Source organism: Bacillus sp. FSL K6-0042 (assembly GCF_038006685.1).
Taxonomy (GTDB): Bacteria; Bacillota; Bacilli; order Bacillales; family Bacillaceae_G; genus Bacillus_A; species Bacillus_A pseudomycoides.
On record NZ_JBBOVS010000001.1, the window covers coordinates 346028 to 461370 of the forward strand.

The 115343-nt window shown below is 34.0% G+C and carries 111 protein-coding genes, 9 pseudogenes, 1 riboswitch and 3 other annotated features (1 of these 124 cut by a window edge); of the genes and pseudogenes, 84 read left to right on the forward strand and 36 right to left on the reverse strand.

Features of this window, described 5'->3' with window-relative positions; all coding sequences use genetic code 11:
* A protein-coding gene (gene colA, locus MHH45_RS01850) for a collagenase ColA (protein WP_088094732.1) crosses the window boundary here: on the forward strand, positions 1–1400 show its 3' portion. 1237 nt of this gene lie to the left of the window's left edge; 1400 of the gene's 2637 nt are visible here — the last part of the coding sequence; its start codon lies beyond the left edge, outside the window; the stop codon is at positions 1398–1400.
* A gap of 159 nt (positions 1401–1559) precedes the next feature.
* Here the strand turns inward: colA and MHH45_RS01855 are convergent.
* Positions 1560–1697 (reverse strand): annotated as a pseudogene (locus MHH45_RS01855) (cell wall hydrolase); the annotation flags it as partial.
* A 33-nt stretch (positions 1698–1730) separates the two neighbouring features.
* A complete protein-coding gene (locus tag MHH45_RS01860) occupies positions 1731–2153 on the reverse strand; it encodes a GNAT family N-acetyltransferase (RefSeq protein WP_340861790.1) in 423 nt (140 codons plus the stop codon).
* 175 nt (positions 2154–2328) lie between these two features.
* Here MHH45_RS01860 and MHH45_RS01865 point away from each other — a divergent pair, with 175 nt between their 5' ends.
* Entirely contained in the window at positions 2329–2658 is a 330-nt protein-coding gene (locus MHH45_RS01865) for a glycosyltransferase family 2 protein (protein WP_077294040.1), read from the forward strand.
* A gap of 240 nt (positions 2659–2898) precedes the next feature.
* Here the strand turns inward: MHH45_RS01865 and MHH45_RS01870 are convergent, their stop codons facing one another.
* Positions 2899–3336, reverse strand: a complete 438-nt coding sequence (locus MHH45_RS01870) for a GNAT family N-acetyltransferase (RefSeq protein WP_016133043.1) — start codon at positions 3334–3336, stop codon at positions 2899–2901.
* Between the two features lie 442 nt (positions 3337–3778).
* On the opposite strand from MHH45_RS01870, the gene MHH45_RS01875 reads away from it, so the two are divergent.
* Together MHH45_RS01875 and MHH45_RS01880 are read left to right on the forward strand one after the other, a co-directional pair.
* Positions 3779–3958, forward strand: a complete 180-nt coding sequence (locus MHH45_RS01875) for a DUF4083 family protein (protein WP_077294045.1) — start codon at positions 3779–3781, stop codon at positions 3956–3958.
* A 55-nt stretch (positions 3959–4013) separates the two neighbouring features.
* The gene (locus tag MHH45_RS01880) at positions 4014–4652 is read left to right on the forward strand and encodes a DUF3267 domain-containing protein (RefSeq protein ID WP_077294048.1); all 639 of its coding nucleotides are present in this window, start codon (positions 4014–4016) and stop codon (positions 4650–4652) included.
* A gap of 273 nt (positions 4653–4925) precedes the next feature.
* On the opposite strand, the gene MHH45_RS01885 is transcribed toward MHH45_RS01880, so the two are convergent.
* The 3 genes from MHH45_RS01885 to MHH45_RS01895 all read right to left on the reverse strand — a co-directional run bounded on the left by MHH45_RS01885 (position 4926) and on the right by MHH45_RS01895 (position 7660).
* Entirely contained in the window at positions 4926–5630 is a 705-nt protein-coding gene (locus MHH45_RS01885; protein WP_033671245.1) for an alpha/beta hydrolase, read from the reverse strand.
* Between the two features lie 280 nt (positions 5631–5910).
* Positions 5911–7040, reverse strand: a protein-coding gene (locus MHH45_RS01890; RefSeq protein WP_088093830.1) for an IS3 family transposase whose coding sequence is annotated in 2 segments (ribosomal slippage) — positions 5911–6785 and positions 6785–7040 — 1131 coding nt in all. Because the reading frame shifts where the segments join, the coding sequence is not laid out codon by codon here.
* A gap of 230 nt (positions 7041–7270) precedes the next feature.
* Positions 7271–7660, reverse strand: coding sequence for a hypothetical protein (locus MHH45_RS01895; protein WP_016115303.1), 390 nt, complete (start codon positions 7658–7660; stop codon positions 7271–7273).
* Between the two features lie 508 nt (positions 7661–8168).
* Between MHH45_RS01895 and MHH45_RS01900 the strand changes: the two genes are divergently transcribed.
* Positions 8169–8315 carry a hypothetical protein gene (locus MHH45_RS01900; protein ID WP_170927962.1) on the forward strand — a complete coding sequence of 49 codons (147 nt, stop codon included), beginning with the start codon at positions 8169–8171 and terminating at the stop codon, positions 8313–8315.
* Between the two features lie 114 nt (positions 8316–8429).
* Here MHH45_RS01900 and MHH45_RS01905 read toward each other — a convergent pair whose 3' ends face one another.
* From MHH45_RS01905 to MHH45_RS01925, 5 genes are all read right to left on the reverse strand, one after another.
* A complete protein-coding gene (locus MHH45_RS01905) occupies positions 8430–8735 on the reverse strand; it encodes an iron-sulfur cluster biosynthesis family protein (protein WP_088094448.1) in 306 nt (101 codons plus the stop codon).
* Between the two features lie 97 nt (positions 8736–8832).
* Positions 8833–9342, reverse strand: a complete 510-nt coding sequence (locus MHH45_RS01910; protein ID WP_088094447.1) for a GNAT family N-acetyltransferase — start codon at positions 9340–9342, stop codon at positions 8833–8835.
* Positions 9339–9911 carry a GNAT family N-acetyltransferase gene (locus MHH45_RS01915; RefSeq protein WP_077294060.1) on the reverse strand — a complete coding sequence of 191 codons (573 nt, stop codon included), beginning with the start codon at positions 9909–9911 and terminating at the stop codon, positions 9339–9341. Before MHH45_RS01915 ends, MHH45_RS01910 begins: the two co-directional genes overlap by 4 nt.
* A gap of 136 nt (positions 9912–10047) precedes the next feature.
* The gene (locus tag MHH45_RS01920) at positions 10048–11511 is read right to left on the reverse strand and encodes an amino acid permease (RefSeq protein WP_077294063.1); all 1464 of its coding nucleotides are present in this window, start codon (positions 11509–11511) and stop codon (positions 10048–10050) included.
* A gap of 112 nt (positions 11512–11623) precedes the next feature.
* Positions 11624–11816, reverse strand: a riboswitch (Lysine riboswitch).
* A gap of 359 nt (positions 11817–12175) precedes the next feature.
* Positions 12176–13075 carry a sulfite exporter TauE/SafE family protein gene (locus MHH45_RS01925; protein WP_077294066.1) on the reverse strand — a complete coding sequence of 300 codons (900 nt, stop codon included), beginning with the start codon at positions 13073–13075 and terminating at the stop codon, positions 12176–12178.
* A gap of 211 nt (positions 13076–13286) precedes the next feature.
* On the opposite strand from MHH45_RS01925, the gene MHH45_RS01930 reads away from it, so the two are divergent.
* The 4 genes from MHH45_RS01930 (at position 13287) to MHH45_RS01945 (ending at position 17180) form a co-directional block, all read left to right on the forward strand.
* Positions 13287–14090, forward strand: a complete 804-nt coding sequence (locus MHH45_RS01930; RefSeq protein ID WP_088094446.1) for a VOC family protein — start codon at positions 13287–13289, stop codon at positions 14088–14090.
* A gap of 14 nt (positions 14091–14104) precedes the next feature.
* Positions 14105–15046 carry an aminoglycoside phosphotransferase family protein gene (locus MHH45_RS01935; protein WP_016115294.1) on the forward strand — a complete coding sequence of 314 codons (942 nt, stop codon included), beginning with the start codon at positions 14105–14107 and terminating at the stop codon, positions 15044–15046.
* A gap of 13 nt (positions 15047–15059) precedes the next feature.
* Entirely contained in the window at positions 15060–15797 is a 738-nt protein-coding gene (locus MHH45_RS01940; RefSeq protein ID WP_088094445.1) for a metallophosphoesterase family protein, read from the forward strand.
* A 495-nt stretch (positions 15798–16292) separates the two neighbouring features.
* Positions 16293–17180, forward strand: a complete 888-nt coding sequence (locus tag MHH45_RS01945) for a DMT family transporter (RefSeq protein WP_016115292.1) — start codon at positions 16293–16295, stop codon at positions 17178–17180.
* A gap of 390 nt (positions 17181–17570) precedes the next feature.
* Here the strand turns inward: MHH45_RS01945 and pdxR are convergent, their stop codons facing one another.
* Positions 17571–19013 (reverse strand): MocR-like pyridoxine biosynthesis transcription factor PdxR, encoded by a 1443-nt coding sequence (gene pdxR, locus MHH45_RS01950; RefSeq protein WP_016115291.1) that lies wholly within the window; start codon positions 19011–19013, stop codon positions 17571–17573.
* A 127-nt stretch (positions 19014–19140) separates the two neighbouring features.
* Here pdxR and MHH45_RS01955 point away from each other — a divergent pair, with 127 nt between their 5' ends.
* From MHH45_RS01955 to MHH45_RS01970, 5 genes are all read left to right on the forward strand, one after another.
* Positions 19141–20052: a DMT family transporter gene (locus MHH45_RS01955; RefSeq protein ID WP_016115290.1), complete on the forward strand. Its 912-nt coding sequence runs from the start codon at positions 19141–19143 to the stop codon at positions 20050–20052.
* An 89-nt stretch (positions 20053–20141) separates the two neighbouring features.
* Positions 20142–20210, forward strand: a complete 69-nt coding sequence (locus MHH45_RS27965) for a DUF3980 domain-containing protein (protein WP_139350021.1) — start codon at positions 20142–20144, stop codon at positions 20208–20210.
* Positions 20211–20572: 362 nt separating this feature from the next.
* On the forward strand, positions 20573–20779 hold the full coding sequence (locus MHH45_RS01960; RefSeq protein ID WP_033671254.1) for a helix-turn-helix transcriptional regulator: 207 nt from the start codon (positions 20573–20575) through the stop codon (positions 20777–20779).
* 2 nt (positions 20780–20781) lie between these two features.
* The gene (locus MHH45_RS01965) at positions 20782–21216 is read left to right on the forward strand and encodes a hypothetical protein (RefSeq protein ID WP_016115288.1); all 435 of its coding nucleotides are present in this window, start codon (positions 20782–20784) and stop codon (positions 21214–21216) included.
* 28 nt (positions 21217–21244) lie between these two features.
* Positions 21245–21721 (forward strand): small multi-drug export protein, encoded by a 477-nt coding sequence (locus MHH45_RS01970; RefSeq protein WP_016115287.1) that lies wholly within the window; start codon positions 21245–21247, stop codon positions 21719–21721.
* A 316-nt stretch (positions 21722–22037) separates the two neighbouring features.
* Here the strand turns inward: MHH45_RS01970 and MHH45_RS01975 are convergent, their stop codons facing one another.
* Positions 22038–23009: an ornithine cyclodeaminase family protein gene (locus MHH45_RS01975; protein WP_088094444.1), complete on the reverse strand. Its 972-nt coding sequence runs from the start codon at positions 23007–23009 to the stop codon at positions 22038–22040.
* 142 nt (positions 23010–23151) lie between these two features.
* Positions 23152–23721 (reverse strand): annotated as a pseudogene (locus tag MHH45_RS01980) (MFS transporter); the annotation flags it as partial.
* 183 nt (positions 23722–23904) lie between these two features.
* On the opposite strand from MHH45_RS01980, the gene MHH45_RS01985 reads away from it, so the two are divergent.
* From MHH45_RS01985 to MHH45_RS02020, 8 genes are all read left to right on the forward strand, one after another.
* Positions 23905–24375: a GNAT family N-acetyltransferase gene (locus MHH45_RS01985; protein ID WP_016115284.1), complete on the forward strand. Its 471-nt coding sequence runs from the start codon at positions 23905–23907 to the stop codon at positions 24373–24375.
* 31 nt (positions 24376–24406) lie between these two features.
* On the forward strand, positions 24407–24976 hold the full coding sequence (locus MHH45_RS01990; protein WP_016115283.1) for a histidine phosphatase family protein: 570 nt from the start codon (positions 24407–24409) through the stop codon (positions 24974–24976).
* Between the two features lie 714 nt (positions 24977–25690).
* On the forward strand, positions 25691–26728 hold the full coding sequence (locus MHH45_RS01995; protein ID WP_016115282.1) for an SDR family oxidoreductase: 1038 nt from the start codon (positions 25691–25693) through the stop codon (positions 26726–26728).
* A 257-nt stretch (positions 26729–26985) separates the two neighbouring features.
* Positions 26986–27327, forward strand: coding sequence for a PadR family transcriptional regulator (locus tag MHH45_RS02000; RefSeq protein WP_033671244.1), 342 nt, complete (start codon positions 26986–26988; stop codon positions 27325–27327).
* Positions 27324–27836, forward strand: coding sequence for a hypothetical protein (locus MHH45_RS02005; protein WP_016115280.1), 513 nt, complete (start codon positions 27324–27326; stop codon positions 27834–27836). Before MHH45_RS02000 ends, MHH45_RS02005 begins: the two co-directional genes overlap by 4 nt.
* 8 nt (positions 27837–27844) lie before the next feature.
* Positions 27845–29314 (forward strand): serine hydrolase domain-containing protein, encoded by a 1470-nt coding sequence (locus tag MHH45_RS02010; protein ID WP_016132951.1) that lies wholly within the window; start codon positions 27845–27847, stop codon positions 29312–29314.
* 31 nt (positions 29315–29345) lie between these two features.
* Positions 29346–29813, forward strand: coding sequence for an NUDIX hydrolase (locus tag MHH45_RS02015; RefSeq protein ID WP_016115278.1), 468 nt, complete (start codon positions 29346–29348; stop codon positions 29811–29813).
* Between the two features lie 169 nt (positions 29814–29982).
* The gene (locus MHH45_RS02020; protein WP_016115277.1) at positions 29983–30966 is read left to right on the forward strand and encodes a DUF4003 domain-containing protein; all 984 of its coding nucleotides are present in this window, start codon (positions 29983–29985) and stop codon (positions 30964–30966) included.
* A gap of 261 nt (positions 30967–31227) precedes the next feature.
* On the opposite strand, the gene tet is transcribed toward MHH45_RS02020, so the two are convergent.
* The gene (gene tet, locus MHH45_RS02025) at positions 31228–33201 is read right to left on the reverse strand and encodes a tetracycline resistance ribosomal protection protein (protein ID WP_088094443.1); all 1974 of its coding nucleotides are present in this window, start codon (positions 33199–33201) and stop codon (positions 31228–31230) included.
* Positions 33202–33495: 294 nt separating this feature from the next.
* Here tet and MHH45_RS02030 point away from each other — a divergent pair, with 294 nt between their 5' ends.
* The 3 genes from MHH45_RS02030 to MHH45_RS02040 are packed head-to-tail and all read left to right on the forward strand — an operon-like array spanning position 33496 to position 34925.
* Positions 33496–33924, forward strand: a complete 429-nt coding sequence (locus MHH45_RS02030; RefSeq protein WP_016115274.1) for a MarR family winged helix-turn-helix transcriptional regulator — start codon at positions 33496–33498, stop codon at positions 33922–33924.
* A 30-nt stretch (positions 33925–33954) separates the two neighbouring features.
* The gene (locus MHH45_RS02035) at positions 33955–34593 is read left to right on the forward strand and encodes a nitroreductase family protein (RefSeq protein WP_088094442.1); all 639 of its coding nucleotides are present in this window, start codon (positions 33955–33957) and stop codon (positions 34591–34593) included.
* A gap of 38 nt (positions 34594–34631) precedes the next feature.
* On the forward strand, positions 34632–34925 hold the full coding sequence (locus MHH45_RS02040; protein WP_016115272.1) for a putative quinol monooxygenase: 294 nt from the start codon (positions 34632–34634) through the stop codon (positions 34923–34925).
* 47 nt (positions 34926–34972) lie between these two features.
* On the opposite strand, the gene MHH45_RS02045 is transcribed toward MHH45_RS02040, so the two are convergent.
* Genes MHH45_RS02045 through MHH45_RS02055 form a run of 3 tightly spaced genes read right to left on the reverse strand, consistent with a single transcriptional unit; the run spans position 34973 to position 38140 of the window.
* Positions 34973–36076, reverse strand: a complete 1104-nt coding sequence (locus tag MHH45_RS02045; RefSeq protein WP_016115271.1) for a DUF4018 domain-containing protein — start codon at positions 36074–36076, stop codon at positions 34973–34975.
* Positions 36051–37214 (reverse strand): DUF58 domain-containing protein, encoded by a 1164-nt coding sequence (locus tag MHH45_RS02050; protein ID WP_016115270.1) that lies wholly within the window; start codon positions 37212–37214, stop codon positions 36051–36053. The genes MHH45_RS02045 and MHH45_RS02050 overlap by 26 nt, the downstream gene beginning before the upstream one ends.
* Complete coding sequence (locus tag MHH45_RS02055; protein ID WP_016115269.1) at positions 37211–38140, reverse strand: AAA family ATPase; 930 nt, start codon at positions 38138–38140, stop codon at positions 37211–37213. The genes MHH45_RS02050 and MHH45_RS02055 overlap by 4 nt, the downstream gene beginning before the upstream one ends.
* A gap of 215 nt (positions 38141–38355) precedes the next feature.
* Between MHH45_RS02055 and MHH45_RS02060 the strand changes: the two genes are divergently transcribed.
* The 3 genes from MHH45_RS02060 (at position 38356) to MHH45_RS02070 (ending at position 40983) form a co-directional block, all read left to right on the forward strand.
* Positions 38356–38673 (forward strand): PadR family transcriptional regulator, encoded by a 318-nt coding sequence (locus MHH45_RS02060; RefSeq protein WP_016115268.1) that lies wholly within the window; start codon positions 38356–38358, stop codon positions 38671–38673.
* A gap of 7 nt (positions 38674–38680) precedes the next feature.
* Positions 38681–39217, forward strand: coding sequence for a DUF2812 domain-containing protein (locus MHH45_RS02065; protein ID WP_088094441.1), 537 nt, complete (start codon positions 38681–38683; stop codon positions 39215–39217).
* A gap of 380 nt (positions 39218–39597) precedes the next feature.
* Complete coding sequence (locus MHH45_RS02070; RefSeq protein ID WP_154214592.1) at positions 39598–40983, forward strand: vWA domain-containing protein; 1386 nt, start codon at positions 39598–39600, stop codon at positions 40981–40983.
* 78 nt (positions 40984–41061) lie between these two features.
* On the opposite strand, the gene MHH45_RS02075 is transcribed toward MHH45_RS02070, so the two are convergent.
* Positions 41062–41307, reverse strand: a complete 246-nt coding sequence (locus tag MHH45_RS02075; protein WP_003198313.1) for a hypothetical protein — start codon at positions 41305–41307, stop codon at positions 41062–41064.
* A 335-nt stretch (positions 41308–41642) separates the two neighbouring features.
* On the opposite strand from MHH45_RS02075, the gene MHH45_RS02080 reads away from it, so the two are divergent.
* The 6 genes and pseudogenes from MHH45_RS02080 to MHH45_RS02105 all read left to right on the forward strand — a co-directional run.
* Positions 41643–42026 (forward strand): VOC family protein, encoded by a 384-nt coding sequence (locus tag MHH45_RS02080; RefSeq protein ID WP_016115265.1) that lies wholly within the window; start codon positions 41643–41645, stop codon positions 42024–42026.
* Between the two features lie 14 nt (positions 42027–42040).
* Positions 42041–42583, forward strand: a complete 543-nt coding sequence (locus MHH45_RS02085) for a GNAT family N-acetyltransferase (RefSeq protein WP_088094439.1) — start codon at positions 42041–42043, stop codon at positions 42581–42583.
* Positions 42583–43167, forward strand: coding sequence for a kinase (locus tag MHH45_RS02090; RefSeq protein WP_016115263.1), 585 nt, complete (start codon positions 42583–42585; stop codon positions 43165–43167). The genes MHH45_RS02085 and MHH45_RS02090 overlap by 1 nt, the downstream gene beginning before the upstream one ends.
* A 210-nt stretch (positions 43168–43377) precedes the next feature.
* On the forward strand, positions 43378–43881 hold the full coding sequence (locus tag MHH45_RS02095; protein WP_016115262.1) for a GNAT family N-acetyltransferase: 504 nt from the start codon (positions 43378–43380) through the stop codon (positions 43879–43881).
* Positions 43882–44043: 162 nt separating this feature from the next.
* The gene (locus tag MHH45_RS02100) at positions 44044–44961 is read left to right on the forward strand and encodes a phosphotransferase enzyme family protein (protein ID WP_016115261.1); all 918 of its coding nucleotides are present in this window, start codon (positions 44044–44046) and stop codon (positions 44959–44961) included.
* A 3-nt stretch (positions 44962–44964) separates the two neighbouring features.
* Positions 44965–45189: pseudogene (locus MHH45_RS02105) on the forward strand (hypothetical protein); the annotation flags it as partial.
* Here MHH45_RS02105 and MHH45_RS02110 read toward each other — a convergent pair.
* Together MHH45_RS02110 and MHH45_RS02115 are read right to left on the reverse strand one after the other, a co-directional pair.
* Positions 45181–45375 carry a hypothetical protein gene (locus MHH45_RS02110; RefSeq protein WP_229161725.1) on the reverse strand — a complete coding sequence of 65 codons (195 nt, stop codon included), beginning with the start codon at positions 45373–45375 and terminating at the stop codon, positions 45181–45183. The pseudogene MHH45_RS02105 and the gene MHH45_RS02110 sit on opposite strands and share 9 nt — an antisense overlap.
* Before the next feature lie 39 nt (positions 45376–45414).
* Positions 45415–46950, reverse strand: coding sequence for a glycosyltransferase family 2 protein (locus MHH45_RS02115; RefSeq protein ID WP_016115259.1), 1536 nt, complete (start codon positions 46948–46950; stop codon positions 45415–45417).
* Positions 46951–47167: 217 nt separating this feature from the next.
* Between MHH45_RS02115 and MHH45_RS02120 the strand changes: the two genes are divergently transcribed.
* The 6 genes and pseudogenes from MHH45_RS02120 (at position 47168) to MHH45_RS02140 (ending at position 51866) form a co-directional block, all read left to right on the forward strand.
* Complete coding sequence (locus tag MHH45_RS02120) at positions 47168–47410, forward strand: hypothetical protein (protein ID WP_016115258.1); 243 nt, start codon at positions 47168–47170, stop codon at positions 47408–47410.
* Between the two features lie 280 nt (positions 47411–47690).
* Complete coding sequence (locus MHH45_RS02125) at positions 47691–48935, forward strand: nucleotide sugar dehydrogenase (RefSeq protein ID WP_088094438.1); 1245 nt, start codon at positions 47691–47693, stop codon at positions 48933–48935.
* Positions 48936–48958: 23 nt separating this feature from the next.
* A pseudogene (locus MHH45_RS27970) lies at positions 48959–49087 on the forward strand (PPC domain-containing protein); the annotation flags it as partial.
* 133 nt (positions 49088–49220) lie between these two features.
* A pseudogene (locus MHH45_RS02130) lies at positions 49221–50078 on the forward strand (glycosyl transferase); the annotation flags it as partial.
* A 78-nt stretch (positions 50079–50156) separates the two neighbouring features.
* A complete protein-coding gene (locus tag MHH45_RS02135; protein WP_229161723.1) occupies positions 50157–50921 on the forward strand; it encodes a glycosyl transferase family 2 in 765 nt (254 codons plus the stop codon).
* A 387-nt stretch (positions 50922–51308) separates the two neighbouring features.
* Positions 51309–51866, forward strand: a complete 558-nt coding sequence (locus tag MHH45_RS02140; RefSeq protein WP_016115253.1) for a S1 RNA-binding domain-containing protein — start codon at positions 51309–51311, stop codon at positions 51864–51866.
* A 412-nt stretch (positions 51867–52278) separates the two neighbouring features.
* Here MHH45_RS02140 and MHH45_RS02145 read toward each other — a convergent pair whose 3' ends face one another.
* Positions 52279–52869: a hypothetical protein gene (locus tag MHH45_RS02145; RefSeq protein WP_016115252.1), complete on the reverse strand. Its 591-nt coding sequence runs from the start codon at positions 52867–52869 to the stop codon at positions 52279–52281.
* A gap of 428 nt (positions 52870–53297) precedes the next feature.
* Here MHH45_RS02145 and MHH45_RS02150 point away from each other — a divergent pair, with 428 nt between their 5' ends.
* From MHH45_RS02150 to MHH45_RS02170, 5 genes are all read left to right on the forward strand, one after another.
* Positions 53298–54341 (forward strand): ArsR/SmtB family transcription factor, encoded by a 1044-nt coding sequence (locus MHH45_RS02150; protein ID WP_088094140.1) that lies wholly within the window; start codon positions 53298–53300, stop codon positions 54339–54341.
* A gap of 97 nt (positions 54342–54438) precedes the next feature.
* Positions 54439–55656 (forward strand): MFS transporter, encoded by a 1218-nt coding sequence (locus MHH45_RS02155; RefSeq protein WP_088094139.1) that lies wholly within the window; start codon positions 54439–54441, stop codon positions 55654–55656.
* Positions 55657–55764: 108 nt separating this feature from the next.
* Positions 55765–56091, forward strand: a complete 327-nt coding sequence (locus MHH45_RS02160) for an antibiotic biosynthesis monooxygenase family protein (protein WP_003207439.1) — start codon at positions 55765–55767, stop codon at positions 56089–56091.
* 587 nt (positions 56092–56678) lie between these two features.
* On the forward strand, positions 56679–57203 hold the full coding sequence (locus MHH45_RS02165) for an RNA polymerase sigma factor (RefSeq protein ID WP_088094138.1): 525 nt from the start codon (positions 56679–56681) through the stop codon (positions 57201–57203).
* The gene (locus MHH45_RS02170) at positions 57200–58027 is read left to right on the forward strand and encodes an SH3 domain-containing protein (protein WP_016115248.1); all 828 of its coding nucleotides are present in this window, start codon (positions 57200–57202) and stop codon (positions 58025–58027) included. The genes MHH45_RS02165 and MHH45_RS02170 overlap by 4 nt, the downstream gene beginning before the upstream one ends.
* 11 nt (positions 58028–58038) lie before the next feature.
* Here MHH45_RS02170 and MHH45_RS02175 read toward each other — a convergent pair.
* A pseudogene (locus MHH45_RS02175) lies at positions 58039–59818 on the reverse strand (peptidoglycan D,D-transpeptidase FtsI family protein).
* 144 nt (positions 59819–59962) lie between these two features.
* Here MHH45_RS02175 and bla point away from each other — a divergent pair.
* The 3 genes from bla to MHH45_RS02190 all read left to right on the forward strand — a co-directional run bounded on the left by bla (position 59963) and on the right by MHH45_RS02190 (position 65715).
* The gene (bla, locus tag MHH45_RS02180) at positions 59963–60751 is read left to right on the forward strand and encodes a subclass B1 metallo-beta-lactamase (protein WP_077294085.1); all 789 of its coding nucleotides are present in this window, start codon (positions 59963–59965) and stop codon (positions 60749–60751) included.
* Between the two features lie 424 nt (positions 60752–61175).
* Positions 61176–63308 (forward strand): peptidoglycan D,D-transpeptidase FtsI family protein, encoded by a 2133-nt coding sequence (locus MHH45_RS02185; RefSeq protein WP_088094137.1) that lies wholly within the window; start codon positions 61176–61178, stop codon positions 63306–63308.
* Positions 63309–63735: 427 nt separating this feature from the next.
* Entirely contained in the window at positions 63736–65715 is a 1980-nt protein-coding gene (locus MHH45_RS02190) for a penicillin-binding transpeptidase domain-containing protein (RefSeq protein ID WP_088094136.1), read from the forward strand.
* 84 nt (positions 65716–65799) lie between these two features.
* Here MHH45_RS02190 and lsrF read toward each other — a convergent pair whose 3' ends face one another.
* The 4 genes from lsrF to MHH45_RS02210 are packed head-to-tail and all read right to left on the reverse strand — an operon-like array spanning position 65800 to position 69488.
* Entirely contained in the window at positions 65800–66582 is a 783-nt protein-coding gene (lsrF, locus tag MHH45_RS02195) for a 3-hydroxy-5-phosphonooxypentane-2,4-dione thiolase (RefSeq protein WP_016115243.1), read from the reverse strand.
* A gap of 6 nt (positions 66583–66588) precedes the next feature.
* Positions 66589–66951 carry a cupin domain-containing protein gene (locus MHH45_RS02200; RefSeq protein ID WP_016115242.1) on the reverse strand — a complete coding sequence of 121 codons (363 nt, stop codon included), beginning with the start codon at positions 66949–66951 and terminating at the stop codon, positions 66589–66591.
* 24 nt (positions 66952–66975) lie between these two features.
* Positions 66976–68538 (reverse strand): autoinducer-2 kinase, encoded by a 1563-nt coding sequence (gene lsrK / locus MHH45_RS02205; RefSeq protein ID WP_016115241.1) that lies wholly within the window; start codon positions 68536–68538, stop codon positions 66976–66978.
* Positions 68538–69488: a sugar-binding transcriptional regulator gene (locus MHH45_RS02210; protein ID WP_170927943.1), complete on the reverse strand. Its 951-nt coding sequence runs from the start codon at positions 69486–69488 to the stop codon at positions 68538–68540. Before MHH45_RS02210 ends, lsrK begins: the two co-directional genes overlap by 1 nt.
* 179 nt (positions 69489–69667) lie before the next feature.
* Between MHH45_RS02210 and MHH45_RS02215 the strand changes: the two genes are divergently transcribed.
* Genes MHH45_RS02215 through lsrB form a run of 4 tightly spaced genes read left to right on the forward strand, consistent with a single transcriptional unit; the run spans position 69668 to position 74170 of the window.
* Positions 69668–71161 (forward strand): sugar ABC transporter ATP-binding protein, encoded by a 1494-nt coding sequence (locus tag MHH45_RS02215; RefSeq protein ID WP_016115239.1) that lies wholly within the window; start codon positions 69668–69670, stop codon positions 71159–71161.
* Positions 71158–72135 carry an ABC transporter permease subunit gene (locus MHH45_RS02220; protein ID WP_016115238.1) on the forward strand — a complete coding sequence of 326 codons (978 nt, stop codon included), beginning with the start codon at positions 71158–71160 and terminating at the stop codon, positions 72133–72135. Before MHH45_RS02215 ends, MHH45_RS02220 begins: the two co-directional genes overlap by 4 nt.
* Positions 72132–73130: an ABC transporter permease gene (locus MHH45_RS02225; RefSeq protein WP_016115237.1), complete on the forward strand. Its 999-nt coding sequence runs from the start codon at positions 72132–72134 to the stop codon at positions 73128–73130. Before MHH45_RS02220 ends, MHH45_RS02225 begins: the two co-directional genes overlap by 4 nt.
* Positions 73127–74170, forward strand: coding sequence for an autoinducer 2 ABC transporter substrate-binding protein LsrB (gene lsrB / locus MHH45_RS02230; protein WP_016115236.1), 1044 nt, complete (start codon positions 73127–73129; stop codon positions 74168–74170). Before MHH45_RS02225 ends, lsrB begins: the two co-directional genes overlap by 4 nt.
* Positions 74171–74197: 27 nt before the next feature.
* Here lsrB and MHH45_RS02235 read toward each other — a convergent pair whose 3' ends face one another.
* A complete protein-coding gene (locus MHH45_RS02235) occupies positions 74198–74749 on the reverse strand; it encodes a hypothetical protein (protein WP_016115235.1) in 552 nt (183 codons plus the stop codon).
* A gap of 122 nt (positions 74750–74871) precedes the next feature.
* Between MHH45_RS02235 and MHH45_RS02240 the strand changes: the two genes are divergently transcribed.
* From MHH45_RS02240 to MHH45_RS02255, 4 genes are all read left to right on the forward strand, one after another.
* Positions 74872–75918, forward strand: coding sequence for a DUF2332 domain-containing protein (locus tag MHH45_RS02240; protein WP_077294091.1), 1047 nt, complete (start codon positions 74872–74874; stop codon positions 75916–75918).
* A gap of 101 nt (positions 75919–76019) precedes the next feature.
* Entirely contained in the window at positions 76020–76601 is a 582-nt protein-coding gene (locus MHH45_RS02245; protein ID WP_016132943.1) for a TetR/AcrR family transcriptional regulator, read from the forward strand.
* Between the two features lie 18 nt (positions 76602–76619).
* Complete coding sequence (locus MHH45_RS02250) at positions 76620–78158, forward strand: MFS transporter (RefSeq protein ID WP_016132942.1); 1539 nt, start codon at positions 76620–76622, stop codon at positions 78156–78158.
* 229 nt (positions 78159–78387) lie between these two features.
* On the forward strand, positions 78388–78768 hold the full coding sequence (locus tag MHH45_RS02255; protein WP_016115230.1) for a VOC family protein: 381 nt from the start codon (positions 78388–78390) through the stop codon (positions 78766–78768).
* Between the two features lie 214 nt (positions 78769–78982).
* On the opposite strand, the gene MHH45_RS02260 is transcribed toward MHH45_RS02255, so the two are convergent.
* The gene (locus tag MHH45_RS02260; RefSeq protein ID WP_016115229.1) at positions 78983–79567 is read right to left on the reverse strand and encodes an HAD-IA family hydrolase; all 585 of its coding nucleotides are present in this window, start codon (positions 79565–79567) and stop codon (positions 78983–78985) included.
* A 376-nt stretch (positions 79568–79943) separates the two neighbouring features.
* On the opposite strand from MHH45_RS02260, the pseudogene MHH45_RS02265 reads away from it, so the two are divergent.
* Positions 79944–80684, forward strand: a pseudogene (locus MHH45_RS02265) (phosphotransferase).
* A gap of 148 nt (positions 80685–80832) precedes the next feature.
* On the opposite strand, the gene MHH45_RS02270 reads toward MHH45_RS02265, so the two are convergent.
* Entirely contained in the window at positions 80833–81213 is a 381-nt protein-coding gene (locus tag MHH45_RS02270; protein ID WP_016115227.1) for a VOC family protein, read from the reverse strand.
* Between the two features lie 335 nt (positions 81214–81548).
* On the opposite strand from MHH45_RS02270, the pseudogene MHH45_RS02275 reads away from it, so the two are divergent.
* Positions 81549–82039 (forward strand): annotated as a pseudogene (locus MHH45_RS02275) (nitroreductase).
* A gap of 39 nt (positions 82040–82078) precedes the next feature.
* Entirely contained in the window at positions 82079–82657 is a 579-nt protein-coding gene (locus tag MHH45_RS02280; protein WP_016132941.1) for a GNAT family N-acetyltransferase, read from the forward strand.
* An 80-nt stretch (positions 82658–82737) separates the two neighbouring features.
* Here MHH45_RS02280 and MHH45_RS02285 read toward each other — a convergent pair whose 3' ends face one another.
* Both MHH45_RS02285 and MHH45_RS02290 read right to left on the reverse strand, forming a co-directional pair.
* Positions 82738–83205: a GNAT family N-acetyltransferase gene (locus tag MHH45_RS02285; RefSeq protein WP_077294100.1), complete on the reverse strand. Its 468-nt coding sequence runs from the start codon at positions 83203–83205 to the stop codon at positions 82738–82740.
* Positions 83206–83245: 40 nt separating this feature from the next.
* Positions 83246–83665, reverse strand: a complete 420-nt coding sequence (locus MHH45_RS02290) for an SgcJ/EcaC family oxidoreductase (protein ID WP_088094135.1) — start codon at positions 83663–83665, stop codon at positions 83246–83248.
* A 340-nt stretch (positions 83666–84005) separates the two neighbouring features.
* Between MHH45_RS02290 and MHH45_RS02295 the strand changes: the two genes are divergently transcribed.
* Complete coding sequence (locus tag MHH45_RS02295; protein ID WP_016132940.1) at positions 84006–84752, forward strand: formylglycine-generating enzyme family protein; 747 nt, start codon at positions 84006–84008, stop codon at positions 84750–84752.
* Positions 84753–84807: 55 nt separating this feature from the next.
* On the opposite strand, the gene MHH45_RS02300 is transcribed toward MHH45_RS02295, so the two are convergent.
* Positions 84808–85251 carry a YndM family protein gene (locus tag MHH45_RS02300; protein ID WP_016131515.1) on the reverse strand — a complete coding sequence of 148 codons (444 nt, stop codon included), beginning with the start codon at positions 85249–85251 and terminating at the stop codon, positions 84808–84810.
* A 186-nt stretch (positions 85252–85437) separates the two neighbouring features.
* Here MHH45_RS02300 and MHH45_RS02305 point away from each other — a divergent pair, with 186 nt between their 5' ends.
* From MHH45_RS02305 to MHH45_RS02345, 9 genes are all read left to right on the forward strand, one after another.
* Positions 85438–88932, forward strand: a complete 3495-nt coding sequence (locus MHH45_RS02305) for a DUF4020 domain-containing protein (protein ID WP_016115220.1) — start codon at positions 85438–85440, stop codon at positions 88930–88932.
* A 114-nt stretch (positions 88933–89046) separates the two neighbouring features.
* Positions 89047–89279: a binding site (T-box leader), on the forward strand.
* A gap of 55 nt (positions 89280–89334) precedes the next feature.
* Positions 89335–89568: a binding site (T-box leader), on the forward strand.
* A gap of 138 nt (positions 89569–89706) precedes the next feature.
* Positions 89707–90783, forward strand: coding sequence for a bifunctional 3-deoxy-7-phosphoheptulonate synthase/chorismate mutase (locus tag MHH45_RS02310; RefSeq protein ID WP_016115219.1), 1077 nt, complete (start codon positions 89707–89709; stop codon positions 90781–90783).
* Between the two features lie 9 nt (positions 90784–90792).
* Positions 90793–91027 (forward strand) — a binding site (T-box leader).
* Between the two features lie 53 nt (positions 91028–91080).
* Complete coding sequence (gene aroC, locus MHH45_RS02315; protein ID WP_088094134.1) at positions 91081–92253, forward strand: chorismate synthase; 1173 nt, start codon at positions 91081–91083, stop codon at positions 92251–92253.
* A gap of 16 nt (positions 92254–92269) precedes the next feature.
* Positions 92270–93370 (forward strand): histidinol-phosphate transaminase, encoded by a 1101-nt coding sequence (gene hisC, locus MHH45_RS02320; RefSeq protein WP_016115217.1) that lies wholly within the window; start codon positions 92270–92272, stop codon positions 93368–93370.
* A complete protein-coding gene (gene tyrA, locus MHH45_RS02325) occupies positions 93363–94463 on the forward strand; it encodes a prephenate dehydrogenase (RefSeq protein WP_088094133.1) in 1101 nt (366 codons plus the stop codon). Before hisC ends, tyrA begins: the two co-directional genes overlap by 8 nt.
* An 18-nt stretch (positions 94464–94481) precedes the next feature.
* Positions 94482–95786, forward strand: coding sequence for a 3-phosphoshikimate 1-carboxyvinyltransferase (gene aroA / locus MHH45_RS02330; RefSeq protein ID WP_088094132.1), 1305 nt, complete (start codon positions 94482–94484; stop codon positions 95784–95786).
* Positions 95787–95951: 165 nt separating this feature from the next.
* Positions 95952–97124, forward strand: coding sequence for a GNAT family N-acetyltransferase (locus tag MHH45_RS02335; RefSeq protein ID WP_016115214.1), 1173 nt, complete (start codon positions 95952–95954; stop codon positions 97122–97124).
* Positions 97125–97264: 140 nt separating this feature from the next.
* Positions 97265–98890: an ABC-F family ATP-binding cassette domain-containing protein gene (locus MHH45_RS02340; protein ID WP_016115213.1), complete on the forward strand. Its 1626-nt coding sequence runs from the start codon at positions 97265–97267 to the stop codon at positions 98888–98890.
* Between the two features lie 847 nt (positions 98891–99737).
* Positions 99738–101702 (forward strand): LTA synthase family protein, encoded by a 1965-nt coding sequence (locus MHH45_RS02345; RefSeq protein WP_016115212.1) that lies wholly within the window; start codon positions 99738–99740, stop codon positions 101700–101702.
* A gap of 335 nt (positions 101703–102037) precedes the next feature.
* On the opposite strand, the gene MHH45_RS02350 is transcribed toward MHH45_RS02345, so the two are convergent.
* Positions 102038–102865: a peptidoglycan-N-acetylglucosamine deacetylase gene (locus MHH45_RS02350; protein WP_016115211.1), complete on the reverse strand. Its 828-nt coding sequence runs from the start codon at positions 102863–102865 to the stop codon at positions 102038–102040.
* A 262-nt stretch (positions 102866–103127) separates the two neighbouring features.
* On the opposite strand from MHH45_RS02350, the gene MHH45_RS02355 reads away from it, so the two are divergent.
* The 10 genes from MHH45_RS02355 to MHH45_RS02400 all read left to right on the forward strand — a co-directional run bounded on the left by MHH45_RS02355 (position 103128) and on the right by MHH45_RS02400 (position 110463).
* Complete coding sequence (locus MHH45_RS02355; RefSeq protein WP_016115210.1) at positions 103128–103634, forward strand: hypothetical protein; 507 nt, start codon at positions 103128–103130, stop codon at positions 103632–103634.
* Positions 103635–103726: 92 nt separating this feature from the next.
* On the forward strand, positions 103727–104410 hold the full coding sequence (locus tag MHH45_RS02360) for a DNA alkylation repair protein (RefSeq protein ID WP_016115209.1): 684 nt from the start codon (positions 103727–103729) through the stop codon (positions 104408–104410).
* A 15-nt stretch (positions 104411–104425) separates the two neighbouring features.
* The gene (locus MHH45_RS02365) at positions 104426–105127 is read left to right on the forward strand and encodes a nucleotidyltransferase domain-containing protein (protein WP_088094131.1); all 702 of its coding nucleotides are present in this window, start codon (positions 104426–104428) and stop codon (positions 105125–105127) included.
* Between the two features lie 15 nt (positions 105128–105142).
* A complete protein-coding gene (locus MHH45_RS02370; protein ID WP_016115207.1) occupies positions 105143–105697 on the forward strand; it encodes a GNAT family N-acetyltransferase in 555 nt (184 codons plus the stop codon).
* 62 nt (positions 105698–105759) lie between these two features.
* A complete protein-coding gene (locus MHH45_RS02375) occupies positions 105760–106260 on the forward strand; it encodes a GNAT family N-acetyltransferase (protein WP_016115206.1) in 501 nt (166 codons plus the stop codon).
* A gap of 24 nt (positions 106261–106284) precedes the next feature.
* Positions 106285–106614, forward strand: coding sequence for a hypothetical protein (locus tag MHH45_RS02380; protein WP_016115205.1), 330 nt, complete (start codon positions 106285–106287; stop codon positions 106612–106614).
* On the forward strand, positions 106611–107126 hold the full coding sequence (locus tag MHH45_RS02385) for a DinB family protein (protein WP_016115204.1): 516 nt from the start codon (positions 106611–106613) through the stop codon (positions 107124–107126). Before MHH45_RS02380 ends, MHH45_RS02385 begins: the two co-directional genes overlap by 4 nt.
* 102 nt (positions 107127–107228) lie before the next feature.
* The gene (locus MHH45_RS02390; protein WP_088094130.1) at positions 107229–108167 is read left to right on the forward strand and encodes a DMT family transporter; all 939 of its coding nucleotides are present in this window, start codon (positions 107229–107231) and stop codon (positions 108165–108167) included.
* Positions 108168–108399: 232 nt separating this feature from the next.
* Positions 108400–109128 carry a histidine phosphatase family protein gene (locus MHH45_RS02395; RefSeq protein ID WP_088094129.1) on the forward strand — a complete coding sequence of 243 codons (729 nt, stop codon included), beginning with the start codon at positions 108400–108402 and terminating at the stop codon, positions 109126–109128.
* Positions 109129–109248: 120 nt separating this feature from the next.
* Positions 109249–110463, forward strand: coding sequence for a GNAT family N-acetyltransferase (locus MHH45_RS02400; protein ID WP_016115201.1), 1215 nt, complete (start codon positions 109249–109251; stop codon positions 110461–110463).
* Positions 110464–110540: 77 nt separating this feature from the next.
* On the opposite strand, the gene MHH45_RS02405 is transcribed toward MHH45_RS02400, so the two are convergent.
* The gene (locus MHH45_RS02405) at positions 110541–110990 is read right to left on the reverse strand and encodes a hypothetical protein (protein ID WP_088094128.1); all 450 of its coding nucleotides are present in this window, start codon (positions 110988–110990) and stop codon (positions 110541–110543) included.
* 137 nt (positions 110991–111127) lie between these two features.
* Positions 111128–111853, reverse strand: a complete 726-nt coding sequence (locus tag MHH45_RS02410) for a CPBP family intramembrane glutamic endopeptidase (RefSeq protein ID WP_088094127.1) — start codon at positions 111851–111853, stop codon at positions 111128–111130.
* Positions 111854–112183: 330 nt separating this feature from the next.
* On the opposite strand from MHH45_RS02410, the gene MHH45_RS02415 reads away from it, so the two are divergent.
* The 5 genes and pseudogenes from MHH45_RS02415 to MHH45_RS02430 all read left to right on the forward strand — a co-directional run bounded on the left by MHH45_RS02415 (position 112184) and on the right by MHH45_RS02430 (position 115152).
* On the forward strand, positions 112184–112990 hold the full coding sequence (locus tag MHH45_RS02415) for an aminoglycoside N(3)-acetyltransferase (RefSeq protein ID WP_088094126.1): 807 nt from the start codon (positions 112184–112186) through the stop codon (positions 112988–112990).
* 3 nt (positions 112991–112993) lie between these two features.
* Positions 112994–113707, forward strand: a complete 714-nt coding sequence (locus tag MHH45_RS02420) for a phosphopantothenoylcysteine decarboxylase domain-containing protein (protein ID WP_140386052.1) — start codon at positions 112994–112996, stop codon at positions 113705–113707.
* Positions 113708–113709: 2 nt separating this feature from the next.
* Positions 113710–113835: pseudogene (locus tag MHH45_RS27975) on the forward strand (tetratricopeptide repeat protein); the annotation flags it as partial.
* A gap of 14 nt (positions 113836–113849) precedes the next feature.
* Positions 113850–114911, forward strand: a complete 1062-nt coding sequence (locus tag MHH45_RS02425; protein ID WP_088094124.1) for a hypothetical protein — start codon at positions 113850–113852, stop codon at positions 114909–114911.
* Between the two features lie 148 nt (positions 114912–115059).
* On the forward strand, positions 115060–115152 hold the full coding sequence (locus MHH45_RS02430; RefSeq protein ID WP_001289320.1) for a putative holin-like toxin: 93 nt from the start codon (positions 115060–115062) through the stop codon (positions 115150–115152).
* Positions 115153–115343: the final 191 nt, after the last annotated feature.

A 115343-nucleotide genomic window follows, 5' to 3' on the forward strand; every position in this document is an offset into this window, starting at 1 on the left:
TTAAACGTTTATACTGGGCGGCAAAAGAAGTGCGATCCCAATTTTATCGTACAGTTGGTAGCGATAAGCCGCTTGAAAACGGACATGCTGATGATGTGTTAACAATGGTCATCTACAATAGTCCGGACGAATATCAATTTAACCGTCAATTGTACGGCTATGAAACGAATAATGGCGGAATTTATATTGAAGGAATCGGAACGTTCTTTACATATGAACGTACACCGCAGCAAAGTATTTATAGTTTAGAAGAATTATTCCGTCATGAATTTACACACTATTTACAGGGAAGATACGAAGTTCCTGGATTATGGGGACAAGGTGATATGTATCAAAATGAACGCTTAACTTGGTTTGAAGAAGGAAATGCAGAGTTCTTTGCAGGCTCAACGCGATTAGATAGCGTTGTACCGCGAAAAAGTATAGTTGGCGGATTATCTAATGATCCAGCTAAGCGATACACAGCAGAGCAAACATTAAATGCGAAGTATGGAACATGGGATTTTTATAACTATTCGTTTGCATTGCAATCTTATATGTATAATAATCGCCCTGAGATGTTTGATAAAGTGCATGATTTAATTCGTGCAAATGATGTAACAAATTACGATGCGTACCGCTCTGCATTAAGTAAAGACAATAAATTAAATGAAGACTACCAATCTTATATGCAAATGCTTATTGATAATCGTGATAAGTATACAATTCCGCAAGTATCAGATGATTATTTAGCAGAGCATAAACCGAAAGCGCTTTCGGATGTTACAGCGGATATCACAAATGAAGCAAAGTTAAACAATGTGAAGGTAACGAAGAATAAATCACAATTCTTTAATACATTTACACTACAAGGAACATATACAGGAAGTGCGTCAAAAGGAGAAACAGAGGACTGGAAAACGATGAATCAAGCAACAAATGATATGCTGAAACATCTTTCCGAAAAAGAGTGGAGCGGATACAAAACATTGACTGCTTATTTCGTGAATTACCGTGTCAATGCCGCTGGACAATTTGAATATGATGTTGTGTTTAGCGGAGTGAATACAGAAGAAGATACTACTGTAGAAAAAGAACCGAACGATACATTTGATAAAGCGAATCCACTATCTTTGAATACGTTATTACGAGGTAACCTAAGTGATCAAGATCAAGTTGACCGGTTTGTTATTGATGTAAAGGATCCGAAAGATTTACAGATTACTGTTACGAATGAACAGAACCTTGGACTGAATTGGGTATTATATTCTGAATCAGACTTAAATAATTATGCCGCATATGCAACGAAACGTGACGGAAATAAATTACTTGGAAATTATAATGCGAAGCCAGGGAAATATTACTTGAGTGTATATAAATATGGCGGTGGAACAGGGAATTATACAGTAGAGGTAAAATAATTTAACAGTAATCCAACATTCATCCCCTTCCTCAAGCGCGTGCAGGACATAGTCCATGCGGTAGGGAGGGGATGAATGTTGGTCGTGCACAGAACGAAGTTTCTGTTTCCTTTTTAAAATTATGTATTTGTTGCACCAAAACTAGAAAAACAAATTTCTTTACTTAGCAAACACATGATTACCGATTACTGCAACAGTTTGGCGTGTGGTAATCCATTTGTCAGTAGAGGTTTTTGGATTATAAAAATAAAGTCAATCAGAATTAGCTCCTTTAGTAGAAATTGCTTCTTCTACTGCCTTTTGAAGTATCATTTAAGCTTTCTCGTTTTCCTAATCTTTTCTAAGTAACCCCATAATATGAATATCATGGTAACTACCGAACCTAAATAATTCTTCTTTTAAATTCCCTTCTACGGAAAATTCGCATTTTTCATAAGAAGCGATAGCTCTTTTGTTGTAACTAAACACTTGGAGCTTGACTTTATTTACATTCATATAATTGAAAATAAAGTCAACCAGTATTTGCATTGAATCAGTTCCATAACCTTTCCCTTGATATTCAGGACCTATTGAAACGCCAACGTGACAAGTACCATTCTTCCAGTTCACTAAGTAAACAGCTATTGTCCCAATAAAGATTTTTTCATCTTTAAGTTCAATCCCAAACATGTAATCCTCTTTATCAGAACTTATTTCATTAAGAAATTTTTCATGGTCACGTTCGGTAGGAGGAAATGGTATTCCATCATTCATTAATAACCGGCTCTCCATTACATCTTCAATGTTAAAGTAGTTTCCGTTATTGCACCCAAACACATTAAAACAATTGATATCTGCAGAAAAAGATATCATCAGTAATATATTTTGGACTTCCTGGCAACCAGGCACAATTGAAATGCCCCAAGTATGGATAGAGGATGAGTATTCCATGTACAAAAAGCAATATCACTCCTTGATGTCTAATGAGGAAATCCAAGAGCAAATATTCTCTTTCCTACACCAATTGCGAATACCAGGCGTATATGAAGTTGGAGGATTAGGCGCTTGCACACTTATTAGTCGAAAGGCCCTACAAGCAGGAGTTAATTTTTCAACAATTAAAAATCTTTCTTTTTGGGGTGAAGATAGGCATTTTTGTATTAGAGCAGTTGCTTTAGGATTTGATTTATATGTGGATACACATCATCCTGCTTATCACATATACCGCAGTTCAGATATAAAGGGCGTAGAAGCCTTTAAAAATAGTTCGATGGTTTAACCAGTTCGATTATAACCTTTATACACAAATAATTTCATGAAAAACTTTAAAAAGGGGTTCTACCGCATCGCTATCAGGCTAAGCTTTTGAATTATCCCCATAACGAAAAAATTAAGCATCATTGACACAACATGCTTATTTTCTTTTCTTTACGATGACTTCTTTTAAACTGTGTTAGTTAATTTAAAGATAATTAAGAAAACCACTCCTTTAGCTAAGAATGGTTCTTATATATAAAACTTAATTAATTGGTATATACTTCTTGAAGCCCTTACTTATAGTTCCATTATAACCATTTTTAGCAAAGAATTTATGTGCTTCTATTCTAGTTGTACTGCTTAATAAGATAATTCTTGTGGATCCCCTTGCAATTGATAGCCGTTCTACATGTTTTAGTAACTTTTTACCTATCCCATTACCTCGAAAATCTTCATTTACAATTACATACTCTAGAACGGTATACGGTCTAAATTGATATCCAGGATCAAGACAAAACGTCATAAATATACTTCCTTTAACTTTACAATCTTCCTCATAAACAAATAAGAAATTATTAGAATCATTCCTTATCTGCTCAATTCTTTCTGGTAAAACCTTAATGTTTTTACTATGTGGTGCTAATTTTTTATATAGATTTTCAATTACATTACTGTCTTTTGGTTCAGCTTCACGAATCATATAATTATCCCCCTCTATTAATATTGATATATCAATGGTTCTACCTATTATAATGTCACTTTACCTATAAGTTGGCCAGAAAACACTTATTTTTGCAGATAATTATCAAATTATTCAAAGGAATTGGAAGCATAAATTGGCCGTAAGTTAATTATTAACCCATAAGCTGGCCGTTAGTTTATGCGAAATTTTATACATATGGAGTAAAGGAAAAAAGACAATGATTGCTTTTAACCACTAATATAATGAGATGAATAAGAAACTACATACGTAGGTGAAGAGGATGTTTCAAAGAATGTTGATAAATCGGGAATTATTGGTGAGGAGAACTTCTGATAATGAGACGTTATGTTAACCTGACATGTATAGAATATACAACCAAAATCAAACAACATATCACTTCTTTTAAATGGTAAAATAGGGAAAAAGGAGGTTCTAAATAATGCCTTTAGAAAACTCTATTTATTACATAGAAGTTGCTATTATTTTAGTGATCATCGGTGCAATGTTTGGGGGGATTATACGTATAATTCGGCATACCAGCAATCGCAAAAAACAAGATCCAGTTGAGCAAAAATTAGATAGGGTTATTCAACTGTTAGAAAAACAAAACAAAGATTGACTCCCCCTCCAAACAGGAGGGGTTTGCTGTTTATTTTATAAAAGGAGTGAAAAACATGGTGAAAATAAGAAATAGTGTACCAAAGGGGGATAAGACTTTAGATATAACGCTCACACAAGATGGTTGGACTCCGATGAAAGAACCTAAAAATTTTGTCAACGCTCTTTTGCTGTCTGTTCCTTTTATGATTATAAATGCACTCATTTCGATAGGGATGATCAATATTTTTTCCGATATATCTTTACGTGAGTTTGGATTAACAACAGAGGGGGTATTCATAACCATCGACTTAGTATCCCTACTTTTCATTATTTTTCTTGTAATCCTTCACGAGTTAATTCATTTAATCTTTATCCCTAATTTCATTAAATCAGAAAAAACATGGATTGGACTCACTTTCTTTGGAGGATTTGTTGCAACAGAAGAAGAGATTTCAAAACCAAGATTTGTGCTTATTACAATCGCCCCTTTTTTTATCATTTCAATCCTAACACCGCTTCTATTAAGTGTTTTCGGTGCATTGACAACAACTTTAAAATGGTTAATACTGTTGAACTCAATGGCATCATCAGTAGATATGCTTACACTCCTACTAATACTAAAACAAGTACCTCCAAATGGTATTTTAAGAAATAACGGATCGAAGACATACTGGAAATGCACAAAAGTTAAAGCGCAAACACTTGAAATATAATGACACAAAAAACTTTTACGAGACTATATATATTATTTTCTGTTTAACTTCCGATACCGATAATTATGAAGAGCCTTGCTACAATCTAGTGTGTGGTAAGGCTCTTTAAAGTTGTTTAATTTCTATACATTTAAAGGTATTTGTACTCAAAAATCATTAATAAAGTTGTTTAATTCTTATTGAAATAAAGCACCTGTTTGTTTAAGTGAATCACATTTATAATGTCAAATATAATATCAGTTTATATATTCACCCAAGATAAATTGTAATTTGTTAATCGATATGTTTGTGTAACCACTGTTCAAATATCTTTAACTGTTCTTCAGTATGAAAGTAATGTTCACCTGTTTCCATGACTTCTAATTCACAACGATGTTTTTTTGTAAAATAGTTAATAGTTTCAAATTCGCACAGTTCATCCTTGGCTCCATACATAATATATGTATCTGTATTCCATGTATTAATAGGATGTTCTTTTACATAGCATAAATAATCCCAATATAACTTTTGACCAACAGGTGTTTCTATAGTCATTTCTTTTTGCAAAAGCTCTGGTGTTACATTAAACCATTTCATCATATTTTCGATAATTCGTTCCATGTTAACTACTGGTGATAAAAATAATGCCTTTTCTAACACATCATTTTGATAGGCTAAAAGGCTAAAATAAGCTCCCATACTACATGCAAACACGCTTACTTCTTTCCAATGTTCTTTTGCGTAATTCATAACTATAGATAATTCACTAACACAAAACTGTACTTTGCAAGGAGTATTATCATTTTTTCTTTCTCCATGCTCAGGTAAATCAAAGCTTAATACTTGATAACCTTTTTGATTGGCTTCTTCAGCTAATATTTCAATAACTGCATCTTCCTTATTTGACATACTTCCATGTACTGCAATAAAAATTTTTTCACTCTTATCTCCCCATAAAACCGTGGGAATATTACTAATTTTAAAATTATCTTTAAGCATATTTCCTCCAAAGGATAAGACATATAGGACTTGGCAAAAAACCGCACACACTTTATAATCCTCTACTCAGTTTTAAACAAATCAAACTATTCCTAATTTATCACAAATGAATTATAATATCTCTCTACCCCTGTATAACAGAGTCTACTTTGTATTTAAAACCTTTCTTTTTTCCATTTCTTCAGAAGCTACAAATTCTTATTTGTGAAATGAAAATAAAGTTATTTAATTTTAAAAGCTCAAACAAGCATACCCCGTTCTATGGTGTGTCAACACGAAACTAGACAATTTTTTTAAGGTGCTCCTGCCTGTACTGAACAGGGCTCAAATAGCCTAATGTGCCATGGATTCTAACATTGTTAAACCAGTTTACGTAGTCGTTCAATTCTAAAATCAATTCTTCTAAACTTGTGAAATGACGATCGCGAACGAACTCTGTTTTAAAGATTTTGTAGGTTGCTTCCGCTACCGCATTATCATATGGACAGCCTTTCGCACTTAATGAACGCTGGATTTTGAAGGTCTCTAACGTGTCATGGATCAGCTTGTTTTTGAACTCATTTCCTCGATCTGTATGAAATAAGGTAATCCGATTTAAGTTTGTTTTCACCGTTGCGAAAGCTTGTGAAACAAGCTCGGCATCTTTCTTTTGGCCTGCGCTATGGCCTATGATTTCTCGATTAAAGAGATCGACTAATAAACATACGTAATTCCACTTTTTGTTCACACGGACGTATGTTAAATCACTTACGACTACAGCCAGCTCTTCTTGTTGGTTGAACTGACGATTGAGTTCGTTTGAAATGTTTTCTTCGTTACAGCTAACTCTCTTCGGCTTAAATTGTGCAATCGTATAGTTCGATACTAAACCTTGGTTCTGCATGATTCGCCCAATACGGCGACGTGAAATCACATATCCTACCTTTTTTAGTTCTACTTTTATCTTTCGTGTTCCATAGTTCTGACGGCTCTCTCGGAAGATTTCTTTCACGAGTGGTGACAATTCATCTACTGTATCTTGTGCTTGTTTGGCTTCATAATAATACGTTGCTCTTGATAATTGTAGGACATTGCACATTGCTGATATTGAGTATTTATGTAGGTTATTCTTCACTACTTTTACTTTCGTCCTAGTATCAGCGCTGCTTGCTTTAAAATATCATTTTCCATAAGAAGTTGTTTGTTTTGTTTTCTCAACGCTTCCAACTCTAGTTGTTCAGCGGTCTTATTATCTTTCTCTTTAAACGAGCCAGACGTATGATTTTGATTGATCCATCGATCCAATGATGATGGTGTTAATCCATATTCCTTAATGATGTCTTTCCTTGGTTTACCATTCTGATACAGTTGAACCATTTGGTGCTTAAATTCCGCTGTAAAGGTTCTTCTTTCTCTTTTATTGTTCGTCATAGTAGATTCTCCTCAAATATATTAGTTGTAGTCTACTTGACCTTAATTTTTTTGTCTAGTTCAGTGTAGCCTATCCACTAATTTAGGACGGGGTTAAAAATAAAGTTGTTTAATTTACAATAAAGTCATTTGAAAAATAATAAAGGCATTTAAAAATGTTAGTCATACTATTCATCAAACGAGCCATTTAATGGAGGAACTCCTTTAAAGAAACTTGAACCTCAATAGTGTCATTCTACGCTCTCAAGAGATTCTTTAAGGAATTGAAATTCAAACTTGGTAGCTTCTAATATATCTTTAATATATTTTTCCTGATTTTCAACTCCCGTTACTAGATCTAGTTTATTAAAAAAGATTATCCAGTTTAAATTCTTCTTTGTTTCGAATCTGTATTTTCCTTCTATATCTTTGTTAGGGTAAATTTCGAAATAAACTCTCTCAGCCTTATTTAGGTTCCAATAAAAATGTTTGTAAATATAAGGAAGCCGAGCATCAAGCATACTCTTGTTTTTTTGTTTGGATAATGTTCTATTTAGAGACGCTAAATAGTCATTGATATTTTTAACAATTGCTTTTTCATCTTTTTCGCTACTTAGAATCCCAAATTCAATTTTCGTCATTTAGTAGTCCCCTTATTAATAAGTTATTTTCACTAATATTAACATTTTTATGAAAATAACTTAAACCAAAAGAAGTTGCTATAAAAGTACAATCCTTACTTAAGTATAGGGAGCGATTGTTCAATAAAATTTAGATTTTCAAACGACTTTATTGTTATATTTTTTAGGATAGTGAAGTATCTTAAATTAAAAATTAAACAACTTTATTATCTGTATACATTATTTTGATTCCTTATTGAGCTAATCTACTCCGTTAGTGGAAGAAGGATTTTTAAACAATTATATTATTTTTCAAATGACTTTATTGTAAATTAAACAACTTTATTATCTCTGCACACATATTAGAAGCATAAGTTGGCTGCAAGCTAAAGGAAGCATATGTTGACCAAAACGGCCATCTTATGCTTCTTTTCACATATAATATTATATCCTTTGACTATATTTTACCCTATAATAATACTTTTTTGGTACAATTTAGATAATAAGAGTAAAAAAGAGAATAGGAAGGATGACGTTTTCTATTTCAGATGAAATGAATCTATTCTCTCAAGAACTTCAAAATTACTTATCTTCACTTTCTATTCAACAAATAGCTAAAAAGTTGGTTTCGTTCAACGTACAAGTAAATAAAATCGATTCTTTTAGTTTACTGTAAAAGTGTGTCTATCAGATGCTTTCTATTAAACTTTAATTCAAGGAAACATATTGATAAGATTAGGTAAAAATGAAGAATCCCCCATGCTTCGGTTAAGAAACAAGGGGGGACTCTTCATTTTTTTATTGATAAACCATATACAAGCGTTTCGCTAGGAGTCGTAATACTAAAACCTGTCATTTTATAATCAAGCTTTAATGTATTTCGTATATAATCTTTTGTAAAATCATCCATTTGAATAATAAGTTTCTCATCTTCATAAGCGATTTCATTTAGATTATACTCATCGAAAATTAAATCCACATCAACAAATATACTACAAGAATTTGTCATTGTACCTCTAATACGTATGATGTTTTTGTTAGTAGCGTTTAATTTATGTAGTACTGCTTTTGCTTCATCCGTTACGCGAATGTTCATGGAATCCCAACCTTTGTTTATATTTCTCATTCTATTATTGCAAAAACATTAGAAATAGGGAAGTAAAGGGTCTCAATGAATGATAAGCGTATAGGGATTACGATTTGAAAAGTAAGGATGAAACTGTAAATGTTTGTGTTAAGCATAACTCGTCATCACTTATTTTCTCAACTTCTGGATACTTTATCTCATTCTTTTGATAGAATTTTTTCCAAAAGTTCACCGCTGTTTTATTGTGTTTTAATTGCATTACATAATAAGTTCCTTTGTGCTGTTTTAACAGTTCTAAAATTGCTTGATCCGCTATCTTTTTTCCGCGGTACGCTTTTAATAAAAAAAGATCGTTAATACAGAAATCTGTTTCAGGTGCTGTGAATGGTGATTTCGCGAATAGGAGAAACCCGACATATTTTTCTTCATATTTAATAAAGTAAGGAGAAAGCTCATCTCGGTTACAAATAAGTTCAAAGGCATCAAATTCAAAAAATCCATTTTCATTCGGATGAAGGGTAGGGGAGAATTCGGATAAATCATGTAAATAGAGAGCATAAAAATTTTTTAACATCTCCATTTGTTCTGTGGAAACAGTTTCTAAGATAATATTCATTTTAATACCGCTTTTTGTAGAAATAACTCTTTCGTAATGTGAAAATAAAGCATACCTTCATACTCTTTGAGTGTCTCTTCTAAGTTTTGTACAGTTTCTTTAAATTGAAATCCAAGCTTTTCTAATACATGAATAGATTTTTGGTTTTCTGGAAAGACAGAAGCGATGATCATTTCCAGTCCAATTACCGAGAACCCATATTGTAAAAGAGCAGACGTTGCTTCGGTAGCATAACCTTTTCCCCATATATCACGAGAGAGTGCGTAATATAGTTCAGTTGAAGTTGGTTCGAAATCCGATGGTCCTAATCCGCAATAGCCAATTAATTTTTGAGAAGATTTTTCTATAATAGAAAGATTAAACTTAGCGATATGGTTTTTGGAATTTTTTTTATTCATTTCGATGCTCCAGTGGATAATATCTTCTATTTCTTTAAGTGAATAAATGGGCTCTGGAATATAGAAGTTTACTTCAGGTTGTTTTTGTAATTCGTATAAGGCGGATGCATCGTCGATCCTATAAGGTCGTATATGTAATCTTTCTGTTTCAATTTGAGAATTTACAAACATGTCACACCTTCTTTATGTTGAATTTCTTACATCTAATACATCATTCGACATAAAATAAACATATCCTTTGAATGTAAAGAGTCATTCTAATAAAAAAATCAGCAAACATGAGTGTGTTTGCTGATTTTTTATCACCTTATAGTTCACATTTATCAAGAGGAATTACTTTTGTTTTCTTTGTAAATTTATATCCTAACCACATCGCAAGGAAGAGAGGTAAGCCGATATAGGAAACAAGTACACCATTCCAATCGATAGACTCGCCTATAAATGCTCCGTAATTTTGTCCTAAAATGACAATGACACAAAGTGCAAATGCGAAGATTGGACCAAATGGGAACCATTTTGCTTTATACGGTAAATCATTTAAATCTTTTCCTTGTGCAATATATGCTTTTCGGAAACGATAATGACTAATAGCAATTCCGACCCATGCAATAAATCCGGACATTCCAGATGCATTTAATAACCAAATATATACAACACCGTCGCCAAATAAGGAAGCTAGGAAAGCGGCACAGCCAACTACTGAAGTTGCGATTAACGCGTTAACAGGTACGCCGCGGCTATTTAATTTACCTAAAAATTCCGGTGCTTTTCCTTGTCTTGCTAAATCCCAAAGCATACGAGCTGATGCGTACATACCTGAGTTACCAGCAGATAAAACTGCAGTTAAAATAACTGTGTTCATAACAGAAGCGGCAAATGCAACGCCTGCTTTTTCAAATACAAGTGTAAATGGACTTACTGTTACATCGCTAGCTGCAAGACTTTCAGTTGTATATGGAATTAATAAACCGATAACAAGAATTGCAAAGATGTAGAATAATAGAATACGCCAAAAGATTGAGCGAATTGCTTTTGGAATGCTACGCTCTGGGTCGGCAGTTTCACCAGCAGCTACACCTAATAATTCAGTTCCTTGGAATGAAAAACCAGCAGCCATAAATACACCGATAATTGCCATAATACCACCGTTAAATGGTGCGTCTGCAACAGTAAAGTTTTTAAATCCAACAGGTTCGCCACCCATAATACCAAAAATCATCATAAATCCAACGATTAAAAAGATAATAACAGTAGCTACTTTAATAAGTGCGAACCAATATTCCGCTTCACCAAACCCTTTAACAGATAAGTAATTTAAAAGAAACATAATGACTAAACAAAGGCCACTCCAAATAAGGGAAGGTGTATTTGGGAACCAAAACTTCATAATTAATGTTACGGCTGCAAGTTCAGCGGCAATGGTAATTGCCCAGTTATACCAATAATTCCAGCCGAGTGCAAATCCAAGTGATGGATCGACAAATTTTGTCGCGTATGTGCTAAAAGATCCAGTGACAGGCATGTAAGCTGCTAATTCAGCTAAGCTTGTCATTAAAAAGTAAACCATAATTCCGATTGCCGCATATGCGACGAGAGCTCCGCCAGGCCCCGCTGTGTGAATGACACCACCGCTGGCAAGAAAGAGTCCGGTACCAATTGTACCGCCAAGAGAAATCATTGTAAGGTGACGAGATTTTAACCCGCGTCTTAATTCACCTTGTCCTTGTGTAGATTGAGTTTTAGAGGTAGCTTGATTCGTTACGCTATTCATGTTCAACACTCCTTTTCTTGCAAGATTAGGAAGGAACGGGGAGAAAAATACAAAAAACCGCCAAAGGAATTTGGCGGAACGTTTCACAAATAACCACCCCATCATACCCTTCCGTTAAGATAGCACCCCACGTTTACACGGTACTTTGTAAACGTGACAGTTCTGTTCCTATTCGGAGACAGCCCCAGCTCGTACTTCCAGAGAAGAAATACAAACTTCGGCAGCATTTCCTTTCAAACGGAGTCATTGACATTCTCTGTGTCTAAGCCGTTCTACTAATAAAAGCCGCAACCTCTACCTCATCGGATTGATGAGGATTTATTTATTGCTATGATTTTTAATATATGGCAATTGTAATTAGTTTCTGAAAATATTGCAAGGAATTTTTGTAGGAAAATATCAAAAAAAATCGGTTATTGTATAGGAAACGTTTTCGAAATTCCACCCGAACCTACTTGATATGTAAAAAATGAAGAAAAAATTGTTATACAAATGTTTCGCAAAAAGATATGGAAAACCCTCTAAAATTAAAAGAAAATTCAGAAAAAATAAATTCGACACTGATTATAAGCAAAATAAAGTGTGCTAAAGAGATAAAAAAAGGTAAGCAAACTTATCATTTGCTTACCGTAGTATTTCACACCACTTTATAATTATTTCTGTTTTAAGGCAAAACTCGTTTTTGTTCAGTCGTATATCCAACGTTCTGTTTTGTAAGCTGGGAGTGATTTCTAACCGAAATGAAAAGTGCAATGATAACGACAAGACCCACTGCAATATAGGAAAGGTTAATAATTGTTGGATCCACTTTAAATGATGTAAGCAGTGTCCGGATATTTGTAAAAATAATCAGTCCACCAACGAGTACACCAAGTAAATGTGAAGGTACAATTCGTACTAACCATGCAGCAATTGGAGCGGCGATAATGCCGCCGAGCATAAGAGCAAATACCCAAAACCAGCTTACTTGTTCCCAGCCTAATGAAATGAAAAATCCAATAGTTGCAGCTAATGAGACAGGAAACTCACTCGTATCAACGGAACCAATGACTTTTCTTGCTTCATTTCCACGTGCGAGAAGTACTGGTGTAGTGATAGGTCCCCAGCCACCTCCACCAGTTGAATCAACAAATCCCGCAAACAATCCGAGTGGTATAAGTTGCTTGCTAGACATACGTTTATTTGATTGGACAATTTGTTTTTGAATAATAAATCGTAATAAAATATAGACACCTAAAGTAAATAAAAAGATAGAAATGTACGGTTTAATTAAATCACCCGGTAAATTGCTTAAAAAACAAGCACCAACAAAAGCACCAATTGCACCTGGTAATGTTAGTCTGGAAACAGTGTATTTATCAACGTTTCCAAATCGAATATGAGATACGCCAGAAGCTGCAGTGGTAACAACTTCAGCTAAATGAACGGATGCGGAAGCGACAGCAGGTGCAATTCCAAACATTAATAATAATGAGGAAGACGTTACTCCGTAAGCCATTCCAAGTGCCCCATCAATCAGTTGAGCAAAAAAACCAATAATAGCAAAGACAATTAATTTTTGCATATAAAATCCCCCTGTAATAATAAATAAAAAGGCTCTTTTCTCGAGTGAGAAAAGAGCCTTTGGTTTTTCCAATCAGCTTAACGTTAATTTTTTTATTATTATAATGCATATTAATCTCATAAAGCAACTGGGTTTTAAAAGTTTTTTAAATTGATTGAAATAACAGAACAGTTATATAATAAAAGGATGTAAATAAAGGGAGGGGAAAATTATGTTAGCATTTGATCATCTCGTTCATACCGTTAGGTGCACACCAAAGGAAGCAGAAAAGCGAATGGAGGAGCTTGGATTTCATACGGTACAGGGCGGAGAACATACAAACTGGGGGACATGGAATAGTTTATGTTATTTTGACTTATCTTATATTGAATTTTTAGCAGTGCAACATGAAGATACAGCGAAACAAGCGGATAATCCACTTGTTCAGGAAACTGTAGAGAAATTACGAGATAGAGAAGGAATGCTGCAAATTGCTCTTCGTACAGATCATATTGAAGAACTTGCGGTAAGGTTCATGGAAGAAGGGTTACAAGTTAAGGGGCCGTTTGAAGGAAAACGAATGAGAAATGACGGTCATCTTATCGAATGGAAAATGTTATTTGTGGAACAGGAAGATAGTGGACCGAAATTACCTTTCTTTATACAGTGGGAAGAATCTGATGAGAGTAGGAGATTCGATTTACAAGAAGTGGGCGTCATTGTCCCGCATAGCAACGAGGTAAAAGAAATTCAGACAATATACTATGCTGTGAAAAATGTACATGAAACCGTAGAAAGATGGAAGAAGATACTCGAAGTACAAGTAAGCCTTTCCGAAGTTCATAAAGAATGGAATGCGATTTGTCAAAGTGTATTGTTTGAAAATATAAATATTCAATTTTGTGAACCGATTGATGAGGGCTTTGTACAAGAACAGTTAGTAAAACATGGAGAATATCCTTTTGCCGTTGAATTTCAAGGGACGGATAAGCAGAAGAACAAAACACATGTGTTAGGTAGCTCATACATATATTAATCGGGGGAATCAATGTGAATGAAGTGTTAATGGAATTAGAAAAACAATTAGATTGGCCTCGTATCGTAAAATGTACGGCTATTCCAAAAGGCTTTTCGCTTGATCAAAAGTATAAAATTGAACTAGCAAATAATGAACGTTATTTTATAAAAGTGTGTGATATTTCAAATCGTGAACGTAAGCTCGAAGAATATGAATATATGAGCCGTTTTGAATTATTAGAGGTACCAATGCCAAAACTGTTTTATTTCATAGATCTCGTTAAATTAAATCAATGTGTACAAGTATTTGAATGGATTGAAGGAGAAGACGGGAAAGACATACTTGGTAAATTGACTGAGAAGGAGCAATATTTAGCTGGAAAACGGGCGGGAGAAGCATTAAAGACAATTCATACAGTGAAGAAAAAGAATGTAGAAGAATCTTGGGGAACAGCTCGATGGAATAAATATGAGAGATATTTGCAAGCATTAGAAGAATATAAGACTGATTTTATTGATCTGAAATCGGTGTTACTCTTTGTAGAAAATCATAAAAATTTATTACAAGGTCGTCCTATCGTATTTTTACATGACGATTTTCACCCAGCGAATCTTATGCTTCATCATAAAGAATTTCGTGCTGTCATTGACTTTGCTAGATTTGATTTTGGAGATCCCATTCATGATTTTTATAAGATGGCTTTATTTACAACTGATATAAGTGTACCATTTGCAGTCGGGCAAGTTCACGGGTATTGTGATGGTGAGCCGCCACTTCATTTTTGGAAATTATATGCATTGTATGCAGCGATGATATTTCCAGCGGATATTGTATGGACAAATCGAATTACGCCTAACTTAGTAGATGAAATGAAAATGAGGTTAAGAAGAATCTTAGAAGAACATAATAATTTTACTTCCTATATTCCAAATTGGTATAAATCTGCTAATAAAGATATAATGAATGTAGAATAATGGAGGTGTACATGTGGATAAAATAGCGGTTATTTCAGATATTCATGGTAATATTCCTGCTTTAGAAGCTGTTCTTGAAGATATCAAATTAAGAGGGATAGAACGTATTATATGCTTAGGAGATTTGGTAGGGAAAGGGCCACATTCTAGTGAAGCGATTGAGGTCATTCGGAAAGAGTGTGAGCATGTTGTAATGGGAAATTGGGATGATTTTATTACAAGACCTAGTGAATTTGAGACTTTACAATGGCATCAAAAACAATTATCAGAAGAACAATTGAATTATTTAAGGGAATTACCATTTTCAATTGAGTTCATAATGAGTGGGAAATTAATTAGAATGTTCCATGCATCACCTAGAAGCTTATATGAAAGAGTTCAGCCGGGAGCTCCGAGCGAACAACGTATAAGTTTATTTGAAAATAGTGATCTTACAGAAAATATTGAAGGTGAACGAGAGCCTGATGTTGTTTGCTACGGAGATATTCATCAAGCTTATGTGCAAAATTTTAGAGGGAAAACATTATGTAATGTCGGGAGCGTAGGTAATCCGCTTGAGATTACACAAGCTTCTTATTTGATTTTTGAAGGTGTATATGGCCAAAAAGAGGCAGCAAGTTTCTCAATTCAACTTGTTCGCGTTCCTTATGATATAGAGCTTGCGATCCGATTGGCTAGAGAAGAAGAAATGCCTGAGATTGATGCGTACATACAAGAATTGACGACAGCTAAGTATCGGGGATTAAAGTAGAATTAGACAAAATATATTCGATAAATCAGTATACAGTTCTGGATAAATACTTGAAAATATTAAATATAGGGGAGATTCAAAAATGATTATTTCGAATATTTAAAACAGGAAGTCGGATGAATGATAGGGAGAGGAATTATAACTTCTAAATAGAGAGAATTAAAGGCTAGTAGCTAGATTTTTCATTACGAATTGGAGAAATCCTTAAATGTTTATATCAATAAGTATTTGTAATGCTAATTTTTCATATTATGGATACTGAATATGAAATTATTTCTTTAAATACTGTTCTTAAAAATAAAGGGATTGAATCTTCCTTATTAAGAAAAGGAAAAGAAATAGTGAAATCATTGGATACAATGGTTTTGCTCTAAATAGACAGGGTTAGAAATCCTTAGGTTAGGTCGACAGCTAATGTCTGTATTCAAAAGGTGTATAGTAACTCTAATCAATTATGAAATATTCTAAAAGCTAAAAATTAACGAGGGAATAGAGATGAAAATACAATTAAAGGCGGATTTAATGTTACTAATGGTTGCATTTTTTTGGGGTGCATCCATCTTACTTACAAAAGTTGGCCTCAATTACATGCAAGAATATAATTTAATATCATTACGTTTTATTATTGCTTTTCTTTTGTCGGGTATAGTGTTTTATAAGCATTTAAACAAAATTGATTTTAGAACTATTAAATATGCTTTTATATTAGCTGCTATCTTGTTTATCGTTTATATTTTTGCGACTTTTGGTACAAAGTATACATCGGTTTCTAATGCTGGTTTTTTAATGAGTCTTACAGTGATATTTATTCCAGTATTATCATCTATCTTTTTAAAACAAAGACCTGAAAAAAAAGTTATATTGGGAGTTGTTTTAACAATAGTAGGGATAGGATTATTAACATTAAATAGCCAATTAAAAATAGGTTATGGCGATATATTATGTATTCTATGTGCTCTATTTTATGCAGTCCATATCATCATTACTGGAACAATAACTAAGAAGGTTAATTCAATTAGCCTTGGAGTTTTACAACTTGGTTTTGTCGGTCTATTTAGTATTATTTTCTCAATGTTTATGGAAAATCCTAAACTTCCTAGTACTGTTGAATCATGGTTTTCGATCTTAGTATTAAGCATATTTTGTACAGGAATGGCTTTCATTGTTCAAATCATTGCACAGAAATATACGAGTCCTACACATACAGGTCTTATTTTTTCATTAGAACCTGTGTTTTCAGCAGGCTTTGCTTTCTTTTTCACAGGTGAAACTCTCACAGTTAAAGGTTATTTAGGTGCAACTCTTATATTATTAAGTGTAGTAATCGCTGAACTAGATTTTAAAAGTTTATTAAAAACAAATTATAGAAAAAATATAGGATAGATGTTTTTTAGAATACGTTCAAGTTGAGAATATTCATTTATATCATTTTAGCTTATATAAATCAGATTTACTTTTGATAAGTAGTTTTATGCTAATAGTTAGTGTTTGTAGCAAATATGATATAATTTTTATAGCAATAAAAATCAACGATAAGATTTCTCAATATTCCGCAAATATCTAACTGAGGTAGACTATTTTTGAAAAAATGTGCTTATGAATTTTTAAAAATAAAAACTTTAAGTAAATAATATTTGATTATAGTAACCAAAAGGTGTTTTCACGTCTAGAAAGCACCTTTTCAGTCCACAGTTATTTGTTATAGTTTCATACTTGTTTTCATAGTATAAAGCATTTTTCATGGAGCATTAATGCTCCATGAAAAGTGTTTTTTTATTTTTGACAAAATTCGATAGCGGTATGTAAACGAGAAATTCCGTCCTCTATTTGATTGATATTTACTTTCCCATACGATAACCGAATATAGCCATCTTTTGCTCCAAAAATACTGCCAGGCATAAAGGCTACTTGCTGTTTTAAACTTTGTATTATAAGCTGTTTTTCGTTAATAGGCTCCTTTAATTTTCCCCATATGTAAATCCCACCATTAGGATTTGAAAAAGAAATCTTATCTTGAAGATAATAATCTAGGGCATCGACAATGACATCTCTTTTTTGTGCTAACTGATTGCGTAATTGTGTTATATGCGTATCAAATGGAACAGTTTCAAAAAATTGCTGCATGAGCCATTGAGGAAATATACTCAGTCCTAATTCCATTTGATGCCGTGCATCTGATAACCGTTCTACTACTGACTGTGGAGCAACAAGCCAACCGATACGAAGGCCAGGTGCAATCATTTTGGATAGTGAATGCACATAGATGACGGTTCCATTTTCATCAATGGATTTTAAAGTAGGGCAAGGCTGTTTATTTTCTAATGTTAATAAACTAGATGGATCATCCTCAACGATTGGAATACGTAGGTCTGCGCATAACGATAAAAGTTTTTTTCTTCGATTTGGATGAAGCATCGTACCTGTTGGGTTTTGGAAATTTGGATTTAAAAAAATCATTTTAATTCGGTGCTTTCGATATAGTTCATGCACATCTTCAGGATTCACTCCATGTTCATCAACAGGTAACGGGAAAATACGAATCCCCGCTGATTGGAAGAGGGGCAATGAGTAACAATGTGAGGGGCTTTCAAATGCTACCGCATCACCTGGGTTTAATAAGCATTGAACGATAAGATGAAGCGCTTGTTGGGCCCCAGAAGTAATCATAATCGATTGTTCTGTTGCTTCAATTTTTAGATAATCTCTCATATATTTCGCTGCCGTTTGTCTTAATGGTAGATAGCCTTGTGGATGATCATAGCTAAGTGATTGCGTTAAAGGTTGCTCACGTAAAATATTTTGTAACTGTTCATGAGGAAACAGGTTACAACCAAGCTCTCCATTTGCGAAATCAATTATATTTTCATTTTGCTGGACTTGCTCTCGAATATGTCGAAGTAGTGGTAAATTCGGTAAAAAAGTACCACCTTCTACGAATCCTCTCCAGTTCGGTGTTAATGTTGGAGAAACGCCCCACATATGTGTACTTACACGTGTACCTCTTCCAGTTGTGCTGTCCACAATTCCCATAGCACGCAGTTCATTATAAGCAGTTGTAACAGTACTTCGGTTTACATTTAGTTGGATTGCTAGTTTTCGTTCCGAAGGGAGAAAACTACCAGGAGGAAGCTCTCCATACATAATACGTCTTTCAATAAAATCAACAACTTGTTGATAAATCGGAATCTTGCTGTCATTATCTAACTTCCATTCCATGTATAACGTCCCCTTATTCTTTATCTAGTTTCATTATAACAAATTGGCTGGGTGAAAAAACAGCCAATTGGACGGTGTGGTATCCAGCCAATTTTACTATGCTAAGATAGTGGAAGGGGAGATTCGGATGAAACGATGGCAAATGGAATGGCTCCTAATAGCAGTTGCTTTAGTATGGGGAGCGAATTATACAATTGGAAAATATGGAGTGGCGTATATGTCATCCATTCAATTTAATAGTTTACGATTTTTAGTTGCATCTCCGGTATTATTATTGATTACATTTTTTATGGAACGATCGCTACGAATTGAGAGAAAAGATTGGTTAAGGTTACTAGTCGTAGGTATAGTTGGCACTACACTTTATCAAACATTATTTATGTTATCTGTAAAATATACATCAGCAACAAATGCGTCACTATTAATTGCGATGTCACCTATTTTTACAGGGATTTTAGCAGTGTTACACAAACAAGAACGTTTTTCGATGAAGATTCAAATTGGTTCTTTATTATCCTTTAGTGGGGCAGCACTTGTTTTATTAACAGGGCATACGAATCAATCTACATATGAGTATGCTTGGCTTGGAAATCTAATTGGATTAGTTGCTGCGATTGCTTGGGGTTGGTATCCAATTCTTGCACAGCCACTTATTACAAAATATTCGGCAATGCGAGTAACTTCTTGGTCTACATTAATTGGTATTGTGCCACTTGTCGTATATTGTTTATGTAACGTAAGTACACTGACATGGCCAACAGATACATTAAGCTGGGGATCATTAGGTTATTCGATTGTATTTGCAACGGTCTTTGGACTAGCGATGTGGTACGTTGGTATTAGCAAAATCGGTTCAACAAAAGTAATGGTATATATGTATCTTGTCCCATTGTTTGCTGTCATTTTTGCCGCAGTAATAATTGGAGAAAGAATAAATACGATGCAATTAGTCGGCGGATTCGTTATCTTTATCGGTTTATATGTTGTGAAAAAAGGAGCTGTAAAAAAGCCAGCTCTCAATTTGAAAAAAGTAAGTTAATGTTAAAATGACCTCTTTCTGTAGAAAGGGGCCGTTTTCATTTTAGGAATGACAAGGCTTGTTTCACTGCCCACTGCTGATGTTCGTGCATAAGTAGATTTTGGGTATTTATTGTTTTAGTAGAAACGGTTATTAAAATTTATGAGAAAATGAAGTGAGAGGATACAGAGGAATAATTTTCAATTCCCCCAAAACGCATTGATTATGTAAGAGGTGTTTTGGGGTGAGCGTGCAAAATGAAAATACATAATAATGCAATGAAAATGTGCAGAGATGATTGCATAAAAAAAGGTTTGTCAAGGCGACTAAACCAATGATAATGATGCTCTAATCAAAATGTTTCATTCCTTTTGTACTAAATTAAATTTAAAAAGTCATATAAATGAAACAACACCATTTTAGTTATAGATGGTGTTGTTTATGTTTGTTTAAGCAATTATTCATTACAAAATGAAAATGATTGTTTACATTTTGTTGGTAATCATTTACAATGGTGATAGAAAATGAGGAAAGGGAAATTGTGATGCTTGAAAACAGAGTTAGAGAATTACGGGCACGATTTAGGTGGACTCAGCAAGACTTGGCCGATGCAGTTGGAGTGACAAGGCAGACAATCGGATTAATTGAAAAAGGTGATTATTCTCCATCTGTCACTATGGCGTTAAAAATAGCTGCTGCGTTTCATGTTACTGTAGAAGATGTTTTTTATTTAAAAGGAGAGGAATGATTATGATGAAACATATTTTGAAATCTCCGCTTATAGGCGCGAGTTTATTTGTATTAATCATTGCATTTTTACTGTTTTCTCTTATGAACACACAGGTCGTTCTGGCTAGACTGTGTTTTGGGATTTTGGTAATGTTTACTTTTTTGTGGTTCATTCTTACAAAGCTTTATAATCGAAGGAATTCTGATGATAAGATTAGACTATTTGGATTTACACCGTCCGAATTTCGTGAAATAGATGAAGGTCAACAATGGGTAACCTATAAGGCTTGCAGGAATGTATATATGTACTATAGCTTTGCACTTCCAGTAACGGCGGGAGTTTGCTTCCTCTTTTCTCATAATATTCTTGTTCCATTTATGTGTATTGGTGTACTAGGTGTAGGTCAATACATTGTCTATTGGTTAACTACCATTCGTGTTTTAAATCGCATTTAATCTGAACAAAAAAGGAGGGGAAACAGGTATGTTGGAGTGGGCTCAAAATGCAGGTGAATTATGGCAATATGTAGTTTTATTTTTATTAGCTTTTGCGCCATGGATGGATGTGTCTATCGTTGTACCACTCGGTATCGCATGGGGATTACAACCATTTGCAGTAGGACTTACGGCGTTTGCAGGGAATCTTATCTTGGTTCTATTACTAGGCTTCTTCTTTAAGCAGTATGCAAAATGGCAAACAGCAAGAAGGTTAAAAAAAGGTATAACAACACCTTCTAAAAAGGAAACTAGATCAAGACGAATATGGGAACGATATGGTATTCCAGGTTTGGCACTGCTAGCTCCAATTCTTGTAGGAACTGATATTGCAGCCGTATTAGCTTTAACATTTGGATCTAACCGGACACACGTCATTAGTTGGATGACGGTCAGTCTAGCAGTATGGACACTTATTTTTGTAGTTGCTTCGATGTATGGATTTAGCTTTTTAAATATTATTTAGTTTAATAGGAAGAGTTTATCCCGCATTAACGGACAGTAACACTCCTACCTCAAAATTCAGCGAAGGCAAAGAAGTTAGGTGGGAGATGAACTGTCCGTAAAAGCCCGATTCGTTCAACTAATAATCAGTGGGGGATGAAGAAAACCCCCACTGATTAAAGTTTCACTTTATGTAATATAAAATCGTTCACTCTTGTACAGAAGTGACTTTTGGTGACAAAAATAATAGAGCGCATAAGATTGCGCTCATATACACTAAGTTATTCCGTATAAACGTTGATTGTTACAGAAGTGACATATGTTTATTTTATCTTATATTAACAGGTCACTTCTATATATTTTTGATAGATCGAACTGGCCACTACTGTATCTAAAAAAGCTACCCCAACAGATTTAAATAAAGTAATTTCATCAGAGTTTGTTCGTCCTTGTTTATGTCCTAAAATAATATCGCCAAGCTCACTGTATACATTTGAAAAATCCCATTCGTTTTTTTCACTCGCAATCAAGAAATCTCCAGCTTCGTGCTGAACTCCTTCTAGTGTATCTACAATAATTTTATCGCTACGCTGTAATGTTGTGAAATCGAGTTCTTGCATATGAGGTTGATAAGACCCAATTCCATTAATATGAGTACCGGGTTTTAAGTATTTTCCATCAAACACAGGAGTAGTTGAAGTTGTACTACAAATAATAATATCTGCTTCCATAACAGCATCATCAGCTGATTCTATAATCTCAATTGTTCCGTTCCAATTTGGATACAAGGAGAGTAAATGATTTTTAAATTCAAAAGCTTTTTGTATTGTCCGATTAACGAGAAGAATACGAGTTAGAGAACGAACTTCCATAACAGCTTGTATTTGTCCAAGTGCTTGAGCACCACAGCCGATGACAACGCAGACGCTAGAATCTTGACGAGCGAAATGTTTTGTTGCAATACCGCTCATCGCTCCCGTACGAAGTGTTGTTAAATAGGAAGCTTCAATTGTTGCGACATGCTCACCAGTATTCGTTTCTGTTAAAACAATCAAGCTTTGTAGTGCTTTTTTTCCTTTTTGAGTATTTTTAGGGAAGATACTAACGATTTTTGTAGATGTAAATTCGATTGGGGCTACATAAGAAGGCATATAAAGAGAGTTTGCATCTTCTTGAGAGTGTTGTATATTCAGCCTTACTGGTGTTGTAATTTCGTTGTTCATATAATACTGGAATGCCTTTTCTACATCTTGTAAGCAGTCTTTCATTTTATAAATATCTTTTACCATTTCTTCTGTAATATGAATCATTTAGATCATCCTCCTTTTTAATAGAAGAGGGGGAGTTGAAAATCCCCCGATTGACTTAGGCTTGTACATCTTGATTTTGTATATTCTCTGCGATCTGCTTCGTTGAAACGGCAGCGATCGCAATTAAAGAAATACAGCAAGTTAGTACAATATATAAAGCTACTGGAATCCAAGAATTGTTATAAATATTCATGGTCATGAAAGATATAGCAGCAGTTCCCAGTAACATTCCAATTGTAACACCCGTTTGAGGAATACTACCAAAAAATCCTTTTCTTTCCTTCGGTGCATATTCTACAGCTAATAACAATGCACCGCCCCATTCTCCACCAATTCCTAATCCTTGGATAATTCTTAGTAATATTAAAAGAATAGGAGCTAGTATACCGATAGTTTCATATGAAGGAAGCAAACCAATGCATACTGTCGCCCCTCCCATGAGAGATAGTGTTAACACAAGTGTCTTTTTCCTTCCAATTTTGTCACCAATATGACTGAAAATAATGCCTCCAAGTGGACGGATAAAAAATGGAATACCAAAAGAAAGATAAGAAAGCATAAGTGCGACAAGAGGATCCTCGTTTACGAAAAACAATTTGTTAAATACAAGTGCGGCGGCAGTTCCGTATAAGAAGAAATCAAACCATTCGATAGAACTACCAATTAAACTGGCGATGAGTGCTTTTCTTTGGACAGAACTTTGTTGTTGCATAAATTCACCTCTTTTAATTTATTTTTCTAACTATTATGAATATTTTATATAAAAATGATTTTTATGTCAAAATTTGAAGATGGAAGGAAGTAATACAATAAGTAGCAAATATTATAAAGAGTTGCTTTTTATTAGGATGTTACGGTTCTATGTATAGAAAATAGTAGAATGAGAGGGAGAAAAATGAAAGTTAGAAACATACAAGTGGAAGATTATGTCGCAATTCATGCTGTAATTAACGAATGGTGGGACGGGAGAAATATGGCGGATATGCTGCCAAAGTTATTCTTCGTTCATTTTCAAGAAACGAGTTTTGTCATTGAAGAGGATGGAGAGATGTTAGGGTTTTTATGTGGATTCTTATCGCAAACATATGCCGATGAAGCATACGTTCATTTTATTGGAGTGAATCCAAAGTATCGAAGAAAAGGTATAGCTTCTGCGCTCTACAGCTATTTTTTCGATGCAGCTCGCGCAAATGACCGTCACATTGTAAAAGCGGTAACCTCTCCAGTAAATAAAAAATCAATTCAATTTCATCAGGATATTGGATTTGAAATTGAAACAGGTGATGGAGAAGTGAATGGGGTATCGGTACATTTAAATTATGATGGGAATGGGGGGAGTAGGGTATTGTTTATGAAGAGGCTATAAATAACGATAAACTATGTTAAGGAGGGGTATTATGAAAACTTTCATTTACATGGTGAGACATGGTGAATCACCAAAAATAGAAGAAAATGAAAGAACAAGAGGCTTAACTGAAAAAGGGGAATTAGATACTTATCGAATAACTGATATATTACAAGGGAAGGGTATTGATGTTTTTGTTTCAAGCCCATACCATCGATCCATCCTAACGATTCAGGGATTAGCTAAACATTTAGGGCAAGAAGTTATAGTATTTGAAGACTTGAAAGAGAGAATTTTTTCTGCTGAAGACAAGCGAATATCTGATAAGGAATTATTGCCTTTGTTACAGAAGTCGTTTTCTGATCCAAACTTTGCTTTAAAGGGAGGGGAGTCTAATGCAGTTTGTCAGAAACGAGCTATAAAAGTTTTCAAAGAATTATTAAAGACTTATCGAGGGCAAAAAATAGTATTAGGCACTCATGGAGCTGTTATGACTTTGATGATGGGGTATTATGACAGTCAGTACGATTTGAATTTTTTACTACATACATCAAAACCAGATATATACAGAATGGAATTCAATGGTGAGGAATTGGAGGAGGTTAAAAGATTGTGGAAATAAAGTGAAACTTAAAGGTCTCCCCTTACCAAGGGGAGACCTTTAAGTTTAATTGCCCTTGATAAAATGGCATGCTGTTTAATTAAAGGTGGAGACTATTATGTTGAGCAATTTTCACCTGAAATACTTGGAACATACAAAAATGAAGTTGAGCAAGTATTAAATGATTATTATTAAAAAGATGGTGTTCCTCGTGTGAAAATGAAAGTAGTTAGAATAGTGGAGAACAAAGTAGAAATATTTGAATAAAAGATGATTTTTTGGTTATCCCTATGTTATTTGCAAAAAAGGCGTGTGTTTATATGCATACGCCTTTTTTGCTTCTGTTTTTAATGCTAATTAGTACGTTAAATTCTTGTGAATTACAATGCTATTCAGTCGGTTATTTTGTAATTCTGAACCGAACTAGTTAATGAATCAGTAGCCTCTTTTTCTATATGAAATGTTAGTGTTTCTTTTCTGATTTCCAGTTTTGTTTTTTTAGAACGATTAAGGGAAATGAATAGAATAGTAATATGAGCCCTGTAATCCATATACCAAACGGATACAGACTAGGGAAAAATAAACTAGGGATACTATGTAAATCGTTCGGGTAGTATCCTACACCGACAGGGGGAATTTAATTTTTTCGTCATCCCCATAACTTTTTAAGTAGGAAAATCGTTAAATTAAATGAATGCTAATTTTATAGATTATTAAAATGAATGGGGGAAAATTATGAAGGTCCTTATATTAGGAGGTACGCGTTTTTTAGGAAGAGCTTTAGTAGAAGAAGCATTGAAAAGAGGGCATGAAGTCACCTTATTTAATCGTGGCACGAATAAAGATGTATTTCCTGAAGTAGAGCAGTTAACAGGCGATAGAGACAGTGATGTATCATGTTTAGCAAATCGAAAATGGGATGTTGTAATGGACACATGTGGATTTGCTCCTCATCAAATTAAAAAAATTGCTGCTGTACTTGGAGATAACATCGAACATTATACATTTATATCAAGTATCTCTACTTATAAAGATTGGATTCCATTTCATATTAAGGAAGACTATCATGTACAGTCTATGCCGTCTAAGGATAAGTTGAAAGCGGTTGAGGATGGGAAAATATCTCCTTACGAGTATTATGGAGCACTTAAAGTTTTATGTGAAGAAGAAGCAGAAAAACATTGGCCGGGGCGTGTTTTGCATATAAGAGCAGGGCTTCTTGTTGGACCATTTGACTATTCAGATCGACTCCCGTACTGGGTTCAGCGTGTAGCACAGGGTGGGGAAATAATGGTGCCAGGGCGTTCAGACCGTCCTGTTCAACTGATTGACGTGAAAGATGTGGCAACCTGGGCATTCGATATGGCAGAAAACAGAAAAGTAGGCAAGTTTAATGTAACAGGGCCGAATAATGAATTGACGATAGAAGAACTATTAAATACTTGTAAAGCAGTAACAAATAGCGATGCTGAATTTGTATGGGTAGAAGAACAATTTTTAATTGAGAATAAAGTAAAGCCATGGACGGAGTTGCCTTTATGGATTCCTGAAAATTTTCCACTAGAAGGAGAGACAGAACCGTGGAAAGGTAGTTTTTTCATCAGTATAGAAAAAGCTGTTAACGCTGGTCTTTCTTTTAGACCTATTGAAGATACTATTTGTGATGTGTATCTATGGGAGAAATCGAGGCAGGATACAGAACGAAAAGCAGGTATATCCAGAGAAAGAGAGGCGGAATTGCTAGAGGTTTGGTTTCAGAAGGAGAAATTATGATGAGAGTATATACTCATCAAGCTGAGAAAAAATTTGCAAGGAAATAGATTCTGCTAGATTGGGAGTCCAAAAGATCTGATATGATTGTGTAATAAAATTTAGATTTCAAAAAAATATTTTGCCCCGTCTTAAAATTAGACGGGGTTATATGTATTTGGAGATTCAAAATTTAGTGCGTGTGCTTTCGATTTTAGAAAAGTTAATATTTTCAAAAAAATATACTTGAATGAAGTATATATTTTTGTTAAATTTATCTTATGGATAGAACAAGTTTAATTAAAGGTCATTTAGAGATGTGTGTGTTATCTATTTTGTCAAAGGGAAAAAGCTATGGATATGAAATTATGAAGGAGTTAGAAAAACACAATTTAAAACTGAAAGGAGTAGGAAGCATTTATCCGATTTTGACCAAGCTTAAAGATCAAGAATGGGTTCATACTTACCGTGAAATGACAGAAAGTGGTAAGGTTAGAGTTTATTATGAAATTAATGAACAAGGGGAAATGTATCTTCAGAAAAAAATCAACGAGTGGTTGGAATTACAACAAGATATAAAATCCCTACTGCAAAGTGATTTGAAGGGAGAGCATTTGGAATGAACATGAATTTGACCAAGGAAGAAAAACGGTTTGTAAAAGAAGTTCTGGAAGAATTAAAACAATATCAAGTCAGTTCAAAGAACAGAAGAATCATTAGGCAGCAGCTTTTAGAGCATATACAAGAATGTCGTGAACACGGCCAAGATAGTCTAAAAGATTTAGGAAATACAACAACATTTGTTAAAGATTTTTTAGAAATGAATGGAATAGATCTTCATTCTGAAATAAAACAGATACGAAAATCAAAAAATAGAACAGGAATTTTATTTGTGAGTGGATTCCTTACTTCCATCGTTACCTACCTCACTTCACAACTCTTACTATCTATGTTTTTAACAGAATCATTTAACCCACTACATACTAATAATTCGTTTGACTATAATATTTTGTATCACATAGCAGATAATTCTTGGTGGAATTCCTTACTAATGATTACTAGCATTTCAATTTCCTTACTAATCTCTATGTTGGTAGTGTTTCGTATACGAAAAATAAATATTAGTAGGTGAAACTTTATATGAAACTACTAAAATTCACTATGATTTTAATTTGCTTATTATTTAATGCATGCACTTTATTCCTATCAGCCTCAAAAGTCTCCGCAGAACAAGATATGAAAGATACTATAGACAACTATGTAGAAGCTTTTTTAAAGGAACATCGAATTCCAGGAGCTTCGATTGCTATTGTTCATGGAAATGATTTGTATTATTCAAAAGCATGGGGTGTAACGGGAGAAACTGAAGAAAGAGTAACGATTGAAACTCCCTTTACTATTGGATCGATAAGTAAATCATTAACAGGTTTAGCCATAATGAAATTAATGGAAGAAGGTACCGTTCACTTAGAAGATCCAGTCCAAAAATATATTCCGTGGTTTGCACTTAAAGATAAAGAAGCAACATCAAAAATAACAATTAAACATTTGCTTACCCATTCAAGTGGAATTAGTACTTATTCGGGTTTATCAATATCAGATAAAGAATCTAAAGGTTTCAATGCTATAAAAGACAATGTGAAAAGTCTATCAAACGTTACACTTACCGCTTCACCCGGAGAAAAATATCAATATAGTAATGCCAATTTCTTAATTCTCGGTGCTCTTATTGAAGAGGTTACCAATCAAACATATTCTGACTACATGAAGCAGGAAGTATTTTTACCATTAGGTATGAAGAATGCAGCAGCTGATTATGATACTGCATATAAAAAAGGATATTTAGGTGGCTATCAGTCATGGTTTGGAATCCCTCGGAAAAGTTCGGTAACTTATGATAATGGAGGAGCACCATATGGGTACATAACGGCAAGTGCAGAAGATATGATTCAATACATTAAATTTCTTAGCCGACAAGAGAATGACAATTTTTTAACTGAAAATACTAGGAATCTTTATGTATCACCTCATCTTCAAACCGGTGAAAACCGCTTCTATGGCCTAGGGGTAAGAATCACAAATCCAGATTCTGAGGAGAAAATGATATGGCATTCAGGTTCAACCCCTGATTCACATGCAGAAATGTTTTTTATACCAAAAACAGGTTGGGGCGGCGTGATTCTTACCAATAAAAATCATATTCTAGAAGAAGAGGCGCTTTCATATTTGAAGCAAGGTATTATAAATATAATAAATGGAAATGAACTAGTTGATATACCTTCAAATACTCCAATTGTTCAACTGATTACATTGGGGATAATTTGCTTGCTTTTTATCATGCTTATTTATCTATTGGTAAAGATGAAATCAAAAAAATTTCGTAAAAGAAGTATAGGGTGCATTTCCGGTATCATTTTCTTAGTGCTATCTATTGCTACAATTCCAGTACTAATTTATAGTACGGATTCTCCATGGCATGCGATTTTTGTGTTTTCTCCAGATTTAGCTTATTTATCAATTGGAGTAGTTATTCTTTTTGCACTTAATGGATTGTTTTCTATCATCATCGCTTATAAACAAAATTTACAAGTAAAATATTTTAATAGTTAAATTTCAAATCATATGAAGGTGGCACATAATAATGGATCTTACATTCAAATTAGAGAAAACTTGTTTTAACTACCGAGTTGGTGCAATATGCAAACAAGAAAATAAAATCCTCATGATTCAAAATGAAGGGGAAGATTTCTGGTATATACCAGGCGGACGAGTGCAGATGCTAGAAAGCAGTGAAACGGCAGTGAAAAGAGAGCTTAGAGAAGAGCTAGGAGTAAATGTTGATGTGAAAAAACTGTTATGGACGGCTGAAAATTTCTTTACATATGATACGCATCAGTTCCATGAAATTAGTTTTTATTATGAAGTGAACTTGCTTGAGTTGCCTGCAAAAGGAGAGGATACTTTTGTTCTTGAAGAAGACGGCAGAAGGTATGTATTTCAATGGGTGCTATTAGAACGAATAAGTGAATATAACTTGAAACCGGATTTTCTAAAAGATAAAGTGAATGATTTGCCTATTCATATTGAACATATTGTTAGGAGTGAGTAAAAAGAGATAGAAAGACGGAAATGGGGATTTTACTTATAACTAATAGGGGTATTGTGGAAAAAATACTAAGGGAAGTATAAGCTTACAAATTTTGTATCAAAAACAGTGTTCCTAAATATGGAATAATAGTATGATAGAAGAGAAGCACAAGAAAAACGGGGGGACCACTATGATTACATTGCAGCAGAAGTTGGAGCAGTATACACACATATATACACAGTTGAAGGGAGAACTAAGGTGGAAAACTAGTGATTCTCGGACTGGGATGATGATTGCCGCTATGTATGCAGGCAGCGATAAGCCGTTTGATCTTGGGCGGTTTTTAGAAATTAGTAATTATATTAAGGATCAGGTAGGGATGTTTTCCTATTTGAAGTCCTATCATCGCTTTGTGGTTGCAGCAACATTAGATATTCACTTTACATATTACAAAGAAGCGTTTCAACAGTTTCTAGACTTATATGAACGATTGGTCGCTGGTGGCTTTAGCCGGAGTATATTCACTTATCTGGCAGCAGCAGTGCTTTTACCAGAAGACAATGGACAGCATGACACACGCATTCAGCGGTCGCTGCAAGTATATAAACGCATGAAAGAGGATCACTTCTTTCTTACAAGTACAGATGATTACCCGCTCGCTGTTTTACTAGCAGGACAATCAGAGAAAGTAGAGACGCTTATGGATCGAGTGGAACGTCTCTACCAGAAGCTGGCGGCAGCTGGTATGTACAAAGGAAATAATCTTCAATTTTTAAGTCATATTCTTTCTCTAAAGAAGGATGTCAGTGAAGATATTTTAGTAGCACGATACACAAACATATGGAATCTGCTAAAGCAAGAAAAGGTAAAAGTGAAACAGATGCATTATCCGGCTATCGGGCTACTAGCGTTGCTTGAGGATAGAGAGAAAGAAGTTCATTCTATTCGAGCATTCATTGAAAAACTGCAGGGGGACAAATTATTCCGCTGGCATACGGATGCAAATATTCTGATTGCCATCCAACTGTTCGTAAGTCAGAAAGGTGCGGAAAGTCACGCTGCCAACACAGGTTTACAAACAATGATAGAGGTTCTCATACAGGCGCAGCAGGCAGCTATGATAGCAGCAATTACCGCTTCCTCTGCAGCAACCTCTGCCAGCAGTAGTTCATAACGTACAATGTGCTACATGAACGCTATATGTAGGATTTCCCAAAAAGGGTTACATACATCATGCTTAACTCAAAAGTCGATTGTCTGCTGACAATCGATTTTTTCAGTTTATCCCGCTATTTTAGGACAGTAACACTCTCACCTCAAAATTCAGCAGATGCAAAGAAGTTAGGTGGGAGATGAGCTGTCTGTAAAAGCCCCATTGGTTCAACTAATAATCAGTGGGGGGAACCACTGATTATTAGTTTCACTTTATGTTAAATTAATAAGCACGAAGCACATGCAATAAATAATCTTTTCGATTAAGTGGATTATAGTCTACTCGTTTTCGTGATGGGAAATTTGATTCGATTTTACTATATCCGCAAGGTCTAGCGATAAAGACACCTTCGCCTTCAGTAAAAGAATGTAGGCCACGCTTAAAGTTCTCTGTTTTGGCCATCGGCAGAGTTCCTGTTAAATAAAAGGAATTGTTATGCAGTACAGGGTCTTTAAAAGTAGCGTGTATTGCCGATAATTTATACATTGCTGTGCTAATTGAATTTGTTGGTACTGTTAATTCAAATTCATTTACTGGTTCGTATACATTTGTTCCAGCTTGCTTTAAAGCATCCATCAAGACAAGAGGTGTTAGTTTTCTAAAATCACCAGCTGTAGTTACCGGACTTGCATAACCGGTATGGGTTAATGTTACGGCAATGTCAGTGACTTCCCATCCATATAAGCCTTGTTTTAACATTTGGAATACAGTGTCTTCAATAGATTTATGAAATGCTAAAGGCAATGAGCCAAGCTCGACTTCTAAGTTATAAGTGATACCAGAACCTGGTGCACCAGGTTTCATGTGAAAACCAATTGTTGCATAGAAAGGGTTATTCTTTTCACCCATTATTTCTAGTGCATTTCCGATTCCAATTGGCTTTTCTATACATACAATTCTTGTGTCTGAGAAAGAAACATTTAAATTATATTTTTCCTGTAAAGTTGTTTCAATCACTTCTTTTTGAACTTCACCAAAAAGCCGAATATAGATTTCATTGTGAATATCATCTTTCACTACTTTTATAAGTGGATCTTCTTCTGAGAGTTCTACGAGTGCTTGATATAGGTTGTGATTTTTCCCTTTTGGCCGTGCTTCAATTGCAGCTTCCATTTGAGGTTCTGCAAAGTGAATATCTTTCATTTTATCTGACCATTCACCGATCACGTCACCGATTCTAATGTCGCTAAGCCCCCATACTTTACAAAATTCTCCCGTTCCAGCAGTAGGGGATTGAATAGCACTTCCATTATGAAATATATGAAGCTTTTTGATTTTTTCTTTGTGTGAAAGGGTCTTTAAGTCACTTTGTTTTCGATTAATATCAACATATTTTCTTACGTGTAAACAACCTGAGAATATTCGTACGTAAGCAATTTTTTCCCCGGTAAGTTCTCTTTCGATTTTAAAAACAATACCAGACAAAGGTGTATTTATATCATTGCCACAATCATTTTGGGGAATCATTACTGAAATACTTTCGAGTAATTCAGTGATTCCTATTCCAGTCATTGCTGAACCGAAAAAGATTGGATATACATTTGCATGCTGAATTTGATCCCATAATTCATTTCTTAAAGTGGCTGTAGTTAATACTTCGCCATTTACATAGGATTCAAGTAACGATTCATTATGTGCTGCTAGAAGTTCAATATATTCATCATATATATCAGCATGTACTTCATTTTGAATCATACATGCGTCTTTTGTCCCTTCATTTTTCACTTTATATAATGGGAGTACTTGATTGGTAAGCATTTCCCGTATTTGTTGGATCACTTTAGTAGTTTGGGCACCACTCCGATCAATTTTATTGACGAATAGTATGGTCGGAATGCGCAGTTTCTGCAGAGTTCTCATTAAAATTTTGGTTTGTGCCTGAATGCCCTCAACTGCAGATATAACTAAAACTGCTCCATCTAGAACACGGAAAGATCGCTCCACTTCAGCAATAAAATCCGCATGGCCGGGTGTGTCAATTACATTTACCTTCAGATCATTTATAAAAAATGAAACGACAGATGCTTTAATTGTGATACCACGTTGCTTTTCTAACTCCATCGAATCTGTTTGTGTGCTTCCTTTATCTACTTGGCCGATTTCCTGAATCACATTAGTTTCATAAAGAATACGCTCAGTCAAACTCGTCTTTCCAGCGTCTACATGCGCCACAATCCCTATATTTATTGTTTTCATGTGTTAAAACCCTCATTTCATTTTTCATGTTCATTTCCTCATTTCTTTTCGTAATAAATTGCCGCATTACAATCACTCTCCAGTCTTTTATGATATTTCTATTATAGGGAAATTCGCGTTATTTGTAACGTGATGAAATACTTAATTTTGGAAAATTAACAGGAGGGCAATACTAAAAGTAAATAAGCAAAAACAAAATGATTGCATTTTAAATTATAATCCGGTATATTAATTGACATATCAATTATTGATGTATCAATTAATATTTGAGATCCTTAATAACGGAGGGGTTATTTGACAAATTCATGCTCAAAGGAAGCCATTATTTTATATAAGCTACACTTTCTAAATAAAGAAGTTAGTTCGAAATTTGAGGGGTGTACTGGTATTAGTCAATCAAGACTAGAGCTGTTACACCAACTATATCAAGTTGAAGAAATGAGTCAAAAGGCGCTTCAACAAGAAGTGAATATTGATAACGCGGCGATTACACGACATTTAAAACAGCTTGAAGCAAATGGAATGATTACAAGACGTAAAAATCCAGATGATAACAGGATTACGCTTGTTCGTTTAACGAAGGACGGACGAGATAAAATCCATGCCTTTCAAGAGGAGAAAGAACGATTCGCAGCTTCTACGTTAAAAGATTTTAGTGAAGAAGAGCGAGATAATCTTTTAAGTATGTTAAATCGCATGCAAAAAAATATAAATGAAGTCTAAATAAGTGACTGAAAAAGGGAGATTACATCTATGAGTAGCATAACAAAAACAAATGATTTTACAGAAATTCTTACGGGACGTCGTTCGATTCGTAAATATGATCCATCAGTGAAAATTAGTAAAGAAGAAATGACAGAAATTCTGACTGAAGCAACACTTGCACCATCTTCAGTTAATATGCAACCATGGCGCTTTCTTGTTATTGATAGTGCGGAAGGAAAAGCGACACTTGCGCCGCTTGCTAAATTCAATCAGCTTCAAGTAGAAACATCATCAACTATGATCGCTGTATTTGGTGATTTACAAAACTTTGATAATGCGGAAGAGATTTATGGTACAGCGGTTGAACACGGGTTTATGCCAGCTGAAGTGAAAGAAGATCAAATGCAAAAGCTTTCCGCTTATTTCTCTATGGTTTCACCAGAGGTGATGAAAGATACAGTTTTAATTGATGGTGGTCTTGTAGCTATGCAATTTATGCTGGCAGCTCGCGCTCATGGATATGACACATGTCCAATTGGTGGCTTTGAGAAAGACAAAATTGCTGAAGCATTTGGATTAGATAAAGACCGCTATGTACCAGTTATGTTGATTTCAATTGGAAAAGCAGCTGATAGTGGATACAAATCAGTTCGTCTGCCAATTGATACAATTGCCGAGTGGAAGTAATTTTATAAAGATACGTAGAATATGAGAGGGGAAGCACTATGATTATCATTCACGCAGTATTTCAAGTAGATCCAGCAAAACAACAAGCATTTTTAGAAGAAATTCAACCGTTGATTCATGGTTCAAGAGAAGAAAGTGGAAACGTATCATATGATTTATATAAAGATACTGAAAAAGAAAATGTATATACAATGGTAGAAGTTTGGCAAGATGCAGAAGCGGTTGCTAGCCACAATACGAGTGAACATTTTACTTCTTTTGTTAGTAAAGCAAATCAATTTTTGACAGCTCCATTAGATATTAAGGTTTATGATGGGCAACCAGTAAAATAATAAATACCCCCTCGACTACTCTAAAATAGAGCCCTCGAGGGGGTGTTTTATTTTTTCTTCTTTTTTAAAGTCTTTTGATAGACGTAAAGTTTATTTATTTCTTCTTTAAATTCCCGGAATAGTTCAGTATTCTCCTGATTAGCGTAGCGCACAGTATTGTATGCTTTTATAATTGTATCAATTTCAATAGAGATATCTTCTTCTGTCTGAATTCGCTCCATCCATGCGTCAACCGTTTCACCGCGATTTCTGTTTAAAGGTGGTTTTAATTTCTTTTCTAGTTTGAAAATTTCTTTGCGAATGGCGTTCGTTGGTGGGCGTGTCATTCTAGTTGCTTTTTGTAATATACCTTCTTCTTGCATAACTGTACCAGAGTTATAAAGGGATATATTCTCAAGGTGAAAGGATTTTCTCTTTTTGTACAGCTTCCAAATTACAAATGCAGCAATGATTCCAATGATAGAAGCAGTAACGGATTGAGCAACAAAGGCATCGTATGGGTGATCGGGCTTTGGAAGTTCTGGACTCGTTCCACCTAACTTTTCTATGGCAGCTGTAGCATCATTTGGATTTGTAATAGATAATAAAGCTTCAATACCATAGCCAAAACCAAGTGATACCCAGTAGAAAAGATACGAGAGTACGATGCGTATATACGGAATAAATAAGAAGAACAGAAAACTGATTGTTCCGATTCCTGTGATAGATACAAAACGAATTGCTTTTTGATCTTTATTATAACTAGTAATCCAAAGTGACAGTAGAATAAATAAAGCGAATAAGCCTAGTACCCATAGAGAAGGTAACTTCATTAAATGAAGAAAATAAGAAACAATGAACCATAAAAAGGCACCTAGCATTTTATGGTATGCCGTTAGGTCATCACGTGCATGTACGATGTAAAAGAAGAACGGGAGTAAGATAGAGCTAACGATAGAAAAGATAGAAAATACGTAACAAAGTATAACTTGTAGAATAAATAGTAAAATGAAAGCTCTTCGTTTATTGGTCTTCATTTTATGAATGAGAATCGTACAAAGAAAGCTAATGACTAAAAATAGGATGATGGGAAGTGTTCTTCCTTGCTCCGTCAATAGAGAAAGAAGGAGTAGAAGAAGAAAATCATTAACGTAATGGAGCCATGTTTTCAAGTTGTTCCACCATCCCTTCATCAGTGATGAGATACGTTTGCTGCATCATATTTGGTAAATTGGCTTTTCTTATTCCGACAAAAAATAGTATTGAGGAACGCTCTTTTTTCCTATTCAAATAGTGCAGGAAACTTTCACGAGGGAGTAAAGTACTATCCTCTGAAATTCGGGCAAGTTCTTCTAATGCTTTCGCATATTGTACATGACCATCATTTAATGCGAGATGTAAAGGGCCTTCTTCAGTGAATATGCTAACAAATAATTCAAAAGGAATATTTTTCTCTGTTGCAAATTGACATAAATACGTCGTGTAAGAAATAAGATCCTCGATATTTTCTTTCCAACCAAACCCACGATCTGCTCCTAAGCAAAGAGAAATTGTCCAGCTGTAATTTTTTATCGCTTCATATTGTTTTGCTTGTAAAGTTTGCATTTTAGCAGATGCTTTCCAATGAATACTTCGAAAAGATTCCCTCTCATATTTCTTTATACCAACAATGGAAGATTCATCATGAAAATAAGAAAAGTTTGTTTTATAAGTACCGATTGCTAATTGATGTATCTCCTGTAACCCTGCAACACGCTTTAAAGTAGGATAAACGATAATTTCAGTCTTCAATTTATCTACAGTAGGCAGATGAACTTGAATGATATGAAATGGATCACCTATAATACATTCAAATTGCTCAACTTTAAAAACACCACGCTTTGTAGCTGTAAACGATAGTTCCCATTTTTGTTCTGACTTTGCAGGCTGTGAAAAGCGAAAAGAAAATAACGTTTTAGATATTTGCTCAACACCAGTTGTCTTATTGGGTATTAAGGTTGGATTGATATGTAAAAAGCAAGCACCATTCACTAAAGGAAGCTTAGCTTTGTTTTGTAAATGAATCGATAAACTGCCTGTTTCATCAGGAAATAAGCGTGTTGTTTGTTTTTTATCGATAATTTGAAAATGCTTATCTATGTATGCTGTATAACGATAAATAAAATAAGCAAATAAATAATAAAACAAAAATGGGACAACTAAATATGAATTTGTTACATAGAACGCTAGAAATAAAGCAACTGGAATTGTTAATTTAATAATATGATGCTGGAAAAATAATGGAACAGTTACAATGCGTGTATAATTCATGATTGCTCGATCTCCACAGGAACGTCCACTTCAGTTAAAATACTTTCAATTAACTTCTGTTTTGTTGTTCGCAGCGCACCCTCCATTGATAAAATGAGACGATGTTTCCATACGTAAGGAAGTAAGAATTGTATATCTTCAGGCGTACAGTATTCACGACCATGTAAAAAGGCCAATGCTTGTATCGCCCTGACTAAGGCAAGTGTTGCACGCGGGCTGACACCGTTGGCGATATAATCATGATTTCGTGTAGCGTTGGCTAGTTGAATGATATAGTACTCTAACGATTCAGATACGTATATTTCATTTACTTTTTGTTGTACTTGTAAAATTTCTTCTAAAGTGATAACGGAACGAATGGCATCTAAAGGCTTGTTATTTCGAAAACGGCGCATCATTTTTAGTTCATCTTCTGGAGAAGGATAGCCAATTGAAATGGTCATTAAAAAACGATCTAGCTGTGCATCCGGAAGAGGGAAAGTCCCTTGTGATTCAATAGGATTTTGCGTTGCAATAACAAAGAACGGTTTAGGAAGAGGTGTGGACTGCTTTTCGAGTGTGACTTGACGCTCTTCCATTGCTTCTAATAAACTAGATTGTGTTCTAGGCATAGCACGATTTATTTCATCCGCTAACAATATATTTGTCATGACTGGCCCAAATCTTAATTCGAATTCACTCGTTTTAGGATTGAAATATTCAATCCCTGTCACGTCACTCGGAAGCACATCGGGAGTGAATTGAACGCGAGAAAATCCGCCGCCAATACTTTTTGCAATTGTTTTAGCGAGTAATGTCTTTCCAGTACCAGGTACATCCTCAAGCAATACATGACCATCCGCAAGTAATGAAACAAGGAGTAAATCAACCACGTTTTCTTTTCCGACAAAAACAGAACTTATATTTTCTTTTAATGTATTTATCATATGTATCATCCTTTCAAAAGTAGGCAATTGTATTGTTATATTTTAACAAATTTTTCTGAAAATTAATATAATAATATTTTTGTATAGAATAAATATAAAATTCCTAAGAAAAATTTCATTTTTAGTTGTATTTATTTGGAATACGCTATACAATATCGATATACGATGTATCGCTAGTCGATATATCATATATCGATGTATCGGAGGTAGTTATAATGAGTGTGAAAGCGCAGAAATATATTCCATTAACAGAGGCAACCTATTATATTTTGTTGTCATTAGTGAAACCTTTGCATGGCTATGGGATTATGCAAATGGTGGAAGAAATGACGAATGGAGAAGTAAAACTCGGACCTGGTACGTTATATGGGAATACGACAAAGTTATTGAAAGAAAAACTGATTGTAGAAGTAGCCTCTACAGAGAGAAAGAAATGTTACGTGTTAACTCCATTTGGGAGAGAAGTGTTAGAACTTGAATTTAAAAGGTTACAACGTTCTGTTCAAAATGGGGGAAATATTTTAGGAGAGTGAAGACAGTATGGAGATAAAGAAGACATTAAAATTTTTTGCGGCGTGGAACCTAGAAAAAGAAGAGGCGTATTTAAGAAAAATGCACCAAAAGGGCTGGGCATTCCAAAACTACAATTTTATGTACACATTCAAGAAAACGGAGCCGAAGGATGTTGTTTATAAAGCCGATTTCAAACTGGATAATCGAAACTCACAAATGAATCAAAAAGAATACATTGAAATATATGAGATGTCTGGTTGGAAGCATGTAACCAGCTTTACGAAATGGCACTATTTTTGTAAAGAAGTAGATGATGATAATGAATTACCTGATATTTATTCTGAGAAAGAAACGAAGATTGAAAAACTTATGGATTTAATGAGATTTTTTGCGATTATCTTTGTCATTGAGATGCTAGGGATGTATTTGAATTACTTAGGACCTTCAGAAGCCAATAGTCCCGTTTGGATAAAACTTGTGCTGGGGCTTTGCGGATTTATAAATGTATATGTATTTGTAAGGTTATTTTGGAAGATACGAAAATTGAAAAAAGAGGTTTTGTGAATGACTCGGTTCTAAAACAATAGTACAGTTGCATCTCACTGAGTGTTACTTCGAACAGTTCCTCACGATTGTATGTGACCATAGGATCTATTTATCCATCCATGCTACTACATATAACAATTGATTTACTTGTACTCGTTCGATTATTTGTATTAAAGGGGAAAGTAACTTTACAGTGAGTTTTAAGAATATATGGAGAATGAAAAAAACGTTGCTTGGAAAACAAGTGGCGTTTTTTATTGGTTTAAGAAAGATTTTTTAAGGAACTTTTATAGGAGTATATGTAGTTTTTGAATGTTTTTTCTGAAATGAAAGATTATTCTGTTATAATTATACGTAAATGGGATTTGTTGTATGTGAATATGATTGGGGGAAGAAATGTGAAAAGACTTTATAAACTGACATTGATATGTATCATTTTTATTTTTTGCAATGCTTGTAGTACACAAACAGAAACAACGAAAACAGAGAACAAGAATGTAAGTCAGAAAGAAAATAAGAAAAGAAATAATGAAAAACAGGTTGTTCATTCTATTCCTGTTACATTTGAAGATATGGCGAAATATCCGAATGGAAAATATAACGGAAAGTATAAAGTGGGGCTATTAGACATATCGAAAGAATCGGAACCTATTATGAAAGAGGTGGCTCGTGATACGGAATCGAATATAAAATCTGTCGATTTGAAGAATAAATCTAATAGTGAGCAAGCAGAATTATATGTACATACGATGTATAGCTTGTTAAAGCAGGATATTACACCACTTGATAAAATACCGTTACAAATTTTAGAGATAGGTGGATTTGAGGAGAAAGAAAAGAGCAGTACTGGTACGAAGGGGGAGCAAGAAAATAAAGAGAATAGTGGAAACTATAACATTGAAATACTATTAGATGCTAGTGGTAGTATGGCTGGTAAAGTTGATGGGAAAATGAAGATGGATATTGCAAAAGAGGCAATTCAGCAGTTTGTTTCCGGTTTACCAGAGACAGTTAATGTTTCGTTACGAGTATATGGACATAAAGGATCAAATGAGGAAAAGGATAAAGCGGCTTCATGCGGAGCGATTGAAAATGTATATACATTACAAAAGTATGATCAAACGACGTTTCGTCAATCATTAGATGGGTTTCAACCCGTAGGATGGACACCGCTTGCTGAAGCAATTAAAAAATCGACAGAAACGTTTCAATCTGCAAAAACAGACGATAAAAATATAATGTATGTTGTAAGTGATGGAGTAGAAACATGTGGAGGAAACCCGGTTGAAGAGGCAAAAAAAATTTCAAATTCAAACATAAAACCTATTATGAATATTATTGGATTTCAAGTAGATCATGAAGCGGAAAAACAGCTCAAAGAGATCGCGGAAGTAAGTAAGGGGAAATACGTACTAGCAAATAATGCAAAAGAGTTACAAGATCAGTTTGAAGAAACAGGAAAAGATATTACGAGTCGTAGATTAAAGGCTGGTGGAGCTCAAGTAGATTTAAATATGGCTAGCATCAGTGATAAAATGAAACTTGATGAATATGAACGGAAAACGAAAGAAAATATAAGAAGCGTTCAGATTGCTATGAAGTATACAGTTACAATCCTATATAAAGACGAAAAAATGAGTCAACAGTTAGCTGATGAAATAGAGAAAAGGATAAACGATTTAACTAAGAAGCAGGAGAAACAAGTGGAAATGGCATATAGTCAATTCCAAGAAAAAATAAAAAAACATTATGAAGAGATGAGTAGGTCGATTAAAAGCGAGTAATTGATAGATAATCCAAAAGGTAATGAGGGATTTTATGTTACCTTTTGGATTAGGAAATATGAATCAAGTTTCCAAGTGTTAGAATGATTGGTTTTGCGCAGGTTTAATAAATTGTTCTGGGTTTTCAACAAGCCCGCATACTGCACATTGGACACGATAGGAAGGTCCTTGATATGCCATATGAAAAGCATTCATTGTTTCGTTTGTATATTCTTCTTCAATTTGACCAGTTTGTGGATTTAACTTTACTGGTTTTATTTGCTGCTCAAGAATATTAAAGCGAGTGCGATTTGTTTTACAACTTGGGCAAAGCATTGGTTCCATATGTATACACCTCCATTTTTAGCATCTCTTTATATGAAGAAATTTATTCAAAAGCAAAAGTTATTGATGTACAAGCAGTTATATTTAACCATCCTTGTAAAAAAAGTTTCTCAACATAAATCGTCGATTATTATATTTAAAATTCAGAAAAGATAAAATACAATAAAAGTATGAACTGGTTATGTCCAAACCAATCTCCTGTTTTATGCCAATATGTTTGAGACCGAGAAATCGGTCTTCTTTTTTTTGTTTATAATTATGAATACTGTCATATAAACAAGGTTTTCTACGTCCTTTGTCGAATTTTTAGAAGAGAATTTGAAAGGGGGATTACAATGAACTTAAAAATGAAATATGTCATTTTATATGTGGAGCGATATGAAGAATGTCTTCGGTTTTATAAAAATCTTTTATGCTTACCGATAAAAGGCGAACATGGTACATACATTGAGTTTGATACCGGAGCAACAATTTTAGCGATGAATAGTAGAGAGGATGTACGAGAGTTAACGGGATTATCAATTCCAAAGGGTGAATCAGAATCCTCTAATTTTGAAATTGGATTTGTTGTGGAGGATGTTAACGAAACGATTTCGGGATTAAGAGAAAAAGGTGTAAAGGTATTAGTGGAGCCAATAACGAAACCATGGGGGCAAACCATTGCTTATGTGTCTGATCCAGATGGTAATTACATAGAAATTTGTAACTCATTAGAGTAGAGGGAGAAAAGAGAATGGGATTTCCAATCTTAGAAACTGAGCGTTTAAAATTACGGGAATTAACATTATTAGACGCTGAAACAATGTTTTATTATTTTGAGAAGGAGTCTGTTATCCGTTACTTTGGTATGGACTCTTTTCAAAATATGGAACAAGTGAAAAATACGATTCAAACTTTTAGAAAAAGGTATGAAGAGGGAAATGTTTTACGCTGGGGGATAGAGCTAAAAGGAACAAATCAATTAATTGGTACATGCGGATTTCATTTAATCAATCCAAATCATAAGAGAGCCGAAATTGGCTATGAATTAGATGATACATATTGGGGAAAAGGGTATGCATCTGAGGCTTTACAGGCAATTCTTACATATGGATTTGAAATATTGCAGCTAATAAGGATTGCAGCAGTTGTTTATACAGAAAATGAAGCTTCACATCGATTACTGAAAAAGGCTGGATTTCAAGAAGAAGGATTACTTCGAAAATATATGATTCAAAATGGTGTAGCTCATGATACTGTAATCTATTCATTATTAGAAGAAGAGTGGAAAAGATAATGAATTCAAACGAATTAGTAAAAGTGATTGCTGAAAATACAAGTAATCGTTTTATTCTAGGTATAGATGGTCTGAGTCGTTCGGGAAAAACAACATTAGTCAAGCAGCTAGAAGACGAATTGAAACAAAAAGATATTCCATTTCATATTTTTCATATTGATGATCATATTGTGGAGCGTAGCAAGCGCTATAATACGAAACATGAAGAATGGTATGAGTATTATCAACTACAATGGGATGTTGAATGGTTGCAACAGCATTTGTTTCATAAATTAAGGTTGGAAAATCAGCTAAACCTTCCGTTCTATGATCATCAAACGGATTTCTGTGAAATGAGAGAGGTAATCATACCTAATCCTTGTGTGATCGTAATTGAAGGAGTGTTTCTTCAGCGTAAAGAGTGGCGAGAATACTTTGATTATATGGTGTATTTGGATTACCCAAGGGAACAAAGGTTTCTTCGTGAAAATGAAGAAACACAAAAGAATCTCCTAAAGTTTGAACATAGATATTGGAAAGCCGAGGATTTTTACTTGAAAGTGGAAAGTCCGCAGCAAAATGCTGATCTAGTTTTAAAGGGATAGAGACAATGTTTATCAACCTAGGAATGAGAATTTAGTGCATTTTCAGCTTAAGAATGTTAGTTCTTTCGTTTTGGAGGATTAGAATTTTTAAAGTAACAAAAAACATTAGGTTAATTCTAGTGTTTTTTGTTTTTCTACCTATAAATAAGGATTAAATATGTCGAATTATTTATTGCTATGGCAAATTAGTTAAAGTGAGGTTTATATAACATGATTCGATTGATTATGGAAAAAGATGCAGAACCCTTTTTAGAATTATGTAAAAAGATTGATGAAGAAACGGAATTTATGTTATTTGAGGAAGGGGAAAGAACTACTACTATAGAACAGCAACAAAATACGATCAAAAAAATAACTCAATCTTCAAATTCAGCTATTTTTGTTGCTGAGATTGAAGGTAAATTAGTAGGATATTTGATGGCAATTGGTAGTAAACCAAAAAGAACTAGACATAGTGTTTATATTGTTGCTGGTGTAACAAATGAAAATAACGGAAAAGGAATTGGAACCCAGTTATTTAAAGAACTTGAAAATTGGGCAAAAGCGATTGATGTAATTAGATTAGAGTTGACGGTAAGGATAAATAATACATCAGCAATTTCTTTATATAAAAAACTAGGTTATGAGATTGAGGGAATAAAAAAAGCTTCTTGTATTATTGATGGAAACTTAGTTGATAGTTATTATATGTCTAAGATTTTGAAATGTATGTAAAACGAAATTTTTCTAAACATTCATTTTTAAAAATAGGTTTATTTTAGAAGTTGTGCTATTAAACTAACGATGCAGGTTAGTAAATGAAGAGACAAAGAAGTTACAATGCTACCGTTTAAATAAAAGTGTTCTTGTAAATTGAGAGTGTAAGGGGAAAGCAGGATGCTAGAAAATCGTGTTAGGTTGAATGGAGGATTTAATAACGACGTTTTTTATATTAAAGAGAAAGAAAGGGTAGTTAGAATTTCTGATAAGAGTAAAACAAAGGAGATGGTTTTACAAGAAATAGAGTGGATGAACTTTTTATATGAAAAAGGTGTACATGTACCTAAGTCAGTAATTCCTTTAGAGTGTGAGGACGAACGGGTTAAAACATATTTTGAATTTATTAAGGGTGATCAAATTGATGTTACAAATAAATCCCACTGGAATGAAAAGATTTTTAAAAAACTCGGTAAAAATTTAGGGAGAATGCATGCACTATCCAAAGGTTTTAAATTACAAACAATACAACGTCCTGAATGGAAAGTGGAAAGTCCTGATGTCTTTGATATTAGAAGAAAGTTAGATCCATGGATTAAGGAGAAATATGAAAAGTTGGTACACAATCTAACTTCATATATTATTACTCCTGATACTTTCGGACTTATTCATAATGACTATCATCAAGGAAACTTAATTATTAATGAGGAAGGTCGTATAACTACAATTGACTTTGATGACTGTGCATTTAATTGGTATGCTCAAGATATTGCAGTAGCTTTCTATCATGCTTATTGGCAACATAGCTCCTTTAATGGCAATACACATTCTTTTTGTGATATATTTATGAGTAATTTTTTTGCAGGATATAAAACAGAAAATATGCTTCATAAGGATATAATTATACAAATTCCTATTTTCTTAAAAATAAGAGAGATTTATTTGTATCAATTATTCATACAAAAATGGGATATGAATAATTTAGAAGAATGGCAAGAATACACCTTACATAGCTTAGAAGACAAAATCAAGAATCAAGTACCATATGCAGGTATAAATGATTTTTCTATTTTTTTATCCCGCATTAACGGGCAGTAGTAGCTATTTGAAGCAGATCTGTTTAATGAAGAATCATTTAAGGAAATTGTTCGTGGCTTTGAAGTATGGTGGACAAGTTTAGCAGGTGGCTTCTCATTAGAACGTTCTGTCGATGAGTATGGACAACAGCTTTATAATGACTTGGTTTTGTACCTTGAACAAAACCAAATAGAGCCTTTAAAGCAATTGCATATTAGTTTAATTTATGACGAATGTGTATTAGCGTAAACAAAAAGCAACTCCAAAATCAATTTTTATTGTATATTTTGGAGTTACTTTACGTTTACTTTTATCATTGGTTAAATCGCTCTTATCTAAAAGACCATAACCATAAATCACAGCATTAGCTAATAAAATTCCTAATAAACTAAAGCCTCTTAAAGAGTCTATTATTTTAATTCTTTCTTTTTGCACGTGAATGAACATACATAGACCAATTTAAATTGTTGTTAGCTAAAATAATCCTCTTTTTCCTTTCTGTTTGATTAGGTAAGAGATACCTTCTATATGGTCGCCGATAATTTGTTTTGTTGCTGAAGAAAGTTCTCCTTTTTTAGCGAAATGTTTTTCTGGTCGTATACGATTCATTTTATCTACCTCAACAGAATGGACATTTTGAATGTTTAAACCCGATAGAATTGTTTTTACTTGCGCAATGACGGGGGAAACAAGTACATCAAATCCAATTTCATCAATACATTTTCGGCTAAAAGCATGAGGGATTGCAACTGGTGAACCAACCCCTAAATCTTTTCGGTCACATGCCAGGTTAACAGCATATTTACAGGCTGTCACAATATAGACTGGAGCACGTTTCATAAGATATTCTAAATTATTTAATGCTAGGTCTGTACCATTTTGAATCGCGTGGACAAATGGTAGTAGATCTTGCGAAGGAATAATAATATCACCATCAATAAAAAGTAAAATATCACCTTTTGCGAAATATGCCCCTATAGCCCGTCCTGTATCATTTCCAAGTTTTTCATCATAAACAATGACAGTTGCTCCGCTCTTTTTTACAATTTCTTCTGTATGATCTGTCGTTCCATTAACTACTACGATGATTTCTAAGGGTTCTAGTTTTCGTACCTCCTGAATTACGGCTTCAATCGTTCTATCTTCATTATAGGCAGGGATGATAACTGATAATTGTTTTCCTGCATAAATATTAGAGTGCTTTCCCCAACCAGTAATGATTTTCGGCATAGGTTCTAGTTTGTTTGATTTTAAATTCTCAATGATATCTCTTCTTCTATTTTCATCAGAATAATTTAGCCTTGAGTCGTTAGTCTCATGTATCCAATCTGCAATTGTTTCAATATGATTCCCGATAATTCTTTTTTCACTAATGGAAAGAGTTGTAGGGGTATTTTTATGTTGTTTGGGGTGAACTCGATTAATAGTTACTACATCAATTGACATATGACGAGAGATGCGGAATTGATGTTGAATAATTTTTAATTGTGCATAAATCGGATTTTTTAAACTATCAGAATGAATTTTTTTGATGACTTCCTTTGTCATAGCATGAGGCACAGCAACAAGTGAATCTGAATTTAAATTAGGACAATGTAAGAAGTGATTCATAACTTGTTTCCAAATTGTGATTGAGTGAGGAGGGTACACTTTTTTAAAAATATAATCTAAGTTATTTAATACAACATCTGCAGTTCCTTCTACTAAAGGTTCAAGAAATTGATTTAATGTGGAAGAAGAAATAGTAAAATCGGCATCGATGAATAGTAAGATGTCGCCTTTTGCTTCTTTCGCTCCTATAGCTCGGCCAACATTGTGCCCTAATCGTTCTTTATATATAAGGACTTTACAATTATGATTTTTAGCAATCTCTATAGAACGATCTGTACATCCGTTAGCAACAGCAATAATTTCCATAGGATTCAATTGTTGACATGATTCTAAAACACTAGATAATGTTTTTTCCTCATTGTAAACAGGAATAATAATCGAAACAGTTTTTTTGTTCATATTCATGCTCCTTATTAAATTTTAATATTATCCTTCGATATACATAGTTTATGTAATATTAAGATAGATGGTTAGGGTTATTTAAATAGGAATAGATATTTAGGCTGAATAATAGTTTTTGAATGAATTAAAGAATCTCCGCAACTTAATATCCGCATATACCGTTCCCTCCTTTTGGCTAATGCATATTGTATTAATTAGAAAGGGGGGAATAGATATGGCGTGTACTACGAACAATCTTTGTTTTAATATATGTCTTAAGATTGTAATTACTCCAGGAAATGGTGTAGTAACAAATGTGAATTGTGGTGATGTATGTGGGACAAGCCCTACCATTGAAATAACGCCTGATGGAGCAATTGTAATTACGTTACCATTAGTCGCATGTTTCTCTATCACATTAAATGATGATCTAAGTGTTTCTACCCTATTAACAAGCCTTTCTTTTCATACTTCTTAAATAGGGCATCTTTATTGAACATGAATTAGATGTATATGTAAGGAAATCAGAGGCTGATTCAAAAGATTAATACAAACAATAAATTAATATCTATGTAAGCAAATTTCACAAATAGTTGCAGCGAATAGACAAAGGTTTGTATAGGGAGAGATTCGGATAAAATCAAGGTATATTCCCAGTTTATTGCTTTTGAACAGCCTCTATTAATTTGACACTTGTATAATCTATGAAGAATACAAAAAAATAAAATATTATTTGAGAAAGGAAGACGGGAATAAAAATGAATGATCGAAGTATCATCACAATTATTGGGTTAGGTTATGTAGGGCTCCCTTTAGCAATCCATTTTGCCAAACGAGGATATATGATAATCGGACTTGATAAAGATAAAAAAAAAATTGAAATGCTCAAAAAAGGGGAGAGTTATATTTCAGATGTCTCTTCAATAGAATTGCAGCAATTATTAGAAAATAAAAAACTGATTGTACACACTCCTAGTGAAGGGATAAAAGATTTTCAAAATAGTAATTATGTGATTGTAACCGTTCCAACTCCTCTTGATTCAAGAAATGAACCTGATTTAAGTGCGCTTTTATCTGTATCACACTATATTAAGCAAAATCTTCAAAAAGGACAAACCTTCATTTTTGAAAGTTCCACCTATCCAGGTACATTAGAAGAAGCGATAATTCCAATCATTGCTGAAACAGGTAATAAGGTTGGAAAAGACTTCTACATTGGATACTCTCCTGAACGAATTGATCCATCCAATCAACAGTACACAGTACAATCTATTCCAAAAGTCATTAGTGGTCAAACGGAGATGTGTAAGCAAAAAGTGCAACAATTATATAGCTCCGTCTTTGATACGATTGTCCCTGTTAGTTCACCAAAGGTTGCTGAGATGTGTAAGCTTTTTGAAAATATTCAGCGTTTAGTTAATATTTCTTTAGTAAATGAATTAAATATATTATGCAAAAAAACAAACATTGATTTTTATGAAGTGTTAGAAGCAGCAGCAACGAAACCATTTGGGTATACCCCATATTGGCCAGGGCCAGGAATCGGTGGACATTGTATCCCTGTCGACCCAATTTATTTTCAATGGAAAATGAAACAATATGGTTTAAAAAGTCAATTAATTGAAGCAGCTCATTTAATTAATGAAGAGATGCCAATAGAAGTTGTAAAGCAAGTAAAAGAAGCAACCAAACCTTCAGGAAATATTTTAGTTGTTGGAATTGCTTATAAGAAGGATGTAAATGATTTGAGGGAATCTCCTGCTCTTAAAATTATGCAACTTTTAGTGGAAGAAGGGTTTAGTATCCAATATCACGACCCGTATATTTCTAATGTGAAAATCGGGAACAGAATTTATCATTCGATTCCTTTGGAAGAGATAACAGTAAAACAAGCGGATTCTGTATTAATTTTAACCGATCATTCCACTATTGATTGGGAAATTCTAAAATCAATAAATCATATTATAGATACACGCGGAATTATGAAGAAAGCAAGTGTATAAGTAAATACTGTTTGAAAGGATTGAATCTACGAAACTACGTAGCATATGGACAAAATGATGGTAATGTCATAAGAGGGAAATATGTGGGAAAACCAGGGGAATATTATTTATATATCTATAAGTATGAAAATGGTACTTATTTATTAAACGTAAACTTCATAATGATGTTGGTTGGGAAACATTATTGTGTCCCAGTGTTACACCAACCACTTCACTTATTTTGGGTGACCATCTTGAGGGATTTTCGCATTTATTTCAAGTTCAAAAAGAATAAATTAGACAAATTTGGAGAGGTGGATATTGTTGCTAAGTCAATATAAAAAAATAAAAATTTCATATGATGAATTAGATAAAATCTCACTGAATAGGATAGAGCCCTTTATATTGCATATCGAATGGAATAATGTGTGTTATGAATTTTTAATTCGAATTAAACCCAATGCTTCTAATGTTCTTGTATTTGGTTCAGGAGCAGGAGGATTTCAAGAAGAATCAATTGGTCCACCCATTTTTCACAGGCATTCTTGGATGGTAGAGTTTGAAGATACTGTGATTTATTATAATGATCCAACTTTATATCTTGGAGAAATATCTTTAGGTTGGGGACAGGGGACGATAGATAGATTCTACCTAAAGGATATTGCAATAATACTAATGAAAATATTTAAAAAATTAAAATTCAATCAGAAAAATGTATTATTTTACGGGAGCTCAGGTGGGGGCTTCATGTCTTTAATACTAGCAGGATATGTAAAAGGCTCGACAGCGTTAGTTAATAATCCACAAACAATTTTAACTAATTGGATACCGGTACCAGTAAATCAAGTGTTTAGCTTGTCTTACCCAGGTTATTCTAGGGAGTACATTGAAAAACATTTTGGGTACCGAATTAATGTTATAGATTTTTATAAAAAAATTAAATATGTACCAAATATATATTTTTTACAAAATGTTGCGTTCGAGTTTGATGTAAAGAATCATTTAATGCCTTTTATTTCTCAATTGAAAGAGATGGATGAAAATCTAGCTGTAAATACAATTCAAATAGATTTATATTATGACAAAAAGGCAGGTCATGCAGCTGTCGGGAAAAATGAAACAATTGGATATATAAATAAGATAAAACCCAATAAAAATATGGAAGGAATTAAATCATAGGAGGTGGTTAAATCGCTTAAGCAATTTAAGAGGATAGATATTAGATTCAACCAAATTGAAGAAATGTCTATTATTACATCAGAACCATTTCTTTTAAATGTTCAATGGGATGAAGTAAGTTATGAATTTTTAATTCGTATTAAACAAAAGTCACCAAATGTCATTATATTAGGATCGGGGGCAAGTGAAAATCAGCATCCACCTATCTTTCAGAGGTACACATGGATGGAAGAATTCGATGATTCTTTAATTTTTTATAATGATCCTACTCTTTATTTAGGTAATATTAATTTAGGATGGGGACAAGGAACTATTGAGCGATTCTACTTGAAAGAAATAGCCATCATTTTAGAGAAATTAATACAAAAGCTGAATGTAGCAAATGAAAATATACTGTTTTACGGAAGCTCCGGAGGGGGCTTCATGTCTTTAATATTAGCAGGGTATATAAAAGAGTCCTGTGCATTAGTAAATAATCCTCAAACCATCTTAACAAACTGGTATATAGATCCCCTCAAACAGGTATTTAATATTTCTTATCCCAATCTGTCTTTGGAGGAGATTAACCACTTATTTGCTGAAAGAATAAATGTTATAGCATTTTATAATCAAATAAAACATGTACCACGCATTTATTATTTACAAAATATAGCCGCAGAATTTGATATGAAGAATCATCTAGAGCCCTTTGTTGATGGATTACAACAAATAGATGAAAATTACCATGTAAACCCAGTAAAAATAGATTTGTATTTTGATAAACGTTCGGGTCATATTCCATTAGAGAAAAATAAAATTCTCCGTTATATAAATTTAATAAAACAATAATAGTAACTACAATTTGTATAATATTTTATTTGTTATTTTGAAAAGAAGTATAATCTAAACTCATTTAAAGAAGGAAATTTAGACAAGCAGGAGAATGAAAAGCTATCTTTCGTTTTCAAGAATAATAAAAAATACTATCTCCAAATTGGAGGTAGTATTTTTTAAAACATTTTTATAGAAGTGTGGAATTACGTAATTTTTTTATATCAACTTTGTTTCTTATTTGTTTATTACCTATAAAATCTTGGTATATGAAGAAGAGGAATTTGCACAATTGGTAACAGTTACCCATTATTAATTAAGTATCCTTTTAAAGGATTAAAAAGAAGTGTAGAAAAAAATGATAATAAATATGTATCTATAGGTCCAATAAAGGAGTGAGGATATGTGTCAAATGAGAGTGCGCTAGATAAAAATATTGCTAGGTATATAAATGAAACAACTATGTTGCACAAACCGTACAATGAATTGTATAAGAAAAATACGATCGTTACAGTAAAGGTAGAAAATGTAGTGAAATATGGTGTTTTTGTACAGATCCAGGATGAAAACAAGGGTAGAGGTTTATTGCATATAAAAAAGTTGCAAAACATGTTTGTTAAACGTATTGAGGATTTTTTGCAAATTGGAGATATAATTGAAGACGTTAAAATAATTGATGTTACTCATGAAAGTCTGTCATTCTCAACCCTACATTTAAAATTAGAACGAAAATACTCAGAAGAAATACACGATAAAACAGATATACAAGAGATTAAAGATAGAATTGCACAAAGAGTTGGTATTATTTCAAAGGATACTGAGAAGAGAATTGAAAACTTTATTAAGGAGCAGGGAATTGTACCATTTGTAATGGCCATGAGTAAGGTTATAGATGATTTTAATTATGACCTATCAATTAAATTGGTTGAGGAAATTGAAAGAAAGGCGCGTGATTACCTTTAACACAAAAATAAAAATAATTATTACGGATCATGCAAGTGATACTTTTAATAATCGTAATGAAGAAGAATGTATAGAAGCTTCTGTTTATAATGCAAAAATCATATTAAAAAACAAGAATCATATTTACATGAAGAATAATTCTTTAAAGTATCCATGTTTGATAGTAGGTCAAGATTTAATTGTTAAGTCGACCATTAAAGAAAATATGAAAATGATACCTTATGTTTTTATAGTCTTGAATATAAGTTTCCCATTCTTTCTTTAATAGGTGTCTTTTCATAAAAAAACCTCCACATGTAGTATGTAAGGAGATTATCTCATGGGTTATTTACAAATAGTAGGTGGGGAATATTTGACGCTTAAAAAGCTAGCAAAATGCTAGCTTTTTGTATTTCTAATATTTGTATCATTTTTAATACGACGTGACATAATACCAATTTTTCTCGATTTTTGTGATTTCTTTATATTCGCTATTAAAATCATTTTTGTTTGGTTTTATATCATTTGGTGTGTAAATAAACCCTGAAAAGTTATCTAATATACCACGATAAGTAAAGAAGAAAACTAAGGTACCATTTTTATTATGCTGTATAAGTACATCTCCACCGCCTTTTGAAGTAGCTGCAAATCGTTCAGGTAAATGAATTTGTCTACTATCATGATTAATATTAGGAGTTAACTCTTTGCGATTTATAAGTTCTACAACTTCTTTACGGTTTTCTTTGTAGAATATAAAATCTAGTTTTAGATAGATTAGTGTAAATGGTGTACATAGCCAAATAACTATTATCGTTATTTGAATAATAAAAGGTTTCCAACTTTTATATTTGATAACATGTATAATCGTAAGGATTAACATTACGAAAAACCATCCGTGAATTGCTATCGATAAAAACGGCATAGCAAATGGCGTAAGAAATTCTACTAAATACCATTGAAAAAAATGATAGAGAATAAGAATGAGACCACTTGTTATTGTAATTTTTGTTAAGTTTTTATTCATATTCTGTATGTCCTTTCCATCCTGAAAAACATATCATTTTAGTGGAAATGTTCCGAATTATTGTATTTCTATTATATTATAAATTAACTATGTAGTGCAACAAAGGATAGATAGGGCATAAATGTTTTTGCCTTATCTATTCTTTTCTTGGTTTTATCCCGCATTAACGGACAGTAACACTCCCACCTCAAAATTCAGCGAAAGCAAAGAAGTTAGGTGGGAGATGAACTGTCCGTAAAAGCCCGATTCGTTCAACTAATAATCAGTGGGGGATGAAGAAAACCCCCACTGATTAAAGTTTCACTTTATATAATGTGCAATATGTTTATTTACGAGTCTTTTTTGAAAAGTTTAAAATTCTAAAAATACAAAAGGATAAATTCGATATTTATAGAATTTAAAATAATAACAAAATAAGGAGGGATACAATGGAAGTCTTACATTTAACAAGTAGAAAACGAGAAACATATAACGTTCAAGTAAAGTATTCGATACTTTTCGAATGTGCACTTGGAATTGCGGCGATCACTCATAAAAGGCTGATTGATACGTTAGAAAAATCTCAAAGTGAGTGGGAAGAGATAAGACAGTCATTATCAACGGAAATGATAGAGCATTTACATTTTGTGGAGAAACATAACACGTGGAAAGCGTTGTTACAACTATTATATCAAGAAGATTTTACGAATTTACCTGAGTTTATCCAGTATGTAACCACGTTATCAGAAGAAGATTTAAAGTATATATGCATTCCATTTATCGGCTATACATACCAAGAAAAAAGAAAGAAGGCAGCAAATGGAGAGATGAAGGCAGTACAGGAATTAAAAGAGATAACAAGTAGCAATCCATTTTTCCCTGCTTATATTGATTTCATCTGTAAAGTGGATATAAAAATGCTTAAAGAGCATTTCATTGCAGTGATGACAGGCTGGTATGAAGCTATTATTGAACCGGAAGCAGAAAAGCTATCACTTATACTAAAACAAGACTATGAAACGAAATGTAAAATGAACGAAAAGATGAAGGCCGAAGAATTTGTTGAATGGGCAACAGGCGGTGTTACCTATTCTCCAGAGCCAAGTGTACATCATGTCCTTCTTATCCCGCAATACACGTATCGACCTTGGAATATCGAAGCAGATATAGAAGATACAAAAATATTTCATTATCCAATCGCAAATGAAAGTATACATCCAGAAGATCCATATCAGCCAAGTTATTTTTTAGTTCATAAACATAAGGCTTTAGGTGATGAAGCAAGATTGAGAATTGTAAAATTGTTATTTGAAAAAGATCGTACATTGCAGGAGATAACGGAACAATTAAATCTTGGGAAGTCAACAATTCATCATCATTTGAAAATTTTAAGATCTGCGAAGTTAGTTGATATTCAAGATGCAAAGTATATTTTGAAAAAGAAAGCATTAGAGGCTATATCGAAAGAGTTGGAATTCTATTTAAATCATTAATTATGAATTTGTACATCCAAAGGTAAAAGATAAAATAATTTTACTTTTATAGAATATGCACAATAGGAGGAGAACTAAAAAGAAAAGTTGGTGCAAAATGGGGAGAAATATTTTAAAAAATCGATCGTTTTTCTTTATGTGGATTGGTAGCGCGATTTCTGAATTAGGCGGTGCATTTGGTACCCTATGTAATTCCATTCTTATTTATCAATTAACGGGCTCGAAAATGGCCTTAGGAAGTATGTGGCTACTTTACTTTATCCCATCGCTTCTTTTACAGCTTGTCATTGGTCCTTTCATTGATAAGTGGATCCGGAAATGGATTATGATTGTATCTCAGTGGACACGTGGGCTAGCTTTTTTACTCCCTCTATGTATGATAATCATTGGAAATATAGAAACATGGCATATTTTTATTGTACAAATAATTGTAGGCTTAATCACTCCATTTTACGTACCAGCCAATCAAGCAATTACACCGACAATTGTATCTAAGGAAGAACTACAAACAGCGAATGCTTATATCGATGGAATGGTTCGTCTTGTGATGTTTTTAGCCCCTGTATTAGGGGGAATTGTTATTGAGTTTATAGGAGTAAAGCTAACATTATTTTTCGTTTGTTTATTTCTATTTATAAGTGGTACTTTACTATTATTTATACAGGAACATAGAGTAGCTCAAACAATTCGTAAAAGTTGGCTAAAACAATCTATTGAGGGATTCACCTATTATTTTAAACAACCCATTATCGTTTGGTTAGGTGTTTTTCTCACATTTGTTCAATTTGGAGTCGGTGTGACGATGGTTATTAATCTTCCATATATAATAGATGAACTCTCAGCAAGTTATGCTGATTATGGATATTTTATGGCAGGTTTTCCCCTTGGGTATGTAATTGGCTCTATACTTGTTGGGAAAGTGCAGTACCATAGTCGGCGTCTTCTCATGCTTGGGGCGCTATTGATAGGAGGAATCACATATATTTCACTAAGCCTAAATCATAGCATCATTTTAGCAGTTATGATTGAAGTTGTAGCGGGCGTATGCATGGCATTTTTTAATGTCCATAACACGACAATATGTCAACAAATTGTACCAAATGATAGGATGGGGAAGGTATTTTCGGTACGCTTATTTTTAATAAGAGGTGCGATGCCACTAGGTGTTTTAGTTGGAGGAGTATTGAGTGAGGTATGGGGAGTGAGGGCGTTATATGTACTAATTGGATCTATCATATGTGTAACTTCTTTAGCTGGAATGCTACTCCCGTATTTTAAATTTCTCGATGAATCTATTCGAGAAAAATCAGCTTAATAGCCTTGTTGTATAATTTAAATGAAATGTTTTAATTGAAAATAATTATCATAATCAATTATAATAAAGGAATACGAGTGTTATTTGCAAATAAAGGGAGTGGGATATATGTTTATCGAAACGAAAACAATTACAGTTAAAGAAGGAACTTCAGATCTTGTTGTTCAGCGTTTTTCTGGGGAAGGTATTATTGAAAAATTTGAAGGGTTTATCGACTTAAGTGTTCTTGTTAAAAAGGTGAGAAGAGGGGACGAAGAAGTCGTTGTAATGATTCGTTGGGAATCTGAAGATGCATGGAAAAACTGGGAGACAAGTGAAGAGCATCTAGCTGGACATAGAGAAAGTCGCGGGAAACCAAAACCAGATCATATTTTGAAATCTGAGCATGCGGTTTATTATGTGAAATCATCAAAATCAGCTTATCAGCAATCTTAATCAAAAAAGGAAATACATTTTGTAAAATATAAGACATGGAAGTGTCATAAAGTTTTTTTATATCAATGTCTTGTTTATAATATATGAAAAAAGTACATCACACGATATGTAGTGGTGTACTTTTTTATTTAATTGGTATGTGTAAATGCTTAAACAAACACGAATAATATTAAACATGTAAACAACATGAGAGAAAGTCCTTTGGAGACTCAATCTTATCTTGCTGGTGATAGGTATCGCCAGTATTTTTGAAAAGTAAGGTTAAGCTAAATAGACATGAAATGATAATTCTATCCACATATAGGGTGAATGTACATATTTCCAAATGATACAACTTGTTGCACGTCAATGGTAGATTCTATACAAGGAATTGGATATGTGAGCACTTGAAAAAGAGAAGCAATTCGTATGTCAAATGTTAAAAGATTGCATACAAGTATCTTGGAATTTCGGTGATAGAACTCTTAAGTATGATTTTTAATAGAAAATGGAACAAAAGAAACTTTTGTCTTGTCTATATAAAGGAGTCAAATATAAAACATGAGGAAAGGTGTTTATGCTTATGCAAATAAGCTTGAGGTGTTGAGATGGAACATAAGGTTATTGAAAATTGCAATCATGATGAAATTGATAATGTTATAAGAGAACATTGGCAAGACGTATGGAATTATTCATTCATTATTACAAAAGATACCCATTTATCAGATGATATAACGCAAGAGGTGTTTATAAAAGTATTTAAAAAATGGAGCTCATTTCGAAATGAGTCCTCTGTTAAAACGTGGTTATTAAAAATTACAAGGAATACAGCTTTAAATTATTTGAAGTCCTCCTATTTTAAGAGGATTTCTTTAGTAAGTTTCTTTCGAAATGATAAGGAATATCCGTCAGCAGAAAAACAATTTTTACAAAAAGAAACTATGAATGAAGTTTGGGGCATCGTATTAAATTTGCCCCAAAAACATCGTGAAGTATTAATACTAGATGCAAAATATGAATTATCTTATGATGAAATTGCTGAAACATTAGGCGTGTCTATTGGAACTGTGAAATCTAGGCTACATCGCGCTCGTGCACGAGTTTCAAAAATATTATCGGAGGATGAATTATGAACAATGATAGAAAGCCGGATTGGTATAAAGAATTAAAAGGTGGGCCTATGAAACAGCCTCAAGACGAAGAGGAATTGATTTATAAGATAAAACAATCCATATACCAAAATAGGGAGGAAGGTTCTCCTAAAATTAGAAGGCCATTTCGTATAAAGACATTCACTGTTGCAGCTGTTCTAGTTTTTACGGCTGTGCTGTTTAACTTTCAACAATTCTGGTTTGGAAAAAATGAACCGCCTGTGCAAAGTAGCACTCAAATTGAAGTTAAGATGAAAGATGAATCTAATCAAGATCAATTACTAAAACAATTTATGGATGAATTAAATCAAAACACAAGCTTAAAAAATAAGAACGATTTATATAGAGTATTGGATGAAGAATTTATTTTTAAGGGAGAAAAGTATAGTAAAAATGAATGGAAGTTTGATGATGATATTTTTCATGATTTACAGGTAGCTCTTGCAATGGGGGGAGAATTTGTGAATGATACGAAAACATTATATAAAATACCTAGTGGATTGGCAGAAAGTAACCAAACGAAGCAGGAACGTTATTTATATGCTACTGTTGTTGGGGAAGAAACAAAAATTTTAACTCAACCAAAACCTGATTCACGCGTTTTATATCGGGTATCTAACGAAACTGTAAAAGCATGGATTCCGGAGAAAGTGAATAATGATGGATATATAAAAATAACTACAATGAATGGTTATACCGGTTATGTAAAAGAAGACCATGTCTCAATAGATATCCAGTATTCTTTCATTTTTGAAAAACAAAATGATGGTATGTGGAAAATAAAGAGTATAGATTCTATATGGTAAAAGAAAAAGGTTCACTTTATTGAACCTTTTTCTTTATTTTTTATTCTCTTTTTGAAGAGTATCCCAAGCCTTTAAAATTTCCGCTGCAACAAGAGCTGCACTATTTGTTTCAGAATTACCACCAGGAATAATGACAGAAATAGCAATATGCGGATTTTTAGTCGGAGCATATGAAATAAACAGAGAATGGTTTATAACTTTTTTTTGTTCGTTTGGCGAACCTGTTATTCCAGTTTTACCAGCAACGTCAAAGGGTAAATTTTTAATTTCTTGTATATTTTGACTCATTCCACTTTGTAAAACATTCCAGAAACTTGAAGGATAACGATTTGAACTTTCTAAAATTGGTTTAAATTCTTTTGTTCTTTTATCACCGTTTTCCATGATAGCGTTCACGATTTGAGGTTTGTATTTGTCTCCTTTGTTTGCAAGAGCAGCTGCATATTGAGCAAGTTGGAGAGTAGTGTGCACTTCATTTGCGCCCCAAGAAGCATTCAATAAAGCAGAAATCCCACTTTCAAAATTACTAGATGCATGTAACTTATATTGTCCTTTTTCTTCAAAGGGTAAATCAACTCCAGTTTTCGAGCGAAGACCGAATTGTTTTAAATAATTCGTCCACAAGGTTGCTACTTTTTCTAAATTTCCATTATTTTTATTGAATAATGGAATTGCTACTTTTGCTGTCATAAATGTATTTGATGAATTAATGATAGCTTGACTCGGTGTAATTTCACCAGTTGGAGTTCCAGCGGCATTGGTGATGTTATTTTGATTATTATACTGAAGGCGACCCTTATCTAAATACGTATCTTCAGGCTGAAAAAGCTTTTCGTTTAACCCAATTAATATAGTAAGCGGTTTTATAGTTGATGCCATATTTATATAGGAATCACCATACTTTAATTTTTGGATTGTTTTATTTTGAGCAAGTAATTGGATGTTTTCTTTTTCAGACAATGATAAAGGTGTATTGAATACATTTGGATCAAAAACTGGCGAGTTAGCCATAGTTAATATTTCTCCTGTTTTAACATCTATCACTACAGCATAACCAGCAGTAGCATCAGGTGTTTTCAGAATTTGGGACCTAAGTGCTTCTTCTGTTTTTTGTTGAAGTTTATAGTCTAGTGCTAGCTGAATATCTTTTCCTCTTTGAGGACTTTGTATGTTCCATAAGAACTTTTTATTTTTTATTTTAAAAGTGAGAGTTTTTCCTGGTTTTCCTTTTAAATCGTTTTCATATTGAAGTTCAATTCCATTTTTACCAACAGGAACATAATGAGAATCTGAGTTGTGTTTTTCATAGTCAACATACCCAATTACTTGTGAAGCAATTTCATGATGTGGATAAACACGTATCAACTCATTTTTTACTATTACATTTTTGAAGTTATTTTCGTTTATAAATGCGGATTCTTTATCATTTAAGTTTGCATGTAATCGTATTTCATTTTTATCATGATGTTTACAAGATTTTTGTAATTGTGAATGTATGTGATTTACTGAAATTTTATGGTTAAACTTGGATGAAAACTGATTTAGAAAACTTGATATCTTCGCTACTTCTTGATCGGCTGGACAATCAATATTATAGACATAATACAAAGACTTTATTTGTTTATTTGTGGCTAGTATGACTCCGTTTTGGTCAATAATTTTTCCTCTTTCAGCTGCAGAAGTTGTGATAGTAAACGAAATAAACCTTGTTATGAATAAAACCATCAAAACAACTCCTAAAATGAAAAAAATCGTTAAAATTATCCACCTCTTCGATTTTTTATGTAACATAAAATCCTCCCTTATCCAGATTCTATTCTATATTAAAATTTATTATTTTTTTTGTAAATGTGGGAACAACTTTATCATTTGTATTGTCTATTAAGTGTAATAGCGCTTTTAGAGAAGTAAGCTGCTAGGAAAGGAGCAATAATAATGAAAAAGAAACTGATATTAAAAGTAGGTCTATGCGCAAGTATATTAGGGATTAGCCAATTTACCAGTTCAATATTTCCAGTACAAGCTGCAGAAAAAGTAGAGCAAATAAAAAATAAAAATCAAGAGAAAGATGTATCCATTTCACAGTTGCGTCCAAAAGTCTGGATGCATACAAGCACTGGCGAGGTAAATGGAACACGTATTTCTGCAAATGGTTTAATTCTTGAAACGTCTAAAGGACTAGTACTGATTGATACACCTTGGAATGATGCTCTTACAGATCAACTACTTCAAATACTAAAAAAGCAATTTCCTACAAAAGAGGTCACAGAAACAATTGTGACACATGCTCATGACGATCGTATAGGAGGAATTAAAACGCTGACTAAAAAAGGTGCCAAGGTACACAGTACGGCTTTAACTGCTGATTTAGCAGAGAAACAAGGTTTTGATAAGCCTCTTGGAGACTTGAAGAAACGCGATAATATGCGATTTGGTGATATAAACGTGGAAACATTTTATCCAGGAAAAGGACATACACAAGATAACATAACAGTATGGTTACCAAAGTATAAAATCCTATTTGGAGGATGTTTAATAAAATCACTAGATACGCAAGAGATTGTACAAACTCCAGGTTCATATGTATCTAATTGGTCAAAGGCAATTAAAAAAGTAGAAAAGAAATACAGCGATATAAATATTATTGTACCAGGACATGGAGATCCCGGAGATAGTCGTTTATTTACTCATACGTTGAACTTGTTAAAAAATAATGAAAATTAATAGGGTATGACGGCCACGTAATATAGAAGAACAGCCTAATTTTTGTTTTAGATATATTAATAAAAAAATAAGGGGAACTGCTTATGATTGAATGCAGTTTCTCTTATTCTTTATCCAGCATTAACGGGTAGTAAGCCTCCACCTTAAGGGTCAGAGAGAAACGAGGAAGAGAGGTGGGGAATAACTGCCCGTAAAAGCCCGGTTGGTGAGGGCTAACTATCAGTAAGGGATGAAGAAAACGCCCACTGATGGAAGTTTCACTTTAAGTAAATAGAGGAACGATTCCATTTTTATCTATTCAATTCATTAATTGAATGAACCGCTACTTTTTAGTTTTCTTTGTATAAAGATTGAATAACACATATGCGTGAATTTGTATATAAAACTGTAATCCGAATGAAATTCATTAAAAAATGGAGGATATATGAAAAAGCAAACAGGAAAGAAGCAGAAGACATCGATATCTATCCGATTAAACATCTTATTTTTCTGCGTATTTATACTATTTTCGGCTATTATTTTTCAGCTAGGAAGAGTACAAATTGTTGATGGAGAGACCTATAAAAATCAAGTGGAAAAAAATGAAAATGCAACAACGAGTATACCAGTTCCCCGTGGGAAAATTTATGATCGAGAAGGGAAACCGGTTGTTGATAATAGAGCACTTCGTACGATTACGTATACAAGATTGAAGGGTGTAAGCTCTGAAGACATTTTAAAAACTGCAGAAGATATTGCAAATATACTTGAAATATCAGAAGAAGAAATAAACAAATTAACGGAAGTAGATAAAAAAGATTTTTGGATGCAATTAAATAAAAAGCGTGCTAAAGAAAAGATCACGAAGCAAGAAGAGGAAAAATTTAGAAAAAAGGGTATAGAAGGGAAAGAGTTAGACAAAAGAATCGAAGAGTTAAGACGAAAACGCATTACAGAAGAAGAATTAGGAGAGCTCACGCCACAAGACTTACAAGTGTTAGTTATTAAAAGTAAAATGAGTTCTGGTTATCAAATGACACCACAAATTATAAAAAAAGACGTGACAGAGCAAGAGTATACGAGGATAAGTGAAAATTTAGCAAAACTCCCAGGGATAGATGCGACAGTTGATTGGGAACGAAACTATGTAAATGGTGAGTTATTCCGTTCGGTATTAGGGAATATAACAAGTGCTGAAGAAGGATTGCCAAAAGAACACTTAGATTCTTATTTGGTCCGCGGATATAATCGGAACGATCGCGTGGGGAAAAGTTATATTGAACAACGATATGAAGATGTATTACATGGAACAAAAAAAGAAGTTAAAAATAATATTGATAAAGCAGGAAATGTTATTCAAACGGAAACAGTCTCTAAAGGAAAAAGTGGTAACAATTTAACTTTAACAATTGATATGGAGTTACAAAAAAAAGTAGAAGAAAGTATAGAAAAAAATTTAAAAGCTTTTAAGAGTTCTGAACCATTAATGGATCGTGCTTTTGTTGTCATGATGGATCCGAAAACCGGACAACTATTATCTATGGCTGGTAAGAGATTGGTAGAAAAAGATGGGAAAGCAGAAGTAGAAGATTTTGCATTAGGCAACATGGTAACTTCTTATGAGTTAGGATCAGCTGTAAAAGGTGCTACTTTATTAACTGGATACCAAACCGGAGCTATACAAGCAGGGACTCAATTTTATGACACACCTATGAAGTTTAAAGGTACGAGAGTTAAAAAATCATGGAATGTATCCGGATTTGGAAATATTAATGATTTAAGGGCTTTACAAGTATCATCAAATGTATACATGTTTCATACCGCGTTACAAATAGCTGGAGTGAATTATGTACCAAATAGTTCATTGGATATTAAACAAGCAGCATTTGACACAATGCGTTATTATTTTAAACAATTTGGTTTAGGCGTCCCAACAGGAATCAATTTACCGAATGAAATAACTGGACAAACGAGGCAGAAAGATAGCCAACCTGGATTTTTATTAGATTTTTCTATTGGACAGTATGATACGTATACACCATTACAATTGGCACAATATATTTCAACCATTGCAAATGATGGATACCGAATGCAACCTCAAATTGTCCAAGAGATTCGAGAACAAACAACAAAAAAAGAAGAAATTGGACAAGTTGTACAATCTATAGAACCTGTTGTGTTAAATCGAGTGGATGTGAAATCGGAATATATTGATCGAGTAAAAGAAGGCTTTAGATGGGTATTTCAAGAAGGCGATGGAACCGGTGTGAAATATTTCCAAAAGGCTCCATATAAACCAGCTGGGAAAACAGGAACAGCTCAGACAGTATATGGAGGAGATAGTAAAATTGGAAGGAATGAGAAGGGAGAACGTATTGAGTGTTACAATTTAACATTAGTTGGATATGCTCCATATGATAATCCAGAAATAGCATTTTCTGTAGTAGTCCCTTGGGTTCACAATGATAAAAGTGGGATTAATTCATTAATTGGAAAGGATATATTAGATATATACTTTGACTTGAAAAAGCAACGTATGAATGGTGAAACTACTAATATAGTGAATCCTAATCAGTAATAGTGAAATTTCGTTCTCTGTAGGGAAGGTAATGATTACTAGGGTCCAAGTTATATTGTTTATCCAGTTATTCACGGGCAGTAAGACTCTTACCTCAAAATTTGGCGAAAGCAAACAAGTTTAGGTGGGACTCAATTGCCCGTAAAAGCCTGGTTAGAGCGTGCTTATTAAGGTTGTACTTTATATTAAGAAGCTTTTTGAATAAAAGAATTAAGGTGAATTTGTGGAATAGCAGCTAGTATAGTTGCTATTTCACAGGTTTTTAATAATAACTTTGTTACCAAGATATAGACCATTATTAAATCTCAGGTGCATATTAATCAGTAGAAAACGAGCGGATGTACACTATTTATAGCAAGTTACTCATGTAAAAAGGATTATAAGAATTATTTAAGCTATTTTGATTTATTTAAAGGAGAAGTTTGAATTGAAAAAAATATGGATACTACTTTTCTTTTGTTTCACATTTATATTCGTAGGATGCAATAAAGGTGAAACTTCAGAACAAGCATTTGAAACATATATAAAATTATGGAATGACAAAAAATTTGCAGATATGTATGATCAACTGTCAAAACACGCAAAAGAATCCATTTCAAAAAAAGAATTTACAGAGAAAAATGAAAAAATTTACGAAGGTATTGGAGTTGAGAATTTAAAAATTAAAAGAGAGAAAGTAAGTAAAGATAAAACGGAAAGTGAGGTCATTCTTTTTACCGTAAGTATGGATACAGCAGGAGGAGAAATTTCTTTTTCACATGAAGCAACACTTGTGAAAGAAAAAGATGGAGATAAGAAATCTTGGAAAATAAATTGGACCCCAGACTTTATCTTTCCAGGGATGAAAAAAAATTATAAAGTCCGTCTGCAGACAGAGCAAGGAAAACGCGGTGAAATATATGATCGAAATGGAAAAGGGCTTGTAGTGGATGGAAAGGCAACTGAAGTTGGAATTATTCCAGAAAAATTAGGAGATACTGGAACACAAACGAAAGAAACAATAGCGCAATTACTTAATATGTCTATCGAAGAAGTTGACCAGAAGCTTACAGCGAAATGGATCAAACCAGATTCCTATGTACCAATTGGTATTTTACCAGAAGGACGAACACAAAGTGATTATATTTCGTTGGAAGGTGTTTCGTCTCGTCCGGTAAAAGTTCGTACATATCCATTAGGAGAAGCGGCAGCACACTTAACGGGATATATAGGAGAAGTAAATGCAGAAGAGTTAAAATTGCTTCAGAAAAAAGGATATCAAGCAGATGATTTAGTAGGTAAGACAGGATTAGAAAAAGTCTTAGAAAATAAATTGCGCGGTGAAAAGGGTGGACGCGTATTTATGGAAGATGAGAACGGAAAAGAGATTAAAAACTTAGCAAAAACAGAAGCAAGAGATGGAGAGAATGTTACATTAACAATTGATGCCTCAATTCAAGAAAAAATCTATAATGAAATGAAAAATGAAGCAGGATCTAGTGCAGCGATTAATCCAAAGACGGGTGAAACAATTGCCCTTGTAAGTAGTCCAGCTTATAATCCAAATATAATAGTTAGAGGGGCATCAAAAGCGCAACGTGAAGTATGGAATAATGATTTTAAAAATCCAATGATAAACCGTTTCACACAGGCAGTTGTACCAGGGTCTGTATTTAAAACAATTACAGGAGCAATTGGTCTGGAAGCAAAAGTTATAAATCCAACGGAAGAGTTTAAAATTGAAGGATTAAAGTGGACAAAAGACTCATCTTGGGGGAATTATTATGTAACACGTGTGAAAGATGCTAGTCCAATTGATTTCGATAAGGCAATGAAGTACTCTGACAATATTTATTTTGCACAAAAAGCTTTAAAAATAGGAAAAGATCAGTATGAAAGCATGCTTAAGAAGTTCGGATTTCATGAAAAATTGCCGATTGAATACGAATTTCCTATTTCAATCATTGCAAAAGATGGGATAAAAAACGATATTCAACTGGCAGATACAGGATACGGTCAAGGACAAGTATTAATGACACCTCTTCATTTAGCTTTAACATATGCACCGATTGTAAATGAAGGGAATATTCCGTCTCCACATCTGATACAAAAAGAAGTGAAGAATTGGAAAGAGAATGTGATTTCTAAAGAAAGTCAAAGAATATTAAAAAGTGCGTTAATAAAAGTAATTAATGATTCCGATGGTGCCGGGAAAATTGCTAGGATTGATGACATGACTCTTGCTGGTAAAACAGGTACGGCAGAACTAAAAGAATCAAAAGAAGAAGATGGAAAAGAACTCGGATGGTTTGCAGCTTTCGATGCAAATGCGCCGGATATGATTGTTACAATGATGATTGAAGATGTGAAAGGAAGAGGGGGTAGTAATGTTCCAGGTGAAAAAATAAAACATATTTTTCAGAAGTGATACTTAGATTTTATCATTAAAAAAGAACCCTTTTAATAAAGAGGGTTCTTTTTTTAGTAAAAACACATTATTTAATCAACTAATTTAATTTTTTACTTCATCATACAACTCTAGCCCTTCTTTCACATTCAAGCCATTTTTGACGATGCCATGAATCGCTTGAATCATCGCAGCTGGGTGTTCCGATTGCCAAATATTTCGGCCCATATCAACTCCAATTGCCCCTTCTTGCAATGCTTGGTATGTAATGGTTAAAGCATCTTCAATAGAATCTAATTTTGGTCCACCTGCAATGACGACTGGGGCAGGGCATGTGCTCGTAATTTTTTCAAATCCTTCGCAGTAATACGTTTTAATAATATCGGCACCCATCTCTACACATACACGTGATGCAAGTGCTAAAAAGCGAGCTTCTCGTTTTTGTAGTTCCTTTGCTACGGCTGTAATACCAAGCACGGGTAAGCCGTAATCATGTGCTTCAGAAACAACATTAGCTAGATTGGTAACGGTTTGTGTTTCATATTCTGAACCGACAAAAACAGATACACCAACTCCGGCCACATTTTGCCGCAGTGCTTCTTTGATTGATGTAACAATGGTCTCATTTGCTAAATCTTTACCAACTACAGTTGGACCACCTGAAACACGTAAAACCATTGGTGTTTTGCAGTCTTTAGGAATGCAGGAATTGAGTACACCCCTTGTTAAGAAGAGAGAATCTGTATAGGGAAGTAAATTTTTCACCGTTTCTAAAGGTTGCTCTAATCCATGAATAGGTCCTAAAAAGTAACCGTGATCAATTGCTAACATAACCGCTTTTCCATCAGGTAGAATCGTATTTAATCGATTTTGAAATCCCCAAGTCATTGTCAATCACTCCTTCGTTAAATTTGGATTTTCTGTTTGTACAGTATCTTTTTCTTGTAAATGTGGTGACTTAATAAAAACAGCTTTAAAGATTTGATCTGAGTGGTTAATAAGATAGTGAGATTCATGAGGGCGAACTTGCAAGACGTCACCTTGTTTTACAGGAACTCTTTCATTATCAATATAGAAATCAATTTCGCCTTCTAAGGCATAAAAAATTTCTTCACATATGGTGTGATAATGATTTTGAAATTCCTGCCCAGGTTGAATCACTACAACGCCAAGGTCAATGTTAGGGCCCTTTACTAAATATTTTGGACCATGGTTACCAAAGCGATAGGAAAAATCCTCTTCATTTACTTTGAGCATATTGTTCACTCCTTTATGAATGTGTTACAGTGCCCCCGGTGCAATCCACATATGTGATGTGAAGCCTTCATCCGCTAGAGGGAGTTGTTTTTCATAAACAGATTTCCACGTTTGATAGAAATTTTGATATAATTTATGATTTTCAGCATTCGGTTCATAGGTGCTTTCCCACTTTACAAATTCCTGAGAGATTGTTTCCATAGAGTCATATATTCCGGCACCAACTCCTGCCGCAATTGCTGTTCCTAAGGCGGCCGCTTCTTTTACAACTGGTACTTTAACAGAAATTCCGAGAACATCCGCAACAATTTGTGGCCATAGTTTTCCCTTTGCGGCACCCCCAGCAAATATCACTTCAGAAGGGAACTTTCCTGTTAATGATTCTATTAATTTTAAATTTCCAAGTGCTATAAATGCAGCATTTTCTTCGAGTGCACGGAACAGTTCTTTCTTTCCGCATTTATTAGCATCTAAGCTTAAATTAATGAAAGAAGGTGCGGCATGGCGCCATGAAATGTAGTTCATTACATTTGAAAATATAGGAATAATGCCATATGATCCGACTGGCACATGTTTTGCTTGTTCCTCTAATAATTCATAAGCATCTACACCTAGTTTAGTAGCAAGTTCTTTTTCTTCTTGGCAAAAAGCATCTCGAAACCATCTCATCACAAGCCCGGGGAAAAAAGCGATTGTTTCATATTGCCAAAGTGTAGGGATAGCGTGGCAATTGACGCGAATACGAGCATTTGAATCTGTTTTTGGACTTGTTATATTTACTTCTTGTTGCCAAAAGCTCCCTCCGCAAATAAATGTTTGTTCAGGATGTACGACTCCCGAACCGAGTGAAGCCATCTGGGCATCTCCGCCCCCAGCAACTACTGGTGTTCCTACTTGTAACCCTATCAGCTCTGCACTTTGTTTTGTTACTTGACCGATAACTGTACCAGCCTCATTTACAGTTGGAGAAAATGATAAAGAGAGCCCACATTGCTCAGCAATCAAATTATCCCAAGTTCTATTTTCTAAATCAAAAATACCCGATGTACATCCATTGGAAGGGTCTATTTGTAATACCCCGCACAATTTATATAAAATCCAATCGTTTAACATTGTAAAGGAATGGATTTTATCATATATATCAGGTTGATGTTTTTTAATCCAAAGCAATCTAGGTAATGCACCTAGCGCAAAAGTTTGCCCCGACTTCCCATATAAATCTTTTTCAAGATTTGAACGAATCTGTTTTAATTCACTTACTTCAGAAGAAGCACGGCCATCAACGTTCGCACATGCCCATATTTCTTGCCCACTTTTATCATATAAAACAAATCCTTCGCGCATACTTGTTGCACTAATTCCTTTAATAGAAGAAGGGGATATATTGCTTTTTTGAAGTACATCTTTTGTGCATTCTTGAACGAGTTTCCAATTCTCTATCACATCAAAATTCATAGAACCAGGATAACGAGAGTCGGGCTTATGAACCCACTCTTTTTGACTCACAGCAAGCTGATTTCCTTGTAAATCGAAAAGGACGGCCCTGATACTACCAGTACCTGCGTCGTAAGCTAATAGAGAAGACATTATGATTCACCTTCCTTTCTTAATAGGGAGAGTGCTGTGTCCTCATCGGTAATTAATGTATGAATGAATCTACCTTTTAAAGCCCCGTAAATTGCATCTAATTTTTCTTCACCGCCAGCTACACCGACTACGTGTTTCATCTTTTGAAGAATAGAAAGAGGTGTACCAATTAGGCGATCGTGATGTGGAAGTTCTAGTAATTCTCCATGTGTATTGAAAAATTGCCCTAAAATATCTCCGGCACCATTTTGACTTCGTATATAGGTCATTTCACGAAGCGTTAATTTTTCTTCTTTTACAATCGTTGCATCATGAGATAAACCACCAATACCAACTATTGCTGTATTAGCAAGTGAAGCGACATGTAGCATATCTTTGACTGCTGGTTCTGAGAGAATACTTTGCGCCATTTCGGTTGTGGATGCTAAAAATGGTGTGGGAATGATATGAAGTTCTCCTTGCATGTGATTTAAATAATTTTGCTTTTTAGGAAGATAGTGATTTACACCACCTGTAAGGGTAACAATTGAAAGTTGCATAGATGGTTCAAAATGAATGTTTTCTAGCATTTTTGATATTGTTTCTCCCCAGCCAATACCGAGTAAATCTCCTTGTTGTAAATGAGTTTCTACATATTGCGCTGCAGCTTTCCCTAAAGAATTAGGGCTATTTTCCATCGGAGTAGGAATAACAAAAGAATCTTTCAAGTGAAACCTTTTAATTAGTTCACGTTCAATGCTTAAGCAATGTAAACCCGTACCTTTTACATGAAATGTAACGACACCTTCAGCTCGAGCCTTATCTAATAACCGAACGACCTTATTTCGCGAAATGTGAAGCAAAGAAGCGATTTCCTGCTGCGTTAAATGATCTTTATAGTAATACCAGGCTACTTTTGTTAACAAATTTTCTTCAAAGTTCAACTGTGACATGCTCTTCATCCCTTTCAACAATTGACCGATGCTTAAACATATGTGCTTATTTTTTTGTTTATACCGATAGAAGTAGTAATTGTGTTCAAGAAAAATTTGTTCTAGATATGAAAAAAGGGATATACAATGCTACAAAACAAGTAGAACAAAAAATCATTTTCTCAAAAATTGTTCTGTATAAAGGCAGGTGACAAGATGTGGAGAATGCCCCCTTATTAAAAGTGAGGCAAATGAGTAAATCATTCTCAGAACAAAGGGTACTAAAAGAAGTGAATTTAGAATTAGACTATGGCGATGTTTATGCTTTAGTTGGCGGAAACGGTGCTGGGAAATCAACATTGATGAAAATATTAATAGGTTTATACTCTTATGATGCCGGGGAGATGTATGTAAAGGGAGTAGTGCAAAGTTTTTCTAATCCAGCGGAAGCACATTTAAATGGTATTTATTTAATTCCACAAGAACCGTTAATTTTTCCTCATATGACAATTGAAGAAAATATATGTATTGGAATAAAAGCAAAGAAGAAGGAACTTCGTACAAAGATAAAAGATTTGATAAAAAGTTTAGGGTGGAACATAGAACTGCGTGCAATTGGAAGTTCATTATCAATTGCACAGCAACAATTAGTAGAAATATTAAGAGGATTAATAAGAGAAGCAGAGATTCTTATTTTAGATGAGCCAACATCGACATTAACAACTCATGAAATAAAGAGTCTTTTTGTGCTGATAAAAGACTTAAAAGAAAAGGGAATCGGAATGATTTATATTACGCATCGTTTTCCGGAAATCTTTGAGATTGCAAATAAAGTAGCTATTTTGCGTGATGGAATGATAGTGAGTCAAGGGGATGTATCAGATTATACATACGACATGCTAATGGAGGGATTATTGCCTAAAGATTATAAACAAGAGGAGAAGAAAGAGGCACCTCAAGAAACGATGAAACTTTCTCAACAAGTATTAGAGGTAACAAATCTGTCGAGTTATGCATTTCAGAATATATCACTAAATGTACATGCTGGGGAGATTGTAGGGATTGCTGGTGTTGTTGGATCGGGTAGAACGGAATTAGCAGAAGTGTTATATGGGATAAGGCCCATACTGTCAGGGGATATTTTATTAGAAGGGGAGTCAATTGCAAAGTGTTCTACGAGTAAGCGATTAGATAAAGGGATGGTATATGTTCCGGAGGATAGGGCAGGGAGTGGTATTTTTTCAATTCGGTCTGTTAAAGAAAATATAACGGCAGCTTCTTTACACCGGATGAGCCCATTCTTTTTAAAACACAAAAAAGAAAGCGCTTTAATGGAATTGTATATGAATAAGTTTCGGATAGTTGTTTCCAATGTAGATGAAAAAATGACATCTTTATCAGGTGGAAACCAACAAAAAGTTGTATTAGCAAAATATCTTGCCTGTGAACCTAAATTAATTATTCTCGATGAACCAACGCGCGGGATTGATGCAAAAGCAAGATTAGAAGTATATGAGGCAATTCAAAGTTTAAAACAATCAGGGCTTGCGATTTTATTAATTTCCTCAGATGTAGAAGAAATTGTTCAATTAGCAAACCGGGTATATGTGATGAGGAATGGAAAACTTGTTTCTCATTTAGAGAAAGGAGAAGTTTGTATAGATGAAGTTACACGCCTTGCATATGTGGGAAGGGAAGGTGTAACGGAATGAAACGTTTTTCAAATATAGTTAAAATGCATGAAACATCCATTATTATTTTATTACTTATTTACATAGCCCTCGTAGGAATTATTAATCCTAGTTTTGTTCAGTTTAGTTCGCTTTCTTTAATTGTGAAATCAAGTCTTATTTTAGTCATACTAGCTATTGGTCAATCATTCGTATTATTTACTAAAAATATTGATGTTTCAGTCGGTTCTATTATGGGATTAAGCGCAGCAATTTGTGGGATGTTTTTGACAAATGGTAATAGCATCTTAATTTCAATCATTGTTGCAATCTTGCTTGGAGCTGTGATTGGAATGATAAACGGCGTTGGGGTTACGAAGTTTCGTGTACCGGCAATTATTATGACATTAGGAATGTTAGGGATTATTAGAGGAGCGATGTTGATATATACAGGCGGCAAATGGATTGAAGATATTCCTAAGTCTTATAAACAGATGTCTTCTGTCATGATACTAGGGCTTCCAGTTACAGTATGGATCATTTTGGCTATTTTACTATTATTATATATCTTTTTAACGAAAGCACCTTTTGGAAGATATTTTTATGCTGCCGGAGATAACGAAGACGGAGCACGCCTCATTGGAATACCGGTAGACAAGGTGAAAATATATGCATTTATTATTTCTGGGATGAGCGCAGGGGTTGCAGGATGCATATTTGTTATGAATATCGGCTTTGTGCCAAATCAAACTGGTACAGGAATTGAGTTACAAGTAATTGCTGCCGCTGTTCTCGGCGGAATTCATCTAAAAGGTGGAACAGGTTCTATATTTGGAGCAGCACTGGGAGCGATTTTTTTAGAAGTTATAAGTAGTTCATTAGTCTTTTTAAAAATACCTGCTTTTTGGAATAGTGCTATATCAGGATTCTTACTGTTACTTATTATTATATTAGACAGCATCTTAAAAAAATGGAAGGGAATAAGACAGTTGGAAGAAAGAAGGATGAATCTATGAAGTATGCACGTGGATTTTTAAGATGGGAAGGAGTTCTTATTGTATTACTTATTATAGAGTTCATTCTCTTTGGTTTGTTAAACAGTGATTTTTTAAATATTAGTAATTTACTTTTCAGTATGAATGACTTCGTTTTTATTACGATTGCCGCAATTCCAATGACTTTTGTAATTATAACAGGTGGAATCGATGTATCTGTAGGATCGATTATGGGGCTTACTTCAATTCTTATTGGTGTACTCTGGATGAATGGAATTCCGGTTATTTTAGCTGTAATTATTGCCTTGTTTATCAGTTGTCTAGCGGGTTGTATCAACGGGGTGATTATTAAAACGACAGAGGTAGAACCTCTTGTTGTTACACTTGGAACGATGTTTTTATATGCAGGAATTGCACTTGTTATCTCGGGTGGCTCAAATGCCAGTGGATATGAAGGGATAAGTGGTTTACCGGATTCTTACGTGCAACTTGCAAATGGAAGTTTTATAGGAATTCCTAATTTAGTATGGTTACTTTTCGTTTTGACTGTTTTGTTTACACTCTTACTTCATCGAACAAGGTACGGACGTTATGTCATATTGACAGGTGCGAGTGAAAAGGCAGCTAAATATTCGGGTATTCGAACAAAAAAAATAGTAACTATTGCCTATATTCTTTCTGGGTTAGGAGGTGGATTAGGAGGGGCTTTTTTAACAGCATATTTTGGCTCAGCTCGAGCTGATATTGGAAGCGAGACAATTCTGCCGGTTATTACGGCAGTTGTATTAGGTGGGACACTCATCACTGGGGGAAAAGGAAGTATTCTTGGAACAGTACTAGCAAGTATATTTATTGGAATGATGCAGTACGGTTTACAAATGACAGGTTTAACGAACGAACAGTCAAATGTAGTTATTGGTATTATACTTATCCTCTCTGTTATTATTAGGCATTTCAAGTTACAGCAACTCACTATGTGGAAAAGAAGGAAATTGCATAAGGGGGAAATGTCATGAAAAGAAAACTGGGGATTTTTATCATTACATGTGTTTGTATCATCGGTTTAATCGCATGTTCTAGCAAAACAGCAGACAAGAAAAAAGCAGATGATGTGAAATTTGCTTTCATTCCGAAATTGACAGGGGTTGGCTTCTTTACATCAGGTGGTGAAGGGGCAAAAGAAATGGGAGATAAATTAGGGGTACAAGTGAAATATGATGGGCCGTCAGAGGCTAGTGTATCAGGGCAAGTAAAATATATAAACAATTTTATTAATCAAAACTATGATGCATTGATGGTTTCATCTACATCGGTTGATGGACTTTCACAATCATTACAACGCGCTAAGAAAAAAGGAATGACGGTGTTGACATGGGATTCTGATGTAAATCCGAAAGACCGTTCATTTTATATAAGCCAAGGAACGCCGGAGCAACTGGCAAATTTATTAATTCAAATGACCTCATCACAAATTGGAGATAAAGGAAAAGTAGCATTCTTTTATTCAAGTCCGACTGTAACAGATCAAAATCAGTGGGTAACAAAAGCAAAAGAGATTATAAAAGAAAAATATCCAAATTGGGAAATTGTAACGACGCAGTACGGAGAGAATAATGCACAAAAATCATTATCGGTTGGAGAAAGCATTTTAAAAACGTATCCAGATATTAATGCAGTGATTTGTCCTGATGCAACAGCACTTCCAGCAATGGCACAAGCTGCTGAAAACTTAAAAATGGATAAAAAGGTAGTTGTGACAGGATTTTCAACTCCAAACGTAATGCGTGATTATGTAAAACGTGGAACTGTTCAGCAATTTGGGCTATGGGATGTAAAACAACAAGGCGCACTTGCCACTTATGTTGCAAATGAAATTGTGGTAAAAGGAAAGAAATTAAAAGTTGGCGATAGCTTTGAAGTTCCGAATATAGGTAAAGTAAAGGTGGAACCGAATTCTATTCAAGGTTATGACTATGAAGCAGATGGAAATGGAATCATTGTATTACCAGAAAGAGTTGTATTTACGAAGGATAATATTGATAAGTATAATTTTTAATGTTGAAATGAAAAACGTCCGGTATTTTTATCGGACGTTTTTATTATGCCAATCTTTTAGAATCTCTTCATCAATTTGTCCAACTACTTCTTGTGTACCATCACCTTTTTCAATTTTAACCTCAGCCCATTCTGTATTACTAACGACATACCAAAACCTTTTTGTTCCTTCAACAGTAATGATTTTTGCATTTTTGTTCCCGACATAAACTTTAGTAATAGCGTTATCACGAATTGTTCCAGCATAAATGTAAGGGATTTGATGCATGGAAGTCCATCTTACAGGGCTATTCCATTCAGTTCCTGTAGTTCTTATCCAATTCCACTTGTCACTTTCCTTTTCAAAATAAGCAATGAATATTTGTTCTCCTTGCTGATTTTGTTCTGTAAATATTGCTACGGCATCATTTTCTTGTGAAACATTCATTTCTGTATGAATGAGAGTGTAGGAATTGTTCTTTTGTCCAAAATGCATTTTTTGCATCTTTTCATGGAAGTACATATAAAAGGATTGCTCTTTTGAACAGCTAATAAGAAATGTGATTAATATGAGGAAAGTATAGGTTATATTTCTATTCAACTTGCTGCCTCCTTTTATCTTGAAGGATAAGTCTTTTTAGCAAAATAAGTACAAATATCCTAATAATTGTATTTATGTTAAAATTATTCTGAATATTAAATTATGCGATTGGAGGAGTCGATTTGCTTACACAAGAACAAATCTCCAACTTATTTAGAAATTTTTCTATAAAAGAATGTAAAGGATCGAGCGATTTATATGAACATTTATCATTAAAAATTTCAGAAGACGAGGAAATCCTTGCATTAGCGTCACACGCACAACTTGGTCAGCCAACTCCTAACTTATTACTTGGTGCTGTTCACTATTTATTACTGAAAGGGAGTAATCATGTATTAAAACAATACTATGGTAGCCTTGTTTCGGCTCCAGAAAAAAATCTAGAACATTCTTTTCAACATTTTAAAGATTTTTGTCAGATTCATAGGGAAGAGATAATCAATATTTTAAAAACAAAGCTAGTGCAGACAAACGAAGTAAGACGATGTACATATTTATATCCGAGTTTTTGTTATATATTTAATAAAGTGAACAAGCCTTTAGCGCTAATTGAAATTGGGACAAGTGCTGGTTTACAGCTGTTCTGGGATCAGTATAGCTATTCTTATGGAACAGGAGAGGTTTTTGGAAATAAAGACTCTAAAGTTCATTTGAAATCAGAAATAAAAGGGGAGAATCAGCCATTTTTCTTACAACAAAGTCCACCTGTCGTAGAAAGAATCGGACTTGATTTACATATAAATGATTTAAATAATGAGGAAGATTACTTATGGTTACGCTCACTTATTTGGTCTGAGCATAAAGAACGACTTGAAATGTTTGATCACGCAGCAGCTTGTTTAAAAGAACAATCTGTAAAATTAATAGAAGGGGATGGAGTAGCTCTTCTTTCAGAAATTGCAGAACAAATTCCAGAGGATTCGGTGATTTGTGTTTTCCATACACATGTAGCGAATCAAATACCAGAGAGTGTAAAACATAAATTAGTAGAAAAAGTTAAAGAAATTGGTGCGAAACGGGATGTTTTCCATCTTTATAACAATATGTGGGATAGAGATCTTCATCTTGATTATTTTATGAATGGGAAAGAATACAATGAAACTGTTGGAGAAACGGATGGCCATGCGCGTTGGTTTAGTTGGAGGTTGGGCGATAAATCGCTTTGTTAGACTTATGAATAAACAAAAATGAAAGTAACTAGTTACTTTCATTTTTGTTTATGATAATATGTTAGTAATCACTTACTTACATATTGGATGGAGGAATTAGAATGGGAAAACCAACAGCGAGAGAAAAGGTTATGGAAGCAGCGACTTTATTATTTGGTGAAAAGGGATATACGGCCACGACAATTCGTGAAGTTGCAGAAAAAGCAGGGGTAAGCGAGTTGACAATTTTTCGTAATTTTAAAAACAAGGAAAATTTATTTCGGGAAAGTATTATTTTGCGAACAACCCCAGTTGCTTTATTAGAGGAATTAGAAGAACAGTTTACAGGTGATTTAAATAAAGACCTTACAAAGATTGCAGAAACATACATTCAGGTAAACTTACCAAAATTAAATTATATTTGGGCAGCATTACTAGAATCTAGACAAAATAGTGAAATGAAACGATTACTTCATGAATTAAATTCACATTTAGTTGACCATTTAGAAACATATTTACAGCTACTTGGAGAGAAGGGACATATTATTACATGTAACTATCGTTTAATAGCGAACATGTTTTATGGACAATTATTCTTATATATTATGAATGTGAGTATAACGGAAGAGGATATTCAATTAGAAGAGTACATAGAGACATGTGTAACTCTATTTATTAACGGGATTTCAAATAAGAAAAATTAAGAGAGAGGAAATGGAAACATGAGAAAATTATTTGCGCTATTTGCATTAGTTGCAGGATTCTTCATGGCAATTTTAGATTCAAATATTGTAAATATTGCATTGCCAGAAATGACAAAAACATTTCATACGTCTATTGATACAATTTCTTGGATTGCAAATGGATATAATGTCGCTTTTGTTACTTGTTTATTAATAGCAGCTCGTCTTGCGGATCAATTTGGCCGCAAGAAGCTGTATGTTATTGGGTTATTAGGGTTTTCTATCAGCTCACTTATGTGCGGAGTGGCAACATCTTTTCATACATTAGTAATTTTTCGGGTGTTACAAGGAATTTCTGCAGCCATAATTGTACCTGTTGCGATGCCGCTTGGACTTGAACTTGTGCCAAAAGAAAAACAAGGTATGATAGGTGGAGTTATGGGGGCTTTTGGTGGATTAGCTGCAGCGATTGGTCCATCACTTGGAGGTGTTTTAACAGATAAACTAAGTTGGAACTGGGTATTTTTTATTAATGTTCCAGTCGGTATTCTATCCTTAATCTTTGTCTTTCTTTTTATTAAAGAATCATATGATCATACAGCTAGTTCTAAAATAGATTGGGCAGGTATGGTTACTTCATCATGTGCATTGTTTTTACTTGTGTACGCTCTGATACAAGTAAATAAATCGAGTTTAAGTCCGCTAAGTATAAGTCTTCTCTTTGTTATTTCTTTTATAAGCTTCATATTGTTTATCTTTATTGAAAAGAAAAGTGAAAATCCGATGTTACCCCTATATTTATTCTCATATAAGGAGTTTTCGTTTTCAAATCTTTCATTATTTTTTGTAGGCATGGGTTTAATGAACTTTTTATTTGTTTTTGCATTTTACTTAGTTCAAGTAGATGGAATGAGCGAGCTTCAATCAGGGATGATTATTAGTACACTTGCGGTAGTATCAATGGTAGTTACCGCGATTATGACACCCATTGCTGCAAAACGTGGAAGTAGTGTTATCGGTAGTATAGGAATTATCGCATTTATAATCGCTTCGTATTTATTTGGTCATATGGAATCAGGCTTTTCAAATTGGGATTATATTTGGCGACTCGTGGTTGTAGGTTTTGGTGCAGGGTGTACGCTTGCTCCATTGACAACAACTGCCGTTTTAAGTGTTCCAACCGAAAAATCAGGTATTGCGTCAAGTATATCTAATATTTCTAGAACAGTAGGAAGTATAGTAGGTGTAGCGATATTAGTTGTGATTTTAAATCATCAATTATCTATCGAAAAAGAAGAAATAAAGCAACAAGTGAAAGCGATGATTCAAAAAGGCAATCAAACAGACTTTGAAAAACAAAAAATACTACACGTAATACAAACAAGTGATGAGAAGAAATATGTAAGCATGGAATCAGAGGAAGGAAATAAACTCTACGAACAAATTAAATGGAAATATAAATACGGGGTTATTCGTAGTTTTAATAAAACTTTTTTAATAGGAGCATTTATTTTCTTTTTGGCACTTATTTGTAGTGTAGTGGAAATATACATGAATAGAAAAAGGACAATAAATTAAGACATACAGGTTAAAATGAAGAGAGAATATAGCAACTTAATTTACATAATGTTATTATGGTTATTAGATCTGTATCGGCTATTACTTAATTGATAATCCTCATTTCAAGATATTAAGGAAGATAAAATATTTAAAGTGAAAGTTTAGTATAAAAGCACTTTAAAAAGAACGCTAGTTCGTATATACTTAATACAATTGAAGTTGAAGTAGAAGAAGGGAAGAAAAGATAATGATTCATAAAATCGGTCAAATTATGTTATATGTAAATAATCAAGATGAGGCTGTGCAATTTTGGACAGAAAAAGTAGGTTTCCACTTAGTTGCGGATGAAGATAACGGTCAAGGGTTTAGATGGATTGAAATCGCGCCAACAGAGACAGCAGAAACGAGTATTGTTCTACATAATAAAGAATTAATTGCGAAGATGCAGCCTGAATTAAATCTTAGTACACCCTCCATGTTGTTTTTCACTGAAGATATCGATAAATTATATAAAGAGTTTGTAGAGAAAGAAATTACAGTTGGAGAAATTGTAAATATGCCGTCTGGTAGAGCGTTTAATTTTGCTGATCATGAGAAGAATTACTTTGCAATTATGGAGAAAAATTAATTAAGAGTATAAATCGATTTGAAATATGAACACGATGTTTTAAAGTTTGTATAGATCCTGTTTTACAGGGTCTTTTTTTATCATTTTAACCGATTCATCCCCCTCCTCTAAACGAAGTGAAGGTGGGGGGAGTTCAATTGGCTCTGTTAAAGTATTATGTTGATAGTAATAAAAATAAAAGAACCAAACTTTGGTCCTTTTACTGTATGTATTGTTAATCAATCGCCTGTTTTGTTAACGAAATATTGGTATTAAAAAATTCTGAGTAGTCCTGTAAATGATAATCAGCTAAATCACTTTGACTTTGAAACATACATGTTGAAATTCCTAATTTTTTTGCGGGTAATAAATCTAATTCTCTGTCTCCAATAACTAAATTGATTCTGTGTTTTGTGTGCAAATGAATATATGCTAATGGATTGGGTTTTCGAGGAAAACCATCGTCAATCGTAACCATATCAACAAAGTATTTATCCCATCCGTAGTACTTTAATATGGCTGAAATTCCGTCCCTATGCTTATGGGTCATAATTACATTTTTATTTGCAAATTTTAAGATTTCTTCTACATTATCAAACGGTTTCATCTCTTTTGGAGATAGTTTCTTCGTTAGGTTTTTTATTTCTTCTTCTTTATTGCTGGAAATGTTATAGTAATCAATTGCATGAGAATACGAAATTTTTAACTTTTCATAGATTTCCTGTTTATCCACTGTATCTCCTAAAACCTGAGAGAGTATTTTTGTATACGCAGGATAAGTATCAAATAATGTTCCATCAAAATCCCACAAAATGTTCAATTAAACCACCCTTTTTATAATTATATCAGTATAAATTCGTCAAGCTAACGTAAACTCCTTCTTTTATTGAACTACCCGCATGGACGAACAGGGGATAATCCCAATTAAAACTCAAATGTAGATATTCTGTTAATGTAAGGGGGAAGGTTTTCACTATAATTACATCGAATTTATTAAATGAAACGCAGGATATTATTGTGATTTATCCCGCTATTCGCGTGCAGTAAAACCCCCGACTCAAAATTCAGCAGAAGCAAAGAAGTTGGGTGAAGATAGGGCTGCCCGTAAAAGCTTAATTGGTGAGGGCTGATAGTCAGTGGGGGTGAAGAAACCCCAAATGATTAAAGTTTCACTTTATCTTAAGGAGAGGGAATAATTGAACCTAGGTAATCCGATAGCTATTGGGAATACAGCAAAGATATATCTTTATGATAATAAAATTGTGAAAGTGTTTAAAAAGCACTTTCCAAATACAGAATCTTTATATGAGGCAAAGAAACAAGAATACGCTTATTCATGCGGGATTCAAGTCCCAAAGGTATTAGAAGTCACAGAAATAAAGGGTAGGTAAGCAATTATAATGGAATATGTAAAAGGGAAAACAGTAGGTGATCTCTTAATTCATAATATGGAACGAGCTGAGCATTACATAAGTATTTGTGTTAATGCACAACAAAAGGTGCATGCTGTTGTTGTTGATTCGGATTTACTTGAACCGATGTCAGAAAAACTATATCGCCAGATTAAATCAGCACATAATCTAGATGAGAAACAAAAGGGTAAATTGTTAAGAAAATTGGATTCAATGGTATTTGAACCTAGGCTATGTCATGGGGATTTTCATCCATTTAATTTGATTTTGAGTAATGATAATGTGAAAATTATTGATTGGGTGGATGCTAGCGCGGGAGATATTCGTGCCGATGTCTACCGAACATATTTGTTGTATGCCCAGGCTTCAGTAGAGTTGGCTGAAATGTATTTACGTATATATTGCAAAAATGCTGGTTTATCAAGGGATGAAGTTATAAAGTGGGCTCCTATTATTGCTGGGGCAAGATTGTCAGAAAAAGTATCTTCAGAAAACATAGAACATCTAAAGAGATTAGTAGACTAGTATTGTCATTAAGGAACACGATAGAACTAGCATTTCTGTAATAATCAAATTTTTTAATGCGACAGAATTAGATAATAAAACCGTTCAAAATTTTTGAACGGTTTTTGGTTGTTATATTATTTTTTAACTTATATATTGAAAAGTTATGCTAGATAGTTATTTCGATTTGATTTCCTTCTGGATCACTAATTACGCTCTCATAATAGCCATCTCCAGTGAAACGTGGTCCATTTAATACCGGATATCCAGCTTCTTTTAATGTTTTGGTTAGTTGATTCACATTTTCTTCACTACCAACAGAAAAAGCCAAGTGAGCATACCCGGTTATATTGGGATTAGGTTTATCTTCTATTCCTTTCTTTCGCATAATTTCAAGGCGTACTCCAGATTCAAAAGTAATAAAATAAGATTCGAAGTGTTTAGCTTTATTGTGATATAAAGAATTCGCCTCTCCATTAAAGTATTGTGTATAGAAAGTGCGCATTGTATCTAAATCATTCACCCAAATTGCTATATGTTCAATTTTCATTTATTTCACCAGTCCTGTTCTTACGTGAATTTATCCCGCATTAATAGACAGTAACATTCCCACCTCAAAATTTAGCGGAAGCAAAGAAGTTATGTGAGAGATGGAGAACTTCAAACTTCATAATGTTTTACTTTATGAAGTTTGAAATGATATGTCAAGAAATAAGAGTGGATGCTGAAAGAAATCGATTTTAAACATAGAAATGAAAAAGTTATTTAGCAAAGATTTATGTTAATTTTCTGATGTGGGAATACATAGGTTTTTTAATAGAATGAGTCTTTACATAGTAATTTAATATTTTTACGGTAATTACAAGTTAAGGAGGAGAATAATTTATGGGTCAATATGAACAAATGTTGCTCGTTGGAACAATTATGTCTATTATACTATCCATAATAATTTTGGGATCATTATATTATAATCCTCGTCTATGGTTAAATGACTATCCTAAGGATATTCAAAAATCTGTTCTGCCAAAACAATTACTGAAAAAAGACAAACTTTATACTTTGGAATTGTATATAATGTAATTCTTTTTGGAACACCCTTCATTTCAACTTTTTTACTAAATCAACATAAGAAATTATTTTTTATAGATGCTTTCTTACATTCTTTTGGAATTTTAATGATTTTTAACTTAGTTGATTTACTCATTCTAGATTGGCTTATATTTTGCCGGATTACCCCGAGATTTGTTGTTATTCCTAGTACAGAAGGGATGAAGGGATATAAAGATTATAAGATGCATCTAAGAGGAGCAATGATTGGTACGCCTTTCCTCATAATTGTTAGTTTATTCATTGCTGGAATTGCTATAAATATTTAGTACGAGGAAAATATTGTATTTTATTTAGAGGAGATAAGGATGGACATTATAATTAGGAAACTAGAATTAGAGGATTTGAATGAATTTCCTGAAATTGATGACAGTTTTACGGTTGATTCTAAGTTAGTTCTTTCATTAGGAGCGAAGAATCAACGAATAGAATACACAGTACGGGAAATACCAAGCTATGAGAAAAATTATTCAGAAGATATATATAAAGAGGATCAAGAGAATGATTTAGATTATAGTGAATATGTTAATAATCCAGATAAGATAAATTATTTGGCGTTTATGAATCACCAAATAATTGGAATGATTATAGTAAAGAGAAACTGGAATGGTTTTGCTTACGTGGAAGATATAAAAGTAGATAAGCAGTTTAGACAGCTTGGAGTTGGTAGGAAATTAATTGAGCGGGCAAAGGATTGGGCACAAGTTTGTGAAATGCCAGGAATCATGCTGGAGACACAGAACAATAACGTTAAAGCGTGCAAGTTTTATGAAAGTTGTGGCTTTGTTATAGGAGGCTTTGATTTTCTTGTATATAAAGGGATAAATGAGCAAAATGATGAAGTTGCAATATATTGGTATTTGAGATTAAAAGATAGTCCGATATAACCTATAGTGCTTCACGCGAACAAAGAGTGTCTTTAGAGCTTTTCATGGCACCCTTTGTTCGTTATCATGCTAAAAAAATTCTAAAGATACAAGGAATAGGTTAGTTCACCGTATGTGAGAATTTCATCATCGGTAAACCCCTGATTAGAATAGAATTTTTGACCCGAATCATTTTCAGGATGCACAGTTAAGCGAATGCGATGGCAAGATGGATGAACGATTTTTAAATGGTTAATTAATTCGTTTATTGCCGCGGCTCCAAATCCTTTTCTTTGATGTCCTTTGTCGATAAAAAAATGAAACAGCCAAAAGTCCTTTTGACGATCTAGTTCGTAATGTAGATTAAAGAAACCAACCATTTTCTCGTTATGATAAATTCCAAAAGGTTCAATCATTCTATCATCCGGCCTAATATATGCTTTAGCAAGTGCAATAGCAACAGGTGGTGTAACTTCAGAAACAAACTTTTGTTGTTCAATATTTACAGAAAGCGTGAGAGCCTCTCGCCAGTTGTCAGAAGTTATTTTTTTCAGAGTTACTTGAGACATAAGTTGAAACCTCCAGTTTAAATAGGGGATATGGGAAGAGCTATTGAACAAGCGTATTTTGCCCAGCAGTAATTTTCCACGATTCTTTTTCTTTAACCATCACATAAACAGCAAGGCTTCCTTGCTCATCTTCTATTATTTTTCCTTCAGAGGTTGTTGGGTATTGTCTAATATGTGCGATAGCTACATCAGAACGAATAAAGTTAATACTTTCAACTGTATAACAAGCGTATGAGTCCCGAAGAGGTCCTGGTAAAAGAACTTTGTGTGTCTCATTGATTTGCTTCCAACCTGATAGCCGCTTGCCAAGCGCATTGACCCATGTGGCATTCAAAGTGAAGTGGCGATCTAATTCGTCTGCATCATGTGCATTAAATGCAATTTCTATTTCGGTAATCGTTTGCTGGATTGCATTTATTTCTTCTTGCTGATGTTCTTTGGAATTATAGCCTTTAGACATATGTATTCCTCCTATGTTGGTTCGGTATCTATAGATTACTAAAGTAAAGTTGTTATAACATCCGGCAATAGTAGTATTTTTTTAGAAAGAATTAATACGAATGTATGAAAACGAGACGGATTTGAATACATTTACTTATGTGGTTTGAGAAACTTATTGATTAAGGTTTAGTAAGAGGAGTTAATTCAATAAGTCTAGAATAATATAATGTTATGGATAAGGAGGGGCAGTATACTATCTCAACAGGTAAACATGTCTATTAGGTATGAATCAGAATACAATGTCATAATACACCTTGAAAGAAGTGTTTAAAACATTAATTCAAGACTAGGAGAGGACAATGATAGTTAACCTAAATGATTACTTAAAAGATTTAATGGTGGGTATTCCTGAAGGAGAAATCAGCCTACGAGATTTTCGAAACGAACAAAAATGGATTAGTTCAAACTATAAATTTGGAATGCCGGGTAGTAGAAAAAATTTAAAGGAAGTTATTTGGAATGTTGAAATAAACCCATTTTATCTTGCCAAATATACGGTGACAGAAGAACTTTATGCGATTATTATGGGAAAGAAATCTTTAATAACAGCTGAGGCTCAAAAACCAGTTGTTAATGTTTCATGGATAGATGCAGTTAATTTTTGTAATTTACTGTCTGATGCGCTAGGTTATGACAAGTTTTATGATTTTGATAATGAAAGTAAAGCAGTTGTTTGCAATTATAGTACGAATGGTTTTCGTTTACCTACAGATGCTGAATGGCAATATGCATGTAAGGCGAAATCAAAAGGATATCGGTATGGTGAAATTGATGAAATTGCTTGGTATAAAGATAATTCTAACAAACGAGTGCACGAAGTTGGTGAGAAAAAGCCTAATGAATGGGGCTTGCATGATATGGTTGGGAATGTTTGGGAGTGGTGCTGGGACTTATACGATGCAGAGACCTTCGGTACTTACAGAATAATTCGCGGAGGAAGTTGGGCAGAAGAAGAACGTGGATGTGGAGCTACTTGTCGCCGCAAGAGTATGCCTAATTTTTATATAGATGATATCGGATTTAGAATTGCGAGATCAATCATTTGATAATTGTAAAATTTTTAAAAAGAAGGATGTCATTTAGATTGTGACATCCTTTTTTTTATTTTTTCTTATTTTTATCTTTATCTAAGATGTTTTGTTCTTCAGCAAATTCAGTTCCATACGCGAATCGGCCATTCATATTAATTCGTTCATTGTTATGTCGTTCATGCGTATGAGAAAAACGATGCACAAATACTTCAGATAATGTAAAGACAATAGCGGATAGAATACTACCCCATGCGATCTGCATATAATTGTCCAATAAAATATTACCGAAAATCCACACACTTAAATATGTTAACAAAAAGTCAGCCATAATAGCGGCGGAATTTCCAATACGATTCAAAAGGATTTTATCAACAAACATATAAGAAACGATTGTTACAAACAGGCTAAAGGATATAACATCAACAATTGTTGCATCGAAAAATAAATCAAGTCCGATAGCAAACGCGATGATACACGATATAAATTTGATTAGCACAATTGTAAAATTACTCACATTGCACACCTCCCGTTTTTTACATAGTTTTGGTATAAAGCGAGAAGTTCATACATTTCTTATGTATGTACATGATTGTAAATAAAATTTTTCATGTTAAACATCTTGTCAAAATATTAAAAAAATAAGCGAAAAATGTTATAGTAAAATGAGAGTGTATGACATTTTTAGGTAAGGGGGATCCAAATGTGGATTACTTCAGAAGTAGAAATTCCAGATGAACTATTTGATAATCTTGAACAAGGAAGGCTTGTATTATTTGTCGGAGCAGGAGTTTCTATGAAAGGGAAATCAAACTTACCAAATTTCGATGATTTAGTTGATGAAATTGCGGAAGCTTTATATGTTGAAAAGCGTGAAAATACAGAACCGCATGATTATTATCTTGGAAAAGTTGCGAAGACGAAAGATGTACATCAAGTTGCACAAGATCTTGTTGATGTGAAAAATTCAAAACCGAATCCATTACACTATGCCATTCCACGGCTTTTTTCAGATGATATTGATGTTCGCATCGTTACTACAAATTTTGATCAGCATTTTACAAGTGTAATTCGGGAAATGAATCGAGATATCAATATATATTACGCACCTGCACTTCCAACAGGTAGAGCGTTTAAAGGTTTAGCATATATACACGGCAATGTAGAACAGGAAAAAGAAAATTTAATATTAACGGATGGCGATTTTGGAAGGGCTTACTTAACAGAGGGTTGGGCAAGAAGATTTTTAGTTGATTTATTTTCAAATTATACGGTGTTATTCATCGGATATAGTCATAATGATCCTGTCATGAAATATTTAGCAACAGGTTTACCACCGAGTACAAAACGTTATGCATTTGTTGCACAAGGAGATAATACATATCACTGGGAGCATTTGGGAGTAAGGCCCATTGTTTATCCAAATAAGGCGAACAATCATCAGGCACTTGTTCAAGCGGTGAAGCGCTGGGCTGAATTAATGGGAGATAATTATATTACAAAAAGAATGCGAATTCGTGATATCGTGACAGTTCCACCATCAGTTGAACAAGAGCAATTATCATATATAAAGCAATCAGTAAAAAAAATTGAAACACTCCGGTATTTTATAGAGTTTGCTCGCGATTATGGATGGGTAGAATGGTTAGAGGCAGAAGGCAAAATCCAAAATTTATTTTTGCTTTCCACTATTCATAGTGAAGAGGATGAATTGTTGGCCGAGTGGCTCGTCAAACAATTTCTTTTTAGCCACCAAAAAGAATTATTTCAGCTTATTTATAAAAATCACTCAAAAATTTCTCCTTTGTTATGGCGAACGATTTGTACGTATTTAAACGAAACAAAAGAGCAAATTGAACCGCTATTATTCGCAAAATGGACATTGCTCTTACTGGAAACAGCAGAAAAAAATAGTAGCTCTATAGAATTGGTTTCATATTTGTTACATAAATGTTCCTTTCCTGATCATAAAGAAATTTTCGTCTTATTGTTGGCGTTTATTTTGGATGGGAAAATTAAATTAAAGCGTGTCAGAAGATGGGAACACGATATGCAAGATTCAATTGAATTAGAGGAGACAAGCCGTTTACCAGTTCCTGTATTTGCATTTGTACAAAGAATCTGGGATGAAAAAATGAAACCGCATATCGCATATTTTGCCGACCCAATTATGGTCATAGGGTTAGAAAAAATCCAAATGTTATTTTTAAGGCAGACTGCACTGCAGAAAAAGGACGGTGTGACATATAATACAGTCGAATTTTCAGAGCATGACTTACAGCCAAAAGATTTTACATTTTTAATTCGTATTGTAAAAGAATGTCTCGCCTATTTATGTGAAAATAATAAGAGAAAGGCAAACTACTATATCGCCCAAATGATAGAAACAGATAGTATATTACAAAAACGAATTGCAATAGCTGCGATGAGTAAAAATTCATTTGTAACTGACGATGAAAAAATCAAATGGCTACTAGAACAAAAGTTGCTTTTACATGTTACATATAGGCATGAAGTATTTAAATTTTTAAAGAAGCATTATCCATTTACTTCGGAACAAAGAAAGCAAGAAGTGTTACAAAAGGTTATGAAACACCTTGTTAATGAGAGGGCTTTTGATGCTTGCCTTATTATGGATTTACTTTATACATGTGATCCAAATAGTAATTGTACAGTACAAGCATATAAAAAAATGAAACAAAAACATCCTCATTTTTCCCCAGAACGTTACGGTGAAAAGCGAGTAGAGGATGCTGTACAAAGTATTACATGCAACGTAACGGCCGATGGATTATTGCAGTTGAAAGACCATGAAATGATGAAACAAGTTAGGCTTTTTTCTCATGACGGTATTTTTGAACAACGTCATTTTTTAGAAATGTTATCAAAGGCATGTAAATTGGATACAGAGTGGAGTATTTCGCTTGCGTATCAATTAGTAGGGGAAGGTAAGGTAAGTAATGAAGTATGGTTTGTCTGTATTCGGGCATGGAGGAATAATCGTAAGTTTACAAATCAACAAATACAAAAAATCATTCCACTCTTGCAACAATTTGTAAGAAATACATCTTTTCATTGGTTAATTAGCAGTTTTCTTTATGAAATCAGCAATCGATTAGAAGAATTCCAAGAGAATAGTATACGTGTGGTGAAACGCTTTGCCTTTTCTTTATTTCCTCAAGTAATGAAAGGTAATCTGAATTTCAAGATAGAGGAGCATGACTTTTATAATGAGTCTATTCAACATCCTGTTGGAAAGATGACATCAGTATTATTAAAGCTACTAGCATATGACCACTTATACGATCGGAATATTCACGAATACTTGTTTTTATTTGAAGAACAAATGAGAACATTTTCGCAGAGTACCAATTTCATGTTTGCACGATTAACAGCAGATGTAACATTTTTATATCATATTGAGAAACAGTGGTGTAGAAAAAAACTGTTACCTTATCTCGATTTAAAAAAACAAGAAAAAGCAATAAAATATGCATGGGCAGGACTCTGCTATACACAAATAAATTTACCGTTATTTACAGAGATAAAGCGATATATTAAATATGCAGTCGAGCATTTACATTTGTTACATCCACATACAAAAGAAGTGTTCTTAAAGTGGCTCAGCTTTGTCTTTATTAAATGTGTATTATATTGGGATCAACGAGCAGATTGGTTATATCCACTTTTTATACAGGAAACGGAAAATGAAAAAATTAAGTTTATGGAACATTTATGTTATTATGTGAATACATTAAGCGCGAGAGAACAACAAAAATTTTGGGAAGCTTGGTTAGCTGGATTTTTGAGTGAACGTCCAAAAATGAGTTCTATAACCGGTAGGGAATATGTCATGTTTTTACGTTTTGTATTATGTATGGATGGAGTTGCAGAAAAGGGATTACAAACAATTCTTACTTGTTTCTCGCCGCCATCAGAACGTTACGATCAAGCGGAAATGAAACAACTATTTTTGGCTATTTTGGAAAAGAAAAAGAACATGAAAGATCATGTAGAGGCTTATGGTGAGTTGTTTTTTTCTTTATTACAACACTTGCATGAGGCGAATTTTTTTGAAAATGAAATCATCGAGATTAAACAATTATTAACAGAGTATCAAGTGGAGCATGATTTACTAATATCTATTCAAAACGAAATGATTCGTATTGGACTTGTGATGACAAATTTACAAGATTAATAGTGGGTAAAAAGTGGAATTTCAAAAAAAAAATAAAAAGGTATTGACAGTATTTTAAAAAGCATTCTATAATACGAATCATAACTTATTCAATTTCAAAAACATTTGAATAAACAAAGTGCGATGAAGAGATCACAGTAGTGAGGATCTTACTGTAACAGAGAGCTGATGGTTGGTGTGAATCAGTACAGGGATAATCATGAATTACAGTCTTGGAGCATCTTTTTCGGATTAAAGATATATGTTCTTTATGAAGGAAAGGCGGTCAAATGATCGTTAACAGTGAAGAGAGGTAGACGAAATAAGTCTACAACTAGGGTGGTACCGCGATAAATATCGTCCCTACTGATTGGATCAGTAGGGACTTTTTGTATTTTTGTGGCCCAACTTGAAAATGGAATATTATATGCATTGAAAGGAAAAGGAGTAGTAGTTGTTTCCCTGTAACAGAGAGCTGGTGGTTGGTGTGAACCAGTACAAAAACAAGTGCGAATTACAGTCCTGGAGCATCTTTTTCGTAGTAAAGATAATCATCTTTATGAAGGGAAAGACGGTCAAATGATCGTTAACAGTGAAGAGAGGTAGACGAAACAAGTCTGCAACTAGGGTGGTACCGCGATAAATATCGTCCCTACTGAGTAAATCAGTAGGGATTTTTTGTACACAGAAAGACGGTATCGATCCCATAATGAGTTTTTGTAAAATATCAATTCAGAAAATAGGGAATTTTCATTCCTTTATTATAGTTTTAAACATTAAAAGGAGGATTTTAAAATGGCAAATCATGAGTTAGAACAATTACGTAAACAGGTGGATAAAATTAATTTGCAGTTACTGGAATTGTTGAATGAACGAGGTAAAGTTGTTCAAAAGATTGGGGAACAAAAACAAGTGCAAGGTACGAAACGTTTTGATCCAGTTCGTGAGCGTGAAGTACTTGATATGATCGCAGAACATAATGAAGGACCATTCGAAACTTCAACAGTTCAACACATTTTCAAAACAATTTTCAAAGCAAGTTTGGAATTACAAGAAGACGACAATCGTAAAGCATTACTTGTTTCACGTAAAAAGAAAAAAGAAAATACAATCGTGGATGTAAAAGGTGAATTATTAGGAAACGGAACACAAACATTCATCATGGGTCCTTGTGCAGTAGAAAGTTTAGAGCAAGTTCGCCAAGTGGGGCAAGCGATGAAAGAACAAGGATTAAAATTAATGCGCGGCGGTGCTTTCAAACCGAGAACGTCACCATACGACTTCCAAGGATTAGGGGTTGAAGGCTTACAAATTTTACGCCAAGTAGCCGATGAATTCGATTTAGCGATTATCAGTGAGATTTTAAATCCAAACGATGTAGAAATGGCTCTTGAGTACGTTGATGTCATTCAAGTTGGGGCACGAAACATGCAAAACTTCGATTTATTAAGAGCTGTGGGTAAAGTAAATAAACCTGTATTATTAAAACGTGGTTTAGCAGCGACAATTGATGAATTCATTAATGCAGCTGAATACATCATCGCACAAGGAAATGATCAAATTATACTATGTGAGCGCGGTATCCGCACATACGAAAGAGCAACGCGTAATACGTTAGATATTTCAGCAGTACCAATTTTAAAGAAAGAAACACATTTACCTGTTGTTGTGGACGTAACGCATTCTACGGGACGCAGAGATTTATTATTACCTACTGCAAAAGCAGCACTAGCAATTGGAGCAGATGCAGTCATGGCAGAAGTACATCCAGACCCAGCAGTTGCATTATCTGATTCTGCACAGCAAATGGATATTCCAGAGTTCCATAAATTCATGGAAGAGTTAAAGGGATTTAAAAATAAATTATCTTAATTTCATATTAAATATGCATTGAAAGGGAAACAGTAGTGCTTATCTCCCTGTTTATAGAGAGCTGATGGATGCTGAGAATCAGTACAAAGATAAGCATGAATTACAGCCCTAGAGCATCTTTTTCGTAGTAAAGATCATATCTTTATGAAGGGAAAGACGGTCTCATAGATCGTTAACAATGATAAGAGGTAGACAAAAAATAGTCTACAATTAGGGTGGTACCGCGATATTAATCGTCCCTACTGAGCGCTCAGTAGGGACTTTTTTGTACAAAAAAATAATAAAGGGGTAAGAGAAATGAGATATATTACAGCCGGAGAATCACATGGTCCGCAGTTAACTGTTATTTTAGAAGGTGTACCTGCAGGATTATCGTTACAAGCAGAACATATTAATAAGGAATTATTAAGAAGACAAAAAGGGCATGGTCGCGGGAGACGCATGCAAATTGAAACGGATACAGTAGAGATTGTAAGTGGTGTGCGCCACGGAATAACGCTTGGTTCACCAATTACATTAATCGTAAAAAATGATGATTTCAAACATTGGACGAAAGTAATGGGGGCTGAACCTATTTCGGAGCAAGAAAATAAAGAAATGAAACGTACAATTACAAAACCACGTCCAGGACATGCAGATTTAAATGGTGCAATTAAATATGGTCACCGTGATATACGAAATGTTTTGGAACGTTCTTCTGCAAGGGAGACAACTGTCAGAGTAGCTGCTGGTGCAGTTGCAAAACAAATTTTAAAAGAATTAGGTGTACAAATTGCAGGACATGTTCTTGAGATTGGCGGGATACAAGCAAATCGTGTAGGCCGATTACTAATAGAAGAAATTCAAACAATTACAGAAAATTCACCTGTGCGTTGCCTAGATAAAGAGGTAGAGCAAAAGATGATGGATGCTATCGATACTGCAAAAAACAGTGGGGATTCAATAGGTGGAATTGTAGAAGTAATTGCGGAAGGGATGCCAATTGGTGTTGGTAGCTACGTACATTATGATCGTAAATTAGATGCAAAACTCGCGGGAGCAATTATGAGTATTAATGCTTTTAAAGGTGCTGAAATTGGGATTGGATTTGAGGCGGCAAGGCAGCCAGGAAGCTTAGTACACGATGAAATCCTATGGGATGAAGAAAAAGGCTATACAAGAAAAACAAATCATGCAGGTGGATTAGAAGGTGGTATGACTACAGGAATGCCAATTGTAGTAAGAGGTGTAATGAAGCCGATTCCTACATTATATAAGCCACTTGTGAGTGTAGATATTGATACGAAAGAAACATTCCAAGCAAGTATTGAACGATCTGATAGTTGTGCAGTACCAGCTGCAAGTGTTGTTGCAGAAGCTGTTGTTGCATGGGAGCTTGCGGATGCATTAGTTGAACAATTCGGAAAAGACCGCATGGAATTAATCAAGCAAAATATTACGCAGCATAACAAATATGCAAAAGAATTTTAAAAAGGATGGATGCCAGATGAAGGTAAAAGAGAAATTATCATCATTACAGCCATATAAACCAGGTAAATCAGCGCAGCAAATGAAAGAGATATATGGGGATCATTCATTTGTAAAATTAGCATCAAATGAAAATCCATTCGGTTGTTCACCACGTGTTATAGAAGAGTTGCAAAAAGCATGGCATGAACATGCCTTATATCCAGATGGAGGAGCTGTAGAACTTCGCCAAACAATTGCAGAAAAACTACAAGTTCAAAAGGAACAAATTATATGTGGAAGCGGACTTGATGAAGTCATTCAAATTATAAGCCGTGCGGTACTTTGTAAGGGAGATAATGTAGTAACAGCAGGAGAAACTTTCCCGCAGTATCGTCATCATGCAGTTATTGAAGGCTGTGAAGTGAAAGAAGTTCCACTGCAAAATGGCTCATACGACTTAGAGGGAATTGCAGAAGCAATAGATGAAAAAACAAAAATTATTTGGATTTGTAATCCGAATAATCCAACAGGCACATATATTGATGACCGAAAATTAAATGAATTTATAAATAGTGTGCATGACAGTGCGCTAATTGTAATCGATGAAGCGTACTATGAATATGTCACAGCGAAAGATTTTCCAGAAACAATACCATTATTGAAAAAACATAAAAACCTTCTTATATTACGAACATTTTCTAAAGCGTATGGTTTAGCATCATTTCGCGTTGGATATGCAATTGGACAAGAAGAATTGATTGAGAAATTGAATGTTGTGCGTTTGCCATTTAATGTATCTTTACCTGCGCAAAGAGCAGCAACAATCGCTTGTAATGATGAAGAATTTATAAAGGAAGTAGTTCGCGTAAATCGAGAAGGACTAGAGCGATATGAGAGTTTTTGTAACGAGAATGAGATTTCGTTTTATCCATCTCAAACAAACTTTATCTTTTTACCAGTAGACGATGCTGGGGAAATATATGAACGATGTGCGCACGCAGGTTTTATTATTCGCCCGTTTCCAAATGGTGTCCGGATTACGATTGGAACGAGCGAACAGAATGAGGGAGTGATTTCAGTGTTAAAACAGCACTTTATAAATAGAAAAAATGAGTTTCGAGATGAGGCAAATGTGTAAAAAAGTTTTATTAATTGGTACAGGATTAATTGGTGGTTCTCTCGCGCTAGCGATTAAAAGAGAACATGAAGTGATGATTACAGGTTATGACATTCATAGCGAACAAGTGAAGCGCGCGAAAGAACTTCACGTAATTGATGAAATTGCAGAAGATTTACAAACTGCTTGTGAGGGGGCGGAATTAATTGTTTTTGCTTCCCCAGTTGAAGAAACAACAAAGTTATTACGTAAGCTCGCGGCATACGATTTACGTGAAGATGTAATTGTTACAGATGTAGGAAGTACAAAGGGAACGATTATGAATGAAGCAGAGTCTTTATTACCAGAAGAGGTCTCTTTTATTGGGGGACATCCGATGGCAGGTTCACACAAAACGGGAGTTGAAAGTGCGAAAGCACACTTGTTTGAAAATGCATTTTACATTTTAACACCAATGAGTCATGTATCAAATGATCGAGTGGAACAACTAAAAGAATTGTTAAAAGGAACAGGATCACATTTTCTCGTATTGAATACGGAAGAACACGATTATGTAACAGGGATTGTAAGTCATTTTCCTCATTTAATTGCGGCGGGCCTGGTGAAACAAGTTGAAAAGCATGCAGAGGAGAATCCATTAATTCATCAGCTTGCGGCAGGTGGATTTAAGGATATTACACGTATTGCATCAAGTAGTCCGAAAATGTGGAGTGATATTGTCAAACAAAATCGAAATCATTTACTGCAGCTACTAGAAGAGTGGATGTTGGAAATGAAAGAGTTACACAAAACAGTTGCTAATGGCGATGCGGATGAGTTGCAGAACTACTTTGCGAATGCGAAAGAATATCGTGATTCTTTACCAGTTCGTAAAAGCGGAGCGATTCCAGCTTATCATGACTTATATGTTGATGTTTTAGATAAAGTAGGGGCATTAGCTCATATTACGAGTATTTTAGCTCATGAAGAAATTAGTATTACAAATCTGCAAATTATAGAAGCGCGAGAAGGATTACTTGGTGTGCTTCGTATTAGCTTCCAAAGAGAAGAGGATCGCTTAAAAGCAGTGATCGTATTACAAAAAGAAGAATACCAAACATATGAAACAATGTAATAAGGAGAGGATGACACCGTGAAGGAGAAAACGATACAAAATGTAACAAGTGGATTGCGGGGAACGATTAGAATCCCCGGAGATAAATCTATCTCGCACCGTGCTGTCATGTTTGGAGCAATTGCGCAAGGGAAAACAACGATTAAAGGTTTTCTATCTGGTGCCGATTGTTTAAGTACCATTTCTTGTTTTAAAGAAATGGGAGTAAAAATCTCGCAAAATGGTGATGAAGTGATTGTCGTTGGAAAAGGATTAGAAGGGTTACAAGAACCTAAAAATGTTTTAGACGTTGGCAATTCAGGTACAACGATACGCTTAATGTCTGGGATACTTGCGAACACACCTTTTCATTCCTGTATTCAAGGGGATTCATCAATTGGGAAGAGACCAATGAAACGTGTAACGAATCCGCTTGGACTTATGGGAGTGAAAATTGATGGTAGAGAAGAAGGGACGTTTACTCCGCTTACAATACGAGGTGGAAGTTTAAAAGCAATCGACTATACTTCACCTGTAGCAAGCGCACAAGTGAAGTCGGCTATTTTACTTGCGGGACTGACTGCAGAAGGTGTAACAACTGTTACAGAACCTCATATTTCAAGAGACCATACAGAAAGAATGCTTGAGGCGTTTGGCGTTACGGTAACTCGTGAAGATAAAACTGTGAAAATTGCTGGTGGAAAAAAATTAATAGGGACTGATATACAGGTGCCTGGTGATGTTTCTTCAGCGGCATTTTTCTTAGTTGCGGGAGCGGTTGTTCCAAATAGTAAACTTGTATTACAAAATGTTGGAATGAATCCGACTCGTACAGGAATTATAGATGTTCTTACTAAAATGGGTGCTAAGTTAGAAATACAGCCTATTAATAAGGATGCGTCAGAACCAGCTGCGAATATTACGATTGAAACATCTTCACTTCAAGGGATTGAAATTGAAGGGGATATTATCCCAAGACTGATCGATGAAATCCCAATCATTGCGCTTGCAGCAACGCAAGCAGAAGGAATTACAGTTATCAAGGATGCACATGAGTTGAAAGTAAAAGAAACAAATCGTATCGATACAGTTGTAGCTGAATTAACAAAACTAGGAGCACGTATTGAAGCAACGGATGATGGAATGATTATTTACGGTAAGTCTTCGTTAAAAGGCAATAAAGTAAATAGTCATGGTGACCACCGAATCGGTATGATGCTTGGGATTGCGGGCTCTATAGCAGAAGGTAAAACAGTACTCGGAGATGCGGAGGCTGTTGGAGTTTCGTACCCTACATTTTTTAAGGAACTGAGCAAACTACAAACTGAATTGGAAAAAGCATAAAGTTTTACTTTATGGCAACTCTGTATTTGGAAGATGATTTGTATTATATCGAGATATAATAATTATTGAAAGGTTGATGTATATTCCATCAACCTTTCTAATTTTTTAGATAGGATTTTATCTGTATGAGTACGAATGTAATAAAGGGAATAGGAGGAGAAAGTCATGAAAGTAATTGAATTAGCAGAGCGACAATATAGAGAAGCGATTGCTTTATCTGAATATGCCTTTCAATATAAGGTACCGGAAGATCAAATTGAAAGGCGTCTTACATTAATGAAAAAGCACCATCAACTGTTTGGAATTTTGGAAGGAAATCAACTTGCAGCCAAGTTGCATCTTCTTCCATTAGAAATAAATATTGGTGATGAAATGTTTAAAATGGGAGGAATTGCAGGAGTAGCGACATACCCAGAGTATAGGCGGAGTGGGCATGTAAAAGAATTACTGAAGTATGTGCTACAAAAAATGAAACAAGATGGATTTAGTGTATCAATGTTACATCCATTTGCAGTTTCATTTTACAGAAAGTATGGATGGGAACTATTCGCAAACCGTTTAATCTGTTCCATGACGAAGAATGATTTAGTGATGCAAAAGCAGGTGAAAGGAAATGTAAAACGGTTTAATAAAGATTGTCATCCAAGTGAAATTGAAGCGGTATATGCAACATTTGCGAAACGTTTTGCTGGGATGCTAATTCGAAGTAAAGATTGGTGGATTCATGCACTTTATCATGATTTAACAGTAGCTGTTTATTATAATGAAGAAAATGAAGCTATTGGTTACATGTTTTACAAAATCAATGATTCAAAAATGACAGTAGAAGAACTTGTTCCGCTAAATCATGAGGCTAGAATTGGGCTTTGGAATTTTATTTGCCAGCATGATTCGATGATAAAAGAACTTAAGATGATACTAAGTGAAACTGAACCATTACTTTATACTTTACAAGAGCCTCGAGTGAAGACTGAAATTACTCCTTATTTTATGGCTCGAATCGTAGATGTGGAGCAGTTTTTAAATCAATATCCATTTGTTTGGAGTAATCAACAAAATAATGTCATTTTACATATTTCAGATTCATTTGCCCCGTGGAATAATGTGACGGTTCAATTACAGAATAAAGAAATAGTAATTGTTAATAAAGAAGAAACCGAAAAACAAAATAGTAGCGGAATCCATTTAAATATAAATGCGTTATCAACAATGTTATTTGGGTATAAGCGTCCATTAGAGTTATACGAAATGGACCATATTTTAGGGAGTGAGGAAGAAGTAAAAACACTTGAACAGTTGATTCCATTACATAGACCATTTATTTATGATTTCTTTTAAAATTTCAAATGAAAAGCACGATTTGAAAAGTGCTTTTTATTTTGTTGAAATAGAAAGATGATTAGATATACCTTTGGATGCCTAAGTATGTTATAGTAAGTGAAGTATGTATATAAAAGTATCGAAATTGGAGGAAACACATGATTACAGTTAGTAACGTAGGATTGCGCTTTGCGGACAGAAAATTATTTGATGATGTTAACATAAAATTCACACCAGGTAACTGCTACGGTTTAATCGGAGCAAACGGTGCTGGTAAATCAACATTTCTAAAGATTTTATCTGGAGAAATTGATCCATCAACAGGTGATGTAAACATCACGCCAGGTGAGCGTTTAGCAGTATTAAAACAGAACCACTTCGAATACGAAGAGTTTCCTGTATTAGAAACAGTAATTATGGGTCACACACGCCTTTACAAAGTAATGCAAGAAAAAAATGCAATTTACATGAAAGAAGATTTCAGTGATGAAGACGGTATGCGTGCTGCAGAACTTGAAGGTGAGTTTGCTGAGCTAAACGGTTGGGAAGCTGAATCTGAAGCTGCAATTCTTTTAAAAGGTCTAGGCATTGGAGAAGAAGTTCATGACAAAAAATTGTCAGAGTTAACAGGGGCAGAGAAAGTAAAAGTATTACTTGCTCAAGCATTATTCGGTCAACCTGACATTCTATTATTAGATGAGCCTACCAACCACTTAGACTTAAAAGCGATTCAATGGTTAGAGAACTTCTTAATGAACTTTGAAAATACAGTTATCGTTGTATCCCATGACCGTCACTTCTTAAATAAAGTATGTACGCACATGGCGGATCTTGATTTCGGTAAAATTCAATTGTACGTTGGTAACTATGACTTCTGGTATGAATCAAGCCAATTAGCATTAAAACTAACACAAGATGCAAATAAGAAAAAAGAAGAGAAAGTAAAAGAGTTACAAAACTTCATTGCACGCTTTAGTTCAAACGCGTCTAAAGCGAAGCAAGCGACTTCTCGTAAAAAATTATTAGATAAAATTACATTAGATGATATTAAACCATCATCACGCCGTTATCCATTCGTTGGCTTCACACCAGAGCGTGAAGTAGGAAATGACTTATTAACTGTTGAAGGTATTTCAAAAACGATTGATGGGGAAAAAGTGTTAGATAATGTGTACTTCACATTATCTAAAGGTGATAAAGTTGCATTTATCGGACGTAATGATATTGCGATGACAACATTATTTAAAATTCTTATGGGTGAAATGGAGCCAGATAGCGGTTCATTTAAGTGGGGCGTTACAACATCTCAAGCTTACTTCCCAAGAGATAACTCTAAGTACTTCGAGAACAGTGAATATAACTTAGTTGAATGGTTACGTCAGTTCTCTCCACAAGATGAAACAGAAAGTTTCTTGCGTGGCTTCTTAGGTCGTATGCTATTCTCTGGTGAAGAAGTAAAGAAAAATGTTTCTGTATTGTCAGGTGGAGAAAAAGTTCGTTGTATGCTTTCTAAAATGATGTTAAGCGGAGCGAACGTATTAACACTTGATGATCCAACGAACCACTTAGATCTTGAGTCTATCACAGCATTAAACAACGGCTTAATCGCATTTAAAGGAACATTACTATTTACATCTCACGACCATCAGTTCGTACAAACAATTGCAAACCGTATTATCGAAGTGACGCCAAACGGTGTAATCGATAAAGAAGCAACATACGATGAGTTCTTAGAAAATGTAGAACTTCAAAAACAAGTAGATGCAATGTATCAAGGAAAATAATCTGTAAAACAAAACCCTCGCACTTAGAATAGAGCGAGGGTTTTGTTTTTTTACTATATGTACATCAATTAAAAAACCGACATAAAACCCCTCTTTTTAGGTGGGGGAGAGCATCTGGCCATGCATAGAAGCGGTCAGGGCCTTTTTCTGCCACATGCGAAGTAAAAACAGAAAGAGCAAACGAGTGTAAGTTACTTTTTATTCTGCATAGCAGGGATTTATATATCGAAAAATTAAAATGATTTTATATATAAAAAACGCGTACAATTTTGTCAATATTCATGAAACTATGTTGAAAAGAAGTTACATATAATGAAAAATTACATGTCTTTCCAAACGGAATCGGCCTGTTCAGATTAAATATATTCTTTTTCGTGCCACAAAGCTAATGTTAAATGAACAGGAGAAATAATGGAATTAAATGTTGTTTATAGAAATTAATCACAAAAAATTATGTATGTAAATTATAATTTTTTACATATAAAGGAGGCAGTAAGAAGAAATTTTCTCAGAATGAATAAATTAGCAGCAACAAATTCAATTGGTAATTCTGGAAATAAGAATGTTTGCGAAGTGAAGAATAAAAGTTTATAGTGGGGATTGTCCTAGTAACCGGACGGATTTTTAGAAAGTTAGATAGAAATAAAAAATGTTACAAATGCATTTTATTAAATATATATCAAGGTCAAAAATGTTTGGTAAGAAATAGTTGAATAAATATAGACTTCAACTTATAATTACTAATATTCTTCATATGGTTTAAGAAAAGAACGAGCTGTATGAAGAAGTAAACATAGAGATGGACTTATCAAAAAATAAGCCTTGGATGATTAAAAGAGGTGGAGAGATGAAACAATTATTATTAAAGAGCAAGCGTGTGTTAAGTAATCATTTTGGGTTCTTTATTTTTGCAGTTGTTTTATTCTGGTTAAAAACATATGCAGCATATGTTACAGAATTCGACTTAGGAATATCGAACACAATCCAAAAATTCTTGCTATTTTTTAACCCGCTAAGCTCAGCTGTCCTATTTTTAGGACTTGCATTATTTGCAAAAGGGAAACGATCTTATATTTGGTTAATTATTATTAATTTGTTACTGTCAGTTATCTTATACTCAAACGTAGTATATTATCGCTTTTTCAGCGATTTTATTACGTTCCCGACATTAACACAAACGAATAACTTTGGAGATTTAGGTGGTAGTATTTTAGCGTTATTACATCTATATGATCCATTATATTTCTTAGACACAATTATCTTGCTTGTGTTGGTAATAACAAAGTTTGCAGATCCAAAACCAATTCGTGTTGCAAAACATAAATTGTCACTTGTATTTATTACAGGAATTTTGATTTTTAGCATCAACTTAGGTTTAGCAGAATCTGATCGTCCTGAATTACTAACAAGAACGTTTGACCGCAACTACATTGTGAAATACTTAGGTGCGTACAACTATACAATTTATGATGGCATCCAAAGTATGAAAGCATCGACAGAACGTGCTTTAGCGGATGGAGATAGCATGACAGGTGTAAGAAACTATATTACATCGAACTATGCAAGCCCTAACCCAGAGTATTTTGGTAAGGGGAAAGGTATGAACGTTATCTATATTCATTTAGAGTCGTTCCAAAACTTTTTAATTAATTACAAGTTGAACGGACAAGAAGTTACACCGTTCTTAAATTCATTTACACATGATGCAAATACACTGTATTTTGATAACTTCTTCCATCAAACAGGACAAGGTAAAACATCTGATGCGGAGTTTATGTTAGAGAACTCACTATTCGGTTTACCACAAGGGTCTGTATTTACAAACAAAGCTCATAATACGTATCAAGCAGCACCAGCTATTTTAGGACAGCAGGGCTATACATCTGCGGTGTTCCATGGTAACTATAAAACATTCTGGAACCGTGATGATATTTATAAATCATTTGGATTTAATAAATTCTTTGATGCATCATATTATGATATGAATGAAAAAGATGTTGTAAACTATGGTCTGAAAGATAAACCATTCTTTAATGAGTCTATTCCAATGTTACAAACATTAAAACAACCGTTCTATGCGAAGTTTATTACGTTATCAAATCACTTCCCTTATCCAATTAATAAGGATGAAGCGACAATTGAACCAGCAAAAACTGGTGATTCATCTGTAGATACGTATTTCCAAACAGCACGTTATTTAGATGAATCTGTAAAAAGCTTTATGGATTACTTGAAGCAATCTGGTTTATATGACAATTCGATCATTGTAATGTATGGAGACCATTATGGTATTTCAGATAATCATAATGCAGCGATGTCACAAATCATGGGTAAAGAAATTAATTCATTTGAAAATGCACAATTACAACGTGTACCTTTAATCATTCATGTTCCAGGAATGAAGGGCGGAGTTCAACACCAATATGGCGGAGAAATCGATGTTCTTCCAACGCTGTTACATTTACTAGGTACCGATACAAAGAATTATATCCAATTTGGTACAGATTTATTATCACCAGAGCATCAACAAGTTGTTTCTTTCCGTAATGGTAACTATGTAAGTCCGGCCGTTACTGCGCTTAATGGAAAGTATTATGACACAACCACTGGAAAACCAGTAGAAGTAACGGATGAAATCAAACAAAATGAAAAAATGGTTCAACAGAAACTTAAATTCTCTGATGAAGTTGTAAACGGAGATTTATTACGATTCTACACACCAGAAGGATTTACACCAGTAGATCGTTCGAAATATAACTATAATCATCGTGATAAAAATAAGACGAAAGTAAAAACTACGCAAGAAGGTTAAACGTAATAAAATAAATCAACGTTAGTCTCCTTATAAGGATAAATATCCTTGTGAGGAGGCTTTTTTATTTTGGAGACATGTGGTAATTTCACATACCGTATTGATAAAGTATAATGAATGTATGAAAAGAGTACAATTATCGCACACTACAGAAACGATAATTTGGACTTAATTTTATGGGAGATACAAGATACTATATTAGTAGAAAATGATTGAAACAATCTAATTTTGCAAAGTTAGTATCTATACTTGTAAAATTAATAACTTCTATTTTCTAAACAAATAAAAATAAAAAAAGACTTGATTTTCCTATAAAGAAAATCAAGTCTTTTTTATTACATACGTTTATCATGCCAGAAGTTTAAAGGGAAATGTTCATCTTCTTGATAACTTTCCAGTTCATAACCTTTTTCTTTTAGACCTTTAATGATCCCAGGCACAGCTTTTACTGATTGTGGGTGAATATCATGCATTAACACGACCTCGATTGGATTTGTAGCACCAGCAAGAACATTTTGTACAATTTGCGCTGAGGCAGAATCTACTGGCACTTTATTATATTTCCAGTCTAAAGAGTCAATTGTCCAGTCCCAAACTTTAAAACCACCTTCAGCAACTTTATTGCGGAGCGCTTCATTCAATCCTGGCATTGAGCCATATGGTGGACGTGTTAAGATAGGGGATTTTCCGATAATCCCAGCAATTAAACTTTGATCTTCTTTCATTTCATCCACATAATGTCCTTCAGTATATAGCTTTTTGTAGTTATGTGTCATACTGTGCATACCAACATAATGTCCTTCGGCTAATTCTTGTTTCACAAGATCTGGAAATGCTTTAACGTTTGCTCCAATTAGGAAAAATGTAGCTTTCGCATCTTCTTTTTTCAACATTTCTAATAGCTCAGCAGTGTACTTTCCAGGACCATCGTCAAATGTTAAGTAAGCAACTTTTCTAACTTGCCCGTTATATTGTTTTGGGGCTTCTTTCGGAGCTAGAGCAGTTTGAATTTCACTTACAAGTTGAACAGATTTTGTTTCATCTTCCGTACTTGCCCGAGCAATATGAGTTGGACCGTACATTGCTTCGTATAAAAATAATACCCCGACGCAAATAAACAATGCTCTCTTTACTAAGGTTGTCATTCGAATTCCATTGTGCATAATTTTCCTTCTCTCTATAATAGTTCTACTCTACTATATTAGCAATTTTAGGTAGGTAAATGCAAAAAAAGATTTTTACAAGTACAAAAAAGTTTGTAAAAAAGTATGCAAGATTTTGTTGTTTTTACTGTGATAAACATTCTTGTTTAGCAGGTTTTTTAAAATGAGAAGAGAAATGAATAAAAACAGCATATGGATTAAAAGAATCTAAAACCCCATAAATTCACATGTGTATTTTTAAAATAAAAAAGGTGTGATAAAAGTGAAAAAAATAGCTTGTTTACATGCCCATCATTCAAATATTGAATATATAGAAAGAGCATTTGAAGTATTGGAGATAGAATTAATTCATTTTGTGGATCCCATCTTGTCGAGGAGGATAGAAAGTGATAAGGGGTTTGGAAGGGCTCAAGCTCAAAATAAGTTGAAAAATCAGCTGAAATGGATAGCAGAAAGTAATATAGATGCAGTTTTAATTACATGTACCAGTTATATCACGCTAATACAGAAGGAAGAGTTTTCAATTACAAAACCTATAATAAAAATTGACGAACCATTCTTTGAAATGCTTTGTAATGTTCAAGGGCCGCAAACAATATTATTTACAAATCCTAGTACTGCCCCTGGGACTGTAGAACGTCTGAATCGATTTGCACAGCAAAAACAGAAATCTATAGATATTAAAGTATTGATAATAGAAGATACTTTTGAATTAATTATAAGTGATTCTTGTTTTTTAGGTTTATTTAATTTCACATACCGTATTTGAAAATAAAAACTAGGAAAATAATAAATAATGTCGAATATATCGTAAGTGTGTATTTAAGGCAAGGAGAAATAACATAAAAACGAGGTGCCCAAATGATATTAGAAGAAATCATGCATCAGCTTGAGGAATGTGGAACAGAACAAAATCGTAAAACATATAAAAACCATGGGGCAAAAGAGCCACTATTCGGTGTTAGTTTTGCAAACTTAAAACAATTAAAGAAGAAAATCAAAAAAGATCATGAATTAGCCATGTCATTATGGGAAACAAAAAATATGGATGCAATGACATTAGCTACAATGATTGTTGATCCAAAAAAATTCACGTCAGAGCAGTTGGATGAATGGGTACAAGAGGTTGATTATTATTGTTTGATGGATGTACTCATGTCAGCTGTAAGTTCGTCTCCAATTGCAATAGAGAAATTGAAAAAGTGGACAGCATCTCAAGATGAATGGATTGGTAGAGCGGGTTGGTCTTTACTCGCTAATGTTGCTATAAAGGATAAATCGTTAGAAGATGAATTTTTCCTACCATTTTTAAAAGAAATTAAGGTTCATATACATACTGAAAAAAATCGAAAAAAAGAAACAATGAATAGTGCACTTATTGCGATTGGAATTCGAAATGATGAGCTTGAGCAAAAAGCAATCACAATTGCACGTGAAATTGGAAAGGTTGATGTTGATCATGGTGCCACTTCATGTAAAACACCTGAAGCAGAGGCATATATTATAAAAGCACGGGATAGAGAAAGAAATAAAAAAAGAAAATGAAAGAAGGAGAACAGCATGAAAGCAATTGGCGCTGCACAAAAAATTATTGAATCACACTTTCCACATTGTGACGTCGCTTTATTAGGAGGAAGTATTGCAAGGGGAGAAGCAACCAAAACATCTGACCTTGATATTGTAATATTTGATGGAAGTCTATCTAATTGTTATCGTGAATCTTTTTTTAGCAATGGTTGGCCAGTTGAAGTGTTTGTACATACTTTTGAAACATATAAAGAATATTTTAAAAGTGACTGCAAGCGTGGGAGACCTAGTTTACCACAATTAGTTTCGGAAGGGATTATTTTAAAAGGGGAGGAAGGAATTGTAACTAGCTTAAAACTGGAAGCACGACAATTATTAGATAAAGGTCCTGAAAAGTGGACAGAAGAACTTATCAGACAGAAGCGTTACTTTATTACGGATGCACTAGACGATTTTATTGGTGCGACAAAGAGGGAAGAAGAATTGTTTATTGCTAATCTTTTGGCTGATTTAGTTCATGAATTTGTACTTCGAGTAAATGGACAATGGGTTGGCAATTCTAAATGGTTTATTAGGGTGTTAAGGAAATATGATACATCATTTGCAGAAGAGTTTGTTGCAGCTTTTGATCAATTTTATAGAACTGGGGAGAAGAAGAAACTGATTGCCTTTGTCGAGGGCACTTTAGAAAACTATGGAGGCAGGTTGTTTGAAGGGTTTTCTATAGGGAAATAAAAGGGAGATGGAAAAATGAATGTACCAATTATTGTATTAAGAGAACTTTCATTAGACGATGTAGAAGATCGATATCAATGGTCATTAGATAAAGAAGTAACAAAACATTTAGTTGTACCTGATCAATATCCACCGTTTACACGTGATGAGACAAAAAGATGGATTGGGATGTGTCTGAATCGAGAAAATGGGTATGAACAACGAGCTATTGTTACTAGAGATGGTGTGCATATTGGCTGGGTCGATTTAAAAAACTTTGATACAACGAATAAAAATGCTGAATTAGGAATTGCAATTGGGAACAAAGAATATTGGGGGCGAAGATATGGTATTGCGGCGCTATACAGCATATTACAAATTGGATTTTATGAATTTGGTCTAGAGAAAGTGTGGCTACGTGTTGATGCGGATAACATAAAAGCGATAAAAAGTTATGAAAAGGCTGGGTTTGTTTGTGAAGGAATCATGAGAAATGATAGATTACGAGAAGGTGCATTTATTAATCGTTATCGTTTTAGTATGTTGAAAGAAGAATATGAAATTATTAATAAAAAAGTTTTGAACATATAATATTATTATGTAAACAAAAATGGATTAAGTTTAGAAATTTACTGATGAGAGGATGCATACAAATGATTCGAGTTTTATCAGACTTAGATGCAGTACAATATTGGAACTTACGCTTACAAGCACTACAAATGAATCCAGAAGCATTCGTGACAACTTATGAAGAAGCGATGCAAAAAGAAAACCCTGTTGAGGAAGTTGTTCGAAATTTAAATTCAAAAACTAGTTACACATTCGGTGCTTTTAATGAAGAGAATCAACTAATGGGTGTAGTAACGTTACTAACGGAACAAAAAGCAGCATATAAGCATAAGGGACATCTTGTTGCCATGTATGTAGATCATCAAAGTAGAGGGAAAGGCTTAGCAAAATGCTTAATTCGAGCGTTAATTGAAAAGGCAAGAGAACTAAAAATAGAGCAAATTAGTTTAGGGGTTGTTTCAGATAATGAAGCAGCAAAAAAATTGTATCAATCAATAGGTTTTACAACGTATGGGATAGAAAAAAGGGCACTAAAAATAAATGGCATATATCGCGATGACGAACATATGGTTTTATTTCTCTAAAAATATATCCAAAAGGAGTATCTGATGTTTAAAAACAAGAAGCGTATTGTTTTGTTTATTGCGTTAATTGTTTTTATTGCTAGTGTACTGTACCAAGCTATTTGTGTAAATAATTATACGGAAGTACCTGGTAAGATAATTGAAGTTAACAATCATGATATGCACATTTTCGCAACAGGAAAACGTGAAGATAAACCAGTATATGAAAATTGGGAGAAAACGCAGAATGAACTGTTAAAAATATCTTCAAGAACGGAACAGATTATATTTCCAAATACAAAGCATTATATTCATCATGAAAAGGCAAATGGGATCAATGAAAGGATTAAGAGTTGGAAAGGAGAATTGCAGTGAAAGATTTATATGTAGAAAGGGATATGAACCCTCACGTTGCAGTGTTATATGCTACTGTAAGTGATACATTCAAAAGATTAAGAGGATTAGTAAAGGATGTAGGTAAAGAAGAACTACATTACAAAGGTTCTTCTAATGATGAAAATAACATTGGGCAGATTCTACAACATCTAGCGGTTGTAGATTTACATTGGGTATATCGTTTGAAAGGTGCGCAAGTTCCACTATCATTACAAGAAAAATATGGTCCTATGCTTGATGAAAAAGGAGAATTACCTAATACAACAAAAGGTTCTTTACGAGAAATCATGCGAGATTATGAAGATGTTCAAAATATGTTTTATGACGAATGTATGAAGCTAACAGAAGCAGACTTAACACGAGAAGTATATTATGAAGATGGTGAAACTGCTACGATTAGGTGGGGAATCTGGCATATAGCTGATCATAATCGGTATCATCAAGCTCATATAAGTCGATTGCGGAAATTGTACCGATATGATTCTAGATAAATGTACAAAGATACCATTTGTAGTATGAAATTTATGAATTTTATTTCAAATTAACCGTGTTCTGTTATATAGTAGAAGAAAAAATGTATAAGGGGTTTTAGGATGAAAGCAATTGCAACGGGGGTATTGGCATCGTTTTTCTTTGCCTTTACATTTATTTTAAACCGTGCGATGGATTTACAAGGCGGAAGCTGGATTTGGAGTGCATCGTTACGATATTACTTTATGGTCCCGTTACTTGTCTTTATTGTCATGTATAGAGGGAACTTAAAGCAAGTCTTTCAATATATGAAAAGTAATCCGAAAGAGTGGTTGTTATGGAGTATTGTTGGCTTCGGTCTTTTTTACGCACCGCTTAGTTTTGCAGGTGCATTTGGACCAGGATGGCTCGTTGCCTCAACATGGCAAATTACAATTATAGCAGGGATTTTATTAACTCCATTATTTGCAACAAATTCGCTACATAAAAAAATTCCAATGAAAGAATTGATGATGTCTGCTGTCATATTATTAGGTGTGCTTTTTATGCAAGTAGAACATGCTTCTTCTTTAGGGATTCGTGAAACCGTTTTATGTGTGGTGCCCGTAATTGTAGCAGCATTTGCTTACCCGCTTGGAAATCGAAAAATGATGCAAGTATGTAAAGGAGAGTTAGATGTTTTTCAACGAGTTCTTGGAATGACACTCGCAAGTTTACCATTTTGGTTTTTGTTATCAGGCTATGAGGTTTCTACAAATGGATTACCAGCAAGTGACCAAGTTTTTCAATGCTTCATCGTAGCAATTAGTTCTGGTTTAATTGCGACTGTATTATTTTTCTTTGCAACAGATCTTGTAAAGGATGATCCGCAGAAATTGGCAACAGTAGAAGCAACGCAGTCAGGTGAAGTTTTATTTGCATTACTCGGAGAATTAGTCTGGCTATCTGCTCCATTTCCATCATCATTATCATGGATTGGAATGAGTTTAGTTGTTGTAGGAATGATTCTGCATAGTTATGTTGCAGTTGTTATGAAAAAGGAAGAAAAGATAACAGCATAAAAAGTGAAAGATAGAAAAGGAATGGATTCGTAATTATAAGGGTCTGTTCCTTTTTGTTTCGTTTAAAAAATATGAATTGATGGAAACTAAAATTATATATTTTATCCACGTATGAAACTATTTTGATAAAATTATAATATAGTTGTTAGTAAAGGAAGCAGATTTTTAAGTTTTGGTCGATAAGAAGCAGTGACTTTACAAGCAATGGATTACTCTAAAGGGAGAGACATGAATGATGAATATGGAAAAAGATATGAACTTAACAGATAATAACAAGGATAATACCGTTACGTTATATATTACTAGACATGGAAAAACAATGTTAAACACTAGTGAACGTGTACAAGGCTGGGCAGATTCTCCATTAGTAGAGAAGGGCATTGAAATAGCGAAGGGTTTAGGAAATGGACTACAAGATATACCTTTTGTTGATGCGTATAGTAGTGATAGTGGCCGTGCAATTGAAACTGCTAACTTAGTATTAAAGTATAGTGGACAATCAAAGTTAAAATTTGAACAACGGAAAGATTTACGTGAATTGAATTTTGGGATTTTTGAAGGCGATAAGATTGAAAATATGTGGAAGGCTATGCAAGATACTGCTGGTGTTAAAGCAGTATCTGAATTAATGAAGTTCTCTATTAAAGAAATTACGAATTTCATTGCAGAAGCAGACGCTACGAAACAAGCTGAAAATTGGGAAGTATTTTCAATTCGTATAAAAAAAGAAATCGATAAAATTAGTGAAGACACTGCTGAAAATGGAGGAGGTAACGTTTTAGTCGTATCTCATGGACTGATGATCACTGCATTAGTAGAAATGCTTGATAGTAGTAAAACAAAAATGGGAGTAGAAAATGCAAGTGTAACTAAAATTCTCTATAAAGATGGGGCATATAAAGTCGAGTCTGTTGGTGATATGAGTTATGCTGAAAAAGGAAGAGAAATTGTGGAATTATAAAAATGCAAGCATACAGTCTTAATAATACTGTATGCTTGTTTTCATTATCTTTTGTATATACTAACTAAATGATAAAAATAATATGATATTTTAGTTTGTGTTACAAAGGAGTATATGAAAATGGACAAAAAGTACTATAAAGGTTTGATTATGAGGCCTATTAAAGAAAGTGAAGTAGATCAGTTTTCAAACTTAATGAAATATGTGTTTCAAGTTTCAAAAAAGATGATTAATGATGAAGAGAAAATGGTCCAAAAGAAAAGCCATCAATTAAAGCCAGGGACTGCTTTAGGGTGGTTTGATAATAATAAATTAATTTCTCAAATTGTTGTTTTGCCTTTTCAAGTGAATATTCATGGTGTGATTTATGAAATGGGAGGAGTTACTGGAGTTGGTACATATCCAGAGTATGCAGGGCATGGATTAATGAACTCATTAATGAAGGAAAGTTTAAAAACGATGAGAGAAAATGGACAATATATTTCGTATTTGTTTCCCTATTCGATTCCTTATTATCGAAAAAAAGGATGGGAAATTATTTCTGATATCATCGAATACCAAATTAAAGATACACAACTTCCTAAGTATCGTGGCAACATTAGTGGCCGAGTAAGGAGAGTTGGATTAAAAAGTAAAGAAAAAGAAAAAATCTATGATGAGTTTGCTAGAAAAACAAATGGGACAATGGTTCGAAAGACACTTGCATGGGAAGAACGATTTCGTGAGGAAACGATTGATTTACAATTAGCAGTTTATTACACAGATGAAGATATTCCTCATGGCTATTTATTTTATCGTGTCCTTGAAGAGAAGTTTTATATAGAAGAAATGATTTACTTAAATGAAGAGGCGAGAAGAGGGTTATGGAATTTCATTAGTGCACACTTTTCAATGGTGTATTATGTTAAAGGAAAGACATGCGTTCATGAACCGGTTGCTTTCTTACTTGAAGATAGTGAAATAAAACAGACAATCGCCCCTTACTATATGGGAAGAATTGTCGATGTAGTTGGTTTTCTGAAACAATATCCATTTAAAAATACAGAAACAGAAAAATTAGTCTTACATATAGATGATCCTATATTAGAGTGGAATAAAGGAACCTTTATTTTAAAATGGGATCATAGGAAACAATTACAAATAACATATCATAAAGAAGTAAATGACATTGATGGAATATCTTTAACAATCCAAACGTTAACAACTATGTTATTAAGTTATAAAAGCCCTGCATTTTTATGTGATATTGGAAGGATAAAAGGAAATCCTGAAATGATAGAAGTGCTTGAGGAGTTGATTCCTGATTCACCGCCATGCTTTTTTGATTACTTTTAGAATTCTAAAATACGCTCTCTAAGGTAATACAAGTTTACTTTAGAGAGAGTATTTTTAGTTATGAAGTATTGTGTTTTTTATTGTTGCGATGTTACTCCTTCATTCTGTTTTATCTCAAAAATCTTTTTACCGTTCTCATTTACAATGTCCACAGAGTCTCTTAATTTATTTACCCCAATATACATAACGGGGTTTTTATCTGTACCTTTATCTTTTTCCACATGTAATACAATAACTGACTTATCTTTTTCATCTCTTACTTCTTTTACTGTAATTTTATCATTTTTGTATTTTTCGCCAAATGCTAAAAATATCATCATTTTCCCTTCGCTAATTCTTTCTCTTGAATAATGAACCATTGTCGGGTCTTCTTGTGCTTTTTCGTATAGATTTGTTGGGCCGAAGTTACCTTCACCATATCTAGATTTCTCTAAAACCCAATACCTTTCATAATCACTTGTAAACAGAGTACATCCGCTTAATCCGATAATCCCCAATACCCAAAAACTTAATATGAGTTTTTTCATTCTATCCACCTCGTAGCCCTGATTTTATTCATTTGATTATACTATAAATTACCTTTTGGTTTTTCCGTTTGTAATGCGATTTTCTAATACTATCGGATCAGAAAATAGAGGGAATGGAAGAGGAATAGTCTATAATGTTACATGTTTAGAGCATTCTTTCCATCTTTTAATTTTCTGAGGTACCACAGTTCGCAAGGATAGAGTAAGAGGTGGAAAAGCATATGAACAATGATAGCGGCAATTAAACCATTCGACCAGAATTGCCAGCCACAAAAAATACCTACCCACAGATTTCCTAATACAGCATAAGAATATAGCCATCTTGATTTTTTCATTCCTTTTACGCCTAGAAAGTGTGTGACTGCAAATAGAATACTAGATAGGATAATCCCAAGAACTACAATAATCTGAGTGACAGCATGAAAAAAACTCATCAACGTGATGAAAAGTGACATAAGACCCCACCGGAAGATGATTTCTTCAACAACTCCGCCATATAGGACTCTGGCTCCTAATCCTACACTATGGCGCTGATGTTCAATTTGTAGAAACGTTTCTTTATCAATAACTTTTCTAAAGAATCCATAATACATAATAACGTGTCCGAGGGAGCAAATTACTCCAATTAGAACTGCTTCACCAATGTTGCTCGGTAAAATAATATTTCCATCTTGGATCTTTGATAAGAAAAATGCACCCATTCCGGAAAAAAGTAAAATGAGTAGAGTATGGATAAAAAGACTTAGGTAGATAGAGGGTGTTTCTGGAGTGTTTTCTAACTTTTTGTTTATTTTTTGTTCCGCTAAGCTCATTGTAACAATTCCTGGTATAGCAATGCTGAATACAAAGATCCAGTTGAACATATGGTTTCATCTCCCTTGAAAATAGACTGAAAAAGACCTTTTATGTATGTTGACGCTATACAAGGTTGTGATAGTCTTTCATAATTCTTCTTTTTATAGACCAACCAGTCGGTTTTATTGTATAATATTTACCATAATAATACAAATGTATATGGAGCAGTGCTATAGTTCAGTTGTCTAGGATACATAAGTCAGTATGAACAGAATTTTTTAGGAGGTCTCTTTGTCGTTTGGATTAAAAATTAAGAAAAATATGATAATATATTAATGAGATTTAAAATTCGATTTGATAGTTTATAAGCGTAGAGAGAACCTTATGGGGGAGTAATCATGAAAATAAATGACATAGTGGCGGAAACAAAATTACCTAACACAATAGAAACGATAACAAATGATTTAAAAAGGCTAGGACTAAAAAAAGGAATGACAGTGATTGTTCATTCTTCTCTTAGTTCAATTGGCTGGGTATCTGGCGGAGCCGTCGCTGTAGTTGAAGCTTTAATGAATGTAATTACTAAAGAAGGTACAATCATTATGCCAACACAAACCTCTGATTTATCGGATCCAAAAAATTGGGCAAGACCTCCTGTCCCAGAAAGCTGGTGGCAAATTATTCGAGACAATGTTCCAGCGTTTCATCCAGATATAACCCCAACACGCGCGATGGGTAAAGTTGTAGAATGTTTTCGTACATATCCAAATGTAAAACGTAGTAATCATCCGTTAAATAGTTTTGCTGCATGGGGGAAACATGCAGAGGCTATTATAGCGGAGCATTCACTTTCAATTAGTTTTGGAGAGTACTCACCTTTAAAGAAAATATATGATTTAGATGGATATGTATTGTTGATAGGTGTAGGCTATGATTCTAACACATCAGTTCATTTATCTGAAATACGTACAGGTGCACGTGAATTGGTGAAAGTGGGGGCGCCTATTATAGAAAACGGTGTTAGAGTATGGAAAGAGTTCGATGAAATGGACTATGATTCTGATGCATTTGTTGAGATTGGGAAGGAATTTGAGCACACAGGATCTGTAATAATCGGTAAAATTGGAAATGCAACGTGTAGACTTATGAAACAACGAGAAGTTGTTGACTTTTGTGTACAGTGGTTTCGTTCGAAAAACAAGTAAGGGATGGTTATGATGAAGGGGAAAAAGATTTTAATTACGAGTGGTGGCTGTTTAGAAAAATGGGATCAAGTACGTGGTCATACGAATTTAGCAAAAGGTACAATCGGAAAAATTCTTGCTGAAGAAGCGATGTCAAAAGGAGCACATGTCATATACTTACATGGTTATTTTGCTGAAAAACCGAATGCTACAAATAGCAAATTAGAATTACATCCATTTGAAGGTATTATAGATTTACAAGATAAAATGAAAAGTATCATTACACATGAGAAAATCGATGCTGTGATTATGGCGGCAGCTGGATCGGACTGGATTGTTGATAAAATTTGTGATCAAGAAGGAAATGAACTTGATATGAACGGTAAAATTTCAAGTGATATAGCACCAATTATTCATTTTCAAAAAGCACCTAAAATATTAAAACAAATTAAACAATGGGATCCAGAAACAGTTTTAGTTGGATTCAAGCTTGAAAGTGATGTCAACAGAGGAGAGTTAATCCAGCGTGCAAGTGAAAGAATGGAACAGGCAAAAGCAAATCTGATGATAGCAAATTCTCCGCATTCACTGTATTCGCATGCAGCCATTCATCATGTGATTGGAGAAGATGGCAATGTTTGGGTTTGTGAAGGGAAAGATGAAACAGCAAAAGAGATTACAAACAGGTTAGAACAGTTATGTAATCTTGTAGAAGAGGGGAGTTTAAGTCGTTTATAAAAAACGTAAAAGAATATGAAGAAGCAATGAAATTATTGATCGAAACCGTTGTAAAACTAGAAAATGTAAAAGAATATGAAAAAGCTATTCTATTTTATAAGGATCAGCTTCATAAGACTTTTAAATAAAAAGGTGGGATTATATGAGTGAATCCACTTCACGTAAAAGAAGAAATATTTCGATTGGTTTTATAGCTTTAATTGTAATATCAAATTATCTAGCATATACACTTCCTGTTGTATCCGCTGTACCGAAGGAAATGGTGTTAGGGTCCTTGTTAGATTTTCTTATTGTCATTCCAGTCATTACGTATTTCTTTATTATACGTAAACGCTATTCGTTAACTTATATATTTCCAGTTGTAATAGCAGGCTATATTGCCGCAAGATTTGTTATTCCAAGCGATTATTTACAGTCGTTTTCGTTTGTTTCTTATATTTTAGTGGCAGGAGAAATTGCGTTTATAGGTTTAGAGTTATTTATGCTGTATAAGATTGCTAGAGCTTTGCCTACGGTTATACGATGTTATAAACAATATAAGAACGAATATCCATCATTCTCCTTTGCAATTGATAAAGCCTTTGATACTGTGTTGAAAAGAAATACTGTAGTAGATGTTATTGTTTCGGAATGTAAATTGTTTTACTACGCTTTATTCTCGTGGCGTACAAAGATGCCGGAAAGTCAGCATGTTTTTTCATATCATAAAAAGACCGGAGCAATCCCGTTTTATATTATGCTGATTCACGCAACATTAATTGAATCAATTGGATTTCATTATTTACTTCATCAGTGGAATGAGGTAGTTGCTTGGGGCTTACTTATTGTAAATATATATGGAATTCTTTATTTTTTAGCTGAGATACAAGCAATTCGTACGAATCCATATATGATGACGGAAACGGAAGTAATTATCCAAGTTGGATTTGGGAAGAAAATCATAATCCCATTTACTCAAATAAAGGAGATTACATTTTATAAAGGCGAGGTATTAACGAAGGAAGAAGGAAAAGAAGTATTCGAAGCAACGGTAATGGAATTTATAAAGGAACCGGCTACTTTTGAAATAAAATTAAAAGAGCCGTTAACAGCGCAGTTATTATATGGGTTTACCAAAAAGGTGAATCGTGTACATGTAAATGTGGATGATGAGCGGGAATTTTATGAAGCGATTGTTGGAAAACTAGTGCAAGATGGAGAATAAAAGAATAGGAATCAGTAAAACCGGCAAGCGAGAGACTTGCCGGTTTTCATCGTAAAAGATTAGAAAATATGATAAAATTAAGAGGTAACTTATGGTATGGTTGGTTGTTCAATTATCACTTCTCCGGATAGAAGGGAGGTGATAATGAATGAGTGAAATTGCGTTACTATTGCAAGGCGGATTGTTTCTCGTTGCATTGTTAACGTTTGTTGTCGTTTTAATCGACAAGCTCAAAAAATAACAACCCACCTATGCCAATAGAATGTGGGTTGTCTCGTTTGTAAGAAACAAATAGGATAAATGAACAATCCAATCTGCTAAGTTACATGGACTGGTGTGTAGCCGCACACTAGTCTTTTTTATTTATATACAATTTATAATTGTTTTATGTGATTGTATTGTTCTTTTCATACTCATTATAACATAGTGTCT

Excerpts from the sequence above, each read along its gene's own strand:
- MHH45_RS02085 (WP_088094439.1), top strand. The coding sequence starts at position 42,041 with ATGGGATTTCCAATCTTAGAAACTGAGCGTTTAAAATTACGGGAATTA.
- MHH45_RS02080 (WP_016115265.1), top strand. The coding sequence starts at position 41,643 with ATGAACTTAAAAATGAAATATGTCATTTTATATGTGGAGCGATATGAA.
- MHH45_RS02295 (WP_016132940.1), top strand. The coding sequence starts at position 84,006 with ATGATAGTTAACCTAAATGATTACTTAAAAGATTTAATGGTGGGTATT.
- MHH45_RS01865 (WP_077294040.1), top strand. The coding sequence starts at position 2,329 with ATGTACAAAAAGCAATATCACTCCTTGATGTCTAATGAGGAAATCCAA.
- MHH45_RS02285 (WP_077294100.1), bottom strand. The coding sequence starts at position 83,205 with ATGTCTCAAGTAACTCTGAAAAAAATAACTTCTGACAACTGGCGAGAG.
- MHH45_RS02345 (WP_016115212.1), top strand. The coding sequence starts at position 99,738 with ATGAAACAATTATTATTAAAGAGCAAGCGTGTGTTAAGTAATCATTTT.
- MHH45_RS02055 (WP_016115269.1), bottom strand. The coding sequence starts at position 38,140 with ATGATAAATACATTAAAAGAAAATATAAGTTCTGTTTTTGTCGGAAAA.
- MHH45_RS02220 (WP_016115238.1), top strand. The coding sequence starts at position 71,158 with ATGAAACGTTTTTCAAATATAGTTAAAATGCATGAAACATCCATTATT.
- MHH45_RS02305 (WP_016115220.1), top strand. The coding sequence starts at position 85,438 with ATGTGGATTACTTCAGAAGTAGAAATTCCAGATGAACTATTTGATAAT.
- MHH45_RS01880 (WP_077294048.1), top strand. The coding sequence starts at position 4,014 with ATGGTGAAAATAAGAAATAGTGTACCAAAGGGGGATAAGACTTTAGAT.
- MHH45_RS02060 (WP_016115268.1), top strand. The coding sequence starts at position 38,356 with ATGAGTGTGAAAGCGCAGAAATATATTCCATTAACAGAGGCAACCTAT.
- MHH45_RS02075 (WP_003198313.1), bottom strand. The coding sequence starts at position 41,307 with ATGGAACCAATGCTTTGCCCAAGTTGTAAAACAAATCGCACTCGCTTT.
- MHH45_RS01915 (WP_077294060.1), bottom strand. The coding sequence starts at position 9,911 with ATGTTTGTAAATTCTCAAATTGAAACAGAAAGATTACATATACGACCT.
- MHH45_RS02405 (WP_088094128.1), bottom strand. The coding sequence starts at position 110,990 with ATGAAAAAACTCATATTAAGTTTTTGGGTATTGGGGATTATCGGATTA.
- MHH45_RS02010 (WP_016132951.1), top strand. The coding sequence starts at position 27,845 with ATGAAACTACTAAAATTCACTATGATTTTAATTTGCTTATTATTTAAT.
- MHH45_RS02415 (WP_088094126.1), top strand. The coding sequence starts at position 112,184 with ATGAAAATAAATGACATAGTGGCGGAAACAAAATTACCTAACACAATA.
- MHH45_RS01870 (WP_016133043.1), bottom strand. The coding sequence starts at position 3,336 with ATGATTCGTGAAGCTGAACCAAAAGACAGTAATGTAATTGAAAATCTA.
- MHH45_RS02390 (WP_088094130.1), top strand. The coding sequence starts at position 107,229 with ATGAAAGCAATTGCAACGGGGGTATTGGCATCGTTTTTCTTTGCCTTT.
- MHH45_RS02145 (WP_016115252.1), bottom strand. The coding sequence starts at position 52,869 with ATGAATAAAAACTTAACAAAAATTACAATAACAAGTGGTCTCATTCTT.
- pdxR (WP_016115291.1), bottom strand. The coding sequence starts at position 19,013 with ATGGAATGGAAGTTAGATAATGACAGCAAGATTCCGATTTATCAACAA.
- lsrK (WP_016115241.1), bottom strand. The coding sequence starts at position 68,538 with ATGTCTTCTCTATTAGCTTACGACGCAGGTACTGGTAGTATCAGGGCC.
- MHH45_RS02370 (WP_016115207.1), top strand. The coding sequence starts at position 105,143 with ATGAATGTACCAATTATTGTATTAAGAGAACTTTCATTAGACGATGTA.
- MHH45_RS02395 (WP_088094129.1), top strand. The coding sequence starts at position 108,400 with ATGATGAATATGGAAAAAGATATGAACTTAACAGATAATAACAAGGAT.
- MHH45_RS02365 (WP_088094131.1), top strand. The coding sequence starts at position 104,426 with ATGAAAGCAATTGGCGCTGCACAAAAAATTATTGAATCACACTTTCCA.
- MHH45_RS01945 (WP_016115292.1), top strand. The coding sequence starts at position 16,293 with ATGAAAATACAATTAAAGGCGGATTTAATGTTACTAATGGTTGCATTT.
- MHH45_RS02270 (WP_016115227.1), bottom strand. The coding sequence starts at position 81,213 with ATGAAAATTGAACATATAGCAATTTGGGTGAATGATTTAGATACAATG.
- MHH45_RS02250 (WP_016132942.1), top strand. The coding sequence starts at position 76,620 with ATGAGAAAATTATTTGCGCTATTTGCATTAGTTGCAGGATTCTTCATG.
- MHH45_RS02155 (WP_088094139.1), top strand. The coding sequence starts at position 54,439 with ATGGGGAGAAATATTTTAAAAAATCGATCGTTTTTCTTTATGTGGATT.
- MHH45_RS01905 (WP_088094448.1), bottom strand. The coding sequence starts at position 8,735 with ATGAACATTCGCGTAACGGATGAAGCAAAAGCAGTACTACATAAATTA.
- MHH45_RS02000 (WP_033671244.1), top strand. The coding sequence starts at position 26,986 with ATGGATAGAACAAGTTTAATTAAAGGTCATTTAGAGATGTGTGTGTTA.
- MHH45_RS02020 (WP_016115277.1), top strand. The coding sequence starts at position 29,983 with ATGATTACATTGCAGCAGAAGTTGGAGCAGTATACACACATATATACA.
- MHH45_RS01860 (WP_340861790.1), bottom strand. The coding sequence starts at position 2,153 with ATGAATGATGGAATACCATTTCCTCCTACCGAACGTGACCATGAAAAA.
- MHH45_RS02035 (WP_088094442.1), top strand. The coding sequence starts at position 33,955 with ATGAGTAGCATAACAAAAACAAATGATTTTACAGAAATTCTTACGGGA.
- lsrF (WP_016115243.1), bottom strand. The coding sequence starts at position 66,582 with ATGACTTGGGGATTTCAAAATCGATTAAATACGATTCTACCTGATGGA.
- aroC (WP_088094134.1), top strand. The coding sequence starts at position 91,081 with ATGAGATATATTACAGCCGGAGAATCACATGGTCCGCAGTTAACTGTT.
- MHH45_RS02350 (WP_016115211.1), bottom strand. The coding sequence starts at position 102,865 with ATGCACAATGGAATTCGAATGACAACCTTAGTAAAGAGAGCATTGTTT.
- MHH45_RS02065 (WP_088094441.1), top strand. The coding sequence starts at position 38,681 with ATGGAGATAAAGAAGACATTAAAATTTTTTGCGGCGTGGAACCTAGAA.
- MHH45_RS02430 (WP_001289320.1), top strand. The coding sequence starts at position 115,060 with ATGAGTGAAATTGCGTTACTATTGCAAGGCGGATTGTTTCTCGTTGCA.
- MHH45_RS02200 (WP_016115242.1), bottom strand. The coding sequence starts at position 66,951 with ATGCTCAAAGTAAATGAAGAGGATTTTTCCTATCGCTTTGGTAACCAT.
- hisC (WP_016115217.1), top strand. The coding sequence starts at position 92,270 with ATGAAGGTAAAAGAGAAATTATCATCATTACAGCCATATAAACCAGGT.
- MHH45_RS02280 (WP_016132941.1), top strand. The coding sequence starts at position 82,079 with ATGGACATTATAATTAGGAAACTAGAATTAGAGGATTTGAATGAATTT.
- MHH45_RS01930 (WP_088094446.1), top strand. The coding sequence starts at position 13,287 with ATGTTAGCATTTGATCATCTCGTTCATACCGTTAGGTGCACACCAAAG.
- MHH45_RS01955 (WP_016115290.1), top strand. The coding sequence starts at position 19,141 with ATGAAACGATGGCAAATGGAATGGCTCCTAATAGCAGTTGCTTTAGTA.
- MHH45_RS02160 (WP_003207439.1), top strand. The coding sequence starts at position 55,765 with ATGTTTATCGAAACGAAAACAATTACAGTTAAAGAAGGAACTTCAGAT.
- MHH45_RS02015 (WP_016115278.1), top strand. The coding sequence starts at position 29,346 with ATGGATCTTACATTCAAATTAGAGAAAACTTGTTTTAACTACCGAGTT.
- MHH45_RS01970 (WP_016115287.1), top strand. The coding sequence starts at position 21,245 with ATGTTGGAGTGGGCTCAAAATGCAGGTGAATTATGGCAATATGTAGTT.
- MHH45_RS01965 (WP_016115288.1), top strand. The coding sequence starts at position 20,782 with ATGATGAAACATATTTTGAAATCTCCGCTTATAGGCGCGAGTTTATTT.
- MHH45_RS01875 (WP_077294045.1), top strand. The coding sequence starts at position 3,779 with ATGCCTTTAGAAAACTCTATTTATTACATAGAAGTTGCTATTATTTTA.
- MHH45_RS02050 (WP_016115270.1), bottom strand. The coding sequence starts at position 37,214 with ATGAATTATACACGCATTGTAACTGTTCCATTATTTTTCCAGCATCAT.
- MHH45_RS02005 (WP_016115280.1), top strand. The coding sequence starts at position 27,324 with ATGAACATGAATTTGACCAAGGAAGAAAAACGGTTTGTAAAAGAAGTT.
- MHH45_RS02310 (WP_016115219.1), top strand. The coding sequence starts at position 89,707 with ATGGCAAATCATGAGTTAGAACAATTACGTAAACAGGTGGATAAAATT.
- MHH45_RS01895 (WP_016115303.1), bottom strand. The coding sequence starts at position 7,660 with ATGACGAAAATTGAATTTGGGATTCTAAGTAGCGAAAAAGATGAAAAA.
- MHH45_RS02185 (WP_088094137.1), top strand. The coding sequence starts at position 61,176 with ATGAAAAAGCAAACAGGAAAGAAGCAGAAGACATCGATATCTATCCGA.
- MHH45_RS02135 (WP_229161723.1), top strand. The coding sequence starts at position 50,157 with ATGTCTATTATTACATCAGAACCATTTCTTTTAAATGTTCAATGGGAT.
- MHH45_RS01920 (WP_077294063.1), bottom strand. The coding sequence starts at position 11,511 with ATGAATAGCGTAACGAATCAAGCTACCTCTAAAACTCAATCTACACAA.
- MHH45_RS02425 (WP_088094124.1), top strand. The coding sequence starts at position 113,850 with ATGAGTGAATCCACTTCACGTAAAAGAAGAAATATTTCGATTGGTTTT.
- MHH45_RS02150 (WP_088094140.1), top strand. The coding sequence starts at position 53,298 with ATGGAAGTCTTACATTTAACAAGTAGAAAACGAGAAACATATAACGTT.
- MHH45_RS02290 (WP_088094135.1), bottom strand. The coding sequence starts at position 83,665 with ATGTCTAAAGGCTATAATTCCAAAGAACATCAGCAAGAAGAAATAAAT.
- MHH45_RS01990 (WP_016115283.1), top strand. The coding sequence starts at position 24,407 with ATGAAAACTTTCATTTACATGGTGAGACATGGTGAATCACCAAAAATA.
- MHH45_RS01995 (WP_016115282.1), top strand. The coding sequence starts at position 25,691 with ATGAAGGTCCTTATATTAGGAGGTACGCGTTTTTTAGGAAGAGCTTTA.
- MHH45_RS02410 (WP_088094127.1), bottom strand. The coding sequence starts at position 111,853 with ATGTTCAACTGGATCTTTGTATTCAGCATTGCTATACCAGGAATTGTT.
- MHH45_RS01900 (WP_170927962.1), top strand. The coding sequence starts at position 8,169 with ATGACGTTTTCTATTTCAGATGAAATGAATCTATTCTCTCAAGAACTT.
- MHH45_RS02115 (WP_016115259.1), bottom strand. The coding sequence starts at position 46,950 with ATGAACAAAAAAACTGTTTCGATTATTATTCCTGTTTACAATGAGGAA.
- lsrB (WP_016115236.1), top strand. The coding sequence starts at position 73,127 with ATGAAAAGAAAACTGGGGATTTTTATCATTACATGTGTTTGTATCATC.
- MHH45_RS02125 (WP_088094438.1), top strand. The coding sequence starts at position 47,691 with ATGAATGATCGAAGTATCATCACAATTATTGGGTTAGGTTATGTAGGG.
- MHH45_RS02120 (WP_016115258.1), top strand. The coding sequence starts at position 47,168 with ATGGCGTGTACTACGAACAATCTTTGTTTTAATATATGTCTTAAGATT.
- MHH45_RS02380 (WP_016115205.1), top strand. The coding sequence starts at position 106,285 with ATGTTTAAAAACAAGAAGCGTATTGTTTTGTTTATTGCGTTAATTGTT.
- MHH45_RS02100 (WP_016115261.1), top strand. The coding sequence starts at position 44,044 with ATGCTAGAAAATCGTGTTAGGTTGAATGGAGGATTTAATAACGACGTT.
- MHH45_RS02360 (WP_016115209.1), top strand. The coding sequence starts at position 103,727 with ATGATATTAGAAGAAATCATGCATCAGCTTGAGGAATGTGGAACAGAA.
- tyrA (WP_088094133.1), top strand. The coding sequence starts at position 93,363 with ATGTGTAAAAAAGTTTTATTAATTGGTACAGGATTAATTGGTGGTTCT.
- MHH45_RS01925 (WP_077294066.1), bottom strand. The coding sequence starts at position 13,075 with ATGCAAAAATTAATTGTCTTTGCTATTATTGGTTTTTTTGCTCAACTG.
- MHH45_RS01975 (WP_088094444.1), bottom strand. The coding sequence starts at position 23,009 with ATGATTCATATTACAGAAGAAATGGTAAAAGATATTTATAAAATGAAA.
- MHH45_RS02420 (WP_140386052.1), top strand. The coding sequence starts at position 112,994 with ATGGTTATGATGAAGGGGAAAAAGATTTTAATTACGAGTGGTGGCTGT.
- MHH45_RS01985 (WP_016115284.1), top strand. The coding sequence starts at position 23,905 with ATGAAAGTTAGAAACATACAAGTGGAAGATTATGTCGCAATTCATGCT.
- bla (WP_077294085.1), top strand. The coding sequence starts at position 59,963 with ATGAAAAAGAAACTGATATTAAAAGTAGGTCTATGCGCAAGTATATTA.
- MHH45_RS02255 (WP_016115230.1), top strand. The coding sequence starts at position 78,388 with ATGATTCATAAAATCGGTCAAATTATGTTATATGTAAATAATCAAGAT.
- MHH45_RS01885 (WP_033671245.1), bottom strand. The coding sequence starts at position 5,630 with ATGCTTAAAGATAATTTTAAAATTAGTAATATTCCCACGGTTTTATGG.
- MHH45_RS02400 (WP_016115201.1), top strand. The coding sequence starts at position 109,249 with ATGGACAAAAAGTACTATAAAGGTTTGATTATGAGGCCTATTAAAGAA.
- MHH45_RS02170 (WP_016115248.1), top strand. The coding sequence starts at position 57,200 with ATGAACAATGATAGAAAGCCGGATTGGTATAAAGAATTAAAAGGTGGG.
- MHH45_RS02165 (WP_088094138.1), top strand. The coding sequence starts at position 56,679 with ATGGAACATAAGGTTATTGAAAATTGCAATCATGATGAAATTGATAAT.
- MHH45_RS02090 (WP_016115263.1), top strand. The coding sequence starts at position 42,583 with ATGAATTCAAACGAATTAGTAAAAGTGATTGCTGAAAATACAAGTAAT.
- MHH45_RS01910 (WP_088094447.1), bottom strand. The coding sequence starts at position 9,342 with ATGAATATTATCTTAGAAACTGTTTCCACAGAACAAATGGAGATGTTA.
- MHH45_RS02225 (WP_016115237.1), top strand. The coding sequence starts at position 72,132 with ATGAAGTATGCACGTGGATTTTTAAGATGGGAAGGAGTTCTTATTGTA.
- MHH45_RS02040 (WP_016115272.1), top strand. The coding sequence starts at position 34,632 with ATGATTATCATTCACGCAGTATTTCAAGTAGATCCAGCAAAACAACAA.
- MHH45_RS02095 (WP_016115262.1), top strand. The coding sequence starts at position 43,378 with ATGATTCGATTGATTATGGAAAAAGATGCAGAACCCTTTTTAGAATTA.
- MHH45_RS02375 (WP_016115206.1), top strand. The coding sequence starts at position 105,760 with ATGATTCGAGTTTTATCAGACTTAGATGCAGTACAATATTGGAACTTA.
- MHH45_RS02245 (WP_016132943.1), top strand. The coding sequence starts at position 76,020 with ATGGGAAAACCAACAGCGAGAGAAAAGGTTATGGAAGCAGCGACTTTA.
- tet (WP_088094443.1), bottom strand. The coding sequence starts at position 33,201 with ATGAAAACAATAAATATAGGGATTGTGGCGCATGTAGACGCTGGAAAG.
- MHH45_RS02340 (WP_016115213.1), top strand. The coding sequence starts at position 97,265 with ATGATTACAGTTAGTAACGTAGGATTGCGCTTTGCGGACAGAAAATTA.
- MHH45_RS02335 (WP_016115214.1), top strand. The coding sequence starts at position 95,952 with ATGAAAGTAATTGAATTAGCAGAGCGACAATATAGAGAAGCGATTGCT.